Here is a 115,343-nt window from a genome sequence, read left to right on the forward strand (position 1 = left end):
CTTGCATGGCAGTTACTCCAGTAAATAAATTAATATAATCAAATATTTAAATTATTTAATTCATTCAATCAATTCCCTTTAAAACATACCTCTAAGGGGGTAATGCAAGTTCGTGGAGTTTTAAAAAGCAAAAAGCCAGTCAATTTGATGACTGGCTTTGAAAGAGTTTAATACTTTTAAGATTTTTATAAATGATGTCGATGATTTGAAAGGCTTAAGATCAAAGACTGCTCATAGCGGAGTCTTACCTTTTATAATCCTATGATTGGAGCTCATCCGTTCTTTTGTTTTGGCAAAAGAACCAAAACCATTTGTCATCCACAAAACCTGTTCAATATCCGCATCTATTTAATTACATCGCAAAAACAATATATTATATAAACCACGCAGGTTGTGGATGACGTTCTGCACAAGCAAATATCAAGGATAATTACATACAACGAATTAGTTTTTACCAATTAACTTGAGTCAATATCAAATTGATAAAAACAATAAGATACATGGAAACGTCAGTTGCATGTCTGAGGTCAGGAGTATATTTAAAAAATGCTGTTTTTCAATACATTAAAACAGTGATGGTATTTGACCGAGTTTGCGACTGACAGATGGTTTTGCCTACTTTTCCCAAAAGAAAAGTAGGTCGAACCGAAGGTTGATGCTGAAATATGAGTCAAATACATCATACTCCATCATCACTATGCAATAACTTTCAATATCCTAAGCATAAGTTTACAGAGACACTTAACCTACCCCACTTTTTTCTGCGGCACTTCTGGCGTATCTGTCAGGTAAGCTTCAAGCGAATCATCAAGGGCATCCAGCCACGGCGTATGATGCGGTGCTGCCAACGTGCCTGTAATCGCTGAACGATAAATATGATCACGGAAAGTCATGATGTCTTCTTTTTTATGTTTTTTCCATTCAAGGAAAATTAAACGCATGGCTTCAATATCAAAAGTTGGATAATCGGTGGCTTCTATCAGCTCCAGAATATAATCGCCCTGAAACTTATACATTTGTGCAGCGTCAGTCAGGGTCTTTTCCTCTTCATGCCATGCTAAAGTATGTGCCTGCATTTCTGATAAACTAGGCAAAGCCATACGGTTTAAAATAATATCGCGCACATACCATGCCTGCGCATCAAACATATTGAAGGTATACCATTGGTCTTGCATGCCCAAATAAAACAGTTTCGGATTTTTTTCCCAAACTACGCCTTTATACAAACCCAGTGGATACAATCGGTTATCGGTTTTCAAACGAATGGACTCTGCCATAAACGGGAAATGATGCAGATAACCTGTACATAAAATAATGGCATCAACTTCGGCACTTGTACCATCAGCAAAATAAGCATGCGTTTGATCTACACGTAATAATTTCTGACGTTCTGACCAGTTTTTTGGCCATTTATAACCCATCGGGCTATTACGGTAACAACTAATAATCTGTTTTGCGCCATATTTGTAGCATTGTGAACCGATGTCTTCGGCAGAATAGCTACTGCCCACGACCAATACGGTTTTATCTTTAAATTCCAAAGCATCTCTAAAGTCATGTGCATGTAAGATGCGCCCGCCAAAACTTTTGAAACCTTCATATTCTGGGACTTTTGGCGTTGAAAAGTGCCCGCTGGCGACCACGACATAATCAAAGATTTCGGTATACACTACATCTTGATTATGGTCATGCACACTCACTGCAAACTGCTGAGTCTGTTCATTAAACTCAATATGACGCACGGCACTGTTAAAACGTACATAACGGCGTACATTGGCTTTTTCGACTCGCCCTTTAATATAATCCCAAAGCACTGCACGTGGAGGATATGAGCCAATCGGTTTGCCAAAGTGTTCATCAAAACTATAATCAGCAAACTCCAGAGCTTCTTTCGGGCCATTTGACCACAGGTAACGGTACATACTGCCATGCACAGGTTCACCATTTTCATCGATCCCTGTGCGCCATGTATAGTTCCATAGCCCCCCCCAATCTGCCTGTTTTTCAAAACAAACGATTTCAGGAATATCTGCGCCTTTGGCTTGAGCAGACTGAAATGCTCTTAATTGCGCCATCCCACTTGGCCCTGCACCTATAATTGCAACTCGCGTCATAGCTTTATCCCCATGTGATTTTATTAAAAGAGTTAAAGTGTAGAAACACTATGCAATTAACATAGGACGAAGTCTGTGATCGTGAAATTCCTAAGATGGAGTAACACAAATGGGATACCGTGAAATAACGCTTAAATTTTGCAATAAAAAACCTGTCTAAAAAGACAGGTTCAATCAAAAAATTTGCGCCATTGCAATGCCAATCAGTTGCTGACTGGACTCACGTGAAGCAACATCAACAACACTTTTGCTCACCTCAAGCCCAGCTTCACTGAGTATTTTGGCTGTGGCTTGAACATTGTCGAGTTTTAAATCAGCAAGTACGATATGTTTACCTGTACTGAGACGTCGGGCAAATGAATTTGATTAATCCAAACATTGCTCATCAACAAAACAGGCCCGTTATATCATCGACTTAAGAACATTATCTTTCACAATAAAGTGATGAAATAAAGCTGCACAGGCATGCAATCCGACAAGTGAAACAAATACGTTCCCCAACACTTGATGAATATCACCTAAATAAAAATCACCATATAAACTTTCAATGACATATACATTTTGCCCCAATAGTGAATAACTATCCGCAATACTCGACAAGGCAAGATATCCTGAAACAGGCACAATCATGAGCAACGCATATAAAAGCACTTTGACTGTTTTAAATAGAAAATTTTGTAGTTTATTGATGATTTCATTTTTTGGAAAATCTTTATGTAACAGTAGGAAAGCGATACATCGCAAACAAAATAAAACAAATACAGTTCCGCCAGAAAGAAGATGAATTGTTCCAAGTTGAGGGTCTTTTAATGGGTTCCCACTGGTAATATAAGCTGTCGCAACAGCAATCAAGGTAATCCAGTGAATAGCCATCATAGTTCTAGGATATTTTTTAATCATGGTGATTTCTTAAATGCAACATTTGTAGTTGGATTAAATCACGGGCAATATCCGAATAACATTCGCTTTAATAAAAAATACACAAATTAAAGGCATATCAGCTTAATTCTTAAGGGTTTCTTAGGATTGAACTGGTTGTGAACGCCAAATAATTCCCTCAACTGCCAAAATCATATCGCTCTCTGAGTAAACGCCCCAACCAATGTCCTGTACCCACACCACACGCTCTCCATCGGGCAATATTCGATAGATCACATTGAATAACTCTTTCTGATTCAGTGCATCTTGTACCGCAGACCACACTGAAGGTGCATCTTCAGGGTGAATCATTTGTCCATAACGTGGCGTATTGAGTAATTCTGCAGGTGTATAGCCTGTCACATCGAAACAGCCATCACTGATGTATTCCATGGTCCAGTCAAAATCATTGCGGGAACGGTACAACATCATCGGCAAACGCTTGATCAGGTCATTGAGACTACGCTGCTGTGCCGATTGTAGATATTGTCGTTTAATTTTTTCAGTCTGATCAGACAAAAGCAGACACCAGAAATGCTGCTGACTATCGGGCTGACTCAGCAAATAATTTGCCGAGAGCTCAAACCAGCGTAAGTTTTGCTGGGCATCCATCAGGCGGATGCGACAGCTTTGAGTCAACTGTGACGAGCTGAGCAGGCTTTTGAGTTGATAAACATCTTCGGGGTACAGCCATTCGGTCAAACCCTGCCCATCAGTGTGGCTAAATTGCTGCCAGATGATATTACTTTTATAGATATTCAGGTACTGATCAACAATCAGGACTACTTCGGCAAAACAGTCAAATACAGGCGACCAATACGTTTGTAGTAGTTGCAACGGATAAACTTGGGCGGGACGACGAAACAGTTTCAGCATAGTCACCTCAGCTCCGCAATGATTTGAGATGTTGATGCGCCCACACCGACAACTCCAAACGTGAATGTACATTCAGTTTGCGCAGCAGGCTTTTGACGTAGACTTTGACCGTACCATCACTAATGCCGAGTTCACGCGCGATCAGTTTATTGTTCAGCCCTTTCGCAATCAGCAACAAGGTTTCTTTTTCTCTTGCGGTCATATCCGCGAGATCTTGCTGTTCTTGCTGATCGATTTCCCAAGATTCAGTTTCACTGAGCTGAGGCTGCACACGGCGCACTTGTCGCGCCAGAATATTTACACCTTGCCCATGTAAAATGATCTGTCCATCCAAGACATCATGCAGCTTTTGTAAAATCACTTCAGGCAATGTGTCTTTGGGCAAAAAACCATTTGCTCCCAGTTGAATCGCATCAATCACCACCTGCTCATCTTCACAAGCCGTTAAAATAATCACTTTTAACTCCTGATCACTCTGGCGAATATGCTTTAAAATCTCCAAACCTGACTCATTTGGCATTTGCAGATCGAGCAGTAGCACATCGGGATATTGCTCGGGTAAATCCTGCAAAAAATCTGCACCTGACGCATATTCGGCAAGTACAACATAGCCTTGTTCCTGCCGAATAATATCGGCAACACCACGGCGAAATAGTGCATGATCATCGACAATACTGACTTTACACATGGGCATATTCCTCTAATGTTGTTCTAAATGCAGTATGACGCAGGTGCCTTGCGGTGAATTGGCAACAAAACGTAGTTCTGCACCAATGCGTTCCGCCCGCTCCTGCATGATTTCCAGACCAAAACTGTCACTGCGTTTGTTCTTTAACTGAATGCCACGTCCGTTGTCGCAAATACAGATTTGCAATGCTCCTGAAACCAGATATTCAATGCGTACCTGCGCGCTTGAAGCATGTGAATGTCGCACGACATTGCTCAGGCTTTCCCGAATAATGTAGAGCAGCTGCATGGCATATTTGGCACTGACGTTCAGATGTGCTACACGATTGTCCAGTTCAAAGGAAATGCTGGACTGATGTGCAAATTCATCCATGACTTTTTTTAGTGCCGAAGCAAAATCCAGTTCTTGATAGGCCAAACGTGAAGCCGTGATCAATTCACGCGTTTGCTGATAGGCATAATGGGTATAACTGGCAAGATCTTCACTCAGTGGTAACAGTGCGCTATAACTCGGCTGATTTTTACACAGGCTATGCAGTTGTGCCGACTTCAGGCGTAAAAAACCCAGTACCTGTGCAATACTGTCATGCAGTTCTGCAGCAAATTCACGGCGCTCTTTGAGTAAAATTGCCTGCCGTTTTTGTTGCTGTTCTATCCAGTACTGAAAGCCTTGTTGCAAGGCATCGTCAAGTTGTTGTAAATGCGGCTGGAGGCTGCTTTCTATCGCATTGGTCTGTTGTACATACAAACGCCACACCACCATTTCTTGTCCAAGTAACAACAAGCGCGCCTGATGGTTCTGAATCTGTAGCAAATTCTCAACTTGCGACTGTGCATAGTAGGTCTGATTTAACAGCACAGACTGGATCTGGTTTAAATCTTGTCGTTCAAGTTGTGTACTTTGGGCATGGTAAATAAAACATTCCTGTGTAAATGGATAGCACAACACAAAGCACAGTTTTGGTACATGTTGCATTGCAAAAGTGCTGTCGAGTTGTTGTTGCAGATCATGCAATAGCTCAGGCAATTGTTCATTAGGCTGCTCAACACGGGCAATATTCAACATCAGTCTGAGCAATATCACCTCAAATTGTGCGGCCAAAAGCTGCTGTTGCAGCGAGGTTTCTGCTACATCTACACCGATTCGACGCTTTTGCCATACCTGCGACAAAGACTGCCAAACTTTCATGGTCGTTCCGTATCGTATTGCCCAATCCACTGCATTTTTGCCCCATTTTATTCTTCATAGTTATAAATTTTGAGCATTATTCATGCCAAAATCCGTTTTTACCTCATTGTGAGTAATCATTCTGGGCAATTGTGATCTGTTTTTGAACTGGCGATATTGAAACTCATCCAGGCATGACAACAGGCAAATGAGCGTGTGGTGATGCAAGTGAGGACAACAGCGCAAAGGCAATGCATATGGGCAATTTATCACAGCATCTTTCAGTCGAAACTGAGCAGTTTTTTCATTTACAAGCAGCTCTGCAACAGGTTCAGTTACGGGTTGATCCACAATCAGCAGCAATATTTGAACTCGACGCTCAAGATGACTTAGAACTGAATCTTCCAGCAGGTCAAGGCATAGAAATCTTGGTGCGAAATGCACAAGGTAAAATCCAGTTACCCTTACTGCAACTGGTCAGCCCAAATGGCATTATCAGCATTGGAACAGCAGTACAAACGCTTGAACAACTTGTGCAACAAGACAGCGTTGCTCAGCGTCTTGAATACCAGTTACAAAAATTCAAGATTGCTCAAACTGATTTAGACGTGGTGCTACGTGTTCAGCACACTGAGCACGTTCGTTTTCATGCGCCTGAACCCCTTTCCGTGATTGTGCTCAATACAGGCAAAAATATGCAGGTCGATCAGCAGGATGCCATCGACGAAGTTCAAGTGATGATTCATAAAGCCAAAGCCCAAACTGAATACTTACCTGCACCACTGGCACAACCGATTCAGGAGATCCGTATCAGTAAAGCCAGTGCCAAAACCTATCGCGTGAAAGCGGGACAATGGATTCAGATTATTGATGTTTCGGGAAAGCAGTGCTCGGACTTTTTAGCGTTTGATGCCAACGCACTGGCTCAAGGTCAGGAAATTGGGCTGGATGCGGTAGCAACACGCACAGTACTGGGTCACAGCACCCCAAGCCCAGGCATTCACTCACGCTTTTATGGCACAGACATGCAAGCCTTAGTCGAAGTAGTTCAAGACACTGTGGGACGACATGACATGTTCCTGACGGCATGTAGCCCGAAATTTTATGAAGACAGTGGCTACTTTGGGCATCTCTCTTGTACTGACAACTTTAACCGTATTTTAAATCCACTCGGCTTGACTCCTAAAGCCGCATGGCCAGCCATTAATTTTTTCTACAACACTCAAGTTGAATCCTGCGGCAGCATCAGCATGGACGAACCGTGGTCACGTGCGGGCGACTATATTTTACTGCGCGCCCACAAAGACCTGCTCTGTGCATCATCCGCCTGCCCCGACGACATTGACCCATCCAACGGTTGGGTTCCCAGCGACATTCATGTGCGAATTTATGCCGAATCCGAGCAATTCCTACGTTCCCAACTGTACCGTACCCATCCTGAGGAGATGCCCCGCATGACCAAACAAAGTGGCTTTCATTCGCGTATTGCTGCCCTGACTTCGCACCTCGTTGAATATCATGGTTATTGGGTGGCTGATGAATATCATGGTTGGGGCGCAAAAGCCGAATATCTGGCGTGTCGTGAACGTGTCGCGATGATTGACCTTACCGCTTTACGCAAATTTGAAATTACAGGCCCAGATGCTGAAAGTTTCTTGCAATACATGCTCACTCGCAATGTCCGCAAACTGGCGATTGGTGAAATTGTCTATTCTGCGATTTGCCTTGAAACAGGCGGCATGCTGGATGACGGCACGATTTTCCGTTTGGGCGAAAACAACTTTCGCTGGGTCTGTGGCGATGAATACACAGGTACATGGCTGAAACAAAAAGCCCAGCAACTCGGATATCGGGTCAGTATTCGACATTCTTCAGATCAAATTCACAATGTTGCCGTTCAAGGGCCAAAAAGCCGTGAACTGCTCAAACAACTGATCTGGACACCTGAACATCAACCCAACCTCGAACAACTGGCATGGTTCCATTTCACGCTCGGACGCTTAGGCAATGCCCAAGGCATTCCCGTCATGGTGTCACGCACAGGTTATACAGGTGAGCTGGGCTTTGAAGTGTGGTGTCATCCGACTCATGCTGAACAGGTTTGGGATGCGATCTGGTCGGCTGGACAAGCCTTTGAGATTGCACCAATGGGTTTTGCCGCACTGGATATGCTCCGAATCGAAGCCGGTCTGATTTTTGCACAACATGAATTTGATGCACAGACCAATCCATTTGAAGCAGGTATTGGTTTTACCGTTCCCTTAAAAAGTAAAGAAGAAGACTTCTTGGGTAAACAGGCGATGCAAAATCAGACCGCGCAAAGTCGACATAAATTGGTGGGCTTAATCTTGGAACAAAATGAAGCTGCCGAACACGGCGATCTGATTTATGTCGACCGCTACCCTGTTGGTGTCGTCACCAGCGCCACGAATTCACCTTTACTGAAAAAGCAGATTGCGCTGTGTCGGGTTGCTCCGCAATACGCCAGTGCAGAGACCACTTTAGAGGTTGGCAAACTCGATGGGCAAAAGAAACGCCTGAAAGCCAAAGTGGTCAATTTACCGTTTTACGATCCTGAGCGCACACGAGTTCGCGCCTAAGTTTTTTAATTCTCCTGATTGCCGAGTGTGAACTGGGCAATCTGCAAAAAATGGATGTTTTGTTTCGGCAAAACGCAACGTATTGTGATCATTACACGAGGAGAGAAATATGAATATTCGTTCTATTTCGAGCTTAGTATTGGGTTGTTTATTGTTGTCGCCACACTTTGCACAGGCAGCAGAAACAGCAACATTGAACCAAACATCGACCTCATGGGTCATGACATCGATTGTCTTTGTCATGATTATGTTTATTCCAGGGTTGGCTTTGTTTTATGGCGGCATGCTGCGCAGTAAAAACGTACTGTCGATCTGTACCCAGTTTTTTGCTTTTGCAGGCATTATCGGGCTGATGTGGATTACCCATATTTACAGCATGATTGTCGATACCACAGGCATGCATGATGGTACGTTTAATCTTGCCAGTTTTGTCGGTGGTTTCGACAAAGCCTTTATGCATGGTGTTACCGATCAGTCGTTAATGGGCGATATTCCTGAATATGTGACCTCAGTCTTTGGCATGACTTTCGCCATGATCACCCCTGCGATTGTGGTCGGTGGCTATGCAGAGCGTATGAAGTTTAGTGCAATGGTCATTTTTGTGATTTTATGGACAACGATTGTTTATGCACCTATGGCACACATGGTCTGGGGCGGTGTCGGTTCTGCCATGCACAACTGGGGTGTACTGGATTTTGCAGGCGGGACAGCCGTACATATCAATTCAGGCATTGCTGCACTGGTTGGTGCGATGATCATTGGACGTCGTAAAGACTGGAAAACCCAAAATATTGCCCCACACAACTTGGTCTACACCTTCATTGGTGCGGGTTTACTCTGGGCAGGCTGGTTTGGTTTCAATGTCGGTTCGGCACTGGCAGCCAATGCAAGTGCTGGCTTAATCATGATGAATACCCAAGTTGCAGCTTGTGCAGGCATTGTAGGCTGGATGATCATTGAAAAAGTTCTCGATCGACACACCACGTCTTTAGGACTTGCTTCTGGCGCAATTGCGGGCTTGGTCGGTATTACTCCAGCAGCCGCTTATGTTGGCGTATTTGGCGCAGCAGCAATCGGATTGATTACAGGCATGGTCTGCTTCTATGCGGTTACTCGTCTTAAAAATGTGCTCAACATTGATGACTCACTTGATGTCTTTGCTTTACACGGCATTGGCGGCATGGTCGGTGGAATTTTGACTGGTATTTTTGCCTCACCATTATTGGGTGGCAATATCACGGGTCTTGATTTTGGTACACAGTTTATTGCGCAAGTGATTGGGATTATCGTGACTGTCGTCTATAGCGCAGTCTGCACATGGGGCATTTTCAAAGTGATCGAACTGACTGTCGGCCTACGTGTTTCACATGAAGAAGAGGAAAAAGGTCTCGATCTAAGCGATCATAACGAACGCGCTTACAACTAAACATTTTAAATACTTTCCCAATCGGGCAGAAGTACAGCTTCTGCCCGATTTTTTGCGCCAATTGATTGCAATTCCCTACAATTTAAACGTGTTTATGCACATTTTTTGTTCACAATACATCTCTGTTTCTTCATCGCGATAAGATTATCTATTAAAAACAAACCTTTGATTTATCAATCGTTATATTAAATTCACTTTTCATAAAATTTGGTACAAGAATTGCTTATAACTAAAATGAAATTAATATTCTCTAAAAGAATATTAGAAAAACCACATATTTGAATTTTTAAAATCGCATCTTCGCCTAATTTTTTGCATACAGGAAGGATCTATGATTTCCCGTTCTCTGGTTAAATTGGCTTTGGGGAGCCTGCTATTTACCCCTGTCTACGCATTTGCTGCCGATGCACCCTTCGATGCTGCATCTACGGTTTGGGTCATGATCTCTGCCATTTTGGTACTGATCATGTTTATTCCAGGCTTGGCACTATTTTATGGTGGCATGATTCGCGCTAAAAATATCCTGTCGATTTTTTCGCAATTCTTTGCCATCGCTGCTGTTGTCGGGATTTTATGGGTGAGTTTTGTATATAGCTTGGTTGCCGATACCACAGGTATGACTGAAGGCTCGCTGAATTTGTACAGTTTTGTTGGTGGCTTAAGCAAAGCTTTTATGCATGGAATTAGCGAGAAAACACTCATCGCAGGTGTACCCGAATATGTTATCGCTGTATTTGGGATGACCTTCGCCATGATTACACCTGCCATTGCTGTAGGTGGCTACGCTGAACGCATGAAATTCAGCGCTGTGGTTTTATTTGGGGCATTTTGGCTGATCTTAGTTTATGGACCATTGGCACACATGGTCTGGGGTGGTGCAGGTGCAATCATGCACAACTGGGGCGTACTCGACTTTGCAGGCGGTACAGCCGTACATATCAATTCGGGCGTTGCTGCACTGGTTGGAGCACTGATTTTAGGTAAGCGTAAAGGTTGGCCAACCGCGTCTATGCCGCCACATAACTTGGTTTTTACCATGATTGGCGCAGCACTGCTTTGGGCTGGTTGGTTCGGGTTTAATGTTGGCTCGGCACTGGCAGCCAATACAACAGCAGGCTTGGTTCTCATGACCACCATGATTGCAACTTGCGGCGGGATTGTCGGCTGGATGTTGATTGAAAAAGCCATGACAGGTCATGTTACTTCTTTAGGCCTCGCCTCTGGTGCTATTGCAGGTCTGGTTGGTATTACACCTGCGGCAGCTTATGTGGGCGTGTTCGGCGCAATTGCTATCGGTCTCATCACCAGCGTTTGCTGTTTCTTTGCAGTGACAGGTCTAAAACGCAAATTTGGTTTTGACGATGCTCTTGATGTCTTTGCCTTACACGGGATTGGCGGTATGGTTGGTGGCGTTTTGACAGGTATTTTCGCTGCACCAGCTTTAGGCGGTAACATTGCCAATTTGGTTATTGGCTCTCAAGTTGTTATCCAGCTCATGGGAATCGGTTTGACAGTGGTGTACTGTGGTTTCTTCACATGGTTAATTCTGACTGTCATTGATAAAACCATCGGCTTACGCGTCAGCACCGAACAAGAACAGCAAGGCCTGGATGTGAGCGATCATAATGAAAAAGCCTATAATCCTTAATTGCTTATTGTAATCGGCTATGCCACACTCAAGCCAACATCCGCAGTTGAACACTGCGGATTTTTTGTCTGAGGTTTTTGCACATTTAAGGATCACCGCATGTACGTTCCTGCACAGTTTGAAGAAAAGAATTTAACTGCTTTATACGATTTAATCAGCAATAACGCGTTGGGCTGTCTGATTACCCAGCAAGACGGTTTGCTCGATGCCAATCATATTCCCTTTGAACTCTGTACAGAAACCCAAGGCTTAGGTGTTCTTAAAGCCCATATTGCCCGTGAAAATCCACTGTTTCAGCAACTCCAAGATCAAGATGAAGTCTTGGTGGTATTCCGAGCTGATCAAGGTTATATTTCGCCCAACTGGTATCCTGAAAAATTACAGCATCATCGTACTGTCCCAACATGGAATTATCGTGTGGTGCATGTCCGTGGCAAAATCCGTGTTCATGATGACGAAAAATTTCTACGCGGCTTATTGGCACGCTTAACCCGCCAACATGAAGCAACTCAGCCAGAGCCGTGGAAAATGTCGGATGCGCCCGCAGACTACATTGCCGAAGAGCTCCGCCATATTGTTGGTATCGAAATTCAGATTACTGATCTTCAAGGCAAATTCAAAATCAGTCAGAACCGTTCGGTTGAAGACCGCCAAGGCGTGGTCAAAGGGTTGGCTGAACAAGGCAATCTGGCTTTGTCACAGTCTGTGCAAAGCACATTGTCAGAGTAAATTTAGTCAATAAAAAACTCTCTGGCGTTTTGATGCTAATCAATTAAGGAGCTTTACAATAAGCGCCTTAATTTTTAGATATTCACTCCAAAGCCTGACTTTAAAAGCATATTAATGGGAAGCCCTGCCTCACAAGAAAAACCCTTGTCAAAGGCGCTGCCGAAAATCACAAAACATTTACAGTTCAAAAAGAAAATGCCAGTCAGCTTCTTCACTGACTGGCATTAGTCTAAACCTTAGAAAATTTTTGATGTGTTGCTTATGCAGCAACCGTTGCGGGCACACCACTATGGAAGCGGAAAGTATCATCAGGATCTAAGATCAGGTTTTTTTCAACTTCGCGAATATGTGCAATACGCTCCTGAATATCTTCTTCAGGTTTTTTCATTTTTGCAGTTTTTGCAACATCAAGTGCAAGCGCCAAATAATCTTCGTAATGACGTGACTCTGACTTGAGCAAATAGCGATAATAACGCCCTAATTCTTCATCAACCAGTGGCGCTAAAGCATAGAATCGCTCACATGAGCGTGCCTCTACAAATGCCCCGATAATCAGAACATCCACCAGTGCTTCAGGCTCGTAAGTGCGGATTTCTTTGCGTAGACCACCCGCATAACGCCCTGCACTCACGGCTTTCCATTCCTGACCACGCTTTGCCATGAACTCTAACACTTGTTCATAATGCAGCATTTCTTCACGTACCAGCTGTGCCAGTTTCACCTGCAAATCGGTAAAAAAGCTATAACGGAACATCAGATTCATCGCTGTTCCAGCAGCCTTTTTTTCACAGTTAGCATGATCTTGCATCAATAATTCTAAATTATTCAATGCTTCATCTAACCATGCTTTAGGAGTTTCACAGCCTAAAAAACCGATGACAGGCTGCATCAATTCATCATAATCTGGCGTTGACATTATGCACTCGCTGCCTGAATTGCGGCTTTCATTTGTTGTACTGCTTGTTCCAAGCCCACAAATACGCTGTCTGCAATAATCGAATGTCCAATGTTCAATTCATGAATTTGTGGAATTGCAGCAATCGGTGCCACATTTTCCAGATTCAAACCATGTCCTGCATTAACAACTAGACCTTTTGATGCAGCATATTCAGCACCCTGAATAATACGTTGCAATTCATGTTGCTGTGCTTCTGGCGTTTCTGCATCAGCATAAGCACCTGTATGCAGTTCAATCGTTGGTGCACCACAGGCTACTGCTGCATCAATTTGTGCAAAATCAGCATCAATAAACAAAGACACATCACAACCAATTGCGGTCAGTTCTTGGGTAGCTGCTTTGACATGTTCAAAGTTTCCAACAACATCCAAACCACCTTCTGTGGTCAGTTCTTGACGTTTTTCAGGTACAAAGCAAACATGATGTGGCTGAATCTCTTTGGCAAATGCCACCATTTCATCAGTTACGGCCAATTCCAAATTCATACGTGTCTTCAATGCTGGGCGCATGCGACGCACATCATCATCTTGAATATGACGACGATCTTCACGCAAATGCAAGGTAATTCCTTCTGCACCTGCCTGCTCACAAATCAGTGCAGCTTTGACAGGATCAGGATATTGAGTTCCGCGGGCTTGTCTTAAAGTCGCGACATGGTCAATATTTACACCCAGTAAGGCAGCCATAACGTATTTCCTATTTAGTTCTGAACTTGACGATGCTGTATCCACAACTGACGACTTTTTAAGGGTCGATCACCCAAAAGTGCGGTTATCATTTGTCGGTAAAGCTTGGTGAGACATTGTAACTGCTGTACAGAAAAATCCCCACCCTGAATATGTGTTTGCATGCTTAAAATTAGCTCGCCTTGCAAACTTGCTGAACTTCGACTGACGACGGGCAAAAAACCTTCTGTCAGTTGAAATTGATAATGTGCATTCGGCAGCACATCATTTTGATTAGCATCTTTTGAAAAATCGATTGCATAGCCTAATTCTTGTAATAACACATGCTCAAATTGACGCAAAATCTGCTTTAAAAATAGAGGTTTTTCTGCTTCAGCTCGCAGATTTAAATGCTGTAAATTTTGGACTGCCGATGCATATTGCAAAAAACTCTGCGGCAAGGCTTCTTCTAATGGGCAGAGTCGTAAAATAAGCTCATTCAAATAAAAACCACAAAAGAAAGCATCCCCTTGAAAAAAAATCGGTTGGGACTGAATTTCCAAATGACTAAAGTTTTTTAATTCTGATTTTCCAGAAGCCTGTAAACGCAATGGCTGATATTGTGGCGGCGAATTTTGTCGCAATACGCCATCTATTCGCCCATATTCTTGACTAAAGATATGAACAATCTGACTACGTTCGCGGTATTTTCGGTGATGAATGAGATACCCATGTAAGACTTCATTGCGCATGAAACTGTTTAATTTTTCTCTTGATCTTTTTGTTTATCTTGATCTTTTTGTTTATCTTGTTCTTTCTCTTTGTCATCATCTCCATCTGGAGTCACAGCACGTACAACTGCTGCTGTGCCTTTGACCACACCTTTGGTGGTCTTGTAGGCAATCTCGACGGGAACAGTCACCAAGCTCGTAATACAGCCCTGCAATAAAATCACAGCAGCCAAAATTATTCCTACTCGCATCATGCTGTTCCCCTTATGGTAAAACGATTAGATATCGCTATAACCTAGACTTTTCAATGCACGTTCGTCATCTGACCAGCCGCCTTTGACTTTCACCCAAAGCGTGAGCATGATTTTTTGCTCGAACATTTTTTCCATGTCAACGCGCGCTTCCATACCAATACGCTTCAGCTTCGCGCCTTTATCACCAATCACAATGGCTTTTTGACCTTGGCGTTCTACAAAAATAGTCGCATCAATATAGGTACATGCTGGCTTTAAACGCCCAGTTTTTTCATGCACAGTTGGTTCTTCAGTACGAAAAGATTCAATTTGTACCGTTAAATCATAAGGCAACTCTTCACCGAGCTGGCGCATAATTTTTTCACGAATAATTTCACTCGCCAAGAAACGCTCAGAACGATCGGTAATTTGGTCTGGTGAATACAATGGTGCAGAAAATGGCAAATAGCTTTCAATGGTATTGCGTAACTGATCAAGGTTTGCGCCGCGCAATGCAGAAACAGGAACAATTTCTGCAAATTTCATGAGCTTAGCGCGCTCTAGAATAAGTGGCAACAATGATTTTTTATCTTCAAGTGTATCGACTTTATTGATGACCAAAATTACTGGCATTTGTGCATTTTGCAGTTTCTCTAACACCAAGTCATCATTTTGTGTCCACTTATACGCATCAACGACAAATAACACCAAATTCACATCACGTAGTGCTGAATGCGCAGCACGATTCATCATTTTATTGATGGCACGCACTTCTTTTTTGTGCATCCCTGGAGTATCTACATAAACCGCTTGCGATTTCTCACGCGTGTCGATTCCAATAATTTTATGACGTGTTGTTTGTGGTTTACGTGAAGTAATAGACAGCTTTTGCCCAAGCAAGTGATTCATTAATGTCGACTTGCCTACATTCGGACGACCAACAATTGCCACAAAACCACTTCGGAAGTCAGTAGGTATCGTGGCATTTTGTGAACTAAAAAATTGATTAATCAAATCAGAATCTTCAGGGTTCACAGATTGATCGTCTGGTTGATCAGATGACATCGTCATGCTGTTTTTTGCTCCAATAATTTTAAAATTTCAGCCGCTGCAGACTGTTCTGCAAAACGTCGACTGTTACCTTCGCCCTGTGTGATTGGAAAATCTTCCACCTTGCACACCACTCTGAAATGCTGATTAGGTGCATCACCTTGAATATCAGTCACTTCATAGACAGGTAAAGGTTTTTTGTGTGCTTGTAAATATTCTTGTAACCGAGATTTAGGATCTTTGAGTTGATCTGTTGGCTCAATATGACTGAAATAGGGTGTATACCATTTTAGAACAATTTTTTTCAGTACTTCCAAATCTGCACAATCGAGATAAATAGCACCAATAATCGCTTCGACTGTGTCGGCCAAAATAGACTCACGGTGATGACCGCCTGACTTTAACTCGCCTGTACTCATAATCATATACTGGCTTAATTTCAAATCATTGGCAATTTTTCCTAAAGCTTCCTGTCTGACCAGCGTTGCTCGCATCCGCGTCAGGCGCCCTTCATTTTCATACGGATAAGCATGATATAGGTAATGTGCAATCATCATTCCTAACAATGAATCGCCTAGAAATTCTAGGCGCTCATAGTTATGTTTATGACTCACGGATCGGTGAGTTAAAGCAAGCTGTAAGAGTTCAGGCTGCTTAAATTCATAGCCGATTTGCTGAGCTAAGCGAAAATTACTTAGCTTGGACTGTCCTTTGATCAAAATTTTTCTCGAAACTTAAAACTAAATCAATATTCAATAATAAATGGTTACGCACTTCATAGTGTTTTGCCACATGTAATTGTCCACCATCATTCGATACCTTGGCAATATCTTCGATCTTGAGATCATTGATATTGTTCATTGATAAGCGTTCTTCCATAGCTGACTGAAATTTGGCAGAACTTAAAGAAGGATTATCATCTAGAACAGATTGAATCTGCTTATTAATAATATGATCATCCCAATATGCTGGCCAAATTGCGACTACAACTTTTAGCACGATTGAAAAAATAATTAATGCCAAAAGAAAAGTGCTATACGATGCCCCACGTTGAAGTTTATGCATTTTTATTATCCAAGTTGATTTTAGTCAATTTTACCATTTCGGGAAAAACTTGGAAGATGCAAACCAGGTTCTTTGTGCATCCAGACATAAAAAGCACGACCTGTCAGATTTTCTTCAGGAACAAATCCCCAAAAACGACTATCGGCACTTTCATCACGGTTATCACCCATCGCAAAATAATGTCCCTGAGGTACAGTAACCTCCCAAGCTTTACCATCATTTTGCACAAAGGTTTTATTCAGATTGGCAACAAATGGAATTGCGCTTGCCTGATTAGCACTCATGGCATAATTATATTGCTCAACTAAAGGATCACGCCCTTCAAGATGGCGTACCAAATGCTTGTGCGTGCCTAATGTTTCGTAAGTATATTTGGCTTCAAATGAAGACAACTGGTCTTTGTCACGTTTAAACTGGGTTACAGTTGTTGCAACAGCCTGATTATTGATAAAGAGTTTACCGTCATGATAAGCCACATGATCGCCTGGCAAACCTACAACACGCTTGATATAGCTAATATTAGGTTGTAAAGGATAGCGGAAAACAATCACCTCACCACGCTGTGGCTCACCGACATTGATCACCTTTTTATTGATGAGTGGCAAGCGAATACCATAATCAAATTTATTCACCAAAATAAAATCCCCAGTTTCCAAGGTCGGCACCATGGAATCTGAAGGAATATTAAATGGTTCATATAAGAATGAACGTAAAATCAATACAACTGCCAGAACTGGCCAGAAGTCATAAGCCCATGTGACAATAAAATGTTCATTGCCTTTACCTTTATTCGCTCGCTGCTTTAATTTAACTTTGTCAAGTAACCAGACAAAGAACAAAATCAAGGTAACGGGAACGAGGATCAAATTAAAATCAAAATCCATGGACTTTTCCTAAAGACACTTACTTTTTATCGACTTGTAAAACGGCTAAGAAGGCTTCTTGTGGGATTTCAACATTACCCACTTGCTTCATACGTTTTTTACCTTCTTTTTGTTTCGCAAGCAATTTTTTCTTACGGGATACGTCACCACCATAACATTTTGCCAACACATTCTTACGCATTGCCTTCACTGTCGAACGTGCAATAATCTGGGCACCAATTGCAGCCTGAATTGCAACATCAAACATTTGACGTGGAATCAAATCTTTCATTTTTTCCACTAAAGCATTACCGCGGTAACGTGCATCGTTACGGTGACAAATCATTGCCAAGGCATCGACTTTATCGCCATTGATCAGGACATCGACTTTGACCAAACTCGCACTTTCAAAGCGTACAAAGTTATAATCTAACGATGCGAAGCCACGTGAACATGATTTCAAACGGTCAAAGAAATCCATCACCACTTCCGCCATCGGAATATCAAAGGTGATTGAAACTTGGTTCCCCAAGAATTTCATGTCTTTTTGGATACCACGACGCTCAATACACAAGGTCATGACATTGCCCAAATATTCTTGTGGCACAAGAATATGACACTCAGCAATCGGCTCACGCAAATCTTCAACTGTTGAACCATCAGGCATTTTTGATGGACTGTCGATATAAATGGTTTCGCCTGCTTTAGTCACCGCTTCGTAAATTACAGTCGGTGCAGAAGTAATCAGGTCTAAATCATACTCACGCTCTAAACGCTCTTGTACGATTTCCATGTGTAACATGCCCAAGAAGCCACAGCGGAAACCAAAACCAAGCGCATCTGAACTTTCAGGTTCAAAGAATAATGCCGAGTCATTGATTTGTAGCTTTTGCAGCGCTTCACGGAACGGTTCAAAATCACTTGAATCAATCGGGAACAGTCCTGCATACACCTGCGGTTTCACTTTTTTGAAACCAGGTAAAGTAGCGACTTCTGGTGTCGATGCAAGCGTGATGGTATCACCCACTGGTGCACCAAAAATATCTTTAATCCCTGCAATCACGAAACCAACTTCACCTGCTTCAAGCATATCTGTTTCGGTATGTTTTGGATTAAAAATACCAACAGATGTAACAGGATGAACCTGACCTGTTGATTTTACCAGCATTCTGTCACCCTTACGGATACGGCCTTGCTTGATTCGTACCAATGAGACAACGCCTAAGTAGTTGTCAAACCATGAATCGACAATTAAAGCTTGTAACGGCGCATCACGATCACCTTCAGGCGCTGGAATCACATCAACCAGACGTTCCAAAACACCATCAACGCCCAAACCAGTTTTTGCCGAGCAAGTTGGTGCATCGGTTGCTTCAATTCCGATAATTTCTTCAATCTCGTGAATCACACGCTCAGGTTCAGCTTGAGGCAAGTCAATTTTGTTCAAGATCGGTAAAACTTCCAGACCTTGCTCAATCGCGGTATAACAGTTTGCAACCGATTGTGCTTCAACACCTTGTGCTGCATCCACAACCAGTAAAGCACCTTCACACGCGGCCAAAGAGCGAGAAACTTCATACGAAAAGTCCACGTGTCCTGGTGTATCAATAAAGTTAAGCTGATATTCCTGACCGTTTGGATGGGTATAGTACAGTGTTACTGAGGCCGCTTTAATGGTAATCCCACGTTCACGCTCAAGCTCCATCGAGTCCAAGACCTGAGCTTGCATTTCACGCTCTTGCAAACCGCCGCACATTTGAATGAAACGGTCTGCCAGCGTGGACTTACCGTGGTCGATATGCGCAATAATAGAAAAATTACGTATATTTTTGATATCAACAGATTTTTTAGCTTGCGCCATGGGCTACCTTAAGAAATTAAAAATCGCTATGTACGCTAAAATTCATGTTGTACACAGCACAAACCGTTAACGAAATTGCGAGGATTATAGCAGATGGATATTTTAAAGTATCCATTATTTAAGCCACTAGAGATGATTCGCTGAAAAATTAGGAAGCTTCTATTTTATCTGAAAAATCATATGGATTAATTTCAGGGTCAAGCGGCTGATAAGCATTTAAAAAGGTGGGTGACATACGCTTTGGACGACCTGTGGCAATTTCAATGCAGGTCCATTTGGTTTTTGCCAGAAAAATCAGGGCTTGGTCTCTGACTCTAAAAAAAGCATATTCGCGAAATGAGTACATGGCATTTAAGTCGGAGAACCATGTTCTCAAAATCAGCTGATCACCTTCGAGTGCTGCCTTACGATATTGCATTTGATGTTCGACTGCGACCATTGCATGTTTCATTTGCATATATTGTTCAAGCCCTACACCTAAAGCTGCGATATGCGCATGTGCAACATCCTGCATCCAGCTGACATACACTACGTTATTGACATGTCCAAGTAGGTCAATATGTTCAGGCTGAACCTGTATTTCCAAATCAAAAAAAGTCGTCATGTCCCTAGCAACATCATGCAATCATCAAAGTGAGTATTTTGCTACACTGTTTACAGCTTCTGCAAGAATTGAACAAAATCATGTCTGAATCTATGACCGAAACCCATCCTTTGCATCCTTTCCTACCCTCAAATGCTCGATTACTGATGCTGGGCAGTTTTCCACCACCTCAAAATAAATGGAAAATGCGATTTTATTATCCCAATTTTCAAAACGACATGTGGCGGATTATGGGAATCTGCTTTTTTAATGATAAAAACCATTTTTTAGACCTGAATAATAAAAAGTTTTTTCAACAGCAAATTGAAGAGTTTCTGACTGAAAAAGGCATTGCCATTTTTGATGCAGCTTGTGAAGTGATTCGACTGAAAGGCAATGCCTCAGATCAATTTTTACAGGTGGTTCAGGCAACAGACTTGTCAGCTTTACTTAACAAAATTCCTGCATGTCATAGCATTATGACCACAGGTGACAAAGCCACAGATACACTCATGACCAATTTCCCAAAAGATACGCCTAAGCCGCAGTTTACTGCACCAAGCCAAGTGGATTTTCTTGACCGTTCACTCAGCTTATATCGGCTCCCTTCAAGCTCGCGGGCATATCCTTTAGCTTTAGAGAAAAAGGCAGAAATTTATGCGGATTTCTTTAAAAATATTGGTTTGCTTTAAATACTATAACCATAAAAAACCACAATATACAGACGCATATTGTGGTCATTTCGCTTCAGCGAATAGACTTAGTGAACCGCTTGAATTTTATCTAGGAACTGTTTGGCACGTTCATGACGTACATGCAAATTCCCAAAAAACTCAGAAGTTGCACAGTCTTCCAGAATCTGACCTTGATCCATAAAAATCAGACGATTGGATACTTTTTTCGCAAAACCCATTTCATGAGTGACACACATCATGGTCATGCCTTCATTGGCAAGCTGTACCATTACATCCAGTACCTCACCTACCATTTCAGGGTCAAGTGCCGAAGTCGGTTCATCGAACAGCATACAAATCGGGTCCATGCACAAACCACGGGCAATCGCCACACGCTGCTGCTGACCACCTGAAAGCTGCCCCGGAAATTTATCTTTATGTGCCAACAACCCCACACGTTCAAGGTATTGAGTCGCTTTGGCACGCGCATCAGTCATATTGCGCTTGAGCACTTTGACTTGGGCAATAGTTAAATTTTCAAGCACAGTCATATGCGGAAATAACTCAAAGTGCTGAAATACCATACCGACACGTGAACGGAATTTGGCAAGGTTGGTTTTTGGGTCTTTGAGTGAAACACCATCTACAATAATGTCACCCTTCTGAAATGGCTCAAGCGCATTCACCGTTTTAATTAAGGTTGATTTTCCTGAACCTGAAGGACCACAGACTACCACCACATCCCCTTTTTTAATTGTGGTTGTACAGTCAGTTAAAACCTGGAAATCACCATACCATTTAGAGATATGTTGAATGTCGATCATAGGCATTTTGCGATCTCCTAAAATTAGCGAATAATGGCGATTTTTTCTTGTAAGTGTTTGACGAGTTTAGATAAACAGAATGATGTACAGAAATACACTACTGCCACAACCAAATAGAAAGTCGCTTTGGTTTCTGATCCATAAGTGTTGGCAAGTGTGTCGGCATTTCCCAGTAAATCAGGTGCGCTAATCACATAAACCAGTGACACGTCTTGGAACAAGACAATGGTTTGAGTCAGCAATACAGGAATCATGTTGCGAAAAGCTTGTGGTAGCACCACATAACGCATGGACTGCCCATAAGTAAAGCCAAGTGCATAACCTGCAAATACTTGACCTTTAGAGACTGACTGAATTCCTGAACGCACAATTTCCGAAAAAAAGGCAGCTTCAAAGACAGCAAAAGTAATGACGCTGGCAAATAGTGGCCCATAATAAGTATCTGACTGAAAATCAAAAACTTTAGGTAATAAAAAATAAAATATGAAAATCACCTGAATCAGGGGAATACCGCGAAAGCAGTCAACATATAATTTAGAAAAATTGCGTGCCAGTCCATTATTGGATAGGCGCATCATGGCCAGTGGCGTACCAATCATGATACCGCCAACCATCGCCAGCAATGTAACCGTGAGCGTAAAACCAAAACCTTTGAGCAAAGCCTGCGTAACATCAGCATGTTGTAATAAGCTAAAATCCATCTTACTTACCCCCTGAACCTAAGCCTGGTACTGACATGCGTTTCTCAATCCATGCCATAAATGCTTTAATGGTATAAGTAATAATGAGATAAACAGGTGTTGATAAAACCAGAATCACAATGTCCTGGGACGTTTCTTCACGCATGGTTTTGGTATAGGCAAAGAAATTCAGCACGCTTAAAGCGTATAGAACAGCCGAATTCTTAAAAATATTCATGGACTCAGAAGTAATCGTTGGCCAAACAATACGATATGCTACAGGTAAAATCACATAACGATAGCTTTGAGCTGTAGTAAAACCTAGTGCAGATGCTGCAAATTTTTGCCCACGTGGCACAGTAAGAATCCCTGCACGAATTTGTTCAGAGACACGTGCCGCAGTGTATAAACCTAAAGCCATGACCCCAATACTGGCAGGGTTATGGTTAAGTAAGTTTTTCCACCAGCCACCTGCAACCATTTCACCACTACCAGCACTTAAGCTTTGAGGTAAAAATTCGGGAAACACAAATGCCCAGAAAAAAAGCTGAACAATGAGTGGGATATTACGAAAAATTTCAACGTATAGATTCCCAATCGCGGCAAGCGGTTTATTGGGTAGTGTCCGTATAACACCAAGTAATGAACCTAAAAAAAATGCAATCACAAATGAAAGTAAGGCTGTCCACAGCATGGTCATTACGCCATTGCCAAGCATTTGTAGCCACGTTGGCGCTTCAGCAAATTGCGAATAGCTTGTGCCACCAATATGTTGGCACATTGTTTCAGCCCATTGCGCTTTGTTTACACCATATTCATTTGATGCTGAACAAAAAGTTGTCCAATTTAATGAGCCAAGAGACATACATTCCCCTTATAAAAACTGTAACCTGGTCACTCCGCTCTCCCTAGCATCGTGACCAGTGCATCCTATTATTGCGGTTTAAATTCCAGCATCAGTCGGACGAGCTTTTAATTTTTTGAGTGATGTACTTGATGCCATATTTAGATTGACATTTTTAGGAGGGATTGGTGACTGGAACCATTTTTTATATAGTTTGTCCATCTGGCCTGATTTCCACATACCGATGACAACACGATCAGCGACTGCTTTAAATTTTGCATCGCCTTTTGGCAGCATAATACCGTATGGTTCAGAAGACAAAACTGGGCCTACAATGGCAAATGATTTAGGATTTGAAGATTTAGCAATCAGGCCTGCCAAAATATTGTCATCCATCACGAATGCCGCAGCACGACCTGACGCAAGCATTGAAAAAGAGTCAGCATGGTCTTTACCATATACGTTCTGCACGTTTAGAGATTGACCTTTTTCATTCATTTTTATGTATTTATCGGAAGTTGTACCTTGTGTAGTCACAATGGCTTTACCATTCAGATCACCGATCCGTTTAATATTTGAGCCTGATTTTACTGCCATGCGAACTTCTGTTGCATAGTAGTTCGTTGAAAAACTGACTTGTTGCTGACGTTGTAAAGAGTTAGTGGTTGTACCGCATTCCATATCAATATTGCCTGCCAATAACTCAGGAATTCGGGTTGAAGATGTGACTGCCTTATACTCAACCTTAAGGTTTGGCATTTTGAGTTCTTTTTTAATTTCATTAGCAACGTTGTTACAAATATCGATGGCATAACCAACAGGTTTACCAGCCACTACATAAGAAATCGGATCTGAGGATTCGCGATGACCAATGACGATTTTTCCTGTAGCTTTAATTTTAGCTAAAGTATCGGCGGCTTGAACCTGACTTGCACCACCCATCATACAAAGCATTAAGGTTGAGGTAAGTACTGCTTTTGAAGAACGTTTCATTATTCACTCCTGTGATTAATTGTTTGTTTTAGCTATTTTTTATCCTGATCCTAGGACTTAGCTAAATACTTGCTTATCCCAAGCAAATATCAAGCCAATTGTTTAGTAATATTTTATAATTTAAATTACTAATCATATTTTTATACCCAATTTGGTGCACAGAGTGAACTAAAATGTTGCAATATTCGACTTTAGTCTAATATTTTATAAATTAAGAACTTTTTCTTATTTTAAATAATTATTTATTTTTCAATCTATTATTTAATTTTAAACATAAGCTATAGGGAATATGTTTTTTAACATATCCCCTATGAAAATTACTTAACTTACATTGTCAATAATGCTTGCATTGCCTGTTCAAAGACATGTTGAGCCGATTGTGTTGCATCTAAACGAATCATACGTTCTGGATTTTTCTCATGCAAAATTCGGTAGCCTTCACGCACACGCGTAAAAAACTCCAGTTTTTCTTGTTCAAAGCGGTCAAGCTCACCACGTACACGCGCACGTGACATACCAAGTTCAATCGGAGCATCTAACCAAAAGGTGATGTTTGGCATTGAACTCACAAAGTTCTGGTTTAACAGCTCAAGTTTAGCCGCATCTAGCCCACGTCCCATGACCTGATAGGCAAAACTGGCATCGCAAAAACGATCACTCAAGACAATTTTCCCTTGCTGCAATGCAGGCAAAATCACTTGACTCAAATGCTGGCTGCGCGCCGCATAGACCAGTAATAGCTCAGTATCGGCACACATTCGCTCATCATGATTTACCGCAAGGAGTAAGTCCCGAATTCTTTCAGCTAGCGGTGTTCCCCCTGGCTCACGGGTTAACACAACCTCACGTCCAAGCTGCTCAAAATGCGCATGTATTTTTTGAATCAGGGTACTCTTTCCAACGCCTTCTGTACCTTCAAAACTAATAAACATTATGGCGTTGCTCCACTTTTCTTCTCTCTTAAAACTGCAAGATATTGCTGCACTGCCTGATTATGCTCTGCCAGAGTTGCACTAAATTTATGCCCGCCATTACCTGTCGCAACAAAATAGACATTATCGGAATGATCTGGGTGCATGGCAGCTTCAATGGCTTTTTTGCCTGGAAGTGCAATCGGGGTTGGCGGCAAGCCTGCCATGGTATAGGTATTGTATGCTGTTGGCGTACGTAAATCGTCTTTTGTCAATTTACCTGTGTATTTATCACCCATTCCATAAATGACCGTTGGGTCGGTTTGCAAACGCATGCCCTGTTGCAAACGACGGATAAATACGCCTGCGACTTGATTTAACTCACTGTCCAGACTGGTTTCTTTTTCAATAATGGATGCCATGGTCAAGGCTTCATATTTATTTTTATATGGTAAATTCGGGTCGCGATTTGCCCATGCAGCATTTAAATTTTCCATTTGATGCTGATACAGATCTAGCAAAATTTTCTTATCCGATTCACCCTTATTATAAAAATAGGTATTGGGTGCAAACAACCCTTCAAGATTTGAATATGGAATGCCAAGTGCCTGAACCATTTGATCTTCTGGCAGATTGACTACTGTTTTTTCAATCAGTGGATCTTTACGCAATTTTTCAAGCAATTGCTTAAAGGTTGTGCCGTCAATTACCAGAATACGGCTCATTTGCGCATTGTCAGCATTTGACATCATGCTTAAAACCTGACGCACACTCATGCCACGCTTGATTTCATAAACGCCTGCTTTTAGCGTGTCATGAATCATCAGTTTTTGGTAAATTTTCAGCACCCATGGGAAATGAACTTTATGCTGTCTGGCCAGTCGATCAATCAAGCGTGAGTAGTTATCTCCTGCATTGATCGAAACAAATTGCTTCTCACCCTGAACAGGATAGGCGCGCCAAAGACTGGATGAAAACACCAGCAACATAATGACGCATGCTGTCACAACGCATGCCACAATAAATTTTGTTGTTTTGAAAAAAGGCGTTTGCTTTTTTCTGGATTTTTTAGATTTCAGATTTGCCATAGCTTATTGAATTTGATCAAGTTGAAGGTCTTTAAACAACTGAATTGCATGAGAAGTGCTTAAATTGGTGTTCATTAAATGCTGTGCAATCTGCATTGGATGCAAGGCATTACAAAAAAATAGTGCTTCAATCTGATGAAGGTCAGTTTGAAATAACTCCATTTCAGAGCATTCAATTCCTGCATGTTGCATACGTTGCAAAATTTCTGCCCGCATTACACCACGCACGCCATTATACTCAAGATCAGGCGTCACCCACTGATTATTCATCAGAATAAAACAATTGCTGCTGATTCCTTCAACAATTCGCCCCTGAATATCTAAAACCAGTGCTTCATCAAGTTGTTTCTCGACTGCTTCTTTCTTTAAAAGCACCTGTTCTAAGCGGTTTAGGGTTTTTAAGCCACAAAGCTGCGGCATGGTTAAACCAATACGCTGATCCAGTATCCCAACGTGTGAGACTTCACTAAAACTACTGCTTATAGTGATACTTTGGGGATAATAAAATACATACACATCGGCAGGATGATCGGGCAAAGCATAGCCACGCTGCCCTTCTCCACGGCTGATGATGATTTTGAGTGTGCCATTCAACTCAGCCTGCGCACTTAACTGCTTCAAAGTCTGATCAATCAGCGCTAAATCCACCTGCAACGCCATACGCTGACAGCAGTCTTGTAAACGCTGTAAATGCCTGTCTCTCAACTGAATTTTATTTTGCAGAATTTTTGCCGTAGTAAAGCAGCCATCCCCATAATGAAAAGCTCGGTCGAGCAAGGAAATTTGTGGCTGTGCCAGTGCATTTTTAAAGCATTGCATGGGATTTATCCGCTAGGCAATTGATTTTGTAGCTTAGTTTAAAAACTTCTATCTAAATTCTATTTCTCTTTTCTTCATATCAAATTCTATTTTTATTATTTTTTTAGATTTTAATCTCGTCGTATGCTTCTTTTCATGAAAGATGCACCCAATATGAAGGAAAAGAAAATGCAACGAAATCAATTAAAAGTCGGATTACTCGCAGCGCTACTGTCATTCTCCTCAGTGAGCTTTGCTGCAAAAGACTTTCTAAACGTTTCTTACGACCCAACACGCGAATTGTATGTTGATATTAACAAGCAGTTCGGTACGTACTGGAAAAAACACACGGGCGAAGATGTGAATTTCCGCCAATCTCATGGTGGTTCAGGCAAACAAGCCCGCGCAGTGATCGATGGCTTAAATGCCGATGTCGTGACCTTGGCACTTGCTGCAGATATCGACGTGATTGCAGACAAAGCCAAGCTGTTACCTCCAGACTGGCAAAAGAAACTGCCGCAAAACTCAACACCCTACACATCAACCATTGTGTTCTTGGTTCGTAAAGGCAACCCAAAACACATCAAAGACTGGAATGACCTCGTTAAACCGGGCGTCGATATTATTACACCAAACCCAAAAACTTCAGGCGGTGCACGCTGGAACTACCTTGCAGCTTGGGCATGGGCAAAGCACCAACCAGGTGGCAACGACAAAACTGCACGTGAGTTTGTTGCCAAAATTTATCAGCACACTAAAGTGTTAGATTCGGGTGCGCGTGGTGCAACCACAACCTTTGCTGAACGCGGGATTGGTGATGTACTGTTGGCTTGGGAAAATGAAGCGCATTTAGCCGTACGTGAGCAACCGGGTAAATTTGAAATTATCACGCCATCATTGTCAATTTTGACTGAACCACCTGTCGCCATTGTTGAAAAAAATGCTCAGAAAAAAGGCAATCTTAATCTAGCAAAAGGTTATCTGAATTTCCTTTATTCACCTGCGGGGCAAAACATTATTGCACGTAATTTCTACCGTCCACGCGATCCAGCTGTACTGAAAAAATACAGCGGTGTCTTTAAGCCACTCAAACTCGTGACAATTGATCGTGAATTTGGCGGCTGGAAAAAAGTTCAGAAAGAACACTTTGAAAATGGCGGGGTATTCGACCAAATCGTTCAAAGCAACAACGCCAAGAAATAATCTGTTCAGCAACACGGGAGTAAGCGCATGATTCATCATTTAATCGTACCAGGTGTCGGTGGAAGTGACGAACAGCACTGGCAGTCTTGGCTACAACGCCAGTTGCCAAACAGCTCCCGTGTGCAACAAAACTGGCAACAACCGATTTTGCAAGAATGGGTTGAACAATGGGTGGCACATGTCAATAACATCCATGAACCGATTCAGGTTATTGCACATAGTTTCGGTTGCCTGACCAGTTTGGCTGCTTTAGCACAGCATCCTGAATTGCAGGAGAAAATCAACAACCTGATTTTGGTTGCGCCTGCTAACCCTGCACGGTTTAGTGAAACAGGTTTTGCTCAAGCAGGGCAAAACACTTACCTCAACTATTTTGAACAGCTTCAACTTGAACTCTCAAGCCTGATGCTGATTAGTGAAAATGACCCTTGGCTAGCATTTGATGATGCACTGCACCTGACAGAGATATGGAAATTTCCGTATCTCAATATGGGACAGGTCGGACATATCAATGTGGCATCGGGTTTTGGCGCTTTCCCACAAATTCTGCCCTTTATTGAGCAGCCTTATTTCTCTCCCTGTTCGCAAATGCCCTGTTTGGGCACGACTTTGCCACATTAATTTCACAATTTATGTCTGATCTGAGTTTGTTTGTGGTGATCTATCATCACCATTGAGGTATTGCATGTTACAAGGTAAACGGGTGCTACCCGGTTTTGGACTCTCTTTGGGTTTTACCCTACTGTATCTATCAATCGTTGTACTCGTACCGCTATCTGCCATATTTATTAAATCTTTCGGTATTGGTTGGAGTGGTTTTTGGGAGATTATCAGCTCTGCACGTATTTTAAAGGCATTGCAATTGAGTTTTACCACTGCACTTGCTGCTGCATTGCTGAATGTATTTTTAGGCGTTTTACTGGCTTGGTGTTTGGTACGCTATCAATTTTTTGGCAAACGCGTGGTCGATGCTTTAATTGATTTACCTTTTGCACTACCAACTGCGGTTGCAGGGATTGCCTTGACTTCTTTATACGCGTCAACAGGCTGGATTGGTCAATATTTAGAACCGTTAGGAATTAAAGTTGCCTATACCCCACTTGGTATTACCCTTGCGCTGGTATTTATTGGTTTACCTTTTGTGGTGCGTACAGTTCAGCCTGTACTGAGTGATCTGGAAACCGAACTTGAAGAAGCGGCTTCAGCACTTGGTGCAAACCGCTGGCAAACCATTCGCCATGTGATTTTTCCCATCGTTCTCCCTGCCATCTTTACAGGTTTTGCTTTGGCATTTGCACGTGGTGTGGGTGAATACGGCTCTGTTATTTTTATCGCAGGGAACCAACCATTTAAAACCGAAATTGTGCCACTCATGATCATTTCTCGCTTAGAAGAATACGATTATGCGGCAGCCACCACGATTGCTGTCATCATGCTTCTGATTTCCTTCGCGATTTTATTCCTGATTAATATTTTGCAAGCATGGGCAACACGTCGTACAGGGAGAGTGGCATCATGAGTACATTAAGCAATAGCCAAAACTATGCAGCACAATTGCAAAAACGTGATGCAACGCGCGAACCTGTCTGGGTGCGTTACCTGTTACTGAGCATTGCCCTGATCAGCTTTTTGGGTTTATTGATTTTACCGCTGATCTTGGTCTTTGTAGAAGCATTTCACCAAGGGGTCAATGTATATCTGCAAGCCTTGGTTGATCCAGATACTTTGTCTGCGGCAAAGCTAACTTTACTCACTGCCGTAGTTGCCGTACCGATTAATGTAGTATTTGGTGTTGCTGCGGCTTGGGCAGTGGCCAAGTTTCAATTTAAAGGCAAAACTATTTTAACCACCATTATTGATATGCCATTTTCAGTTTCTCCTGTGATTGCAGGTCTGATGCTGGTCCTGATTTTTGGAACACAAGGTTGGACGGGGGAATGGCTGCAAGAACATGACATTAAGATTTTATATGCTGTTCCTGCCATTATTTTGGCCACCGTATTTATTACTGTGCCCTTTGTTGCCCGTGAATTAATTCCGCTAATGCAAGCGCAAGGCAATGAAGAGGAAGAAGCCGCGATTTTACTCGGTGCATCAGGATGGCAGACATTCTGGAAAATTACCCTGCCGAATATTAAATGGGGTTTGCTCTATGGTGTGATTCTGTGTAATGCACGGGCAATGGGCGAATTTGGTGCGGTATCTGTAGTGTCGGGGCATATTCGTGGTGAGACCAATACCCTGCCGTTACATGTTGAAATCCTCTACAACGAATACAGTTATAGCGCAGCCTTTGCCGTGGCATCGTTACTGGCATTCCTGGCAATTATCACCCTGATCATTAAAACATGGGTGGAAGTACGTCAGGAAAAACTTAACGCGCAGTTAGACAAAACGAACTAATTTTTGGAGTGCCCTCATGAGTATTCAAGTTAAAAATATTGAAAAAAACTTTGGTGCATTTCATGCGCTAAACAATATCAGTCTCGACTTTCCTGAAGGTCAACTGGTTGCTCTACTTGGCCCTTCAGGCTGCGGCAAAACCACTTTGCTACGCATTATTGCAGGACTAGAAAGTGCCGATTCAGGTCAGGTCATTTTAGAAGGTGAAGATGCCACCAATACCCATGTGCGTGAGCGTCAAGTCGGTTTCGTCTTTCAACATTACGCACTATTTCGTCACATGAGCGTATTTGACAATGTCGCGTTTGGTCTACGTGTGCGTCCACGTGCAACTCGTCCATCAGAAAGCGAAATTAAAAAACGGGTTAATGCCCTGCTCGACTTGGTGCAACTTGGCTTCTTGGCAGACCGCTACCCTGCACAGCTTTCAGGTGGTCAGCGTCAGCGTATTGCTCTCGCTCGTGCGCTTGCCGTTGAACCTCGTGTGCTATTACTGGATGAACCTTTTGGTGCACTCGATGCTAAAGTACGTAAGGAGTTACGTCGCTGGTTACGTCATTTGCATGATGAGCTACACATTACTTCGATTTTTGTGACCCATGATCAGGAAGAAGCTCTAGAAGTTGCCGATCAGATCGTGGTGATGAATAAAGGTAATATCGAACAGATTGGCTCACCACGCGAAGTGTATGAAAAACCTGCAACCCCCTTTGTGTTTGATTTCTTGGGACATGCCAACCGTTTTGAAGGCGAGCATCAACAAGGTACACTGATTTTAGGTGAAGATCGGCTACACTTGGCTTCACATCACCATCAAGGCTCGCTGATCGCTTTTGCACGACCACATGAATTAAGTGTCTATCAACAACCTATAGACAATGCAATTCAAGCAACTTTTGTACGTGAGGTTTGGGTGGCAGGTAAAGTTTTTCTTGAGTTACAAGATCGACAAGGCAAAATTATTGAAGCAGTATTAACGGCAGAGCAAGCCAAGCTACAAAACTTTCAACCCAATCAGCCAGTTTGGGTGAAAATTAATCATTTACATTTATTTGAGCCTGATGCGGCATAACAATTTGCCCAATTTAAGATTTTTTAGTGGTTAGCAATTATGAATTTTCAACAATTACGCATTATTCGCGAAACAGTACGTCAAGATTTTAACTTGACCGAAGCTTCCGCAGCTCTGTACACCTCCCAGTCAGGTGTCAGCAAACATATTAAAGACTTAGAAGATGAGCTTGGTGTACAACTTTTTATTCGTAAAGGTAAACGCCTACTTGGTCTCACTGAACCAGGTCAGGCTTTACTAGGTATTGTGGAACGCATGCTGATTGATGCTGAGAACATTAAACGCCTCGCCGATGACTTTAACAAAGTTGATGAAGGCACATTAACCATTGCGACCACACACACGCAGGCGCGTTATGTGTTACCACCAATTGTGAATTTGTTTAAGCAAGCCTTCCCTAAAGTTCACCTGATTTTACAACAAGCCAGTCCTTCAGAAATTGCCAATATGCTCCTACAGGGTGAAGCGGATATTGGCATTGCAACTGAGTCTCTGACTGCTGAAGATAATCTGGCAAGTGTGCCTTACTATAACTGGCAGCATAGCCTGATTGTCCCATTTGACCATCCATTAACCCAGCTCAAAGAAATCACGCTACAAGATGTCGCTCAGTACCCTGTAATTACTTATCATGGCGGTTTTACAGGGCGTTCTAAAATCGACCAAGCGTTTGATGCTGCCCAGATTGATGTTGATATTGTCATGTCAGCTCTTGATGCGGATGTCATCAAAACCTATGTAGAACTCGGCATGGGTGTGGGGATTATTAACGATGTGGCGTATGATAGCGAGCGTGATTACCGCTTAAAACAAATTAAAACCGATGTATTTGGTTTAAATACCACATGGATTGCCGTTCGCAAGGGGCATTTGCTGCGTGGTTATGGCTATGAATTTATTTCGTTATGCTCACCTGATGCTGACATTCAGGCACTTAAAAAAGTTGCTTACCCTGACTATTAATTATTAATAGATTCCATTTTTTATATGCCGAATCTCTAGCTTTTTTGGAGTTCGGCTTGCATCTCATCTTCACGTATAATAAAAACAAGATACGATAAAAATGGATACCCATGCTATGACAGCCTACAAAATTCACGTCATTGATGTCAAAAATGATTTAAAAAACTATATCTGGCTGATTGAGCATACACCTTCGCATGAAGTGGTCATTATTGACCCGACTGAAGCACAATTGGTACTTGATTACTGTACACAACATCAACTTAAACCAAGTCAAATCTGGCTGACACACTGGCACAAAGATCATATTGGTGGCGTTCCTGCACTGCTTACAGCACGCACAATTCCTGTATATGGACCACGTGCCGAACTTAGTAAAATTCCTATGCTGAGTGTTCCTCTAGATCAGCATAGCCAAGTGAAATTTCACGACCTTGAAGTAGAAGTTATTGAGGTTCCAGGGCATACCCTCGGGCATATAGTATATTACGTTGAAAACCTCGACGCAGCCTTTGTCGGAGATACTTTGTTTGCTATGGGTTGTGGTCGTATGTTTGAAGGCAGTTACGAACAGATGTTCCATTCCTTGCAACGACTTGCTGCACTACCTCCGCAAACTCAAGTCTACTGCACTCACGAATACACACTTGCTAATGCCAAATTTGCACTGAGTGTAGAACCTGACAATGTTGCCTTGCAGCAACGTGCCGACCATGTTGAACATTTACGTTATTTAGACAAAATTACGTTACCAAGTAGCATAGAACAGGAACTTGCCACCAATCCATTTTTACGGGCATCTTCTGTTGAAGAGTTTCAGCGCTTGCGTGAGCTCAAAGATCATTTTTAAATCGGTCTAATGTAATATTTTTTTACATAGTTTATATCATGATTTTTAGTCCAGACCATGCAACTTTAAAATGCATAAATAAAATATAAGATACTGATATTTTTAATCTTTATTAAAAATATCAGTTGCAAAACGATTAAAAAAACTCACATATTTGCACACAAATTGTTCTTTATTTTAGCAACTCAGATCTTTTTTTACAGGTTGTCAAAATAATTTATAAATTCCCCCTTTAAAAAAGCCGAAGACAGCCTTATAAATAATTAAAATTGTTTGTTGTTTTTGTTTTGAGGATTTAGCCATGAAAAAAGTTGTTAAAGCAAAGAATTTGATTGCCTTTCGTATTTGGTTAGAAAAATTAGGGTATTCAGTGAAAAACTTGGCAGATGGTAAAGGATTTACCTTTAGCTTTAAAAAAGAATATGGTTTGGTGACGTATGATTTATCGGGCAATGCTTTAGCAATGCAATTGGGTGAGGAATTTGAAGATCACCTTAAAGCATAATTATTTTGTGTTCTATACTGATTGGCTAAAATAATATAAGAGAGGAAAAGGATTTCTCGCAAAAGGGGCTCATCATTGAGCTCTTTTTTATGCGCATAAAAAAAGCAAGATATTCTATCTTGCCTCTTTGAATATGGTGGGGGCGAAGAGACTCGAACTCTTACACCTTGCGGCGCTGGAACCTAAATCCAGTGCGTCTACCAATTTCGCCACGCCCCCATCTGGGTACATCAATTTTTGGCAGAGGATCAAGGACTCGAACCTTGACGAACGGTTTTGGAGACCGTCATGCTACCATTACATCAATCCTCTACGTCTGCCTTTTCAGGCACAAAAAAAGCAAGAAATATCTTGCTTTTTTAAATATGGTGGGGGCGAAGAGACTCGAACTCTTACACCTTGCGGCGCTGGAACCTAAATCCAGTGCGTCTACCAATTTCGCCACGCCCCCATTTGGGTACATCAAATTTTGGCAGAGGATCAAGGACTCGAACCTTGACGAACGGTTTTGGAGACCGTCATGCTACCATTACACCAATCCTCTATAGACTTTGCTCTCGCATTGTCAATCTAAAACCATTACAAGTTTTAGATGGTGGGGGCGAAGAGACTCGAACTCTTACACCTTGCGGCGCTGGAACCTAAATCCAGTGCGTCTACCAATTTCGCCACGCCCCCGATGGATGTGTATATTATAGATGAGCTTAGGCGATGACAAGCCCTTTTTCCCAAAAAATAGCCCAAACGCTTAAATATCAAACAAAAAATGTGTTTACGGCTATTTTTAATACAATTTTATTGTTTCTAAACAACGGGTTGCTTGTTTTGCATTCTCAAATCTATGCTTAAAATCACGTGCTAGCAGCCCCTCTAAACACGGTTGTAAAACAGACCAAGGCTCAGGCAAATTAAATTCAGCAGACTGACAATGAAAAACAGCCCAATCCAGATAACTTTTTGAACTCAAACGGGTTTGTGTCAGCCATTCATAGAGTACAATACCCAAAGCATACAAATCGGTCTGAATAGTTTTGGGTTGCGCATGAAACAGTTCAGGTGCCATATACCGTGGCGTTGCATTTAATATAGAGCCAGACCCATGGATGCGTCGGGTTTGTTCAAAGTCAATTAAAAATATCTGCTGCGCAGCATAACGAAAATGAGCAGCTTTAATATCCCCATGTACGTACCCTAGCATATGCAACTCATCAAGCTGCTCAAGTGCCATACGAATACGGTTTATAATGTCTATATGTGTAAGTTGACTTAATGTAGAAAATGCTTCTGGCACATGGGGCAATAATAACCCCTGTGCAGTTTGTGGAAATTCAGGCAGATTTAACGCGGGAACATATTGATAAGGCAAAAGAAAACTGGGTTGCAAATTTTGCCACTGATCATAACACGCAACTTCACAGGCAAAACCCTGTTGAAACTGTGTATGCCCATATGGCAATTGCAGCTTTAACCAGTAATGCTGCCCTGCTTGTTCAAGCAGGTAAATATGACGCCCAAATAACTGACTTTGTCTAGGGGTTTTATCCTGAACCAAGTATGGGCGTTCAAACTCAAACATTTATGCAGGTACAATGACTTTTGTCTGTTGCTCAGCACGCATAATTGCATGTAAGGCGTGTTCAATCGTTTTACCAATACGTGCATGCATCTCGATGGTAGATATCTTCGGCCATGTTGCTTTCTCCCCTTCTTTTTGCAATTGAGCAAATAAGTGTGGTTTTGGATTTTGCAACATATACCAATAATGCTTGAAATTATAATGGGCAAAAATATTTACATCGCCATAATAACGCTGGTCAATAATGCCATAGCCATAATCCAGCAAACGACGTACCTGCGGCACGGCCCCAATCCGCTCGCGGGTAAAGTCCATCATGCCTTTTGCCAGAACCTTGCCCTGACGACGTAAAATTCGTTCTGGCCAGCTCAGCAAGTCCTTACGGTAACGAGATTCGTCACTCTGCATAAATGGCACAATATGTGGGTTAACCTGACAGGCAATAGTGTAATTAACATTATATAAGCGCACCATTTTTTCCTGTGGAAAATCACTACGCATACTGCCATCGACCCAAAAGGTATTTGACATAAATGGCGTATGTTCACCATCGTAGCGTTTAGCCGTCAAATGCACAGGTGGAAACAAGATTGGCACGGCACAGGATGCCAACACCGCACTCCAGACCAGTAAGTCAGGTGAGGTAAATCGATTCAAAATGCGCGGGCTTTGTGAAGAGTCATATGGCGCAATCGCAATGTTAATATTTAAACCCGAACGCTGATAGGCTTCATCAAACGTTAAATCACCTAGATTTTCCATCAGGAATTTTTTCAGATAGCGTACATCGGCAAAGCCACCTTTATCTTTAAACAAGGATGACATAGAACGAAAATGAAAAGCATCACTAAAGAAATGCTCACCTGTTAATACTTGATCAATCTGTTCAGGCAATGATGTGCCCAGCATGGCTGCCATAATTGCCCCAGCACTTGAACCAGAAAGAACACGTGGCAACAAATCCTGTTCGCGAAGCACTTTACATACGCCTGTGTGAAACAAGCCCAAAGATGCTCCACCTGAAAACATTAATGCAGGCTGACCATAGGCAGTTTCGCAATTTTTAAAAAACTCGATTTTTTCAGCATGGCTCAGTATTTCACTTGGTGCTGAAGCAACATGTTCTAATGACTGACTGACTTCATCAACATAGTCTTCAATAATTTTTTTGGTGCCGATATAACACTCAACAAACAGCATCGGATGACAGATATTGGCAATATCATAAGTTAAACCTTCTCTTAAAATATACATCAGGTCTTTTATACGGTTTTGCTGACGGTATTTGCGCAATAACACTAAACGATGAGAAATTACTTCTGCATCAAAATAAGGCGATGCATTTTCAAATTTCCACTCCTGACTACCAGAAGCTTCATCAAGCTGTAGGGCGATCTCTTTCCATTCGATGTAGCTTTCAGCAGAACTCAGCTGCTTCTGTAATTTTTTAATACGATCGGCTTTGTGTGAGTTATAGGAATTAGTGGTGAGTAGATTTGTCATCATATTTCCCAATTGTTTGACCTTCACGATTTCCGCCCATTTTTCTCAACTTAACTTAACTGGCGTAGCAAGATCAATTGCAAATTCGATTAATTTGTGGAGTGCGTGAAATATACTATTTTTTGTCTTATGCTTAAACCTACAAAAAACCAGCAAACTAGACCTAATTATGGCACATATCGATTTACCCCAAGAATTTCTCGAACGTATTGGCTACGTATTGCAACAGTTACAACAAGCCCTCCCTGAAGTAAAAACTGAAGTCGATTTTTCTGCACCAGCTTATAAATGGCAAAAGCAGCAGCTTAAACCGATTGCTCAACCTAAAAAAATGTATCTGGAAGACCTAAAAGGCATTGAACGTCAAAAGCAAAAAGTCATACAAAATACCTTACAGTTTCTCAAAGGCTTACCTGCCAATGACGTATTGCTCACAGGCGCACGCGGTACAGGGAAATCATCGATTGTACGTGCATTGCTGACCGAATATGCAGATCAGGGCTTACGTCTGATTGAAATTGAACGTGATGACCTGTCAGATTTACCTGAAATTGAAAAACTCATCAAAGGTCGCCCTGAAAAATTTATTGTGTACTGTGATGACCTCGCCTTTAATGCTGAAGATGAAAACTACCGTAGCTTAAAAAGCGTGTTAGATGGTTCATTACAATCGGGCAATAACAATTTTATTATCTATGCGACCAGTAACCGTCGTCATTTACTGCCTGAATTCATGCATGAGAATACGCCCGTCACAAAAGTTGATGTGCCTCAGTACACCGAATTACATCCGCAAGAAGCGATTGAGGAAAAGATTTCACTCTCTGACCGTTTTGGCTTATGGCTGTCATTTTACCCAATGGATCAGGCGCTGTATCTGGAAGTGGTTGAGCATTATCTGAAAAAAGCCAATATTGAATTTACAGAGGAAGCGCGTGCTGAAGCCCTGCGCTGGTCACAAGGTCGTGGACAACGTTCAGGTCGTGCTGCGTATCAGTTTTCTAAACACTGGATTGGTTCAAATCTACTCAACCAATGATTTAATCTGTTATATGATTGGCTTGGCTATACCGAGCCAATTTTTAAGAATATGGATGTTCTATTATGCAGATTGATGATGAAATCACCTTAAAGAAAATCCAGATTTTTCTTGCCTTTATGCGTTATGGCAACTTGTCCAAAACGGCCGATGAAATGCAGGTCAGTAATGTCAGTATTCATAAGGCCCTACATTCTTTGGAAAGTGCGCTACGCTGTCCGCTGTTTAAAAATGAAGGGCGTAATCTGATTCCACTGAAAAGTGCCTATGTGTTTGAAGAACATGCACAGAAAATTGTGGCTGACTTAGTGCTAAGCGTTGAAAAAACCCGTGAAGCCGCAGGTTTTGCAGCCAAGGTTTTGCGCTTAGGTTCACTGTATTCCCTCACGGTCAAAACCATTCCTTCCCTGATCAGTGGTTTAAAATTACGGCGTAGCGAACTGGATATTCAGCTTTTACTCAGTTCCAATCAGGATTTGGTGACCAAGCTGAAACAGACTGAGATTGACGCGATTATTGTGGCGCTGAACGAAACAACGGCCAGCAATGATTTTGAAATTTTACCAATGTTTCAGGATGATATTTTTCTCGCTGTACCCAAAGATTCCAAATATGCCCAGCTCAACGAAATCGACCTGAGTTTACTCAAAGCAGAAACCTTTATTACTTTAAACAAGGGCTTTGCAACACATAGTGATAGTGAAGTGGTGTTTCAAAAAGCGGGTTTTGAGCCAAAAGTGGCTTTGCAGGTCAGTGATATTTTCACTTTAATTAGTATGGTCAGCTCAGGAGTCGGTTTTGCTTTGTTACCTGGACGAATTTCGGCAGTCTATGAAAGTTCGGTCAAACTGATTCCACTACAAGCAAATTTTAGAATCCAGCAACATATTGGTTTGGTGTTCTTAAAAAGCAAAGAACGCGATCCAAATTTACTCGCGTTAATTGCAGAATGCCGCATGTTTGCCAACAAATTTCAAAGTCATTCAACATCAGGGCAATAGTGCTATTGCCCAACATGATGACCTCATGATTTAGCTGCCAACCAACATTTTCACGATTAGAAATAATATCGATGGTCCCATCAAACAACCCAAACCTGTGTGGAATGTTGCGGTCAATGCACCATACGGAACAAGACGACGATCTGTTGCTGCCAATCCCGCAGAAACTCCACTCACTGTCCCTGCCAATCCACCAAAAATCATGGCTGAACGCGGGTTATCCAAGCCCATAAATTTGGCTGTCATCGGGGTTGTTACCATCACACAAATCGCTTTCACTAAACCTGTTGCAATCGACAGTGCCATCACATCTGAAGATGCACCAATTGCTGCACCTGTCACAGGTCCAACAATATAAGTCACTGCACCAGCGCCAATCGTGGTAATGCTGACTGCATCACGATAACCAAAAATCCACGCAAAGCAGCAACCAACGATAAATGGCAGAATCGTACCTAAGAACAGTGAAAATGCACCAATAAACCCTGCTTTTTTAGCCTCGGTTGCCTGCACTTCGAATGCAGTTGCAACAATGGTAAAGTCACGCAGCATTGCACCACCCATTAAACCCACACCAGAAAACAGTGCAATATCGGTCAGTCCTTTTTGCCCACCAGTCATGGTTCCACCGACCCATGCCAAGATTAAGCCAATCACAATTGCAATTGCAGAACCGTGTACTCGACCTTTGGTCAGATATTTCGAGATTTTGGTAGACAGCCACATTACGAGGGCAACCAGTGCAAATGCAGTAATCAAGCCCAAATGGGTAAGATCTTTGAATAATAAATCAGCCATGTGCCTTACCTCCGATGTTTGCTAATGTCACCTCTTGTTCATTTTCCTTTGGGAGAGGTTCACCTTTTTTATAACGGCTCAGTGCTGCGATGGTAAAAGTACAAACCACAACTGACCCAACTGCTGCAAATAATGCCAAATGACCACTCGACAATGCCGATACCACATTTTGCTGCGCTGCCATTGCCACTACGACAGGAATGTACATGGTGCCCCAGAAGGTCACGCCTTTTTCTGTTTCAGGAATCATTAGACCGCGTTTATGCATCCATAACCGAATGAAAATCAAAAGAATCATGGCAATACCAACACCACCGACATTTGATTTAACGCCTAATAGAATACCCAGAAGGTCACCGACTACCGTACCGACCAGTGTGCAAAGTGCGAGTATTCCAACTCCATAAATAATCATTGTATTTTCCTCATATCCTTGGAAATTCATGTGTCTTTGTGCAAAAAGTGCTGTTAAACGCTCTCTTTCTGCTGTTGCATTGCAATCATGATATTGTCGAGGCGCGTTCCTTGAAACGCCATGACTGAACCTTCTTTAAATATACGGCGGGCAAGCCCTGTGAGCACCGTGCCAGGCAGCAACTCTAGTTGCAACCGAACACCACGTTCCCATGCCGCTTGTACCGTGCTTTCCCATTCCACGATACACGCCATATTGCCTGCCAAATCCTGACGAATCTGTGAAGCGCTCATCATCAAACGCGCGGTACTACTACTCAAATATCGAATCTTTGCTGTTTTAAACTCAACCTCTTGCATCGCTTGCGCCAAGGTTTGCGCTTGCTGTTCCAATAATTCACAATGTGATGGCACACTGACCTGTAAACGTTTTGCCAAAACACCTTGCAGCTGAGCCAGACTCACCACATCTTGCATGGCGGCATTTTCACCTGAAATCACAATCTGGTTTGCAGCGTTGATATTGGCCACATAAACTTGCCCTGACTGCTGTTGAACTTGATTGATCCAATGTTCAACCTGAGTCCGACTCGCACCGATGATGGCAGTCATGCCATAACCTGTCGGGTACGCAGTTTGCATCAGCTCACCACGCAATGCGACCAGTCTGACGGCATCTTCAAAGCTCAGTACGTCGGCAACCACTGCCGCTGCCCATGCCCCGATTGACAGCCCTGCCACATAATCAGGTTTAAGCTGTTTCTGCAATAGTTGCTGTGAACTCAGCACCCCTGCGATCAGTAAGCACAGTTGCACGGCTCGAGTCGATTGCAAGGCTTCTGGCGTATCCAAGGTTAAAACATCCTGTCCCAACGCTTGCGAAGCTCGGCTGAAATAACTTTGCACCACATCATCATGAGGTAAGTCATGCAGCATATTTGGCTTTTGTACGCCCTGTCCCGGATACACCCACAATGAACTCATGCAAAAGCCTCCTGCATTGCCCACGGGTTATCCACCAACACCGCACCTTCTGCACGTTTCAAGAGTATCTGATGTCGGGCATTTGCCCAGTCTGCCAATGCCACACCACCGTATGGGGTTTGCAATTGCACATCGACTCGTACAGGCGACTGTCGCAAAGCCGCCAATAATACTTTTGCATCTGCTTTGGCTAACGCATTTGGCATACGAATCAGCACATCCAAGTCGCTGTTGGCATGCATCACCTGTATGCCTGTTGCCAACTCAAAACCTGTACTACCCGTAATGCCCCACGCCCAGCCTGTGGCCTGTAACACTTGATCAATCAGCTGGATTTTTTCGGCAATCACTGGAAATAATTCAGCATTGACTTCAATCAACTGTTCAGGTTTCACAATACGTTGAATTGCAGCTTTCGGCATCACACACGCCAAGCGTTGCCAACGTTGTACACCACGAATCCCCACTGCCACCTGATCAGGATCGGTCACAGCACGACGCACCACCACAGGTTGACCTGCTGAAATTGCCTGCGATGCCCAATCAGGAACTTGCTCAGGAAGCGCGCTGAGCGGCATTCCCCAAAGCAAATCGTGGACTTGTGGTGCGCTGATCATACAGATTGCTCACGTGACCATTGTTCACGCAACAAGGCGCGCACTTTTTGTGATGCCTGACGGTTTTCACCATGAAAGCGTGACGACAAACTTCGGTCTTGGCTTTGCAAAATGTCCTGTAACGCGGCTGATACATGCTGCTGAATCAATAGCACATCTTCAGCTTGCGGATGCACAATATCCTGTACCTGTAAAATCTCGGCCAGTAATCCCAATCTGTGATAACTCTGAATGTCATACGCCATTGGTGCGACTTTTGCAGCTAACTGCTCCAGTTCTTCAACACTACGCAAAGTCACACGTGCAGCAGATTCTTTACCCATCGCATGTACCATAACGCCTGCATCATCCAGTGCGATTAAGCGATTGGCTTGGTAACCATGTGCCAGAAATGCACCGGACATGGCTTTACCCACCAACAGGCTGATCACTGGATGCCCTGCCAAACGTGCGGTAATGTAACGATCTGCGGCAGCACCCAATGCCTGATAAATCCCTAAAACTTCCTCACGGCGACCATAAGCCTGACTTGGCACATCGACTACACACAAAATGGCACGTTTTTGTGACTGAGCTTCATCGGCTTGGATCACTTGATCTACGGCTTTCGCCAGTGACCAACCTTCAAGTAGACCCACTTCGCCTTGCTGCGCACGTGGAAACTGATTGTTGGCATCTACCACAACAGCAATCACCCGCACGGGATAACCGTTTAACTCACCATCAGCAACGCGTAATGATGCAGGAAAATCGGGGGCGTTTTGAAAACTTGATTCTGCGGTCAAAGCATTGAACCAATTTAAGCCTCTAGCGGCGACACGCGTTGCATTAACATCCATATTCATGCAAATTCTCCTTGATATAACTGCTGTACCGCACTTGGACTGATCTGTTCACGGGTATCTACCTGTGCCATTTTTTCCAAGAACCAGGCATAACGTGAGCTGCGTGGCTGAGCTGGGCAACCTCCACTCAAGAACTGTTGCACTTGCTGGTGAATCTGCTCGACATCATCTTCAACAAAAGCATCGACCAAACCCGATGCAAAGCGTTGTGCGCCGCCTGTAATGCTCCAGATAAATGGGCGATCTTTGGCATCGTATTCTTGTACACCTGCTTCCTGCTCAATCACTTGCGGGCCATTCAACCCCAAACGCCCTTCTTGAGTCAAAATCAGATAACTACACAACCCAGCGGCAATCGACATACCACCGAAACAGCCCACGCTGCCCGCAACAATTCCAATCACAGGCTGATACTGACGTAATTCCACAATCGCCGCATGAATCTCGGCAATCGCTGCCAAGCCCAAATTGGCTTCCTGTAACCGCACACCACCTGTTTCGAGCAATAACACGGCTGCGGTTGGAATACCTTTGCGGTTATCTTCAATCGCCAGTTCCAAAGCGCCTGCAATTTTTGCACCGCCAACTTCACCAAGGCTTCCGCCCTGAAATGCACCTTCAATGGCAATCACCACGACAGGCTGCTTTTGTATAGTTCCTTTAATGACCACTACGCCATCATCGGCTTGCGGCACAATATTTTGCTTAGGCAACCACGGCGACGTGATCCGATCAAATGGATCAACCAGTTCACGGTAACGCAAATCAAGCAGGCTTTGCGCACGCTGACGCGCGGAAAGTTCAATGAAACTGCTACGCTGTAATAAGTCTTGAATATCAGTCATGTTGCGCTTCCTCCAAAGCTTGCTCTAAACGTAAGCGCACCACGCCCGGGGTTGCACCAAAATCATTGATTTCAATGTTGACTGCTGGTAATTCCTGCATAGCAAACACACGTTCAAACAAATTTTTCCAGCGCACTTGGCTGCCATCGACCGATGTGGTCACCTGAATGTTTAACGTGTCACCCTCTTTGGGTTCAACCAAAATTTCTAAATCACCCGAACCGACACAACCGACCAACGCACGTTGTTTAGCAACACGCTGGGCAGCAAATTTAAAATTAAATATTTCCATGTATGTTCATCCTGATAGGTTATTCGCCTTGAAAACGCTCTACCTGATCGACAAATAAAGTCGCTGCCAATAAATCCGCCGCACCGCCAGGTGAAGCATTCAGACGCAATAAATCAATTTCCAGCAAATACAGTTCACGACGTGCTGCCAGACTGGCATAACCACCGAGTGCCAAAACTTGTCCTGCACCTTGCTGCATGCGCTTTAAGCCATTTAATCCCGCCCGATACAGCACACAGGTATCATCCAGATGCTGCATAATCGCGAGCAACGCATCTAAACGGGCAAACTCCTCACGCATCGAACGCTGTCGGGTGTGGCGAAGCTGTGGCAAGGCATGCTGACGAATCGCAGGAAAACCTTGCTGTGCTTGCTGCTTTGCCCCTTGCTTGCCATGTTTGTGCAATACCATTTGCCCATGACTTAAGGTAGCTTTCGCTGTTACAGCTCGGTCTTCAAGTTGTGCGATTTGCCCTGCACAAAGACACACTTCCTCCGCAGATGTTCCTTGTGGCAACAACGTCGCAGCTGTCACCAGTAAACCGAGTGCCCAAATCGCCCCACGATGGGTATTCACGCCGCCCGTCACCGCCAACATGGCTTGCTCACCTTCACGCCCAAGCTGTCCAATCTGCTCGCGTAACGCCTGTGAAATTTCGCCATGTTGTGCTGCTGCCAAACTCATGGCAACAAACATATTTCTTAAACTTTCAGCCGACTGTTCCATCAAGTTCAGGGTCAAATCCTGATGTGCGCCTGAACTACGTGCATCGACCAGTGCAGGTTTGGGTGACAAACGCACTTCATCGAGTAGAGCTTGTACCGCAAAATCTGCGAAGGTATCGGCTAGATAGTGCTGCGGTTTGAGTTGAAAAAATGCATTCATTTACCAACTCCGAAATTTAGCAGGCGGTTCGTACAGACCATCTGACCATGTCACCAAGTCTGCAATATTTTTAGCCGCAAGCAGCTCACGGGTTGCATCGGTACGGCGAATGCCTAAATCTTCGGGAAATGCCACCAAACCTGCTTGGCGTAGACGTTCAGTATTTTTCGGGTCATGACGTAAACCAATATCGGTCACACCAGCCACTGCCGCGATCATTTCTTCACGTTGTTGCTGACTGTCGGCTTTATATAAATACGCAATGCCTTCTTCGGTAAGCAGATGGGTCACGTCATCGCCATAAATCATGATTGGCGCCAGTGGCATACCTGATTTTTTCGCCACATCGACTGCATCAAGTTGATCGACAAAAGTTGGCTTTCCCCCTTCTTGGAAGGTTTCCACCATCTGTACCACCAGTTTTTTACCACGTGCCAGATAAGTGTCGGTATCATTCAACCCTTGAGGACGCATATCCAGCCATGCAGGCGTGCTATGTCGGCGACCACGTGGGTCATGTCCCATATTTGGCGCACCGCCAAAACCTGCCAAACGCCCTTTGGTGACGGTTGAAGAATGCCCTTGTCCATCGACCTGCAAAGTTGCACCAATAAACAGATCTACCGCATATTGCCCTGCTAACTGACACATCATGCGGTTGGAACGCAGCGAACCATCACGCCCTGTAAAAAATACATCGGGGCGTGCCGCTACATATTTCTCCATGCCCAGTTCAGTCCCGAAGCAATGTACGCTTTCCACCCAACCCGATTCAATCGCAGGAATCAAAGTCGGATGCGGATTTAACGTCCAATTACGGCAAATCTTGCCTTTTAAGCCAAGTGATTCGCCATAGGTTGGCAAGATCAGTTCTATCGCTGCGGTATTAAAACCAATACCGTGATTGAGCGATTGCACCTGATGCTTTTCATAGATGCCGCGAATTGCCATCATTGCCATGAGGACATGTACAGGTTTGATGTGTTTCGGGTCACGAGTAAACAGCGGCTCAATATAAAATGGACGATCTGCTACCACCACAAAATCCACCCAAGAGGCAGGAATATCGACGCGTGGCAAATCGGTTACGTCATCAACTAATTTGTTGACCTGTACAATCACAATCCCATCACTAAAAGCCGCAGGTTCAATCAATGCTGGAGAATCTTCGGTACTTGCGCCTGTATAAATATTGCCGTGACGGTCTGCCATAAAGCCTGCGGACAACACGACATTCGGAATCAGGTCGACCAGTAAACGCGAATACAGTTCGATGTAGGTATGAATTGCACCAATTTCCAGTAAGCCATCTTCAAGTAACTGGCTAATGCGTAGGCTTTGTGTGCCTGCAAAAGAAAAATCAAGTTTACGCGCAATGCCTTTTTCAAATAAATCCAGATGCTCTGGACGCCCAACACTTGGCATGATCATGTGCAGATCATGCAATACATCGGGGCTGGTCTGTGCCAATGCACGTGAAAGAAAATCGGCTTGTTTTTGGTTGTTACCCTCAAGGATGACTTTATCGCCTGGGGTAATTAAGGTTTCGAGCGCCTGAACAATGTTTTGGGTGGGAATCACTACACCGTCGGCAAACTTGCGTGCCAAGTCCAATTTAATCTGCTTGGCATAACGGCGTTTATTCCAAATTCGATCTTTATGCTGTACCGAGCCTTCCATGCGATGTCCTGTTCTGCAGTTCATGTTTTCATCTATAAAACCCTGTTCAGGGTTTTTGATCAATAAACTCGAAATGCAGAACATTAACTTCAAGTTAATGAATCTCTTTTATTACTCCAAAAAGCTCAATTAAATAGATCTTGAAATTGCTTTCTCCCCTTGAGGGAGAAAACTTAAAAAGAGATGATAAAAGACTGGATTAAGTCGCAGATGAAGCTATCTGCTCGTATTGCTGTACAGCATCATCGACACTTTGTGCCTCATAACTGGATTGGGGAAATAATGGGCTATTCACATATAGTAAGGTTTGTGCTACTGAACGACGTACCCGTGCCAATTGCAGGTCTATTTTCTGATCCTGTAAATGCTGAGCCAACAATAACAACTCCTCAACACTGGTACTGTCCAGACTCGGACATTCCTCCAGATTTAAAATCACATGTTGATAATTTTGCTCAGAAAGTTTGTGTATAATCGCGTTCGAAATTTTTTCCGCATTGGCAAAAAACATCGGGTGATCAGGTCGAGCAATTAAAATGCCATCGGGCGCCACGGCTTCAGGAAAACGATCTATATCGACAAAATCATGCCCGCCCCCTAGACGCCCAAGCCATGCAATTTGAGGAACCGAATAGCTTTTAAGCATCATCAAAATACTGACAATAATCGCAATCACCAACCCGTTGAGCACCCCAAAAATAATCACGGCCCAAATCGCAATCATGGACAATAAGCGATCTTTTCGCCAAATAAAGTACTGTTTAAACGGTGTAAAACGAATATGTCCACTCACCGCATACATCACAATACTGGCAAGAATCGGCTCAGGAATATTGGCAATATACTGACGAAAACACAGCAGAAAAATCACCACTGCCAGCGCTGCCACCCATGCTGATTTTTTGCTTTTTGCCCCTGCTGTTTCGTTGGCTGAAGTTGCAGAATAACCTGCACCGACGGCCATCCCTTTTAGCAATCCCGAACAGATATTACCAACACCCAATGCAATCAGGTCACGGTTGGGTTCGCTTGGATCATTGTATTTCAGCGCAAAGGTACGAATCGAGGTATAAGATTCAGCATAAATAATCAGGGCAACCGCCAGCGCGATTTCGACCAGTTGCAACCAGCTGTTCATACTCAAATGAGGTAAACTGGCACTAGGCAAAACAAACTCAAAATGCCCAACTGAACGAATGCCCCATTCTTGGGTATATCCCATCACATTTAAGCCAATACCTAAAATAATCAGCAACAAAGCAACAGGAATGGTTTTATAGCGTTGAGTGAACTGTAGGATTAAAAGTGCGCTCAGCCCCATACCCAAGGCGTGCCAGTTCCAGCTCGAATAGGCTTGCAGCATTTCCCACAATTGACGAAAAAAATCGCTATGTGCAGGATGTACCTGTATTACCGCAGGTAATTGCTTCACCACAATGCTCAGTGCCAAGCCGAAGGAGAACCCCTTTAACACAGGTTTGGCAATAAAATGCGTAACCTCTCCGAGCTTAAACAGCCCTGCAATCACCAGTAAAATGCCCGATAAAAACACCAGTGCATACGCCAGAGTTGCCCGCTCTGGCGAAGAAAACACCACAATGGTGGCTAAACCTGAACTGATGACGGCGGCAGAAGACGACGTTGAGGAGACAATCGCAAAACGGCTATTCCCAATCAGGCCATAAATCACCAAACCCAGTACCAGCGCCACCAAACCACTTTGCGGTGACAGCCCTGCAATATTGGAATATGCAACCGCTTCAGGCAGCAACAAGCCTGCGATGGATAAACCCGCAATGACATCAAAAATCGGGATTTTTTTAGCCACAGTCATAGGCTTGCCAAATCTTGTGCAGTAAGCGAAATAATCTGGCAAGGAATCAGTGCGTCTTCATCGTGTAGATAGACAGCACATAAGCGGTGATAACCATCTGCAATAATCAAATGCCGCAGCCCCAAATCACGTACTAATAGCAAAGGCGAAAGTGCTTTTTCTTGTTCAATCTTGCTTAAATCCTTTGCCACGTGAAAATTGCGTTCATCCAGCAAAGGCAGTTGTGCTGCCCGAAAAATGTCTTTGGCTTTAAACTGGCTCACCTCTTCTGCCTGCAAACGGCTCACCAATTTTTCAACTTGTGAAGGGTGCAACAATAAACATAAATAAGAACTTGCCGCAGGATAATCATGCGCTTCTGGTTTATCGAGCCAAACAATTGAATGTTTAGTTTTTTTATTATTGCTGTCCATGATTTAAGACTCCTTATTATTGCTATAAATCCTCTGACAGCATAACAAATCAACTCAGTAAAAGTCTGTAAAAAAAGCGAGCACATGGCTCGCTTTATGGTTGGGGGTCAGACTCAGTTAAAACTGAACTTGACCAGGTACCCAGTTTGTTCCTGCCAGTGGCACACGTGCCATCGCTGCTGCTTCAACAGTGAGTGCCACCAAGTCTTCAGGATCAAGGTTGTGCAAGTGTGATTTACCACAGGCACGCGCCATGGTTTGTGCTTCAAGCACCAATACACGTAAGTAGTTTGCCAAGTGGCGACCACCTTCAATCGGATCAAGATTTTTTGATAATTCAGGGTTTTGAGTCGTAATCCCCGCAGGGTCTTGACCATTTTGCCAGTCATCGTAATAACCTGATGCTGAACCAATTTTTTTCAATTCTTCATTTAAACGTGGATGGTTATCGCCCAGTGCAATCAAGGCTGCTGTCCCAATCGCAACTGCATCTGCACCCAGTGCCATGGCTTTTGCCACGTCAGCACCTGTACGAATCCCGCCTGAAACGATCAACTGAACTTTGCGATGCATGCCCATTTCCTGAAGTGCCTGCACCGCTTGCGGAATGGCAGATAAAATTGGAATCCCGACATGTTCAATAAACACTTCCTGAGTTGCTGCCGTACCGCCTTGCATACCATCAAGCACGATCACATCTGCGCCTGCTTTTACTGCAAGTTTGACATCGTAATACGGGCGGCTTGCCCCGATTTTCACATAGATCGGTTTTTCCCAGTCAGTGATTTCACGGATTTCTGCAATTTTAATTGCAAGGTCATCTGGACCTGTCCAGTCAGGGTGACGACAAGCACTACGTTGATCCACACCGACTGGGAGTGTACGCATGCCTGCCACACGTTCAGTGACTTTCATGCCTAAAAGCATACCACCACCACCTGGTTTTGCACCTTGACCGAGTACAATTTCAATCGCATCGGCTTTGCGTAAATCGTCTGGGTTCATGCCATAGCGTGAAGGCAGGTATTGATACACCAAAGTTTGCGAATGACCGCGTTCTTCAGGCGTCATACCACCGTCACCTGTTGTGGTTGATGTACCCACCATGGTTGCACCGCGCCCCAAAGCTTCTTTGGCGTTGGCAGACAATGCACCAAAACTCATTCCCGCAATAGTCACAGGTACTTTCAGGTGAATCGGTTTTTTAGCAAACCGTGTACCAAGCACCACATCTGTTCCACATTTTTCACGATAACCTTCAAGTGGATAACGTGACATGCTCGCACCGAGCAATAACAAGTCATCAAAGTGTGGCAATTTGCGTTTTGTACCACCACCACGGATATCATAAATCCCTGTAGAGGCCGCACGTTGAATTTCCTGAATCGTTAAACGGTCAAATGTCGCAGATTCGCGTAATACTGGTTCAAATTGAGTAGTAGATTGAGTCATGATTAAAATCTCCGAGCCACGTTGGGTTTAGTAAGCAGATGCGTTGTCGACTTTAAAGTTGTAAAGTTGGCGCGCCGAGCCATAGCGTTTAAATGTAGTTGGATCTTCATCAAATCCAGCCTGCTCTAACAGCTCTGCCAACTCGGCAATGTGTTCTGGACGCATTTCTTTTTCAATACAGTCTGAACCCAAAGATTTCACTGTGCCTTTGACATAAATACGCACTTCATAAAGTGAGTCGCCCAATGCATCCCCTGCATCGCCACACACCACCAAGCGTCCTGCTTGTCCCATAAAGCAGCTCATGTGTCCAATGCTGCCACCCACCACAATATCTACACCTTTCATGGAGATGCCACAGCGCGCGCCTGCATCACCATCGATCACCAGCAAACCACCGTGTGCGGTTGCGCCCGCAGCTTGTGACGCATTACCCTTGATGCGGACTGAACCTGACATCATGTTTTCAGCAACGCCGACACCGACGTTTCCGTTCACGATCACATCAGCTTCTTGGTTCATGCCTGCACAGTAATAACCTGCGTGCCCGTCAATAGTGACCTGTACAGGAGCTTTCACACCCACTGCGATATTGTGCTGACCTGCTGGGTTCTGCACAGTCCATGCAGGAATTGCAGCAACCAATTCAGGGGTATGTAATGCCTGATTGAGTTCGCGAATGCTGTCCACGCTCAGGTCAAAAGTGTCTTTTAATTCGATTTTGTCTGCCAATACTGTGCTATTCATCGTGTTTATTCCTCTAATTGTTTTGGTCTTTATGCTGCTGCGCCAGTCTTGGCTGTTGAGCGTTCCCAGACATATAAAGTTGCTGGTTCTGGTTCCCAGACTTTGGCTTTGTCGATGTTTGGTAGTGAAGCCAATGCCTGATATTCAGATGCCATTGCCACATAATCATCGGTTTCTGCCAGAACCGCAGGTTTGCAGGCAATCGGATCACGGATCACCGCAAAACCGTCACGTGTCCCAATCGCAAAAGTAAAGAAACCATCCAAGTCATCCAGTGCATGATTCAATGCTTGTGCTAGGTTATCGCCTTCTTGTAAGCGCCAAGTCAGGTAGCCTGCAGCCACTTCAGTGTCGTTATCGGTTTCAAAATGAATGCCTTGACGTTTCAATTCCTGACGTAAACGCGCATGGTTCGACAATGAACCGTTGTGTACCAAACACAAATCCGCACCTGTGGAGAACGGATGACTGCCTTCCATGGTCACAGCGCTTTCAGTTGCCATACGGGTATGCCCGATAATGTGACTGCCTTTCATGTTGGCCAAGCCAAAGCGTTCAGAGATTTCGACAGGCAAGCCCATGCCTTTTAAAATTTCGATGCTTTGTCCGACACTCATGATTTTCAGTTCAGACGCAAGTTCAGTGATTGCTGCACGAACAGTTGTTTCATCTGCTTCGACTTTAAGCACGGCCGCAGTTGCGTTTTGGAACCAGTCAAAGCCTGTACCAAGTTTCGCTTCTAGTTTTTCTGCAAATGCTTGCCAGTTAAAGTTTTCGTCAGTAGTTTGCAAGGTCAGTTTGACCCAGCCGTCTTGCACTTCATCGCCATAGATCGCAAAGCCTGCGCTGTCTGGCCCACGCCCAGTCATGGCTTCAAGCATCGGTTCAAACAGTTTGCCCAATTGAGATTCGAGCGCTGGATTTTTTAAGTAAAGTCCGACAATGCCACACATAATGCTTACTCCAATAGATTCAATTCTGTTGATTTATCTGAAATTTAGAAAAATTCGGTATAACGCTGGATTTCCCAATCAGACACATGTCGACTGTATTCCACCCATTCCATACTTTTTTGATTGATAAACTCATCCACGATTTCTGCACCCATTTTTTCTCTAAACAATGGATCAGCTTTGAGTGCTTCAACGGCTTCTTTGAGTGACTGTGGCAAAGTTTCTATGCCACGTGCTGCAATTTCTTCTAATCCGAGGCTGTACAGATTTTCATTGCAGGCTGCTGGTGGAGTCAGTTCACGTTCAATGCCATCTAAGCCTGCAGCAATAATCGCGGCTGACACCAAGTACGGATTGCAACCTGCATCTGGAAGGCGCAGCTCAATACGACCATACGGAATACGCACCATGGCTGAACGGTTGTTGGAACCATAAGCAATAAATGCAGGTGCCCATGTCGAACCAGACAATGAACGACCCACAACAAGGCGTTTATAGGAGTTCACAGTTGGCGCACAGAAAGCACACAGTGCTGGGCCATGTTCAAGTAAACCTGCGATAAAGTGATAGGCCATTTTGGATAAGCCCATACCGCTTGGGTCGCTTGGGTCATGGAACAGGTTGCTGGATTCTTCACTGCCGATGGACAGATGAAAGTGCATACCGTTACCTGCACGTTTTGGATCAGGTTTTGGCATAAACGAACAGATCATGCCCAAATCGTTGGCAATTTCACCTGCCGCCATACGGAAGAAAGTGAACATGTCTGCCGAATTCATGGCATCGCTGTAGGTATAGTTAATTTCAAACTGACCGTTGGCATCTTCATGGTCAATCTGATAAATGTCGAAACCGACAGGAATCAAGGCTTCAGTTAAGCGCTCTAAAAATTCGCGTGAACGCGATAAGCCTTTATAGTCATAGCAAGGTTTATCAAGGTTGTCGGAATCATCCACCATTTTCAGTGAACCATCTTCCGCACGGCGAAACAGGCTAAACTCTGGCTCTAAACCTGTATTCAATGTCCAGCCTTTTGCACTTAAACGCTCGACTTGTTTACGGAGCACATAGCGTGAATCATAAGGGTGTGGCTGACCGTTGACATGACCTTCACAGACCACACGACCATAACCAGGTTGCCAAGGCACTGGCGTTAAGCTCGACAAATCGCCTTTGACCATGAAATCTGGACCATGAGGTTGCATCCCCATACCTGATATGGCAAAACCTGCGAAACCAACGCCATCTTTTTCAATTGCCTTTAGACCAGAAATGGGTACAGATTTGGTTTTTGCAGCACCATGAATATCGACAAACTGTGCCAATACATATTTTAATTGGTACTGATCAATCACCTGTTGAACCTCTGGACGATACATCGGTTTTTTGGTGAGTTGATGTTGATCAAACATCTCCGTTACGGCTTGCTGCAACATGATTGACATACTCCCATATGACAAAAACTAAATGTGGTGCAGAAAATGCATCTTTCTGTGCTTACATGGTTTTAAAAATTCCATTCAAGAAATTTTCTTTCCTAATAAGAAAGCAAATCCCTTGCCAACTTTGTGGTCATTAAAAAAAATTGTGATTTATGGGCAGAAATCGACTATATTTCCAACAAGAATATATATTTCGTAATAGGAATTTTATGTTTTGACAAAGTTCGTTTGCGCTTTGCAGTAAACTACAAAGCAATATTGGTATCGAAATAGTGCGGGATGAACCAGAATGAGACAAACTAAAAATAGTTTAAAACTTGAACAATATATTGGTATTCAAATCAAACGCCATCGTCAAGAACAAGGTTTGAAATTGTCTGAAGTGGCACAAATCGCAGGAATCAGTCAGGGCATGCTCAGCAAGATTGAAAATGCTCAAGTATCGACCAGTCTGGAAACTTTAAGCCGCCTGTGTGAAGTGCTTGGCATTCCCATGTCGACTTTATTTAGCCAGTACGACCAGCAAGAAAGTCACGCTATGCTAGTCAAGTCGGGCGATGGTATGGAAGTCGTTCGCCGTGGCACAGAAAAAGGTCATACCTATCGTTTAATCACCCATTCACGTGGTCCACGTAAAAACTTTGAGGCGTATCTGGTCAGCATGGATGATGCCAGCGAGGAATTCCCGACTTTTGCCCATCCAGGTACGGAAATGTTGTATTTAGTAGAAGGTGAATTGTTGTATCGTCACGGGCATGAAGTATTTCATATGCAACCAGGCGACTGCCTGACCTTAGAAGGTGAAATTCCACACGGTCCCGAAAAACTAATTCAGGTGCCGATTCGCCTGCTGTCTGTGATGAACTACGCACAGCCACAAGAATAATTTTGAGATCACAGACAGGCATGATGTCTCTCCCAAATGCCTGTCTATAGGCTTCTTTGATCAGTCCTTTGTTTTTCTCCCTATGGGATGAGGAACACTGTTCCGCAAGGGAATGAGGGTATTTATATTGTCATTTTTGTTAAAAAAATGACTTATGAAACAAGCCTAACAATCCCCTTTTATTAATCTTATTCCACACCGACAACATCCTCCCGCTCAGCAAACGCCTCGATCACTCCCGTCGCTTTAAGCTGTCGCAATTCGCTTTCACTGCGATATTGTTGGAGCACAGACCAAGTATGCTCCCCTAAACGAGGCGGTGCTTGACGGTATTCAACAGGTGTTTCGGACAATTTAATCGGCGATGCAATCATTTTAAAATCCGAATTTTGCGGATGCGGCACATTCACCAACATCTTGCGAGCCTGTATCTGCGGTTCCTGCAAAGCGTCTTCAATGGAATTAATCATGCCTACAGGTACTTGTTTTGCATGAATACAGTCCACCCAAAGTTGTGCATTTTGAGTTGAAAAATGCTGCTGCAATTGCTGAATCAAGGCATGCCGATGTTTAACACGATCCTGATTTGAGCGAAAATTAGTATGCTCCCAAAGATCTGGTCGCTGAATCGCGATACACAGATCTTTAAACTGTTTATCGTTACCACAGGCGATAATAAAGTCTTTGTCTTTTGCCTTAAACGTTTGATACGGCACAATATTGGGATGGGTATTGCCCATGCGTACAGGTGATTTTTCAGTCAGCAAATAGTTCATACCCTGATTGGCCAAGCCTGCAACCTGAACATCGAGCAGCGACAGATCAATATGCTGCCCTTTACCTGTACTTAAGCGCGACCATAGCGCTGCCTGTATCGCAATGGTGGCATAAAGCCCCGTTTGCAAATCGGTCACTGCAACCCCGACTTTTTGCGGCACGTTTTCTGGCTCACCCGTAATACTCATCAACCCAGCCATGCCCTGAATAATAAAGTCATAACCGGGTTCTGCTGCACGCGGCCCTGTTTGTCCAAAACCTGTAATCGAACAATACACCAGTCTTGGGTTAATTTTACTCAGGCTGGCATAATCCAAACCATATTTGGCTAACGAGCCTGCCTTATAGTTTTCAATCAGTACATCGGCATCCCTGACCATGTCCTGAATCAGCAATTGCCCTTCCTGTGATGCAATATCAACCGCAACCGAATATTTATTGCGGTTTGCCGACTGATAATAGCCTGCTTCTCGGGTGGCATCACCCTGTTCATCAGGCATCCACGGCGGCCCCCACATACGGGTATCATCTCCAACTTTAGGACGTTCAATCTTGATCACTTCTGCACCCAAATCTGCCAGAATCTGACCACACCAAGGGCCAGCCAATACCCGACTTAAATCCAGTACGCGCAATCCTGTTAATGCACCCATACACTTATCCTTTTAATAATAAAGATGGCATCAGGTTTTTGAGCCATCTTTGACAGTTCTTATGATTTTTGCGGATCGTACTGACGATCACGAATAAACAGCCCTGGCAAAACACCTGCAATAAAATATGCCGCCCCCATCACCATAAACGCGCTGGCAAACGTTCCACCCGATGCCAAAAAGCCGATGGTCGCAGGTGCGATGGCTGCGCCGACACGCCCAATATTGTAAGCACCGCCAATTGCCGTTCCGCGCACATCAGTCGAGAAAGACTCCGCCATATAGGTTGCGTTGACTCCATATGGAATGCCATACAGAAAACCAAAGGTAATCAGCAAATATAAAATGTTATCTGGCGTATTAAAGAAGATAATCACAGGCAGAAAAATGGCACTGGCTAATGTTCCAAAAACAAACACTGCACGGCGATTAAACTTATCAGCAAGGTAACCTGCCAGAATTTTGCCCAGAATCATGGCGGTATATGAACCCACCATATAACTGGTCAAAGATTTAAAGTTCATATGCAATTCGGTTTCCAGATAACTTGGCATCCAGTTATTGATACCGTAATAACCGAACTGTAGAAAAAAGGCGGTGGTCATCCAGAGCAAGAACATTTTGCGGTGTTTTAAATTGGTAAAAATCTGCCGATAAATGCTGCGATTACTGCTTTGTGGTGTTTCTATTTGAGTTACTGTTTTTTCTGCGCTTAATGACTGGATTTTGGTCAGTTGCCATGACTTTGGTTCAGGTACAAAACGTCGCAGAAAAATATTGATCGCGGCAGGAATAACTGTAATGAAAAACAAAACACGCCAACCATGTTCAGGAATAATTGCCCCTGCCAAAATCGTTGCAACGATATAACCCACCGTTTGCCCTGTCTGTAAAGTGCCCAATACCGTAGTGCGGTAACTGGTTGGAACGTATTCTGCCATTAAGGTATTACAGGCCATATATAGTGCTCCAATCCCCAATGCACCAATAAATCTGAGCGCCATAAACTGCTCAAAAGTTTGGGTAAAGCCCAGTAAACAGGTCGCCAACGAAAAAAACGTCACTGAATGAGCAATCGTTCTGACCCGACCAAACTTATCACATGACCAGCCACCCAAAATACCGCCAATGCCCATTCCTGCCAAAGACGCACTGCCGAGCGCACCTGCCTGAAAGGTCGATAAGCCAAATGCAGTTTTTAGACTGGTTAAACTATAGGACAGCAACATAATATCGACACCGTCCACCACCATGGCAAAGTAGGCAAACAACAACGCCCATTTCCATGTATTCGGGGTAATCCGTTCATATGTTCCAACATTTGTCGGTAACGAACGGGGTAAATCTGCAACAACCGCTTGAACATCATTGTTCATCTTGACACCTCATTTTCCCAAATGAGCCTCGGTCATTCATCTGCGAGTCATCAAAAAATCACTGTGCCTGTTTTTGTTGTATCCCTGTTGCTTTGGCAAAGCGCCTTTCTGCATGCCGCCTATCCATGATGAATCCCTGACTATGGTTTGCTTAGATTTTTAAAACAAATGTCTCCTCAAGATGCCCATGACGAGCATCTCCAAGAATTTTCAATGAAAAGGTTTTATCTAGTTGGCAAATGCAGCGATGCCTGTTTGCGCACGCCCCAAAATCAAGGCATGAATGTCATGTGTCCCTTCATAAGTATTCACGACTTCCAGATTGACCAAATGACGGGCAATCCCAAACTCATCACTAATCCCGTTGCCACCCAGCATGTCGCGGGCTAGACGCGCAATGTCCAGTGCCTTGCCACAGTTATTGCGTTTAATTAAGGATGTGCCTTCGACTGCGGCAAGACCTTCATCTTTCATACGCCCAAAACGCAAGGCGATCTGTAAACCGAGTGCAATTTCGGTTTGCATATCCGCCAGTTTTTTCTGAATCAGTTGATTGGCTGCAAGCGGTCGACCAAACTGCTGACGGTCGAGTGTGTATTGACGTGCGGTGTGCCAGCAAAATTCTGCTGCGCCCATCGCGCCCCAGGCAATGCCATAACGTGCACTATTCAAGCAGGTAAATGGGCCTTTTAAACCACGAACTTCAGGAAAGGCATTTTCTTCAGGGACAAATACATCATCCATGACAATTTCCCCTGTAATCGAAGCACGCAACCCCACTTTGCCGTGAATTGCAGGGGCAGATAAACCTTGCCAGCCTTTTTCTAAAATAAAACCGCGAATATCACCGACATTGCCTTCTTCTGACACTTCTTTTGCCCATACCACAAATACATCGGCAATCGGGCTATTGGTAATCCACATTTTTGAACCTTTCAGGCGATATCCCCCTGCCACTTTTTTGGCACGTGTTGCCATGCCCGCAGGGTCTGAACCGTGATCAGGCTCGGTTAAACCAAAACAGCCAATATATTCACCTGTTGCAAGTTTCGGCAGATATTTCTGTTTCTGCTCTTCTGTCCCAAACTCATTAATCGGTACCATCACCAAGGAGCTTTGCACGCTTGCCATAGAGCGATAACCTGAATCAACCCGTTCGATTTCACGGGCAATCAGGCCATAGCTGACATAATTGAGCCCCGCGCCACCATATTGTTCAGGAATGGTTGGCCCAAGCAGACCCAACTCACCCATTTCACGAAAAATGTGGGGATCAGTAGTTTCATGACGGAATTGCTCCAGCACACGTGGCATGAGTTTATCCTGACAATACGCTGCTGCTGCATCACGAATCATGCGTTCTTCTTCAGCCAGTTGTTGCTCCAGTAAAAATGGATCTTCCCAGTTAAATTGAACACGTGCAGATTTTTTTGTTGTCTCGACCATTTGATTCATCGCTTCCCTAGCCTTTTCTGGTTTGTCTTTTCCTTCATGCTACGATCAGTTAGCTTAGGCGGCAAACGATTATTTCTCATACAGTCATGCGATTTACGCATATCTTAGCCAATCTAAGCTCCATGAAAATGCTGATTCAAAGCATGAATGTGATGATGAGGTCTTCTGGTTTTGACTCATATTTTCAGGATGAGTGGCACAGCCGTGTAAAAACAACCTGCTTGCACACTCAAAATATATTGCGAGGATACGCTTTGCAAAACTCGCTCAAGATTATTTTCATAAAAACAATTTAAAAACAGTATATTAAAAATATTTAAACTCAAAAAATACAAATAAGTTTTCCGTATATTTAATTCTCTAAGCATTACTTTTCGGATTCAAGCGATTAAGAAAAGAGCATTAAAATCCAGTTAATTTTATATTTTTATAGAACCAAGATTTTATTTTTAACGCTAATCTATGTTATTTCTAAATACCTCAATCTAAAAATCCACCGATATGACAAGGATCGTGATATGCGTCGGATGATTCCTTCTTTACAGTCACTGATTTGCTTTGAATCTGCTGCCAAGCATAAAAGTTATACTTACGCGGCGCAGGAGCTCTGCATTACCCAAAGTGCAGTTTCCAGACAAATCCAGCAATTAGAAGAATTTCTCAGCCTTGCCTTGTTTCATCGTACCCGTCACGGCGTTGAATTGACGTTGGCAGGTGAGCAATATTTTAAAAGTATCAAGTCGTCTTTATTAAACATCGAACAAAGCACCATTGACCTGATGTCGCATAAAGGGCTTGGTGGTACGCTGAAACTCGGTGTTGTGCCCACCTTTGCCACGCGCTGGTTACTACCGCGACTCTATCGTTTCAATCAGATCTATCCTGAAATTACTGTACACCTTGAAACCAGTACCAAACCCTTTTTGTTTAGCGAACATATTTTCGATGCGGCAATCTATGCAGGTACGCCTGCTCAGGTCGAAAACTGGGCAGGTGCAAAAGTGCAGTTTCTGATGCAAGAAGATGTGGTTCCCGTATGTTCGAAACAGCTCATTCAAAAATATTGCCCAGAAGTCCAGCTTGAACAGATTCAAGACATTGATTTGAGTGCCGAACAGCTCAGCCGATTGCCACTTTTACAACAAACTACACGACCTTATATCTGGAAAGAATGGTTTCATACCGCAGGCTATGATCATCCGTATGCAACAGAGGGACAGCGGCACGAACTGTTTTCCATGCTGGCTGTTGCAGCCACCCATCACTTGGGGGTTGCACTGATTCCACAAATGCTACTTGAAAAAGAATTGAATAGCGGTGACTTGGTCATTGCGTCCAAGCTGAAACTGATGGGTTCGCGTTCGTATTATTTTGTTTATTCGGAGCAGCAAAACAGTGCGCTGATTTTAAAATTTATTGAATGGCTGGAACATGAAACACAAATTTATCAGAATAAAAATACAAACTGTGCCGTGCAACCCGACACAGCAGCAACATAGATAGAAAAAAATCTTCTCTATCTCATTTTTCACTCAATAAAAAAAGCCCTTAGATTTAATCTAAGGGCTTTTTTAAATTTTGGAGCGGGAAACGAGACTCGAACTCGCGACCCCAACCTTGGCAAGGTTATGCTCTACCAACTGAGCTATTCCCGCAATATGGAGGCATTATAGAGTGTTTCAAAAAACTGTCAACTCTCTTGGCATCCAAGTGTCTAATTAATCAGCACGACGCCAAACCGTGCCCTGACGGGTATCTTCCAAAACCACACCTTGATCCAGCAATGACTGGCGGATTCCATCAGCTTTGGCAAAGTCTTTGGCTTTTTTGGCATCTTGACGTTGTTGAATCAAATCTTCGATTTGTTCTTCAGACAAGCCCAAAGCATCCTGCCCGATATCTGACTTTAAGAAGTCTTCAACATTATGCTGTACCAGACCTAAAATGTTGGTCAGATGACGTAATGTTGAATAATACACTGCAGCCTGTTCGGCATTTTCTTCTTTCACCGCACGGTTGAGTTCTTTATTCACTTCAAACAGTACGGCAATTGCTTCAGCCGTATTGAAATCATCACGCATTGCACTATTGAAACGTTCAACCAACTCATTATCTAACGTTTCAACCGTTTTTTCACCATAGACTTGCTGATAGGCTTTAAATGAATGATAGAAACGGCTTAGCGTCGTTTTAGCTTCTTTTAGCGCGACATCTGAGAAGTTCACTGGGCTACGGTAATGTGAAGACACAATAAAGTAACGGATGACTTCAGGATGGAATTTGTCCATCACATCACGAATGGTAAAGAAATTGCCCAAAGACTTCGACATTTTTTCGCCATCGACATTAATAAAGCCGACATGCATCCAGTAGTTAACATACTGTTCGCCTGTTGAAGCCTCACTTTGTGCAATTTCATTTTCATGGTGCGGGAACATCAAGTCTGAACCACCACCATGAATGTCAAAATGGTTGCCTAGGCAGCACGTTGACATTGCTGAACATTCAATGTGCCAACCTGGTCGACCTTGACCCCACGGTGAAGCCCAAGCAGGTTCATTGGCTTTGGCATGTTTCCAAAGTACGAAGTCAAACGGATGTTTTTTCTCAACTTCAACGTCGACACGTTCCGAAGCACCCGCTTGCATGTCATCCAGTTTACGACCCGACAAACGACCATATTTGGCAAATTTTTCAACCTGAAAATAAACGTCGCCATTGCTTGCTGGATACGCTGCACCTTTCTCAACCAAGTTTCCAATCATGTTTTGCATTTGGTCGATATACTCAGTCGCACGTGGCGCTTCATCTGGGTGCAAACAGCCCAAATTTTCAGCATCTTCATTCATCGCCTGAATAAAACGATCGGTCAATGCGGTGATGCTTTCGCCATTCTCATTGGCACGTTTAATAATCTTGTCGTCAATATCGGTGATATTGCGCACGTATTTGACATTCCAACCCTGACTACGTAAAAAACGAATAATGTAATCAAATGCAACCATGACTCGAGCATGCCCAATATGACAGTAGTCATAGACGGTCATACCGCAAACATACATGTCGATATGCCCTGCTTTACGGGGTACAAATTCAACTTTTTTACGTTGCTCAGAGTTATATAAAACAAAGGGTTGCATATAAAGTCTTCAAATGTTCAAACTAAAGATGCCTCATCATAACTGATGCACAATATTTCACAAAGTTTTATCCCTAAAAAATATAAGATAACCATCGGCATGAATAAGTTGAAGTTGCAGTGAGATGAGGAAACTTGTCGATGGTGTCAGCATCACCTTCATTTCATATCTGGTATACGTCATTTTCGCCAACAATGCGTGCCATAGATGAAATGTCAACACACCCTATTTATGTTAGAATCACATCTATTGTTGAATCAAACCCTAAATATATTTTCCAGCTGTATTTTGGTAAGGTAGCTAATTTTGAATTCCCCACACATCATGAATCCTATTGATTTTAAAAAAGTCGCCCTAGAAACTTTAAAGATTGAACAGCAAGCGTTAGATGTTTTAGCCACACAAATTGATGAGCATTTCGTCAAGGCCTGTGAAATTATTTTACAGTGCAAAGGTCGTGTGGTCGTTACAGGCATGGGGAAATCTGGGCATATCGGACGCAAAATGGCAGCGACCTTTGCATCTACAGGTACACCATCTTTCTTTATGCATCCTGGTGAAGCAGGTCATGGCGACTTAGGCATGCTGGTGAAAGGCGATGTGCTGATTGCCATTTCCTACTCAGGGAAAAGTGATGAAATCATGATGCTCATGCCACTGATTAAACATGTGGGCGTGCCTTTGATTACCATTAGTGGCAATGACAAGGGTCCAATGCCACAAAATGCCGATGTTGCCCTAACTTTAGGTGACATTCAGGAAGCGTGTCCTCTTGGTCTTGCACCGACTTCAAGTACCACAGCGACTTTAGCTTTGGGCGATGCTTTGGCTGTTGCTTTACTAGAAGCACGCGGCTTTACTTCCGATGATTTTGCTCGTTCTCATCCTGCGGGGGCTTTAGGTAAGCGCCTGCTTTTGCATGTGAAACACCTCATGCACACAGGCAATGAGTTACCAAAAGTATCTCCAGACACCCCAATGAACCGTGTGCTGTATGAAATTTCAGACAAACGTTTAGGTTTAACCACAGTCGTTGATCAAAACGATACTTTACTGGGTATTTTTACTGACGGAGACTTGCGTCGTTTGATCGATAAACAGCAAGGCTTCGATGTAAACCTCCCTGTCGAAAATGTGATGATTAAAAAGCCTGCTACCATTTCTTCGGAAACTCGTGCAGTAGATGCGCTAGAGCAATTACGTGATCAAAAAATTAATCAATTTGTTGTCGTGGATGATCAAAATAAAGTGATTGGTGTAATTAGTATGCATGACCTGATTCAAGCTGGAGTAGCGTAACACATGGCATCTTATGTATTGTTAGAACAAGCTAGTCATATCAAAGCTTTGGTTTTAGATGTCGATGGTATTTTAAGTGATGGCTTTGTGACTTTTACCAACACCGGCGATGAAATCAAATCTTTTGATATCCGTGATGGTTTGGGTATGAAACTCGCGCAACAAGCGGGTTTAAAAGTGATTGTCATCACAGGGCGCAAAAGCCATATTGTTGAAAAACGCATGTCTGACCTGAAAGTCGACTTGGTTTTCCAAGGTCGTGAAGATAAAGGCGTTGCCCTACGTGAAGCTTGTGCGCAATTCAATCTGTTACCAGAAGATTGCTTATATATGGGCGATGACTGGCCTGATCTGTCAGCATTTGCGATTGCAGGCATGAAAGTGACTGTGCCAAATGGGCATGTTGAAGTACGTCGCCGTGCAGATTTAGTGACCCAAGCCATGGGTGGACGTGGTGCTGTACGCGAAGTATGCGATATGCTGTTACAGGCAAAAGGGGTTTATGAGGAATTACTTGAAAAATTCACTGCTGTCCCGCATTAACTGATAATTGTTTGATAAACTACGCTTATGGATACTAAAACTTTATATATCGCAGCGATTGTAATTGGCACCATAAGCGGTGGTTACTATTACTTTAGCGGCAAAAGTAAAAAACTGGATGTCAATTCGGCACGCAATATGACCTATTCGGCCAAAGACGTAAAAATTACCCAAACAGATCAACAAGGGCATGTGTCTGCACGCGCCTCGGTTGACGAAATGGCACAAAACAAACAAAACAATACATCTCAGTTATATAACTTCAATGCGACAACATATAGTCATGGTAAAATCGATGCAACCTATACTGCATCTCGTGCCGATGGCTACGATGATAATCAGAAAGTCATATTATCTGGTAACGTGGTTGCCCACAAAAATACCGCTCACGGCGTGATGACGCTACGGACTGATCAATTGACTGGCTATCCAAAAACCCGACAGCTTGAAACCACACATATGGTGACTGTCGATTCTGCACAGAGTCAGTTTATAAGTCATGGCTTAAAAGCCGACTTAAACTCAGGACAATACGAGTTTTTCAATATTCGAGGAAACTATGCTCCTAAATCCTAAACATTCACATGCTAAAACGGTCTTCAATGTTGTCATTTTAGGAGCCCTGTCTTGCACGGCAATGTCAGCCTTTGCACTACCTACTGACCGTAACCAGCCCATTTCTCTTGTTGCCGATCGTGCAACTTATAATGATAAAACTGGTTATACCACCTATTCAGGTAATGTGGTCATTGAACAAGGCTCTATGAAGCTACAAGCTGATTCAGTCACAGCACAGCTCAACAAAAACCGTCAAATCAGCACAGTAACGGCCAATGGACACCCTGCTCGCTTCCAGCAAAAAACCGATCCAAACAAAGGTTTTGCTCATGGTGAAGGACAAAAGATTATCTATAATGCAGACACAGGAATTTTAACCTTAAATGGTAATGCCTATGTCAATCAGGATGGTGCAAGTGTACGTGGTGCAACCCTGCGTTACAGCATGAACAAAGGCGATATTGAAGCTGTAGGCAGTTCATCAGGTGGTGCTGCAACTTCAACTAGCCCAGGTCAAAATAAAGGCCGTGTTCAGATTGTGATTCCACCAAACTCTTCACAGTCCGCTCCAGGAGCAAAAAGTAAATGAGTGATGTCCTCATCAATCAGCCACAAACGCTCCGCATCCACCATCTTGCAAAAAACTACAGTAAACGCTGGGTTGTAAAAGACGTTTCTTTTGAAATGCATAGCGGTCAAATCGTGGGGTTGCTAGGCCCAAACGGTGCAGGTAAAACCACCAGTTTCTATATGGTGGTGGGTCTGGTACGCATGGATAAAGGTGAAATTTATCTTGATGATCAAGATCTGTCGCACTTTGCCATGCATGAACGTGCCCGCAAAGGCATTGGTTACTTACCACAGGAAGCTTCGATTTTCCGAAAACTGACCATTGCTGAAAATATCATGGCAATTTTGGAAACTCGTAAAGAATTAAACAAAGCCCAACGTGAACAGCGCCTGAAAGAATTGCTGGATGACTTTAAAATCAGCCACATTAAAGATTCTTTAGGTATGAGTGTATCGGGTGGTGAACGTCGTCGTGCAGAAATTGCCCGTGCTTTGGCTGCCAACCCTAAATTTATGTTGCTTGATGAACCGTTTGCAGGGGTTGATCCAATTTCGGTAGGCGACATTAAAGAGATTATTCAGAATTTGAAAAACCGCGGCATTGGTGTGTTAATTACTGACCATAACGTACGTGAAACACTGGCAATTTGTGAAAAGGCTTATATTGTGAGTGAAGGTGCGGTAATTGCCGAAGGTACAGCCCAAGAAATTCTGGAAAATGCGACAGTGCGTGAAGTTTATTTAGGTGAAGATTTTACCGTGTAAATTTTAGTTTGCTCAGCATTTTCAAAGCTGTATATTGCAAAATATACGGCTTTTTTTAACATTCAATTTTAAGATAAGGCAAGACCAGTGGCGGATCAAATTAAGAAAAAAGGCTCATCCATTACACGTGTACTCGAAATTATCGAGGCCATTGCAACAGCACAACATCCTCCTACTCCTCTCGATTTAGCCATTGCCCTCGATATTCCAAAACCAAGCATTCACCGTTTACTACAGACTTTAGAAAAAGAAGGGTTTATTAAACTCGATACCTATGGCGGGTATGTGGTTGGACAACGGACTCATGCCCTACTGGTCAGTTCATGGAATCAGGAGCCGAAGAAAATTGAACGATTGGCGATTTTGCAAAAGCTGTCGGGTCAAATTGGTGAAACCTGCGGTATTGCAATTTTACAAGACAATGAAATGCTCTACACCGATCGAGTACAAACTAACTGGCCACTGCAAGTGTATTTACCTGTAGGCTCAAAAGTTCCACTATGGTGTACGTCGAGCGGTAAACTGTTTTTAAGTTATCTGGATAAAGAACGCCTGAGTAATGTACTGAAACATTTGCCGATTGAGCAAATGACCAAAAATACCATCATTGACAAAGCTGCGCTGGAGCAAAATTTACATCGTATTTTTGAGCAGCAGTTAGGCACGGATAATGAAGAGTTTATTGCTGGGATGGTGGCTTGTTCTGTACCCATTTTAAATGCCGAGCAGCAGATTGTCGCGTGTCTATATACTCACGCACCGACCATTCGCAAATCACTACAGGATTTAATGGCGTATGAGCCTGTGCTACGCGAGGCAGCACAGGAACTAAGTCACTTGATTCAACAAAGATAAGCTGTATTAGATTAATTCAGCGTTGGCATTGAAAATTGTACACCTTCACGGACATTGCTCGATGGCCAGCGTTGAGTAATTGTTTTACGGCGCGTGTAAAAACGTGCACCATCTGGACCATAGGCATATAAATCACCAAACAGTGAGCGCTTCCAGCCACCAAAGCTATGATATGCCACAGGGACAGGTAATGGAACATTCACCCCCACCATTCCAACTTGGATATGGTCGGTAAAGTAACGCGCTGCTTCGCCATCGCGGGTATAGATACAGGTGCCGTTGCCATATTCATGATCGTTGATCAGTTGCATGGCTTCTTGCATGGTCGCAACACGAATCACTTGTAGCACAGGCCCAAAGATTTCCTGTTTATAGCTGAGCATGTCTGAGCTGACATGGTCAATTAAGGTAGCTCCGACAAAGTAACCGTTTTCATAGCCTTCAGGTGCAGCATGACGGCCATCGACCACCACCGTTGCGCCTTGTTGCTCTGCGCTGTCAATATGTCCGATCACTTTGGCTTTATGTTCAGCTGTAATCACAGGGCCAAAATCATTGTCTTTATTGGCAAAGTGTCCGTATTTTAAACCTTGCATACGTTCACCAAGCTGGTGTACCAAGGCATCTGCTATTTCATCGCCTACAGCAACTGCAACTGACAGTGCCATACAACGCTCGCCCGATGAACCAAACGCTGCACCCAACAATGAACTGACGACATTTTCAAGATCAGCATCGGGCATCACAATCGCATGGTTTTTCGCACCACCAAGCGCCTGACAGCGTTTACCTGTTGAAGTTGCAGTCTGATAAATATATTCAGCAATCGGAGTTGAACCTACAAAGCTCACCGCTTGTACACGGCGATCATGCAGTAGAGTATCTACCGCAACTTTGTCACCATTCACCACATTAAACACACCATCTGGCAAACCTGCCTGTTTCAACAATTCAGCAAGGAAAAGTGTTGAAGATGGATCTTTTTCTGATGGTTTCAAGACAAAGCAGTTCCCACAGACGATTGCCATCGGGAACATCCACAACGGTACCATCACAGGAAAGTTAAATGGTGTAATACCTGCAACGACACCAAGCGGCTGAAACTCGCTCCATGAGTCAATCGATGGCCCTACATTTTTGCTAAATTCACCTTTGAGAAATTCTGGTGCACCACAGGCATATTCAACATTTTCAATGCCGCGCTGTAACTCGCCTGCGGCATCATGCACGATCTTGCCATGTTCAGCCCCAATCAATTCACAGATTTTGTCGGCATGCTGTTCAAGTAATTCTTTAAATTTAAACATGACACGCGCACGTTTAATCACAGGCGTATCGCGCCATTCTGGGAATGCAGCTTGCGCAGCAGCAATCGCCTGCTCAACAGTTTCTGCACTGGCAATCGCAACTTCCTTGCTTTGCTCACCTGTTGATGGGTTATAAACGGCTTGGGTACGAGCATAGTCGTAGCACAATTTGCCTTGAATAAAATGACCAATCATGTCCATTGTGGGAGTTCCTCGTTGTGATTCTAAGATCAGTGTTGATTTAAAAATAAGCCATTTACAGCCATAACTTTTGATAAAGCTGTACCATTTCTTCGGTGCTTGGTACAACAGGATTATTGCTCGGTGAACCAGATGCCAAGGCCTGTTCTGCCATAGTTTCAACCACAGCATCAAACTCGGCTTTATTGACACCGAACTCCGCCAAGGTCGGTACTTTGAGTTCTCGATTGATCTGCTCTAAAGCCGCAACCAGTTTTTGATTGGCAAGATCGGTCGCATCATTGGGTTCTGCTACGCCCATAGCTTTGGCACAGATCGCATAACGCTCAGGTGCAGCATGAATCGAATATGCAGTAATCATCGGCAATAACATGGCATTGGAAAGCCCATGCGGCACATGGAAAAATGCCCCGATTGGACGGCTCATACCATGTACCAAAGCCACCGAAGCATTGGAAAATGCAATCCCTGCCAAGGTTGCACCTAGCATCATCTGTTCACGTGCGGCCGCATCCTCAGGGTGTTGATAGACTGGAATCAGGTTTTGACCAATTAACTTCATGGCAGCCAATGCCTGCGAGTCACTGTATAAATTGGCTTTTTTACTGACATAAGCTTCAATGGCATGGGTGAGCGCATCAATGCCTGTATCGGCTGTGATACGTGCAGGCAAACTTAGCGTCAGTTCATAATCGACAATTGCCGCGACAGGTAAAAAACCAATGCCCGTACACAGCATTTTTTCATGCGTGGCATCATCGGTAATAATAGTGAATTTGGTACATTCCGAACCTGTGCCTGCGGTAGTTGGCATGGCAATAATGGGCAAACCTGTTTCCGTGACCTGACGTGGGAATTTATAGTCGCGAACTTCGCCACCAAATTTTCCTAAAATGCCAATTGCTTTGGCACTGTCAATCACACTGCCACCACCTATCGCAATGATCGCGTCATAATCTTGAGACTGCGTCTTCTCTACGCCCGCAGCAATCGAACTGGCGGTCGGCTCTGGAATGGTATCGGCAAAGTAATCGGTTGAGATGTTGGCTTGAGTTAAGATTTTTTGTAATTCATCTACATAACCCAAGGATAGCATCACCCGATCGGTAATAATTAAAGGTTTGCTTACCCCTAAAGCTGTTAAAACCTCAGGTAACTGACTGCGAGCATTGCAACCTATTTCTAAAATACGTGGTAAAACAATACGGTGTGACATAGTTTCCCTCTATTGCATCATCATAATTTTTCAACTTATGAGCCTTTTATGAGATTCAAGCTGATTGGTTTACCTCATGATGAAGCTATCCCGAGCTTTTTAATTTTATAAAACGATACATATCGTATCATTATTAAATCAATATAAATTAACTTTCACATCCTCGCAAATGATTTCTGATCAATTTTAGTCAATCTTTCATAGTTTCTACTTTGGTGAGCAAATCTTACGAAATAAAAAAAACCGCTTGATTCAGCGGTTGGAGATAAAAAAATTGGACTTTCCACGACTAGCGATAAACCATTCCGCCATCGGTCAAAATTGACTGCCCCGTAATATAGTCCGAATCTTCACTGGCCAAGAATGCCACCAAAGCTGCCACATCATCTGGCGTTTCAGCACGCCCCAAGGCAATGCCCTCAACATATTTTTTGTAGGTTTCACCAATCGCCGCGCCTGTAATTTCAGAAAAGCGCTTATCGATTTCCACCCACATGTCTGTGCCAACAATTCCAGGGCAATAGCCATTTACGGTAATACCCTGACTGGCATATTCTTTTGCGGCTGCTTGCGTCAGTGCCCGCACGGCAAACTTGGTCGCCGAATACACACCCAGTAAAGCAAAACCATCATGTCCTGCAATTGAGCAGGCATTGATAATTTTACCTTTTTGCTTGCGTTGCTGAAATTTTTTGGCAGCCGCCTGTATACCCCACAGCACCCCGCCAATATTCACATCAACAATTTTATGAAACTCTGCGGGCGTAACATCGGCAATTGCCTGAACCTGTGCAATGCCTGCGTTATTGATCATGATATCGAAACCGCCCAAACTGCTTTCGGCATGATCAATGGCAAGTGCGACCTGTTCCAACTGGCTGACATCTGCAATAAATGTACTGGCTTGCACGCCAAGAGCCTGCACTTCCTGCTGCACATGCTGTAATTTTTCCTGATGCATGTCGACCAATGCGATATGCACGCCTTCTTGTACCAGACGTAGTGCAATTCCGCGTCCAATTCCCTGTGCTGCACCTGTCACCAAGGCAACTTTATTGTGTAATCCTCTTGGCATTTTTTGATCCTTTTGATTTGAATGATCAGGAGAATCCTGCTCCTGTAATCAAGATGACTTCCCTCAGTTTAATTCTTGTTATCTTCTATTCAGCGCAAAGAATCGGGGTTAACCAAGAGAAGTCTGTGTTCTATATATTTATGGATGAACAATAATTTTCACCGCAGACTCATTGTTATGAATCAGGGTTTCAAAACCTTGTGAAATCAGATCATCCAGTTGAATGCGCTGAGTAATAAACGGTTCAAGGTTGATCTTGCCTTGCTCAACCAGTTTGATGGTTTCCTGATGATCATTGACATAGGCAATCGTGCCGCGCACATCGAGCTCTTTCATCACCACGCTATGTACATTGATGCTGGCCGGATGACTCCAGATCGACACGATCACAATCACACCTGTCGGTTTGGTTGCAGCCACCAATGTGTCTAAAACCTTGTTGACGCTACTGCATTCAAAGGCAACATCAACACCACGATCTTGGGTAATTTTCATGACTTCGGCAACCACATCGACCTGAGATGGGTCGAGAATATAATCGGCCACGCCCGATTCTTTGGCTTTTTCCTTACGCTTACTGCTCAGTTCAGTCACGATCACGGTTAAGCCTTTGGCTTTGAGAATCGCAGACAGCAACAAACCAATCGGCCCTGCTCCACCCACCAAAGCAATATCGCCTGCTTTGGCACCACTACGCACATAGGCATGATGCCCCACTGAAAGCGGTTCAATCAGCGCTGCCTGATCAAGTGGAATATGGTTGGAAATCGGATGTACCCAGCGGCGTTTGACCGCAATTTTTTCCGATAACCCGCCACCTCGACCACCCAACCCAATAAAGTTCATATTTTTGGAGAGATGGTAGTTTTCTCCTGGCCCTGTCGGTACATCATCAGCAATGATATACGGCTCAACCACCACATGTTGCCCCACCTGAATATCCGTTACGCCTTCACCAACGGCATAGACCACGCCTGAGAATTCATGTCCCATCGTGATCGGCGCAGATTCACCTGAAATCGGATGAGGATGCCCACACGGTGGAATAAAAATCGGGCCTTCCATAAATTCATGCAGGTCTGTTCCACAAATTCCACACCATGCCACTTGAATGCCAACTGTACCTGCGGTGACTTCTGGTTCTGGAATATCTTCAATGCGGATATCCCCTTTGTCATAAAAACGTGCTGCTTTCATTGTTTTGTATCCATAAAAAAGGCATATGCCATACTGATTAGACTTCTTTTATAAGGCTCTTTTATTTCTCTTGCGCGGCATTGAAATACATTTCAATTTGGTTCATGGAAAAAGAAAGAGGGTCTAAGCAGTTATGAAAGAAGTCTATTTTTTTAAAAGCTAAATATGAATCGCGCGTTGCATGGATGCCAAAATCGATTCATGCATCGCTTCCGACAAGGTCGGATGTGGAAAAATTACCTGTGCCAGTGTGGCATCGGTCGCTTCGAGATATTTGGCAATCGCAAAGCCTTGAATATGCTCGGTAACTTCATGTCCAACCATGTGTGCACCCAGTAATTCACCTGTTTCCGCATGAATAATGGTTTTGACAAAGCCAGCACTATCGCCAAGTGCCAATGCTTTACCATTGGCAGAGAGTGGAAACTTGCCAATATGGATAGGCAAGTTTTGTGCTTTAGCCGCCGCTTCATGCAACCCGATACTCGCCACTTGCGGATGAGTAAAAATACAGCCTGGGATCTGACTGCGATCTAAGGCATGCACACCCTGCACCCCCGCAATTTTCTCGACACATAAAACTGCTTCATGGCTGGCTTTATGCGCCAGACACGGCGCACCCGCAACATCACCAATCGCATACAGCCCTACGACATTGGTTTTGCAGTAGGCATCGGTCTGGATAAAGCCTTGAGGATTCAGCTCAACACCTAAATCTTCCAAACCCAAATTAGCAGTGTTGGGCTGCACCCCAATCGCTGAAAGTACCCGATCAAACTCGAGTGTCTGTTCACCTTGTGGCGTAGTCAGCACACATTGCACTTGTTCATTCAGAATACGGATGCTTTGAATCGCCGATTGGGTCAGCACCTGCATGCCTTTTTGCTGAAACTGTTTTTGTACGTACTGGGCAACTTCAGCATCTTCAGTCGGTAAAATTTGCTTGGCAATATCAATCAGCGTGACCTGACAGCCCAAGTCCTGATACAAACTGGCAAATTCGCTGCCGATTGCGCCCGAACCCACCACCAGCAAACGCTGTGGCAATTGTTCAGGGACTAATGCTTCTTTATAACTCCAGACATATTTGCCATCGACAGGGAGTTGTGGCAAATGTCGTGCCTGTGCGCCTGTCGCCAAGATAATATGTGGCGCAGTTAAAATCTGCTGTTGCCCCTTGGCATCGGTCAGTTGCAGGGTTTCTTTGCCAATCAGTTTGGCTTTGGCATCGAACACCGTGACCTGATTTTTTTTCAGCAAATGGGCAATACCCTGTACCAGTTGTGCTGACACCTGACGGCTATGCTTGATCAGTTGTTGCAGGTCAAACTCAAGCTGTGACACCTGAAAGCCAAACTGCCCCGCATGTTTAAACTGAGTTGCCAGTTCTGCGCCTGCGAGTAAGGCTTTAGTGGGAATACAGCCCCAGTTCAGACAAATGCCACCTAAATGCTGTGCTTCAACTATCGCCGTATTTAGCCCGAGTTGGGCTGCACGAATGGCAGCCACATACCCTCCTGGTCCAGCACCCACCACCACAACATCAAATTGTGTTTCTGACATGTGGCTTCTCCTAGACCAAAATCAAAGCAGGGTTTTCAACAAACTGCTTAAAGCTTGCTAAAAATTTTGCCCCAACTGCGCCGTCAATCACGCGATGATCACACGACAAAGTCACAGTCACAATTTGCCGAACCACAATTTCACCTTGCTCAACCACAGCACGTGCTTCGGATGCACCGAGTGCCATAATCGCGCCTTGTGGCGGATTGATAATCGCATCAAACTGTTTAATGCCAAGCATGCCCAAATTGGAAATACTGAAGCTACCGCCCTGAAACTCGTCAGGTTGTAATTTTCCAGTTTTGGCACGGGTTGCCAGATCGCGCATTTCGGTTGAAATTTCAGACAATGATTTTTGATTGGCAGCTTTCACAATCGGGGTGATTAAACCATTGGGAATTGCCACCGCCACCGAAATATCGGCCTGAGCAAATTGCAAAATCGACTGGGTCGCTTCGTCAAACTGCACATTGACCTCAGGCACTTTAAGTAATGCCGCCGCCGCCGCTTTAATTAACATATCGTTAATCGATAATTTCACCTGTGGAACGCTATCATTAATTTGCTTACGCAGGTTTTGCATAGCCTCAACATTGAGATCCACTGTTAAACGGAAATGCGGGGCATTACGTTTCGCTGCTTGCAGGCGCGAAGCAATCGCTTTACGCATGGCATTTAAGGCAATCGAAGTGACCTGATTTTTTGGTGCAGCTTCTGAACTGGTCGCAGAAGATTCAGCACATACTGTACTTGGATTCTCGCGATAATACAGCGCTTCGACATCCTCCTTGCACACGCGTCCACGCGAACCTGACACACGGCAGTCATGCAGGTTAATGCCCCACTGTTTCGCCAAACGGCGCGCCACAGGCGTTGCCAAAACATTGCTATCATCAGCAGTAGATTTAGCGACTTTTCCAGAAGACTGGGCTTGAGCTTTTACATCAGGCCATTGTCCGCCCGCAGTACGCACTGCAGTTTGAATATCCTGAACGCTGATACGCCCTTCACGCCCTGAACCTGAAACTTTTGCCAAATTCACATTGTGTTTTGCAGCCAGTTTAAGCGCATGTGGCGTCGTGAAAAGTTCAACATCGGCTTGAAAGCCTTGCAATGCTGCTGGCACAACATAACCTGTTTGCGTCGTTGCAGATGCTTTAGCGACTGGCACAGCCGCATTTGCCACAGGTATAGGCTGTGCTGCGACTTCAGCTTGCGGTGCGGTTGCCGCGACAGCAGTTTCAGCCTGAACCACAGGGGCGGCATTGGCTGTTGCACCACCTAAAGACTGTACAAATTTGTCAATTTCAGCATCGGAAACATTGCTTTCCGCACAGATGGCAATTGATCCACCGACAGGTAAAGTATCGCCATCTTTGGCAATAATTTTACGCAACGTTCCATCAAAGGGAGCTTCTAACACATTGACGATTTTAGTGGTTTCAATTTCACAAATTTCCTGACCTTTGGTGAAGCTGTCACCTTCCTGAATCAGCCATTGTGCAATCGTACCTTCTTCCATCGACAATCCCCATTTCGGGATTTCTAAGGTTCTGATTTCGCTCATCCTAAGCCTCCAATACTTTACGCACTGCCTGTTCAATTCGTTCTACGCTTGGCATCCATTCTTTTTCTAATACAGGTGAAAATGGCACAGGCGTATGTGGTGGGGTGACGAGTTCAATCGGCGCTTTTAAATAATAGAAACCTTTTTGTGCAATCAAGGCAGCAACATCGTGCCCGAAACCACAGCGTGCTGCCGACTCATCCACAATCACCACACGTCCAGTTGAAGCAACCGACTCCAAAATACCTTCTTCATCCAAAGGTGAAATGGTACGCGGATCAACCACTTCCACTGAAATGCCTTCTTTGGCAAGTTTGTCAGCGACTTCATTGGCACGGTGTACCATCAAACCGAGTGCAATAATGGTAATGTCAGTCCCTTGACGGGTGTAATTCGCGACACCAAATGGAATGGTATAGGCTTCATCTGGGACTTCGCCTTTAATGTCATACAGCATTTTGTGCTCACAAAATACTACAGGGTCGTCATCACGAATCGCTTGGATAAGTAAACCTTTCACATCATACGGGCTTGATGGCACCACCACTTTTAACCCTGGCACAGAAGTAAAAACGTTATACGGTGATTGTGAATGTTGTGCAGCCGCTGAAAAACCTGCACCAATCATGCCGCGTACGACCATTGGCGCTTTGGCTTTACCACCAAACATATAGCGGAATTTTGCAGCTTGGTTATACAGCATGTCATGACACACACCGTAAAAATCCATAAACATCAAATCCACCACAGGTCGCAAACCTGTTGCCGATGCACCTGCTGCCATCCCCACCAATGCTGATTCGGTAATTGGCGTGTCAATCACACGTTCCGAACCAAATTCTGTCCATAACCCTTTGGTCACGCCCAATACGCCACCAAAACCTTCTAATTTATTTTCATCGGTATTTTTACCACCATGTCCACCACGAACATCTTCACCCATCACCACCACAGTCGGGTCACGGCGCATTTCCAACTCAATGGCTTCTTTCACAGCATTACGATAACTTTTATTTGGCATCTTGCTATTCCCTTAACTCTTTTCCCTTAATAGGAAACGTAAACGTCGGTGAGTAATTGTTCTGGTTGTGGGTAAGCGGCTGCACGCGCCCTTACCACGGCATCATCTACATTGGCTTTCGCTGCCGCATCAATTGCATCTAGCTTGGCAACATCGACTTTACCTTTGACTTTTTTACGGAAAATTTTCAGTGGGTCTTTATGTTCTTTGACATACTCAACCTCTTCCTTGGAGCGGATCAATCCCGGATCGCCTTCAAAGTGTCCATAAAAACGGTTGGTCACGGTTTCAATCACACTTGGCCCTTCACCACGGCGCGCACGCTCAATGGCTTTTTGTGCGGCTTCATACACGGCAAAAAAGTCTGTACCATCGACCTTGACCGCAGGTAAACCAAAGCCTGCCGCACGCCCTGCAATATCTTTACTGCCAACCGCGTAGTCGTGTCCTGTACCTTCACCAAAGCCATTGTTTTCAAATACAAAAATAACTGGAAGATTCAGCACCACAGCCATATTCATCGCTTCGAAGGTCAAGCCTTGGTTAGAACCACCATCACCTGTAAACGACAGCCCAATACCGCCTGTTTTCAGGGTTTTCGCGGTCAATGCAGCACCAATTGCCAAAGGAGGGCCACCGCCCACAATTCCGTTTGCGCCGAGCATTCCCTTGTCCAGATCGGCAATATGCATCGAACCGCCTTTACCACGGCAAAGACCATCATCTTTCCCAAAAATTTCCAGCATCATGGCGTGAATATCACAGCCCTTGGCAATACAGTGCCCATGTCCACGGTGGGTTGAAGTGATGTAGTCTTTATCGGTCAGATTTTCACAGATACCCACTGCGACCGCTTCTTCACCGCTATATAAGTGAATGAACCCTGGAATATCACCATTGGTATTTTCTTCGTGAAGTCGATCTTCAAACTCACGAATATCCCGCATACGTTTATATGCGGCAAGTAATTGCTCTTCAGTAAGCTGCATGTCCATATCCCTTATATTTTAAAATTGCCTTTAAAATAAAATTAACCCGATGATTTTATTTATATTTAAATCACCAATATAAAACTCTTTCACAAATCCATTTAACCCATCTCATCCAATGATTAAATAATCATGAAAAGTCTATTTATATAAAATCAAAACCCTCATTTTTCATATTAGACTAAAAAATTTTTTAATTTAAGTTTAAACAAAATACAAATAAAACAAAGATTTAAAAGATGAAATATAAATGTAATTTTTTATTAATAATCAATTTCTTACAAAAACAAACTTTCAACCAACCTTTGTCTGATAATCTAAAGTGCTGCTATTTAAATAAATATGATATTTTATTTTAAAAATAGAATAATTCATATTTATTCCGAGCAAATCAATCAATTTAAACTACATAAGGATATGTTTTAAATGTCACAAAATATAAAACCAATACAGGGAGATAAATTACGTGGTGCGGATAAACTGGCACGTATTCCCGTTAAAGTTATTCCCAGTGAACATTTACCGAAAAAACCGCAGTGGATACGCAGTAAAATCAGCGATCCAGAAGAAATTAAGCGCATTCAGCGTTTATTACGTCAGCAAAAATTGCATACCGTGTGTGAAGAAGCCGCATGCCCCAACCTACCGCAATGCTTTGGCAGTGGCACAGCAACATTTATGATCATGGGTGATATTTGCACGCGACGTTGCCCATTTTGCGATGTGGCACATGGTCGACCGCTGGCTCTCGATGCCGATGAACCGATGCATCTTGCTGAAACCGTGGCACGTTTAAACCTAAATTATGTGGTGATTACTTCAGTGGATCGGGATGATCTGGTCGATGGTGGCGCGCAGCATTTTGTAGATTGTATTACAGCAATTCGTACACATAGCCCAGAAACGCGGATTGAAATTTTAGTGCCCGATTTTCGTGGGCGTATGCCGTTGGCACTGGATATTTTAAGTCGCTGCCCGCCTGATGTGTTTAATCACAATATTGAAACCGTGCCACGGTTGTATAAAGCCATGCGCCCAGGTTCAGACTATCAGCACTCGCTCAACCTGCTTCAGCAGTTTAAACAACGCTGTCCCGATATTTTGACCAAATGTGGCTTGATGGTCGGTTTAGGTGAGATCGAAGCTGAGGTTTTGGCATTATTGAATGATTTGAAAGATCATGCTGTGGATTTGGTCACCATTGGACAATATTTACAACCTAGTCCTGCGCATGCTCCGATTCAACGCTTTGTCGACCCTGCCGAGTTTCAGCGTTATCAGACACATGGCAAACATTTGCAGTTTTTTAACCTGTGGAGTGCGCCGATGGTACGTTCCAGTTACTTTGCCGACAAGCAATACTTCGGAGAAAATCTACCTGTTTTCTAATAACCATATAAAAAACAAGTGTTTCATTTTATAGTTCACAAAGCACCGAAAAATTTTAACATTTTTTGAGCAAACTCATGCCACGATCTGCTATAAATTGGTGTTAGAAGATAAGTTGCACAAGATTTTAAAACAGTGAAAAAATACCAAGGCAAAATTCTGTTTTAAATCAAAAAAACTGTTTCTTTTCAGTGAAATTGAATGCACAAAACTGTGATGGGACATGCAAAATGCTCAACGGATACGAGCTCAGTGTCCCATCCTTTGAAGGATAACAACATGGATATGCAACACACGCGATTTTCTGGCACATCTACGGATTCAACTCTTTCTTTAACTGCCGCGCCTTTACTCTGTTTGGAACAGAATTGGCAGTCTTCATTATTTGGACGCAGTATTCAGCAAGGGCAACATGAGCTAGCCAGCATTGCTGATGAAGCAGGCATGGCGATTGGAGTCACGGACAGTTGTGGCACACTGCTATGGGCATGGAGTAGCAAAGTCATGCGCTCCTCTGCCGAACAAGTGCATTTTGTTGAAGGTGGACAATGGTCAACCCAGTCTGTCGGCACCAACGCGATTGGCATAGCGCTAAACACTCATCAAACCAGTTGTGTCTATTCGCATGAGAACAGTATGAATAGTGTGCGTGACTGGGTGTGTTATGCCACACCGATTATTGACCCAAAAACCAAACAATATTATGGCATTATGAATTTATCTGCCAAATATAAAAAACATAGTGCCTTGGGTAAACTGGCTGTGGAACGCTGTGCTGAGTTACTCAGTCAGGTATTTCATGCACAGCAACAAGATTGCCTGTCGATGAATCTATTTGGCACACCGCAAATCAGTTTCAATCAAACCATTCTCACCATAACCCAACGCCAAACCGAAATCTTATGTATTCTGGCGCTTTGCCCCGCAGGAATTCAGCTCGATGAACTGCACTATGCCCTCTATGGCGACCGAGAAGTCAGTTTAACTACGCTCAAAGCTGAAATTTCTCAACTACGACATTTACTCAAAGGTGGGATTCAGTCGCGTTGTTATCGTCTGAATTGTGAGTTGCAATGCGACTTTCTCATGGCAGAAAAAGCCTTGAATGCAGGCTATATGCAAACCGTATTTAATTTATATAAAGGCGAGTTTTTACCGAAAACCGATAGCCCATTTTTACGGGCATGGCGTGATGCTTTCGATGCCCGTTTGAGTCATTATATTTATCATTGTCAGGATGCAAATTTGCTGCTGAATTTGGTCAATCGTGCGCCTGAACGCCTCGATGCAATAGAACGCTTACTGGAAATCTTACCTGAAGACAGCCCATATTTAGACAAAGTACAAGCATTACTCGATCATAGTTAAACCATCTAAAATAAGTTGATCACCTGCCAATGTGTAGATTTAAGTTGGCAGGTTGATGTTTACTCCACCGCGCCTTGTGGCTTTCTAAGATTCAACATCCACAACATGATCTGTAATACCAAAATACTTAAAACCCATACAGGCATCAGAAAATAAAGCACCGCTAAAACAAACAAACTGATTCCACGCTGTACAGCATTGGCAGACTGCCATAAACGAAAAACTTGGCGATTTAAATGCTGTAAGGTCGAACGTACGTGTGCATAGCTCCACCATGCCCGATAGGCAAACGCCACCAAGATCAAAATCAACGCAGCACTCAGCACCAATACCAGTTGATTCATCCCACAAAATAGCACCCCAATATGCGCATCAACTCCCCAACGGGTCAGCTTGGCAGACAGTGGGAACTTGGAAAATTCGATTTGATCGACCACTTTTTGCTGCTGCATATCCACCGCAATCGCATCGACCTGCACAGGCCAACGATGGCGCATTTCTTCAATTGTCCACGCTTTGTCACTGCTATAGCTCGGTTTAATTTGCAGATATTCGGAAGTTAGTCCATTTTGCTGCGCCAGTTTTTCAATCACATCAAAATTTTTCAGTACTAAAGGCTGATGATGAACTGACATTTGCATCGGCATATGATGCTCGGCATGTGCATCCATCGGCATAGACATGGGACTGAGCTGCGTATTGAGTGTTGGTGTATCGCTGTTTGCCAAGTGCCGCAGTTTGGCAATATTTGCCCCTGACCAGTTTGACCATGTCAGCCCTGTTGCCGAGAAAAACAGTAGCATTGGAAATACACTTAACCCCACCCAAGCATGCCAACGCAGATTTTTCTGCCGAGGGTGCTGTGTAGTCACCTTCATCTGTTGGCGTTTCCGATACCATTGCCATAACCCTGTCAGCGCAAAAATTCCGAGCCAACTGGCTGCCAACTCGCTGTAGGCGCGCCCAAACGTACCGAGCAACAAGTTGCGGTGCAGATTATCTAAAAAAGTACGAATCGGCAGCACACCACTTGTTCCATAGACAGGTAGCTGCCCCTGAACAGCGAGCGTATACGGATTAATAAAAACCGCATGACTATGCTCAGGGTCTTTCGGATCGAGATACAACACCCGTGTGGTCAAGTTCGGCTGCGGTGCTGGGCGAACGGCGGTAATCACAGCTTGTGCAGGCAAAACTGCTTGTGCCGCAGCAACTTGCAAACTGAGGACTTGTTCTGACTGAGACAGATCATGCACAGCAAATAACTGCTTTTGATACACCACATGCTCAAGCTGAGGGGTCAGTGCATATAGCAAACCTGTCAATGCAGCAATAAAAATAAACGGCGCAACCAACACTCCAAGCTGGACATGCAACACATGTAACAGTTGATTGGAAAAGCGAGTTTGCGACGAGTTTTTCTGCATAAAACAGCCCAGAACCTTCAAAAATAGGCTGCATCTTATCAATCTTGTGCTAGGCTGTGTACCTTTTTTGGGGAATGTCTAGGTTTAGACTCAGTCATGCGACGTTATGGTTTCTTTTTCGGCTTGATGGCACTTTTGCTACAAAACCTTGTGTTTTGGCAAGTGGCTATGCCGAAAATGATGCAAAACAACATGATTTGTGAGCAGATTAGCGTTGCACTTGAACAAAGCAGCATGTCCATGTCACAGATGCACATGTCTGCGGATGAGCATTCCCAAATGCAAAAACAACATGACAAGATGTTGCAGCATTGTCACTTCTGTGAGCTGTTCCATCATCTCTCGCCGATTACTGAACCAAGCCTGACGCTGATCGAAGATAAAATTCTAGTCCGTCTAATTGTCTTTGCAGCGCTTAGCTATGTGTTTTTCTATCTACGGCATTTATTTCTATGTCCTCAAGGACGTGCCCCACCTTTTGCCTTCAACTTTGCATAGTTTTGTTTAAGCGAAAATTTTTTCGCACATCGTTATTTTGCTTTTGTTGAAAGGCTTCGTTATGCCACGTATTTTTTTATTGCACCCTCTCACTTGGGGAATTCTTGCTGCGTCTATGTCTGCCACGGTAAATGCTGCAAACAGCGTTGATGACAATACTGTTTCAGACTTACCCATCATTACCGTATCTGCCGAAAAACAGGATGAACGCCACATTTCTTCTCAAGCGATTACCCAGTTTAAACACAAGCTACTTGAAGTTCCATTTACCAAATCACATGTGTCCAAAGACGATATTCAGAACTACAACATTCAACGGGTCAGTGATGCACTGGCGCTAGTGAATGGCGTGATGTATCAGGACAGTTATGGTGGCGGATTTTGGGATAACTATTCATTTCGTGGCTTTAGCACCGACCCGAATATGGGCACGATGTACATGCGTAACGGTTTGAGTTCACTCAATGGAATTCATGCACCACGCGACATGGTCAACATCCAGTCGATTGATTTTCTCAAAGGGCCAATGGCAGCCATGTATGGACAAGGCGCAATTGGTGGAATTATGAACATCACCACCAAACAGCCCGAGTGGACACCGAAAACCAGCTTTTCGGTCAGTGGCAGTACCGAAGAACAGTATCGCGGTTCGGTGGATACTACGGGAGCGATCAACGATGCCCTTGCCTACCGTTTAGGTGTGGCCTATGAAAACAACCAAAGTTTTCGAGATCATGTCGATAATCAACACTATTACATTGCTCCACAACTGGTATGGAAAATCTCGGATCAGACCCAGTTGAATCTAGACACTGAATTTGCAAATTACAGTGGTGTGTTTGACCGTGGTATTCCGATGGCCAACGGTCAGTTCGGCAGTATTCATAGCTTTTACGGTGAACCAAGCGATGGCGATATCAAGATCAAAGATCAGATGGTTCAGCTACGCTTAAATCATCAATTGAATGACAATTGGGACAGCACCACGGCGCTGAGCTATGAACATGGTGAACGTGAAGGTACATCAACCGAGATTTCATCCATCAGCAGCGATGGGCAAACTGCCAACCGTTTCCGCCGTTATCGGCATTTTGAAACTGAAACCACCCAGTTCCAGCAAATTTTACGTGGCAAATTCTCTACAGGTTCGATTCGTCACGAAGTCGTTGCCAACTTTGAAGCAGGACATTACACCATTGATCAATTACAACGAAGAAGTACATCAGGTGCAAGCAGCCCTATTAGTATTAGCAACCCTGTTTATGGTCAGACGATTTTACCGCTGACCCGCACCACCAAATTTAGCCTAGAAACCCAAGATATGTTGGGACTGAACCTGCAAGATCAGATTTTCCTGAATGATCAATGGAATATTGTGCTGGGTGGACGTTATAACCGCCAACAACAACAGATTGATGATTACCGTACAGGGATTTCTGCCAAGCAGGCATTTACACCGTTTACTCCACGCGTAGCGATCAATTATCAACCCACTAAAAAATGGTCACTGTATAGCAACTGGGGCAAGTCATTTGAACTCAACACAGGTTTAGATAAAAACCATCAATTGTATGATCCTGAAAAAACTCAAAGCTGGGAAATCGGCACAAAATACCAGTTTTTGCCAAAAAGCTGGTTCGGGCTGACCTATTTTAATCTGGATAAACACCACTTACTGACTGAAGGCATTAGCGACAGTTATGTGGATAGCGGACATGTACAAAGCCACGGGCTTGAAGTCGAATTACAGCATCAACTTATGCAAAATTTACGAGTGAGTGCCAACTATACCTTGACCCATGCTTCAATGATTGAAAGTGAGGTCGATGTCAAAGGTGCGCGCCTAAAAAACATTCCAAAACACATGGCAAACCTGTCAGCAGATTATCAATTCCATATTGCAGATTACCCTGCTGGACTAGTGGGCAACCTCAATTACTTTGGCAAGCGCAGTGCTAACTATATTGATAACAGTACAAGCTTGCCATCATTTACCGTGGTAAATGTGGGTGGTTATATCTTGCCGCGTCCAGACGTGCGGGTGCAGCTAAACATCAGCAACCTGTTTAACCGTACCTATTATGTATCGAGTTATACCAATTACTGGGTTCAACCTGGTGAGCCTCTGAAAGCTACACTGACTTTAAATTGGACATTCTAAGGTGTATTTACACGCCATTCTGAGGATGGCGTGTATTAAATTCTGAATATCAGATGTAACAATCAGAAAGATTTACCCTAACTCATACAAGCTTTGAAACGTTCTTCATAAAAGTAGGATATGACCAAAATCCATGTGCAAGGAAGTTTGCTGTCTAAGTTTGGCGCGGTATGCATGAGCCATATTCTTGACCAATCCGTTGTTTTTCTGCGTTGGCAATAAATCCTGACAAATTTAAAATGTCTTAGTAAACAAAATGATAAAACCACAAAAATCAACTTTTATTCAGTCATGCAACTTTTCACCACAATGCGGGCAATATTTATAATGTTTTAATTCTTGTTCCTTCTCTTCGAGTATTTGTTCTCGAATTAATTGCATCTGAATTTCATGAATTTGCTCTTTTCTTAGTCCGACTATACGCCCTATTTGCTGTATTTCTTTTTCATCATTCACCAAATCCAAGTCTTTTCCGATAATCAATTCGCGAAATTCTTGCTCAAGACGTTCCTTACGCACATTGAGTTCATTGGCTAAACCTGTTGCCAGAATACCTGCGGGTAAAGCAGCTAAACCAACTCCCAAAACCATAATCACTGAGCCGAGTATCTTTCCTGCATTGGTGACAGGCGTTACATCTCCATAGCCAACCGTGGTTAATGTCACCACTGCCCACCACATGGCTTGTGGAATTGAGCCAAAAACATCAGGCTGTGCTTCATGCTCAAAAGCGTAGACTCCACCTGCCGCCAGCACAATCATAATGATTAAAATAAAAATGACCGCCTGAAATGAACCTTTCTCACGCTCAATGACATTCAACAGAATTTGTAATGACACAAAATAACGAGTCAATTTCAGCAGTCGTAACAACCGAAGGATTCGTAAATAACTCAAATCCATATGAACAAAAAAGTTGAGATACGCAGGGAAAATTGCTACAAAATCAACAATAGCAGCCCCACTTAAAAGCCAATGAGATCTTTGCTTCCATGCTGGAGTTTCAAGATCTTCTTCAACTACACTCCACAGTCGCAGCAAATATTCAATGGTGAACACTGCAATGGATATATGTTCAAAACGATCAAAATAAAACGCATGTGCTTGATAAACATGATCGACTGATTCAACCAAAACCGCTGAAACGTTTGCAATGATCATTATAATCAGCAAATAGTTGAAATAGCGGCTTGCAGGCGTATCATAATCAGTATTATGCAGCACGTCATAACAAAAACGACGTGTGCGCCGATAATAGTCTAAAGCTGTCATGGCAGAGACGTGAAAAAGAAAAATTCGATATTAACAAATTCCTTATAGAATTTGAGGAATTTTTCAGCAACTTCTAACCTTATTTACCTGATTTTTTGCTACTTCTGTCCCAATTAAAAATCCTTTATGCTGACTCTGGTGACTTTACTGTTGAGCAAAAAAATGAATAACAATCATAAACAATTGGTCGTACTGGGCAGTATTAATGTTGATCATCTTTTAAATGTGCATAAGTTTCCACAAGCTGGAGAAACTGTGACTGGCACCCACTACCAACTGGCATTTGGTGGCAAAGGTGCAAATCAAGCCGTTGCTGCCAGTCGTAGCGGGGCCAACACTCAATTTCTCGCGTGCTTAGGCAGTGATGCGATTGCTCAAGACATTTTGGCGCAGTTTGTTCAAGATGGCATGAATACCGAAGCAGTTTGTCAGATTCCCGAGCAAAATACAGGTGTTGCCCTCATCTTTGTCAACAATCAAGCTGAAAACTGCATTGGAATTTATGCAGGGGCAAATGCAAGTTTAAGTCCACAATATGTTGCTCAACATGCTGAAAAAATTCGCTGTGCCGATGCCCTTTTACTGCAATTGGAAACACCTCTTGAAAGCTTAATTGATGCCGTCAAGATTGCCAAAGCCGCCAATACCATAGTGGTGCTTAACCCTGCGCCAGCACAGAAATTACCTGAAGATTTTTTGCAACAGATTGATCTGATCACCCCCAATGAAACTGAAGCCTCTGCACTAACGGGAATTCAGGTCTACGACCTCCAAAGCGCAGAACAAGCCGCCCAGCATTTGCATCAGCAAGGCGTTGGTATGGTGATTATCACACTAGGTGAACAAGGCATTTGGCTGAGTCAACAGGGTCAGGGACAACATATTCCTGCATTTAAAGTACATGCTGTTGATACTACAGGTGCAGGCGATACTTTTAATGGTGCCTTAATGACAGCACTTCTTGAAGATCAGAACTTATTGGATGCCAGCTATTTTGCCAGCGCAGCAGCGGCGCTCGCGGTTACCCATGCAGGTGCGCAACCATCCATTCCTTGGCGTGTACAAATTGATGAATTTTTGGAAGAGCTCAAAGAGCAAGATTGAGAACAAATAGCACCTTTTGAGGCACCCTTCCTGAAAAGGTGCTATTTGTAGAATCAAAGGCATTACCCAAGTGACTTTGATCTTATAAATCAAGTCTATAGTGAATAAGTGACAAATGTTTCCCGATTTTTTAGCTTTTTCTTGATTTAACAAAATAAAAAACGTGTATATTTTTATTTTTCAGAAAATTCTTCCAAAGTTTAATTTATGAGCAGCACAGAATACACATTAGATAAAATAGATCGGAAAATTTTATCGGCTTTACGCCAGAATGGGCGCTTAACGGTTGCCCAATTATCTGAAGAGGTTGGTTTGTCCTCTTCGCCCTGCTGGACACGTTTAAAAAGGCTAGAAACACTTAAAATTATTGATGGCTATACTGCGAATATTAATCCCAAAGCTATTGGGATTAACGAATTGTTTTTTATTGAAATTACGCTAGAACGTCATGATGATGAAATTTTAGAACAATTTAGCCAAACACTTGCAGACATTCCCGAAGTCATCGAAGCACATTTGGTCACAGGTGATTATGATTATTTAGTCAAAGTTGCCGTCAAAGATGCCGAGCATTATGAAAAGTTCTTGCGTAAAAAGTTATATTCGATTCAAGGCATTCGCCATACACGTTCTATTTTTGCTTTGCGACCTTTGAAACTGGAAAATACAGCAGATCTCATGCTGATTGATTAATATCCAGCCCAATGATGACTCAAGACTTTCATTTCAAATAAGATAAGTCATGAGTCATTTTTAATAAACCTCTTTCATCGAGAACATTCATCATTTATTGCTACTCATAATCATATAAAAATAAGTTCATGTTTTTATAAAAAATTTCATTTCATCGCCGATTTTCATCCATTCATCGACTAGTTTTATTGTATATCCCAACATAGAGATAAAATTTTAATAAGAAGCTCAAGGCTAAAGTTATAGGGGAACAGCAGTGAAACGTCATACAACAGGTTTTACATTATTAGAACTCATGGTCACCGTCGTCATCATTGCAATTTTAGCCGCAATTGCGATGCCACTTTACAATAAATATGTCATTAAATCTCATGTGCGTTCAGCAATGACTGACCTTACTTCTTTAAGTCTTGTTGTTGAAAACCTTTACCAACGCAACCTTAAATATATTGATAGTACATCTGATCAGGATGCACAAAATTATATTTCGACCAATAACGGAATTACCTGGACTCCTGCAGAGAGTGCTAATTTCACCTATACCCTCAATGCAAGTGCAACAGGCTCAGGTACACCCGTTGTGTATTACACACTTAAAGCTGTAGGGAGAACTGGTACGATCAATGCTGGATGCACATTGACGCTCACCAATACCAATACCAAAACTATTACTGATACAGGCACAGGCTGTGGCGGGCTAACATCATGGTAGGGCTATATCAAAAAGGCATAACGCTAATTGAGTTAATCATCACATTAGCTCTTGTAGCCGTTATTATTGCCTCAATCGCTCCTTTGGGACGATCATGGATCGCAACTGCGCATGTGTCAAAAGCACAATCTGTTTTGACTCAAGCCTTTAATAAAGCAAAAACTGAAGCATTGAAAAATCCCAATAAAGTTTTAAGTGATGCAACAAATCCAACTGTTGCAACGATTACCATTGATAATACCGCCAAAACAGTCTCCATTAGTAATAGTAACAGTACAACGATTTGGAGTGATTCATTTGATCAAGATACGAGCATTACGCTTCCAACAGCATGCAGTTCAAAAATTTTACTGAACAATACTGTTCAATTTTTAAATTCCACTACCCCTACGACGATTGACAATACATGTTCTAGCTATACCATTTCTGCTAGTTCAGCTCAAAGCGTAACTGGCGTTTTAAGGTGATTGATCATGAAAAAAAATAATGGTTTCACTTTATTAGAAGTCCTCATTTCAATGTTGCTACTCATGGTGATCGGGCTAGGAAGTGCTTATCTTTTAGCACGTGCAAATGTCACTCAACGAGACATGAATATCCATTTACTCACCGTAAGTAAAATGCGTTACATTTTACAAAATGGTGGCTGCACGTCGTCATCAAGTATCAGCATTAACGGTACCAACGCCCTTACACCTTGTACGTCATCGTCTGCAACTTATACGGTTTCAGCAAATGGTTTATCAGCGTCTGATGTCGCTGTAACATCACCATCAATTTCGGTGTCATCTACAGACAGTACAACAACCAGCTTGATTCCTAGTCCTATTACCATTAGCCCTTGAGGACATCACTATGAAAAATAAAATGTTTTCTCAAAAAGGGTTCTCACTGATCGAAGTCTTAATTGTATTGCTCATTTTTACAGTTATTGCTCTGGCGATTTTAAGAGCTTATGTATCTGTTGTGCATGTCGCAGGAGATTCATCAGCAGGCGCAAAAAGCGATAGTGGCGTCATGTTTGGGCTAGCAACAGCAGATAAAATTTTGCAAGGGATTGGTTTTGGTGCAAACTCAAGCGTAACATCCTCTTATGGAACAACACTTGCCGCCTACGATAGTTCTGGTACACAAGTTACTGTCGGCACTGCAGGAAGCAGTTTGGTGTGGAAATCAGATACCTCAACCTGTCAGGCACTCATTATCAGCAATAAAGATAACCCTGTAAGTACAAGTTCGACTGCAACTACACATACTGGCAGTGGGTTATTTTATTATGGCGCGGGCTATAGCTGTAGCAGTTTGGCACTACCTGCAAGCACAACTACAGAAACACCGACTATTCTTGTTCCTGTCAGCGATACCAATCTTGCTATGGCGAGCTTAAAAGTGATTACGGTAACAAACTGTAATCCGTATAGCGTAAGCAACTCACTGAACAATGGCGGTGCATACGCAGTGGTGCTCACAGCAAATGTTTATGCAGGTAGTGGTACGACTCAAAATCAGGTGAATAATCAAACCTGCCTGTTTAACTTTAGATAAATGGTGGAAGTGATGAACAATCAAGTTAATCTTGTTTCTCAAAAACAAAAAGTACGCCACCAGCAGGGTTTTGCATCATTATTGTTTGTTTTGCTGATTGGCCTTTCTCTCGTTATTATTGTCTTGGGTGTATTTATTACCTTAAGAGGTTTGCAGGACTCTGCAATTACTTCACATGCACAAACTCAGGCTGAAGAAAAAAGCACTATTGGTGTCAAAGCTCTATCTAATTTTTTATATAGTAAAACAGATGCTCAGATTTCCTCCATCACAAGTGGGACAATCACAGATAAAAATGGAACACTGACAGGAACAGCAAACTCGACTGTTGCAACCTATGCCAAATCTGCAACTTGCCCAACTGGTGCAGTAACCCAATACTGTTTTGATGTCACAGCCACTAGTGGCGGCGCATCTGCAACCATACGCACTGTTTACCAAAAAGCATCTACATTAAGCTCGACCACGCTCACAGGTTCAGTGTTTGCAGGTGGTTTAGTCGTTGGTGGTAGCGCAGATTTTACAGGAGATTCAAATAACCCGATTACTATTTTGGTAAAAGGTGGTGTTGTAACCGATACTTCTGGAAAAAATGTCAATAGCACACTCACTTCAGGTGGTATTAATGTCGGAACTTACACAGCAACTGATTTCATTACTGCGGATGACCTAAAGGCTTACTCGAACTATCAATTCACAGCATCAGGGGCAACTTGTAATAAATTAAATCTGTACTCTGGAACAACAAAAGTGAGTACTACAACCAGTATCTCATGTTCAAGCTTTAGTGGGATTAGTTATAGCTCAGGCTCTTGGACAATTGATCCATCTAAAACATTACCAGTCGGTGTGTTATGGTTTGATACTAATGTTGTGATCAATCTGGCAGCAGGCTCAACTCTGGTCAATACCATTATTTCTAAAGGTAGTATTACTGTAAATTCACCCAACAGTGGAACGATCGATAACTATGCACCTTATTTTTACTACTCCACAACAAATACAGATCATTTGACTCTCGTATGTGGCACAAAGGCTGCTGCAAATATTCCTACACAATATTGCAACTCTGATGGTAGTTTTAATACCAGTTCAGTTGCAAGTTTCCCAGGAAATATTGCCAACATTCTATTCCTAACCAATAATCAATTAAGCCTTGATGCTGCTAATAAAGCTGTTCTAAATTATTATGGAAACATTATTGCATCATATGGTGCAGGAGGAACAGGCAATGCATCTGGTAAGTTTACAGGTACAGGAACCATTAATATTATTGGGAATCTCGTTATTGCAGGAACGGCAGATACAACAACGATGCAAGGTAACATTACCATTGACCTGAGTAGAAGTACTGCATCTAGCTCTTCAGTGATTCCAAGTTATACTTATGCAAATGGCCTACGATTTATGAAATATATGTAAATCCAGCATATATAAATGAAAAAGAGATCATCATTTGATGATCTCTTTTTATTTCACAGATTCGATTAGAATGAATATTTCATCCCCAAATTTACCCCAAGGTTATCTGATGAATGATTTGCAAATTCACCATTGGCACTTGCCCATGCAGAAAGATTTGGCGTGTATTGTGTAGTTAAACCCAGACTTGCACTACCCCATTTTTTGTCTGGTGTATAACCTGAAAGTACAAAACTGCCGCCCATGCTGTTTAAACCTACACGAACACCATGACTGTTTGCTTGCGAATCGTAATTCCAAGCTAACTCAGCAAATGGCGAAACTTTGACATCTCGATACATCCAGTCACCTTTTAAGCGCCAGCCCACACTAGAGACAAACGAATCGCGCTGTTGTTTCCCAAACCACATTGCTGTACTGTCCGCACCATGCTCAGCAAAATCATTTACTTTGATAGTTTGCCACTCTAAATGAACAAAAGGCCCTGTTTTTAAGTCATTTAGGTTTAGCCACCAACCTCCATCTAACCCGCCACCAACATGGTAACCTTGAGCATCAGCAGTTTCTGTGCGCACTGCCGTACCAAGTTGAATCTGACGTTTAATGTCGGTAAAGTGCAAGCTGCCTGCATTGGCAAAACCACCAATATAACCATTGCCTTTATGATAAATACCATAACCCAAACCGCTGACATCAAATAATTTATAATCACCCTGACTGTTAGAGAAATTACCATTTTGCTGATTTAAGCTCATAGCAACCCCAGCCGAAAAATTGGAATTAATCTGAGCGTCTGAACCAAAGGTAAAATTGACATTATTGCTATTTAACTGAGGTGAGCTGTCCGAAGCTTTGAGTTTCTGGTGATTATAGTCCAGATTAAAAAATACCCGAGTTTCACCACCATTTACATCGGTGAGCATTTCATTTTTCACTGCACGATACTGAGCTTTTGTAATCGCGAGTGGAGCTTCTGATAATAAAGACATTTGCCCAGGCGCAGCTAACTCTGCCAAAACTGCCTGTGCCAGTAACCGATGGGTTGCAGTAGTCGGATGTACTCCATCAGCAAACAAGTAGCTCTGATTGGTTCCTGCAGCATAAGTATACGGCGCCCCTGATCCAGCAGGACCACATGCAACAGATGATGAGCCCACACCACAGGCTTCATTAGTGACATTACTAAAGCCATAGGCGGCAGGGTTGGCAACCACTTCATTGAGTAATCCATAAACATTGACAGGTACAATGTTTAATCCCGAAGCACTTAAACTGTCTAAACCATTACTTAAATTATAATTATAAAGCTGTGCCAGTTGTGTTAAATAGCCTGCAACTGTAGGACCTGACTCTAACGCTGAAGGCGTCAGCCCCATATTGGGTAAGTTATACACCACGACATAATTGGCGCCTGCCTGTTTTAACGACGACAACAAGTTTAATTCAGTATTGGCTGCTGTTGTTGTTCCTGTAATCAATTGAGCTTGTGTAATACCTGAAGTTTCAAGTAAACCAAAGATATCATTAGCGCCGCCCCACACTTCATATAAAGTATTTGGGTTAGCCGTTCCGCCTGTTAAACTTAGGTACTGCAATAACTGCTGCTGTAAAGTCGGAATACCAGGATCCAAACTATTAACAACCCCTGCACCACCCCAAGCATAGTTACTTCCACTGAGTAATGAAGGTGATGTGGTTGTACCCACGCCTTCAGCCACCAGTTCTGCGGCTGTCTGTCCTGGATTGGTGGTATATCTCGCCTGTGTACCCGTTGTATACAGTGCAACATTACCCCCATCGCTGAGACTATCACCAAAAATCACGACATTGTTAAAACTGGTTGCTTGTGCTTGTGTTACCCCAAGCCACATCAGGCTTGTGGTGGCAAGCCATAATAATTTTCTTATCCGCATTGCCCTATCCTCTGAATGATGTTTTTGTTTTTAAAATTGCCAGCATCATGCTTTTGCAATGCCTTAATGTATAGCATATTTAAATGCGTTCTTTTTAGTCTATTTATCGTTTTTTATGACACGGTCAGTCAGTCAAATCCAACCTCAAATCAAATTCAAGTACACTAACTCAAACCTCGTTGATCTAATCTATATTTAATAAATTAAAACAATTATTTATATCTTAATACAATCAAATTAAACTGTATTATGTAGGAAGAATATAAGGTTTAAACCGCTTACAATAATCGTCAGCGATACCGTCTTTTCTAATCTGGTTTTGTCACATTGACGAATCTAAACTTTCAAATATCGCATTGGTTCAACACCCTAAATGGTGTTGCCCAATTTGATTCATGTAAGCCACCTACTTTCCAAACCATACAAACACTCTCGTTTTATCAATCCACTTATTTGGCTGATTGATTTTTTTGTCCTGATTTTAGATGACTTACAAAACTGGATAAGCCCCTATTGATTTTTCTGAGCTGAAGTTTGTTCCGCCTGCCAGCCACCACCCAGCGTTTTATAGACATTCAGCATATTTTCAGCTTCAGCCAAGCGTGCCTGTACCAAACGATCCTGTATATCTTGTGCATTGATGCGTGCTAACAGAACTTTATCGAGTGTAATATTGCCAAATTTAAACAACTGGTTGGATTTGCTGACTTGGGTGTTAGCTTGCTGAGATGCTTGTGCCAAATAGCGATTTTGCTGAGTTAAACTACTTTGTAACTGATAGGCACTATCAACTTCTGCCAAAGACTTCAATATTAGTTGATCATAATGTGCTAACACTGCTTGAGCTTGAGCATCATGTACTTCTATGTTGCGTTGAATACGCCCTGAAGTAAAAATCGGCAAGCTGACACCTGCACTAATCAAACCGCCAAAACCTTTCAGTTCAGGTGTGCTGCTATCTAAACGTAGCTGTCCAGTTTGCCCAATAAACTGAATGTTAAAACGTGGTAACAAGTCGGCTTTGGCACTGCCAAGTTGCGCACTGGAGGCCTGAATCAAGGCATATTGCTGACGTACATCAGGACGTCGATTCAACACGGATAAAGGCGTTTCGCCATTGGGTAATGCTGGAATATGATTTAAAATATCCACCGATGCTGGCACATGAAACTGTTGTGGCGACTGTCCTGTCAACACGGCTAGATTGCGCTGATAGACATCTGCCTGTGCCTGTAAGGTTGCCAACTGAGCTTTTAAGCTTTCCCGTTTAATTTCAACATCGCGCACATCATAATCGGTGACTTGTCCTGCTTTAAAACGCCCGTCAATATAACGGCGAAGCTCTGTCAAGCTAGTAAGGGTATTTTGCCCAATCTGCATACGCTTTTGTAAACTTCGCATTTTAAAATAATTGTCGGCAATATCACTCGCAAGTAGCATCTGCACAGCATACCACTGCTGGGTTACCGCCATACTGGCGTATCTGGCAGCATCAGCGTCGCTACGTTTCCCTCCAAAAATATCAGGTTCCCAACTTGCAGCAAAACTGGCATGTTCACTGTGCCCTGTAACACTCAAATCATCACGGTTTAAACCTGAAGCTCCTAAACCCGATAGTATCTTGCGGGTTTGTGGGCTAAGTGGGTTATGCACTTGGGCATGATGACCATCTATCCCGGCAGATACGCCAGCCGTTGGCCCCAGATCAGCCAATGCCAACGCTGCATTGGCACGTGCCGCCTGCAAGTTTGCCCGTGCAGCAGTCAGATCGTGATTATTTTGCAAACCTTGTTGAATCAGCTGTGTCAGTACAGGGTCATGCCATGTTAGCCACCACTGTGAGACATCGGCTGCATCAGGAGCCGCCGCAACGTGTTCAAACTGTGGAGGCACAGCGACTTTAGACTCAAGTTTGACTTGCAATGGACTACATGCGGCGAGCAAGATACTCCCCATAGCCATTGCCAACAGCGATTTTTGCATTTTATTATTCTCCACAAGCTTATCCCTGACTCGTCAACATGGAACGAAAGCGCTTGAGCGCAAACATTAAAAATGCTGCGCCGATTGCCGTCATAAGCAGTAATTTTTTCCACACAATATCTAAACCTGCATCACGAAATAGCACTTCTTGCCCAAACTGCATATATAAGGTTACAGGTGAATAAAAGGTAACCTGCTGAATCCACTCAGGCATGCTTTCAATCGGGGACTCAGAACCAGACAACAAACGGCTCACCATATAAATAGGCAAACATAACAGACCAAACTGAGGCATGGTTGGCGCAACTGTCGCCAGACAAATTCCCATAGACGAGACCGAAAACAAATAAATGGCTGTACCTAAAACATACAGACCAATCGAGCCGTTAATCGGGACTTGCAGCAACGTATGCACGACCAGCCATAAAGACAATAATGCTGCCAAGGTAATCACCAGACCATTGGTCAAAATTTTAGACATGGCAATTTCACTGGCATGTACAGGCATCACCAGTAAATGCTCAATGGTACCGTGTTCCTTTTCCCGAATGACTGCTGCCCCCACCAAAATCATGGCAAGTAAAGTAATATTGTTCAGCACTTGTGCCATACCTGTATACCAGTGCGTTTGGGTATTGGGATTAAAAAATACCCGTACCATCGGCGTTAATGGCAACATATCTGTAGGAGACTGATGCTTAAACGCATTGACTTCATTTTGTATGATCTGATTCAGATAAGTCGTTCCAACACCTGCTTGTGTCACTGCGGTCGCATCGGCCAAAACCTGTATGGATGCTTGACGATTTGCAGAAACATCTCTTTCAAAATTCGCAGGAATAGTGATCACAAAAACATAATTACTTTTGTCCATTGCCTGATCAATCTGATCAGGTGAGATAATCGCAGGTTGTTTAAAATACGGTGCTTGCAATGCATCCCGAATCCGAAAAGACAATTGCGAACGGTCTTCATCAATAATGGCGACAGATGCATTACGCACTTCGGTCGTGATTCCTTTAGACACGGTGTATACAGCAACCGACAAGAACACCACAATCAGCCCCATTAAAATCACATCATTAAACAGGCTTTTGAGTTCTTTTAGACTGAGAATCCAGACATTTTTAAGCCAACGCAGCATCACTATACCTCCTGCTTTTTCAGCACCAGCCCTGCCAAAAACACATAGACCACGCCAAAACCAAACAGAATCAGGTAATACCCGATAAAACTCTGAAAACTCAAACCTTTGGTAAAACCACCCAGACTAATCAACTGAAACCATGCAGTTGGGAAACACCAACCCACCCAGTAACCAATACCTGTCAGTGTGGACAATGGATAGAACAACCCCGAAAAATTCAGCGCAGGAATCATCGACAAAATCGCTGAACCAAAAATTGCCGCAACCTGAGATTTAACAAAACTGGAAATCAGTAAACCGAACGAAGTTGCTGCACAAATCAGGGCAAATGCACCCAATGCCATCGCAAAGAAATTACCGCGCACAGGCACACGCAGCACCACAACGGCAAGCCACACCAAAATCAAATAACTGCACATGGCAACGGCGATATACGGCAACTGTTTGCCAATCAAAAACTGCCGTACAGATGCAGGCGAAGTATACAAATTGGTAATCGAACCAATTTCCCGCTCACGTACCACGCCCAGCGCGGTCATCATTACAGGAATTAGCATGGTTGCCAGCATGATCATGCCCGGCGCCATCGCATAAATACTTTTAAAATCCTGATTATAGACATAGCGTGGCTGAAGCTGCACGGAGTCAGCGGTATTGAGTGAATAGCCCCTTTCCTGCAACTGGTCGTTTAAGTAGCTGGTTAATATGCCTAAAACAAACCCTTTAATATTTTCCGCGATAAAAGGTAAAGACCCATCAATATAGAAACCGACCTCAGGTTTTTCTCCTCGCATTAACTGCTGTCCAAAGTGCGGTGGAATATCAATCACCAGACGCGCCTGTGAACTTTTCAATGCGTAGTCAATCTGGTCACTACTGTCCAGATATTCGGTCAACTTAAAATAGCTCGATGCGGAAAAGTTTTGGATCAACTCACGACTTTCAATGGTCTGGTCACGGTCAAGTACCGCAAACTTGATTTTCTTGACGTCAAACGATACACCATAAGCCGCTGCCATCATTAAAATGACAGGGCCAATTAAGGCAAAAAACAGGCGAATCTTGTCACGAAATAACTCTTTTCCTTCACGGACTGCAAATGTCCAAACTGTTGCCAGCCAGTACAATACGCCTTGTGCCTGCGCCGAATTAAAGGCTGACAAATGACTTAAATCAGTAAATTCATGAGAGGCTTCCACAGGCGCTTCTGCAACCGCGGGAGTCGCTTGTTCCTGCTGTGAAGCCTCTTGCAAATAGGCAATAAAGGCTTCTTCAAGGTCTGTCGTTTGTTGCTGCTGACAAAGCTGTTCAGGTGAACCTACCGCTAGCACTTGCCCACGATGCATGAAGGAAATTCGATCGCAACGCGCGGCTTCATTCATAAAGTGGGTCGATACAAAAATGGTAATGCGGTCATCTCTGGACAAGCGTAACAAATGTCGCCAGAACATATCTCGTGCTGCGGGGTCAACCCCCGAAGTCGGTTCATCTAAAATCAACACTTCAGGATGATGTAAACAGGCTGCCGCAAGTTGCAACCGCTGGCGCATTCCCAACGAAATTTCACTGGGTTTGGTAGACGTAATACTTTCCAGATCAAATTCTTGTAAGGCAGCATCGACCCGTGCAGCAATCTTGGCTTCAGGCATTCGATAAAGCTGTGCATGCAAAACAAGATTTTGCCTGACTGTTAGCTCCTCATATAAAGAAAATGCCTGCGACATATAACCGACCCGTAAGCGGGTCTGCATATCGGAAGTTTCAATTTGTGTTCCAAGTAATTTGGCACTGCCTTCAGTGGCTTCAAGTAGCCCTGTCAGCATTTTCATGGTTGTGGATTTGCCACAGCCATTTGAACCCAAAAAGCCAAAAATTTCACCGCGCTCAATGGTGAAATTGACATGATCAACCGCAGTAAAATCACCAAAACTTTTGGTCAGGTTGACCGCCTCAATCGCTGGAGGTGAGTTTTCATCTTTAATAAATGGTGTGAGTTGCAAACCATGTTCATCGGTTTTTTTATCATCGGGCAACAGCTTGATATAGGCTTGCTCCAAAGTCTGACTTTGGGTTTGTTGCAACACAGTTTGGGTTGGGGCACTGGCAAGTAACTTGCCATCATCGATTGCCAGCAAATATTCAAAACGCTCGGCTTCATCAATATAGGCTGTTGAAACCAGTACCGTCATACCCTGATTTTCACTGCGTAGACTATCTACCAAACGCCAGAACTGACGACGGGACAACGGGTCAACCCCTGTGGTTGGCTCATCTAAAATCAGCAGTTCAGGCTGATGCACCAGCGCACAGCATAGGCTGAGCTTTTGCTTCATGCCACCAGACAATTTCCCCGCAGCACGCTCGGCAAATGGTGCCAACCCTGTTGCTTCTAGCAAGCGCTGAATATGTGCATGTCGCGCCTGTCGTGGCAAACCAAACAGCCGTGCATGAAAATCAACATTTTCATAGACCGATAAGGTCGGATAAAGGTTATGCCCCAAGCCTTGCGGCATAAATGCCACTTTGTGAGAAAGTGCCTGCTGCTGTTTTTTATTTGAAAGGTCGCAGCCTAGGACGTGTACACTCCCCGTCTGAATCACTTTAATCCCAGCAATTAAACTCAATAGCGTTGATTTTCCCACTCCATCTGGGCCAATCAGGCCGACTGTAACTCCTTTAGGAATCGTTAAGCTTACAGCATCGAGCGCCTGTACCTGACCATAACGATGTGTGACAGCCTGTATCACCACAGCATTTTCTACAGTGGCAGTGGCTTGTTGTTCTAACATGAGCTTGCCCTCGGGTTATGGCTGAGGCAGTTTAATTGCCCATTGCGGTGCCCAGTTCTTTTGCCGATCCAAACGCACATAACCATTACCCGTCATACCACCTTTGAGTAACTGGTTATAACGTATGGCAATCTCTGTCGGAATAGCGAGTTTGACTTTGTACATGAGTTTCTCGCGCTCATCGGCAGTTTCTACATATTTGGGTGTGAACTGTGCCTGATCAGCAATAAACTTGATTTTGGCAGGAAATACAGCATCTAGCCCGTCCAGCACAATACGAGCTTCATCACCTACTTTGAGTTTACCCACGGTATTGGTTGGTAGAAAAACGGTCATGCTGACATCACTCGGGTCCAGTAATGTCACTACTTTGCTACCTGCGGCGAGGACATTACCCACCTCAGCAATACGGTATTCTACACGCCCCGCTTTTGGCGCCCGAATCAGCATATCTTCATGAGTCGAATCAGCAGATTGGATCTGCGCCTGAGCCTGCCCCACGGCAGCAACAGCCTCAGCTTTCGCAGCCTGAGCAGCTTTGACTGCTGCAAGCTCGGCTTCATACGCTGCCTGACGACGGTCTAGCTCAGCTTTAGATACCAAAGCTTGTTGATATAATTGGCGAGTATTATCCAAGTCCAGTTTAGCGACTTTTTCCTGTTGACGGCGGGCACTAATTTCAGCATCGGCACGACTAACTGTTTCCTGCGCGCGGTCTTTACCTGCCTGTGCGGCCATCACCTGACTATTACTTTGTTCGGAAGAAAGCTGCGCCAAAACTGCATTTTGCTGAACGCTGTCACCTTCATTGACCATAAGCTGTTTGACTCGCCCAGCGTATAATGTTGCAACATCCAGACGCTGTAGTTCCAAGCGACCATTTGAAGTGGCAAAACCCTCAGGAAGATGATTTTTACTCTTATAATTCACCCAAACCGCAACACCAATCAGAGCAGCGATCACGACAACAACCAGCACCTTTTTCAGCATGATTTGTCACCCATTGTTAAATCATTTAAATTTATAAATATTTGTAATAATGCCGAGTTTAGCCCCTCTACTGGGCAATATTAAATCAGTAAAACTGATAAGGATAAGATAGTGAACGTCAAGATTATCATCTACCGTCATTTTTAGGCCATGTCTTTCCACCTCACCCATTCAATACCTGAAAATGGATCTGTAACTCGTAGGCCATCTATTGACAACTATCGAATAACTTTAAATATCAAGGATTATTTATTTGATTTTAATTATGATTTTTTAAAATTCGAGCAATATTCTCACAGGTACGTTCAAGGTTTTGCTGCCCATGCTGACAAGCAGTTGCCAAATCACAACAACGATCTAAAATACCAAAAATTGCAGTAAATCCTTCATGATACAGTTCATCAATCCCCTCACCGACATAACCCGCACAGGCAAATAACGGCTTATTGAACTGGCGAGTCACTTTAGCTACGCCGAGTGGTGTTTTGCCAAATTTAGTTTGAAAATCAATACCACCTTCACCTGTAAAAACATAATCTGCCTGTGCAATATGTTTCGCTAACTGGGTTTGCTCAATCACCAAATCAACGCCTGAATGTAAGTTTGCACCTGTAAATGCCATAAGTCCCGCTGCCAGACCACCTGCTGCGCCCGCTCCTGCAATATTGGCAACCTGAATTTGGCAGCACTGTGTAATTTTCTCGGCAAAATGCTGCAAGTTGGCATCAAGCTGTTGCACCATATCTGCATCTGCACCTTTTTGTGAGGCAAATACCGCTGAAGCTCCGTTTATCCCCGTTAAAGGATTGGTTACATCACTGGCGATCCAGATTTGAGTATGCTGTAAACGTGAGTCTAGCGCTGTCAGGTCAATCCGCTGAACCTGCTGCAACTGCCCACCTGCCAGCCCCATAGACAGTTCTTGTTCTTGGGCATCATAAAAACGCACACCGAGTGCCTGAGCCATGCCTGCACCCGCATCATTGGTTGCACTTCCTCCAAGCCCAATGATGATTTTTTCAACCTGATAGTCTAGCGCAGCACGGATCATCTCTCCCGTACCTAAAGTACTGGTCCGCAATGGGTTACGTAATTCAACAGGCAGTAAATCTAGCCCATTGGCTTTTGCCATTTCAATCACGGCAGTTTTTCCCTGATCAATCAATGCAAAATAGGTTGCTACTTTCTGTTCAGGTAAAGAACCTGACACCGTTACCTCAACACATTGTCCACCACATGCCAACAGCAAGGCATCCACTGTACCTTCCCCACCATCTGCCATCGGAACATGAATAAAATGTGCATCAGGAAAAATTTTGATAATGCCCCTTTGCATCGCTTGGCAAGCCTGCTGTGCAGTCATACTTTCTTTAAAGGAGTCTGGGGCAAGTACAAAGGTTTTTGGCATTTTATTCTCTTATGATCTCAATATATTGTTAAAATCTAAGTGATTTAAAGTTACAGGTCACGCTGATTTTAATTTTTATTTAGATAGACCTGCTTCATGATTGTTTATACACTTCTTTGTTTTTCTCCTTGAGCAACATTGAAATATATTTCAGTGCAGTACAAGAGAAATAAAACAGGCTGCTAGACGCCTGTTGTTTATACGGGATTACATCTCTTAAGTTTTACTCGGATAATTTAAGTTTTCTTATATAACTTAATGAATCAATTAAATTTATGGTTAATTTCTATTGAAATGGTTTGCTCCAGATTTTTCTCCATTTGAGAAAAACAATCTTGTGCTACTGATCATTGCAGCAGCAATCCTCTACTGGTTTTTTCCAGTGAAAGGCGCATTAGATCAAGCTCTCAGTCTGCCTTGGGTCGATGCACAAGGACATTATTATTTAAGAGACAATTGGTGGTTAAGCCATCTTGGACACGATGGGCTCAAACAAATCGTCTGGTTGATTGCATTTGGGCATTTGTATGTTCTCATCGCAGGATACTGGCAAGAAAAATGGCGCGCTTACCGCAGCTTATGTGCCTATGTATTAATGGCAATGATATTGAGTACCAGCACAATCGGTTTACTCAAATCCCAGTCCGAACATGCTTGCCCATGGAATATTGTCGAAATCCAGCATCAAACAGTGACTTGGAGCAAACATATTGTAGGTTTAGGCAAATGCTTTCCTGGTGGTCATGCCTCAGCAGGTTTTGCGCTGATTGCACTATATTTTGCACATCGCCAGTCACATCCTAAAGCGGCGCGCATCTTATTGGTGATCGGGTTACTTTTCGGCACAATAATGAGTGGCGTACAAATGCTGCGCGGTGCGCATTTCCTGAGTCATAACCTTTGGACACTGTGGTGGACATGGACGATTGACCTTGTCATTTATAGCATTCAGGCACATTATTTTCGTGTTGCTGTACCTATGACTGACTCGTCCATCTCAAAAACTTCAAACTAACCTGTAACCCATGCAAACATGCAGAAGGCTGAAAATGCATTTCTGCATGAATCTGCTCAAGCGCAGTCTGCACAATCGACAGTCCCAGACCGCTGCCCATCGCCTGATGTTGAGTTTTTTCCAAGCGCACAAAACGCTGCATGGCATTCTCATACTGACTCGGATCAATGCCATCCCCGTCATCATGAATATCAACATAGACATATTCATTATCAAAATTTATATTTAACAGCACTTTACCTCGCTCTGGATTATACTTGATTGCATTATCAAGCAAATTGAGCATAATCGTTTCGAGTGCAGTGGACAATGCAATAACATAGATGGGCGTCTGCTCATCCTGAACTTGCACCTGAATTTTAATCTGCCTTCTATCTGCACTAGCCAGCAGTTGTCCTACACAACGACGGACACAATCGAGCATATTCACAGGCTGCAATGTCTGTTTTTCTTGTATATCCTGATGCGCCATGCTCATAAGCTGCTCAACCAAATGTGACATACGTTTTAAGCTCTGCTCTAAATCCTGCAAAGTTTCAGCATAGACTTGGGTATCTTTTGCGGTCTTACTCAACAAGGAAACTTGCAAACGAATAGCCGTCAGTGGCGTACGCAGCTCATGTGCAGCATTGGCAATAAACATTTTTTGTTGCTGCTGCTCTTGTTCAATCCGATGAAATAAATGATTCAGCTCATCAATGGCAGGGGTAATTTCGGCAGGTAAATGTGCAATATGCACTTCTGACAAATCCGAATAATCACGCAATGCAAAAGTCTGTTTCAGTTCATCGAGTGGTTTAAGATGACGCCGAATCAGTTGATAAAAACCATAAATTGCAAATGGCATAAATAGCACATAGGGAATTAGCATGGTAAATGCCAATTGCTTGGCAAGATGTCGCCGTACTTTTACAAACTGGCTAATCTGAATTTGCCTGTCAGGCAAGGGCAACACATAAATCTTTAATTCGCCACGCGAAGAATGAATTTTTTGAAAATACGGTTCACTGGCATAACCCACCAGATAGTCTGGATGCTTTTCCCTATTTTGCAGCTCTTGCCTTGGTACAATATCAATAAACAGATCTGTTTCATCGTAAGGTCGACGCCTATCATAGGTCGATGTACGATAGGAAATATTATTTTTATCAAGGAAAGTTGCCATTTCCTGCATTTGCCGATCCAACACTTCTTCGGACTCTTGCAGAGAAATTTGATATGCAGACATCCCAATCATAAAAAACAATAGGATGCTAAAAATGCAAACGCTCAAGGACATCCTTGAGCTAAGTGGGAGTTTGCCATAAAAATGCTGAATGTACCGCCCGTAAGCAGCACATTTAAGCAGATTATTTTGTATGCGTTTCAATACAGTAGCCCAACCCGCGTACCGTGCGAATCAAATTTTTGCCGAGTTTTTGCCGCAGATTATGCACATGCACTTCAATCGTGTTGCTATTGATATCAGTCTGCCAATCATACAGCTTTTCTTCAAGAACCTGCTTGGAAAAAATCTGGTTCGGATACATCATCATCGGTTCTAAAATTGCCCATTCTTTTTGGGAAAGCTCAACTGTTTTACCCGCTTTCAACACGCGGTGGGTATTTGGAAAGAGCTGAATATTACCGACTTTAAAGCAAATTTCTTCATCTACATTAAAATGACTACGGCGCAGTACCGATTCAATCCGCGCCACCAGCTCTTCAAAGTCATACGGCTTGACCAGATAATCATCTGCACCCAGCTTTAACCCCAGAATTTTATCTTTACTCTGATCACGGGCACTAATAATAATAATGCCCATGCGGTTGAGATCAGCTTTCTTGCGTATGTGCTTGAGAATTTCCAAGCCATCAATTTCAGGCAAGCCCAAATCCAGCAATGCAATGTGATAAACATTACGAAATAGAAGATCTAGAGCCTGCAAACCTGTTTGTGCCCAGTCCACATGGAATTTTTCATGCTGTAATAATTGGTAAGTACTCTTACCAATCATCACGTCATCTTCAATATAGAGCACTCGAATCATGCTAAATTTGCCCTTTACAGCTCGATAACATATTTAATTTTGGATCAAGGACCTGAGTCTGGATATTTAACAGCCCCAAGAGCGTTGGGAACAGGTTATCCTGACTCCATGCACTGTCTTTATATTGTGACAGGCATTGATAAATTTTACTTTGATCAGACCACTGTTGCGAGAACCAGAACAACATCGGAATATGCGTTTGTTGTTTCGGTGCGACCATATATGGCGTACCGTGTAAATATAACCCACTTTCTCCTGTAGATTCACCATGATCTGATAAATACAGCATACTGCTGGCTACAGGTTGTTGTTTCAGTAACCCAATCGTCGATGCCAAAATATGATCTGTATACAAAATCGTATTGTCATAAGTGTTGATCAGGGCCTGATAATCACAGTTCTGGATGTTATTGGTTTCACAGGTTGGTGTAAATTTTTTAAATTCAGCAGGGTAACGCTTGTAATAAGCTGGGCCATGACTCCCCATTTGATGCAGGACAATCAATTGGCTTTGTTTCAGATGCTCAACATCTAAAGTTTTTAAATAATCAGTCAGTGCGTCAATCAGGATTCCATCACGACACTCATTCTTCTCACACCATTTTTTATAGCGTGGGTCATCTTTAGGTGAAATATAGTGTTTAATTCGGGCACAGACACCTTTACAACCTGAGTTGTTATCAATCCATGTGACCTGATAGCCTGCTCGCTGAGCAATATCGAGCAGCCCTTCGCGATGCGATGCCAGACCATCATCATAATCTTTACGAGGCATACCCGAGAACATACAAGGAACTGAAACTGAGGTTTGTGTACCGCAAGATTCAACATTAGTAAAATTAATAATATCGAGTTTGGATAGCTCAGGATTGGTTATTTTCGTATAGCCATTTAAACTGAAATTTTGGGCACGAGCTGTTTCACCCACGACAAGCACTAAAATTTTAGGCTTGGTTTGCGCGGCTGTAGCCACAACATGCGCATCTTGCCCATAGGGAACCAATGTTTTATCGCTGTGCTTAAACTGCTTAGTGAGATAGCTTGTGCCACTAGACAACACATTCAATGGTGAAATTTGCGCCTTGAGCTGACGGTGTTCACGGAAAATCGGAGCATACTGACTATAAAATGAAAAAAGCCCGCCACCCATGACGGCTAAAGCGATGACTAAACTTGCAAGCTTGGTCATTACGACTTTTTTAAAAGAATCCTGACGAATTTGAATAAAATACAAAGCGATCATCGGCAATACAATCGTTGCCAAACACCACAATAAAAATGGAAAAGACAACAGATCTAAAGTTTCATGCAAATCAGTTTGTGCCACATTTTCAATTTGTGAAGTGCTAACATCCACACCAAGCTGATTGACAAAATATGACGTCATACCTGTCAGAATAATCAACATAATGCTGAGTGTTTTTGCAATTTTACGCCAGTTCAACAACTGCAACACAAAGAAATAAAAAGTCCCAATTAATACAAATGTCACAAAAATAAATAAATAATTACTTATTCCCTGATATGAGCTGAGTTGGGAAATATTGCGATAAAAACTGAGGTTGGTGAATCCAGCTAACCAACATGCAACCAAACCATTAAACACTGCTAATGACAGGCTGATTTTATTTTTTGAAAGGTACATCAGCATAATAAAGATCATTGTCGATAGAAGATCGGCCATTACACCTTGCAAACCTTAAGACTTTCTTACAAATATTTTGATTTAAAATCAACAATTTAAGTGTAAATGTAAAGTTATGTAATTTTTAATCTTAATTTAGACCACATTTATTACAGGGAAAAATGTTATTTTATAATGTTTTATGCTGAAACTTGCCCAAAAGGTATGTTGCATTTTTATTACAATAAACCGTTTATTTTTTAGGCATTTAAAATTTAAAACACAATAAAATCATGTCACGAAGCGTTTAAATTCTCTTTTGTATTTTATCCACAGTACAAACTAAAATTAAAAAAACATCATATCCAAGATATTATTCGGTGAACCTATACATTACCGAACACATCCAAAAAATTTAAAATTAAATACAGAGCGCATTAAAAATATTCAATGTTCTAACTCTTAAAATATCTTTCGATTTAGTGCTATCAAGAACAAGTTTCACCAAGGTCGGCTAAATTGAGAGTGAGCTTATTTACGGAAACGAATGAACTTCGCAGGATTACCTGCAACTATCTGTTTGCTCGCAACATGTTTCGTGACCATGCTGTTCATGCCAACAATGGCATGATCCTCGATTTGCACACCGTCTTTCACCCCCACATGCGCACCAAGCCAAACATCACGTCCAACCTGAATACCTTGAGAACGTACAGGCTGCTGATAAATCGGTTCTGCCAAATCCATACCATGATCGAAGGCATACAAATGGCAATACGCTGCAAGACGCGCCTGATCACCCAAGGTAATACCTGCCCGTCCACCATCAAGGATACAATGGTGGTTGATCGCAACTTCATTACCTATCGTTAAAGGTCCATGCAAGGTACAGTCCGCTGCAATAAAGGTATTGTCACCAATCGTAATTTTGCGCCCACGTTCAGCAAAAATATGCGCTAAAGGTGAAATAAAACAGTTTTGACCAATTTCAACAGTTTCCATTTCCATGAGATAGGCCTGGTACTCTTGTTGCCATTGCTCCGCCCATAAACGATGCTTTGGTTTTAAAGTCCAATATAACCAAGGCATATAATTTAGGCGCTGTTTATGCTGCTCACGATATTTCAGTAATGGATCATCAGCCTGCATCTGGCAATTCCTCATCTAAGATGTGTAGTTGTTCGCGTCCACGGGTCACATCCTGAATTTTTTTAGCAAGGGCTTCGATTTGATGAATCTGCAACTTAGCCAGAACGGTGACGCCTTCGGCTGTATAGTCTTCCTGAAACTCAATGCCTTGCTGTTGCATTTCGTATTGAAAGATTGCCCATTCATTAAATAAGCACGAGAAAGAAACCTGTTTCTTTTCAATTAACTCAATTTTTTCAGCTAGTAATAAACATTGACCAGCACAGCCACCATAAGCACGAACCAAACCACCTGTGCCTAATTTAATACCACCATACCAACGGTTGACCAAAACCAGAACATTCGTCAACTCATTGCCTTCGATCGTGGCTAAAATAGGACGTCCAGCCGTACCTGATGGCTCACCATCATCATTGAAGCGGACGTGATGACCGATTTTCCATGCCCAACATTGGTGGGTCGTACTAGTATCTTTATACAAAGCCAAGAAATCTTTGACATCCTGTTCAGTTTCAACAGGAGTCGCATATGCCTGAAAACGACTTTTTTTGATCTCTTCCTCAAAACTCACCCGTGTTGCAATGGTAAATGGCATAACCCTGAATCAATCTAAAAATCTGGAGGCATATCATAAAAGGTCTAAGGGCTAAGCAAAAGAGCTTTTATAATTTTGCCCGAGAAATCATCACAAATTCAGCAATACTTTCAATAGCGTCTGCGCCTCAATAAATGAACACCACCAACTACCTCACCCCGATTCATAAATCCTGTGCAAGAATTTAGTGAAGAAATAAAAAAAACTGAGTTAGACTGGAAACTGATCAGTTATGCTCAGACGTATCATGTTTTTACAGTAAAAACTGCCAATCAAGCAGATGTTAAACCACATAACGAAAAATCATCAAAACGTGCCTTTCAAAGCATGTATGAACTTTTAGTAGAAGATGTTTTCCAATAACCTAAAACAGGATATTCATTTCATGTATACCTTATGGATTGGCAATAAAAATTACTCATCTTGGTCGCTGCGTGCATGGCTCAGCCTACGCGCACTGGATATTCCTTTTCAGGAACAGCTTAGCCCATTAAATCTGGGCAGTAGCAGTTACCAAAAATTCAAGGCATTTTCCCCATCTGGTAAAGTGCCTTGTTTAATTGATGGAGAACAAGTGGTTTGGGATTCATTGGCAATTATTGAATATGTTGCCGAACAATATCCCAAGCTATTGCCGCAAGACAAAGCAGCGCGCGCATGGGCACGCTGCGCAATGGCAGAAATGCACTCAGGTTTTATGGAATTGCGTTCACGCTGTCCAATGAACTGTGCATTAACAGGTATCGAGATAGAACATACACCTGCACTCGATCACGATATTCAGCGCCTAGATGAACTATTGCAACAAGGCCTGACCCAGTTTGGTGGTGTGTGGTTGGCAGGTAAAGACTTTGGTGCTGTCGATGCCTTTTTTGCACCAATCGCACTACGGGCAAAAAGTTATAGCCTCAAATTTTCTGAAGCCACTCAGCAATGGATGCAGCGTGTTTTGCAGCATCCTAATGTACAAGAATGGTGTCAGCAAGGTGAACAGGAAGACTTTTAATGCATAAAAAAGCCTGTTTTCACAGGCTTTTTTCTTACTTGCAGATTTATGCTTCTGGTGCTGTCAATTCAGTCATTGGCCAGCGTGGTGTTGTCGTCACAGATAATCCATCACATGCACCCGACTTCAAGCGCTGATAACCAGCAAATGCGATCATTGCACCATTATCTGTACACAGCGCAGGCTCTGCATAATAGACCTGAGCTTTAATCTTGGCGAGTTTTTGCTCCAGACTTTCACGTAAGCGTAGATTGGCACTCACACCGCCAGCAATCACTAAACGCTTTAAACCTGTCTGCTTTAAAGCTTTGACTGATTTCTTCACCAAAGTATCGACAATCGCCTCTTGGAAAGATGCAGCAATATCCGCATCGCGGTTCTCATCACCCAATTTTTTCATTTGTACTGAAACAGCAGTTTTTAAACCACTAAATGAGAAATCCAGACCTTGATGCAACATCGGACGTGGAAACTCAAAGGCTTCAGGATTACCATTCAGTGCCAACTTGGCAATATTTGGCCCACCTGGATAGGGTAAACCCATCATTTTCGCCACTTTATCGAAGGCTTCACCTGCCGCATCATCAATCGACTCGCCTAGCAACTCATACTGACCAATGCCGTAAGCTGCCATCAACTGAGTATGTCCACCAGACACCAACAACGCCACAAATGGAAACTCAGGCGGATTTTTGGAAAGTAGCGGTGCCAGCATATGCCCTTCCATATGATGCACACCGATCGCTGGCTTGTTTAATGCAAAAGCTAAAGTACGACCAAACAGTGCGCCTGTCATAAGCGCCCCCATCAAACCAGGGCCTCGGGTGTAGGCGATGGCATCAATCTGGTTTTTCTTGATACCGCTTTGCTGTAACAACTCATTGAGTAATGGAATTAATTTACGCACATGATCACGCGATGCCAACTCAGGCACCACACCGCCATATTCGGCATGTAGCTTAATCTGACTGTATAGTACTTGACCTAAAAGCCCCTGCTCACTGTCGTAAAGCGCCAGTCCAGTTTCGTCACAAGATGTTTCCAAGCCTAAAACAATCATTTAAATGCCTATTTTCACTATCCAAATTACAGCCATCGCTATTATAGACTTGTGATATGAGATGTAAATGAGTAAAATACTGACCTTCACTTGTGATCGAAGGCAATTCAGCCTAGATCTTATCCATAACTTAATGAGGATTCTTCATGCCACAAGTTAAATTGAAAGAAGGCGAACCAGTAGACGTAGCTATCCGTCGTTTCAAGCGTTCATGCGAAAAAGCGGGTGTTTTGGCTGACGTTCGTAAACGTGAATTTTACGAAAAACCAACTCAAGAACGTAAACGTAAAAAAGCTGCTGCTGTTAAACGCTACCAAAAGAAATTGGCTCGCGAATCAGTACGTACTACTCGCCTTTACTAAGATTAATTTGTGATTGATTGACTCACCTGGACAAAATAAATGACTACTTTAAAAAACCAAATAACTGATGTTTTGAAAGCCGCAATGCGTGCTAAAGAAATGGATAAGTTAACGGTAATTCGTAGTCTACAGGCAGCAATCAAGCAAATCGAAGTCGATGAGCGCATAGAGCTTGACGATACTCAGGTTCTTGCGGTCATTGAAAAGCAAATAAAACAACGTAAAGAATCGGTTAAAGCCTTTGAAGGCGCTGGCCGAGAAGATTTAGCTAGTAAGGAACAAGCCGAAATTGAAGTTTTATCTCAATTTCTACCAGAAGCTATGACTGAGGAAGAGCTTGATTCCATCATTGCACAGACTATTACTGCGCAAGAAGCTACTAGCATGAAAGATATGGGTAAGGTGATGAACTCTCTACGTCCGCTCATAGCCGGGCGTGCCGATCCTGCACTTGCATCTGCAAAAGTTAAAGCAAAACTCGCTTAAAACTTACAGTCTAAGCCAAAAAGACATCCCTCAGATTTTATTGCACAGCATAGATCGCTACATACTGTGCAATCCGATGATTATATAAAATTACAGTTTATCTGTTTCAATGACAAACCTGCTCTTGTTAAAAACATCGCTTTAAATTGTTCACGCGTGAATTCTCTCTTTTCCGGTTTTAATAAATTTCGGTTTTGATCCATTAGCTCATAAACGTTATTGAAATAAATTTGTGTGGACTGGCACATCTGCTGTTTTTGTTGTACGGTCAAACTTGTTGCATGAGGATCAATCGACTGCAATAACGCATTTTTCCTCTGCGTGTACTGGTTTTTAAACTCATCCATTTTTTGATCCATTGCTGCCTTATCATGCATTTTGAGCGAAGTCTGCCCTGCAAAACTCAACACACTACAAAAACCCAAAATAATAACTGCAATTATTTTTTTCATAGAATTTCCTAATATTATTAAATAGATAGATTTCAATTAATATGTTTTCTTGTTATCTAAAATCGATCACCATGATGGATTATTTTTTATATTGAATTGCACAGTCTATATACATACATCCTGTGCAATTGATGATTTATTTTAATTTACAATTCACACCCATTTTCTGCAAACTTTGATAATCCGGTGCTTCATAAACTGCCTGAGTAATAAACTCTTGCTTCGTCACTTTACGATCTTCTTCTACCAGCAACTCGCGATTCTGATCGAGTACTGCATACATATCATTAATTAACCCCTGAGTAATCTTGCAAAAATGCTGAGACTGCTGCGAAGTAAATTGAGTTGCCTTAGGATCGATAGAGTTTAGAAATGCCTGCATTTCAGCATCATGTTTCTGGGTAGATTGCTCTAGTTTTTGTTCAAGTTCTTGCTGGCTATGCGCTTTTAACGCGGATTCAGCAGCAAAGCTCGATACACTACATAAACCTAAAGCCAGTACACAAATCAGTTTTTTCATAAAAATTCTCAAAATTTATTCTAAAGTAAATAATCGCTCTGCCTGCATTTGTTTTAAGCGATGCTCAATTGTAGCAGACAAAGATAAATTATCTTTGGCTAAACGCTGGGCGTGTAATAATGATTTAATTCCCTCTTCTTCCCGACCCGACCAAAATTCTACTTCGGCACGGTAGCGTAAAACTTGTATTGCCTGAACAGGTGAGGCTTGATCAATCACCGCCGCACGCTGCATCAAATCCCAACCCTGCACATCATGCGGATTATCCTGCAAAATTTTATTGACCAAATTAAATACAGCAGCAGGCTGTTTTTTTCGGTTCAACACTTCAGCCAACTTATAAGTCAAGGCACGATTTTCAGGCATGATTTTCTGCTGCGATACAACAGTTTGGTAAGCCCGATCAAACTGATGCTGCGCTAAAAAAATATCAGTTTGTAACAGCACGGCCAGTATATTTTTACGTATTTGCATCTGCGCCGTATTGAGTGTTGCCTGCGCTTGGTCAGCATCTCCTTGTTGCAAATAAAATGCTGTCAATGCCAAAATGGCCGCCTGATTATACTGTGCTTGCAAGGTTTTAAGTTGCAGCTCAGTGACATCATTTGACAACACTGCAGCATACCATTTGATTAACTCATAATCTGGATCACTAATATTGGGTTTTACATTTGGAAATTGCTTTGCCCGCAATCGGGCTTCACTCATGCGTGCAGTGGTGAGTGGATGCGTCATCCAAAACTCGGGCATAAAACTCAATTGCACCGAAGACCGCTGCATCCGTTCAAAAAAATCTGCCATCGCATTTGGGTTATAGCCTGCTGCAACCATATATTGCATGCCAATACGGTCTGCTTCACGCTCCTGATCACGACTATAACTCAACTGTTGACTGACCAATGCCGCCTGTGTTCCAAGCATCACTGCAGAACCTGCACCACTATTAGACTGTGTAGCAATTGCTGCACCAACCAAAATACCTGCAAGTGCCAACAAACCCTGCCCTTTAAACGCTTCTTGGGATCGGCTATAGTGCCGCTGCGTGACATGCGCGACCTCATGCCCCATCACACTCGCGACTTCATCGCGATTTTTTGCCAATGCAAGTAAACCTGTGTTGATTGCAAATACGCCACCAGGCACAGCAAAAGCATTGACTTGTTTGTCTTTAATAATCAACAAGCCAATCGGTGCACCCAAATTGGTTTGACTGACAATATTGCGAAAAATAGCATCTAGCTGATCTTCTAGCCACGGATTTTGAATGACATCCAGATGCGAATGAATTTCCCGATAAACTTTTTCCCCTAAAATTTTCTCATTTTGCTGATCAATAATTCCGACACTCATCCCTCCGACATTAGGGACATCAAGTGATTCAGGGCGATAATGATATGCAAAATCCTCAGCATAAACAGGCATTGAAATAGCACATGCCAAACAAATCAGTCGCTGCATCAGGATGTTAGTCATATTCACCTTTCGGGTTCAGGCAAAGTTTGGATTCACCAAATAGCGCGGTGTCCGATCTTCAAGCGCATCGATCAGGTTTCGATAGGCAAGTTCTGCCATTTTTAATCGTGTGGCTGCGGTAGCTGAACCCAAATGCGGTAATGTCACCACATTGTCGAGGCTGAACAACTCCGACTGTTGTAAAGGCTCTTTGCAATAAACATCCAGACCTGCTGCAAAGATTTTTTTTGCTTTTAGAGTTTCAATCAAAGCAGCTTCATCAAGCACCGAACCACGGGAAATATTCACCAACACCGCATGTGGCGGCATTAAATCCAGTTCAGCCTGCCCGATCAATGCTTTTGAATCCGCATTTAAATCGACCGCTACAACCACAAAGTCCGAACGTTTTAGTAGCTCTGTTAGATGGCAATATTCTGCATTAAAGGGCTGAGCAGCTTCGATTTTTTCACGGCGGTTATGATAAAGAATATTCATGTTAAAACCATAAAAACCACGTCGGGCAATCGCTGCGCCAATATGCCCAAGCCCGATGATACCTAAAGTTTTACCAAAAATATCCTGTCCAAATTGCGCTGCGCCAACGGTGCGTTGCCATTGCCCTTGTTTTGTCCAGCGATCTAGTTCAGGCACACGGCGTGCAGCACTCATCAGCAGGGTAAATGCCAAATCAGCCGTCGTTTCGGTTAGCACATGAGGTGTATGCCCCAACCAGATTTTTTTCTGATTCAAATAATTTACATCGTAATTATCGTAACCGACACTGACACTCGAAATGACTTTTAAACGCTGTGCTGATGCAAGGTTTGCTTCATTTAAAATTCGTCCTGCACCAATCATGCCGTCCGCATCAACCACATGCTGGCGAATCTGTTCATTAACATCGCCTTGTTTGGGATTAACCTGCACCACATCATAATTTTCTTGGAGTTGGGTGAGAATTTCTGGGGCGATTTGACTAAAAACCAGCACTTTTTTTGGCATAAAGCAATCCTAGGATCTTAAGTGTTGAATCAATTTCCATAATTGTTGTTTTAACAATGGCTGTTGCAGCATATCCTGCAAACTCGCTACAGCCTGACAAGACAGCTTAAATGATACGGGCAATTCACCCAAACAAAAAATGCTTTTCTCAGCGGCCACAACATCAAAAAAGCCTTGTAAATAATCTTGCAAACCACTCGGCTCTTGCAAATTTACCAATGGAAAAGGCCATTGCAAACTGGCATCCTGCAAATGTAATGCATGTTGAATATTACGCCATAAAGGTAATGTCTGGGCTGTAAGCTGCTGTTGATCGACGAGCAAAACAAATTGTTCGGAAAATAAAACCTGCAACTGAAAGGCTTGCTGCTCTATTTCTAGCGGCTCTACATCTATCTTGGTCACCGCAGCAGCGTGTGCTGTTTCCTGTAAGTTTAATGGTGCTTCTACAGCTTTTACATTTAAACTGACATGCTGATCATCGGGCTTGATCACTGTTTCTTGTTTTATTTCTTTTTTCAGTACAATCGCAGACTCAAGCTCAGGTCGTTTCGATGCTATTGATAGCTGAGCCGATTGTCCAATATCCGCATCTCGCCATAATGTCGTTGCCGTTGAGATAGAACGTACAGCAGCATGCCGAGGAACCCACAGATCTATTCCCATCATGGCGAGTTGTTGGCGCTGTTGCTCTATCATCATCTCATCATCTTTTCTAAAGTTAGCATAGTGTAGGCTATTTCATTGCGAAACCGAATTGTATTTGCCGATTTGCTACACAATCATGATACTGTTTTTCTTCATCACCTGATCCACAATTTCATCAGTTTCAAAGCCCAAGCGCCAGTAAAGTAACTGTAGAACATCTAGCTCATCCTGAGTAATCACCCGATCATTCCATAAATATTCCTCAGCAATACTTAAAATACGCAAACGATCACGCAGTAGCAAACCCGAAATGTCTTGCAAGATCTCTCCGAGGTCAATCGGCTCATCGGATAAATCCTGATAATGCTCCCAATCTTCAGGTTTGATCAGTTTTTTAATCAGCTTTTCACGTATTTCTAGCTGATTACTGGTATTCAGTTGTTGTACGTGCAAAAGAGCATCCATCAAACGCATCACTTCAGGCAATACATCATTAAATGCGGTTGGCATATGGGTCGGAAGCAAGTTCAGTTGATACTTCACTCGCTCGATCAACAACGCATCCAGTAAGCCAATTTCACCATCCGCCTGCGCTATTAACGCCAGCTTGGTTAAAAACTGCCGTGATGAACTCAATGGCATACGCTGAATATTTTGACAAGCCAAATAGAAAATCTGTACATGCTGTCGCCCATCAATACTCAATAAAGCATCAACAATGGCACGACTCACTTCGGCATGTTTGGGAATAAATTCACGATACTGACGAATCATTAAAATCGCGACTAAAACTTCTCTTGAACCCGATGCCGTTTGCAAAGCACGATCAATTTGTTCAGGTCGTGACATTTTTGCGCGGATTGCTGGGTTTAATGGTTTTATTGCATCTTTAAGTGTAAAGCTGATAGGCGATAAGCGTAGCAAAGGTAACGGTTGAGGTGCAGACCATGTAAATGCAACTTCATGCCCTTCGTCACCAAAAGGATGAAATAAACTAAATAACGGCTGGGTTTTAAGTTTTTTCAAATTTTCTAGTCGTAAATCCTCAAGCAAATTGGGATTTAACTCATAAATACGCCGTTCAATACTCGGGTGAATATTCAACCAGCTCTGACTACTCAGTGAGTTGGCAAAACACATATGTGCAATCGATTCCGAATAAGCACTATGGATTTGAGAGCCTGCATGATGCACATAAATCCGCAATAAAGTCTGAATATTGGCATCATTGGCAATCAGCTGTGTCGTATAAACATCATTTCTAAATGTCCGCCCGATCAGCGTAATAAATTTAATTAAACGAGAAATCAATAACCCAAGACTCCCCATAAGCCAGATGATGCCACCCAAAGCAACTAAAATGGTTTCAAATTTATTCTGACGTTTTGCGTGATACGGTTTAAAACCATAGCGTGCCACCTTACTCCCCAACTGGCTAAAAGTCGTTAAGCTACTAAACATGATTTTCAGGCGAGTGTTCTGATAAGTTTCACCCGTCAAAATCTGGTTAAATGCGTAGCTAAATAAACCATATAGCTCAATCTCATCCAGATTTTGCAATGCTCCCCATGTAATCACAATCACGGTATCGTCAGGGTGTACTCCTGCCGTAAGCGCATTCACACCGACTTCATCTGGCAGTACATATACAGCAGGAACACGCAGCCGATATTGTTTGGCAAATTGCTGGGTGATTTTAATTGCAATCGTTTCTTCAGGTGTACTTTCAGCAGGATTTAAAAAGCGCGCACGCAACTGTTTTGCCAACGAGTGCCCACCTTCACGAAATACATAAACTTCG

Annotated in this window: 111 protein-coding genes and 6 tRNA genes (2 of these 117 running past the window's edge); 39 read left to right on the plus strand and 78 right to left on the minus strand. The window is 43.1% G+C overall.

Annotation, left to right across the window (positions count from 1 at the left end):
- The 6 genes from P255_RS07470 to P255_RS07495 form a co-directional block, all read right to left on the minus strand.
- Positions 1–7: the beginning of a dimethylamine monooxygenase subunit DmmA family protein gene (locus tag P255_RS07470; RefSeq protein ID WP_004900822.1), read on the minus strand. The gene continues 503 nt to the left of window position 1, outside the view; 7 of the gene's 510 nt are visible here — the first part of the coding sequence; its start codon is at positions 5–7; the stop codon falls past the left edge of the window.
- Between the two features lie 739 nt (positions 8–746).
- Positions 747–2,114, minus strand: a complete 1,368-nt coding sequence (locus P255_RS07475; protein ID WP_004900819.1) for a trimethylamine monooxygenase — start codon at positions 2,112–2,114, stop codon at positions 747–749.
- A 402-nt stretch (positions 2,115–2,516) separates the two neighbouring features.
- Positions 2,517–3,014: a cytochrome b gene (locus tag P255_RS07480; protein WP_035365107.1), complete on the minus strand. Its 498-nt coding sequence runs from the start codon at positions 3,012–3,014 to the stop codon at positions 2,517–2,519.
- Positions 3,015–3,134: 120 nt separating this feature from the next.
- On the minus strand, positions 3,135–3,908 hold the full coding sequence (locus P255_RS07485) for a PAS domain-containing protein (protein ID WP_004900814.1): 774 nt from the start codon (positions 3,906–3,908) through the stop codon (positions 3,135–3,137).
- A 7-nt stretch (positions 3,909–3,915) separates the two neighbouring features.
- Positions 3,916–4,596: a response regulator gene (locus P255_RS07490; RefSeq protein ID WP_004900812.1), complete on the minus strand. Its 681-nt coding sequence runs from the start codon at positions 4,594–4,596 to the stop codon at positions 3,916–3,918.
- A gap of 12 nt (positions 4,597–4,608) precedes the next feature.
- Entirely contained in the window at positions 4,609–5,784 is a 1,176-nt protein-coding gene (locus P255_RS07495) for a sensor histidine kinase (RefSeq protein ID WP_004900810.1), read from the minus strand.
- A 236-nt stretch (positions 5,785–6,020) separates the two neighbouring features.
- Here P255_RS07495 and P255_RS07500 point away from each other — a divergent pair, with 236 nt between their 5' ends.
- The 4 genes from P255_RS07500 to P255_RS07515 all read left to right on the plus strand — a co-directional run bounded on the left by P255_RS07500 (position 6,021) and on the right by P255_RS07515 (position 12,166).
- Positions 6,021–8,363 carry a DUF1989 domain-containing protein gene (locus tag P255_RS07500; RefSeq protein ID WP_004900807.1) on the plus strand — a complete coding sequence of 781 codons (2,343 nt, stop codon included), beginning with the start codon at positions 6,021–6,023 and terminating at the stop codon, positions 8,361–8,363.
- 109 nt (positions 8,364–8,472) lie between these two features.
- Positions 8,473–9,789: an ammonium transporter gene (locus tag P255_RS07505; RefSeq protein WP_004900804.1), complete on the plus strand. Its 1,317-nt coding sequence runs from the start codon at positions 8,473–8,475 to the stop codon at positions 9,787–9,789.
- Between the two features lie 331 nt (positions 9,790–10,120).
- Entirely contained in the window at positions 10,121–11,437 is a 1,317-nt protein-coding gene (locus P255_RS07510; RefSeq protein WP_004900801.1) for an ammonium transporter, read from the plus strand.
- 99 nt (positions 11,438–11,536) lie between these two features.
- Positions 11,537–12,166 (plus strand): FMN-binding negative transcriptional regulator, encoded by a 630-nt coding sequence (locus tag P255_RS07515; protein ID WP_004900799.1) that lies wholly within the window; start codon positions 11,537–11,539, stop codon positions 12,164–12,166.
- 259 nt (positions 12,167–12,425) lie between these two features.
- On the opposite strand, the gene miaE is transcribed toward P255_RS07515, so the two are convergent.
- From miaE to P255_RS07565, 10 genes are all read right to left on the minus strand, one after another.
- Entirely contained in the window at positions 12,426–13,082 is a 657-nt protein-coding gene (gene miaE, locus P255_RS07520; protein ID WP_004900798.1) for a MiaE family protein, read from the minus strand.
- The gene (gene pdxJ / locus P255_RS07525) at positions 13,082–13,810 is read right to left on the minus strand and encodes a pyridoxine 5'-phosphate synthase (protein ID WP_004900796.1); all 729 of its coding nucleotides are present in this window, start codon (positions 13,808–13,810) and stop codon (positions 13,082–13,084) included. Before pdxJ ends, miaE begins: the two co-directional genes overlap by 1 nt.
- 14 nt (positions 13,811–13,824) lie before the next feature.
- The gene (gene recO, locus P255_RS07530) at positions 13,825–14,541 is read right to left on the minus strand and encodes a DNA repair protein RecO (RefSeq protein ID WP_004900793.1); all 717 of its coding nucleotides are present in this window, start codon (positions 14,539–14,541) and stop codon (positions 13,825–13,827) included.
- 8 nt (positions 14,542–14,549) lie between these two features.
- Positions 14,550–14,774, minus strand: coding sequence for an NF038104 family lipoprotein (locus tag P255_RS07535; RefSeq protein WP_035365109.1), 225 nt, complete (start codon positions 14,772–14,774; stop codon positions 14,550–14,552).
- A 24-nt stretch (positions 14,775–14,798) separates the two neighbouring features.
- On the minus strand, positions 14,799–15,818 hold the full coding sequence (gene era, locus P255_RS07540; protein WP_155756917.1) for a GTPase Era: 1,020 nt from the start codon (positions 15,816–15,818) through the stop codon (positions 14,799–14,801).
- Between the two features lie 2 nt (positions 15,819–15,820).
- Positions 15,821–16,522, minus strand: coding sequence for a ribonuclease III (gene rnc, locus P255_RS07545; RefSeq protein WP_004900785.1), 702 nt, complete (start codon positions 16,520–16,522; stop codon positions 15,821–15,823).
- Complete coding sequence (locus tag P255_RS07550) at positions 16,494–16,868, minus strand: DUF4845 domain-containing protein (protein WP_004900783.1); 375 nt, start codon at positions 16,866–16,868, stop codon at positions 16,494–16,496. The genes rnc and P255_RS07550 overlap by 29 nt, the downstream gene beginning before the upstream one ends.
- Positions 16,869–16,888: 20 nt before the next feature.
- The gene (gene lepB, locus P255_RS07555) at positions 16,889–17,752 is read right to left on the minus strand and encodes a signal peptidase I (protein WP_004900780.1); all 864 of its coding nucleotides are present in this window, start codon (positions 17,750–17,752) and stop codon (positions 16,889–16,891) included.
- A gap of 19 nt (positions 17,753–17,771) precedes the next feature.
- Positions 17,772–19,592, minus strand: coding sequence for a translation elongation factor 4 (gene lepA / locus P255_RS07560; protein ID WP_004900778.1), 1,821 nt, complete (start codon positions 19,590–19,592; stop codon positions 17,772–17,774).
- 148 nt (positions 19,593–19,740) lie between these two features.
- Positions 19,741–20,196, minus strand: a complete 456-nt coding sequence (locus P255_RS07565; RefSeq protein WP_004751730.1) for an acyl-CoA thioesterase — start codon at positions 20,194–20,196, stop codon at positions 19,741–19,743.
- An 80-nt stretch (positions 20,197–20,276) separates the two neighbouring features.
- Between P255_RS07565 and P255_RS07570 the strand changes: the two genes are divergently transcribed.
- Positions 20,277–20,867, plus strand: coding sequence for a uracil-DNA glycosylase family protein (locus tag P255_RS07570; RefSeq protein WP_004900775.1), 591 nt, complete (start codon positions 20,277–20,279; stop codon positions 20,865–20,867).
- Between the two features lie 68 nt (positions 20,868–20,935).
- Here the strand turns inward: P255_RS07570 and P255_RS07575 are convergent, their stop codons facing one another.
- The 7 genes from P255_RS07575 to pabC form a co-directional block, all read right to left on the minus strand.
- A complete protein-coding gene (locus P255_RS07575; protein WP_004900773.1) occupies positions 20,936–21,679 on the minus strand; it encodes an amino acid ABC transporter ATP-binding protein in 744 nt (247 codons plus the stop codon).
- Positions 21,680–21,696: 17 nt separating this feature from the next.
- Positions 21,697–22,374, minus strand: coding sequence for an amino acid ABC transporter permease (locus P255_RS07580; RefSeq protein ID WP_004900768.1), 678 nt, complete (start codon positions 22,372–22,374; stop codon positions 21,697–21,699).
- A 1-nt stretch (position 22,375) separates the two neighbouring features.
- Entirely contained in the window at positions 22,376–23,218 is an 843-nt protein-coding gene (locus P255_RS07585; RefSeq protein ID WP_004900766.1) for an amino acid ABC transporter permease, read from the minus strand.
- Positions 23,219–23,296: 78 nt separating this feature from the next.
- The gene (locus P255_RS07590; RefSeq protein WP_004900764.1) at positions 23,297–24,190 is read right to left on the minus strand and encodes an amino acid ABC transporter substrate-binding protein; all 894 of its coding nucleotides are present in this window, start codon (positions 24,188–24,190) and stop codon (positions 23,297–23,299) included.
- Between the two features lie 326 nt (positions 24,191–24,516).
- A complete protein-coding gene (tmk, locus tag P255_RS07595; protein WP_004900761.1) occupies positions 24,517–25,122 on the minus strand; it encodes a dTMP kinase in 606 nt (201 codons plus the stop codon).
- Positions 25,122–26,189, minus strand: a complete 1,068-nt coding sequence (gene mltG, locus P255_RS07600) for an endolytic transglycosylase MltG (RefSeq protein WP_004900759.1) — start codon at positions 26,187–26,189, stop codon at positions 25,122–25,124. Before mltG ends, tmk begins: the two co-directional genes overlap by 1 nt.
- 3 nt (positions 26,190–26,192) lie before the next feature.
- A complete protein-coding gene (pabC, locus tag P255_RS07605) occupies positions 26,193–27,008 on the minus strand; it encodes an aminodeoxychorismate lyase (RefSeq protein ID WP_004900757.1) in 816 nt (271 codons plus the stop codon).
- Between the two features lie 168 nt (positions 27,009–27,176).
- Here pabC and P255_RS07610 point away from each other — a divergent pair, with 168 nt between their 5' ends.
- The 8 genes from P255_RS07610 (at position 27,177) to P255_RS07645 (ending at position 33,983) form a co-directional block, all read left to right on the plus strand.
- Positions 27,177–28,190: a sulfate ABC transporter substrate-binding protein gene (locus P255_RS07610; protein WP_004900755.1), complete on the plus strand. Its 1,014-nt coding sequence runs from the start codon at positions 27,177–27,179 to the stop codon at positions 28,188–28,190.
- Positions 28,191–28,217: 27 nt separating this feature from the next.
- The gene (locus tag P255_RS07615; RefSeq protein WP_004900753.1) at positions 28,218–28,811 is read left to right on the plus strand and encodes an RBBP9/YdeN family alpha/beta hydrolase; all 594 of its coding nucleotides are present in this window, start codon (positions 28,218–28,220) and stop codon (positions 28,809–28,811) included.
- 64 nt (positions 28,812–28,875) lie between these two features.
- On the plus strand, positions 28,876–29,709 hold the full coding sequence (gene cysT / locus P255_RS07620; protein ID WP_004900750.1) for a sulfate ABC transporter permease subunit CysT: 834 nt from the start codon (positions 28,876–28,878) through the stop codon (positions 29,707–29,709).
- Positions 29,706–30,593 carry a sulfate ABC transporter permease subunit CysW gene (gene cysW / locus P255_RS07625; RefSeq protein WP_004900748.1) on the plus strand — a complete coding sequence of 296 codons (888 nt, stop codon included), beginning with the start codon at positions 29,706–29,708 and terminating at the stop codon, positions 30,591–30,593. The genes cysT and cysW overlap by 4 nt, the downstream gene beginning before the upstream one ends.
- A 16-nt stretch (positions 30,594–30,609) precedes the next feature.
- Entirely contained in the window at positions 30,610–31,665 is a 1,056-nt protein-coding gene (locus P255_RS07630) for a sulfate/molybdate ABC transporter ATP-binding protein (RefSeq protein WP_004900745.1), read from the plus strand.
- A 39-nt stretch (positions 31,666–31,704) separates the two neighbouring features.
- The gene (locus P255_RS07635) at positions 31,705–32,628 is read left to right on the plus strand and encodes a CysB family HTH-type transcriptional regulator (protein ID WP_004900743.1); all 924 of its coding nucleotides are present in this window, start codon (positions 31,705–31,707) and stop codon (positions 32,626–32,628) included.
- Positions 32,629–32,743: 115 nt separating this feature from the next.
- Complete coding sequence (gene gloB / locus P255_RS07640; RefSeq protein ID WP_004900739.1) at positions 32,744–33,478, plus strand: hydroxyacylglutathione hydrolase; 735 nt, start codon at positions 32,744–32,746, stop codon at positions 33,476–33,478.
- Between the two features lie 301 nt (positions 33,479–33,779).
- The gene (locus P255_RS07645) at positions 33,780–33,983 is read left to right on the plus strand and encodes a hypothetical protein (RefSeq protein ID WP_004751698.1); all 204 of its coding nucleotides are present in this window, start codon (positions 33,780–33,782) and stop codon (positions 33,981–33,983) included.
- A gap of 134 nt (positions 33,984–34,117) precedes the next feature.
- Here P255_RS07645 and P255_RS07650 read toward each other — a convergent pair.
- The 7 genes from P255_RS07650 to P255_RS07680 all read right to left on the minus strand — a co-directional run bounded on the left by P255_RS07650 (position 34,118) and on the right by P255_RS07680 (position 37,062).
- Positions 34,118–34,202 (minus strand) — tRNA-Leu (locus P255_RS07650).
- Positions 34,203–34,221: 19 nt separating this feature from the next.
- Positions 34,222–34,295: transfer RNA gene (locus tag P255_RS07655), tRNA-Trp, on the minus strand.
- A 54-nt stretch (positions 34,296–34,349) separates the two neighbouring features.
- Positions 34,350–34,434 (minus strand) — tRNA-Leu (locus tag P255_RS07660).
- Positions 34,435–34,453: 19 nt separating this feature from the next.
- A tRNA-Trp gene (locus tag P255_RS07665) sits at positions 34,454–34,527 on the minus strand.
- A 49-nt stretch (positions 34,528–34,576) separates the two neighbouring features.
- Positions 34,577–34,661: transfer RNA gene (locus P255_RS07670), tRNA-Leu, on the minus strand.
- Positions 34,662–34,767: 106 nt separating this feature from the next.
- Positions 34,768–35,559: a protein kinase domain-containing protein gene (locus P255_RS07675; protein ID WP_004900736.1), complete on the minus strand. Its 792-nt coding sequence runs from the start codon at positions 35,557–35,559 to the stop codon at positions 34,768–34,770.
- On the minus strand, positions 35,560–37,062 hold the full coding sequence (locus P255_RS07680) for a DUF3336 domain-containing protein (RefSeq protein ID WP_004900732.1): 1,503 nt from the start codon (positions 37,060–37,062) through the stop codon (positions 35,560–35,562).
- Between the two features lie 169 nt (positions 37,063–37,231).
- On the opposite strand from P255_RS07680, the gene P255_RS07685 reads away from it, so the two are divergent.
- The gene (locus P255_RS07685; RefSeq protein ID WP_004900730.1) at positions 37,232–38,101 is read left to right on the plus strand and encodes an ATP-binding protein; all 870 of its coding nucleotides are present in this window, start codon (positions 37,232–37,234) and stop codon (positions 38,099–38,101) included.
- A 65-nt stretch (positions 38,102–38,166) separates the two neighbouring features.
- Entirely contained in the window at positions 38,167–39,102 is a 936-nt protein-coding gene (locus P255_RS07690; protein ID WP_004900728.1) for a LysR family transcriptional regulator, read from the plus strand.
- A 30-nt stretch (positions 39,103–39,132) separates the two neighbouring features.
- Here P255_RS07690 and madM read toward each other — a convergent pair whose 3' ends face one another.
- From madM to glnT, 15 genes are all read right to left on the minus strand, one after another.
- On the minus strand, positions 39,133–39,900 hold the full coding sequence (gene madM, locus P255_RS07695; RefSeq protein ID WP_004900727.1) for a malonate transporter subunit MadM: 768 nt from the start codon (positions 39,898–39,900) through the stop codon (positions 39,133–39,135).
- Positions 39,893–40,315 (minus strand): malonate transporter subunit MadL, encoded by a 423-nt coding sequence (gene madL, locus P255_RS07700; RefSeq protein WP_004900726.1) that lies wholly within the window; start codon positions 40,313–40,315, stop codon positions 39,893–39,895. Before madL ends, madM begins: the two co-directional genes overlap by 8 nt.
- A 53-nt stretch (positions 40,316–40,368) precedes the next feature.
- A complete protein-coding gene (gene mdcH / locus P255_RS07705) occupies positions 40,369–41,298 on the minus strand; it encodes a malonate decarboxylase subunit epsilon (RefSeq protein ID WP_004900723.1) in 930 nt (309 codons plus the stop codon).
- On the minus strand, positions 41,295–41,915 hold the full coding sequence (locus P255_RS07710) for a malonate decarboxylase holo-ACP synthase (protein ID WP_004900719.1): 621 nt from the start codon (positions 41,913–41,915) through the stop codon (positions 41,295–41,297). Before P255_RS07710 ends, mdcH begins: the two co-directional genes overlap by 4 nt.
- On the minus strand, positions 41,912–42,760 hold the full coding sequence (gene mdcE, locus P255_RS07715; RefSeq protein WP_004900717.1) for a biotin-independent malonate decarboxylase subunit gamma: 849 nt from the start codon (positions 42,758–42,760) through the stop codon (positions 41,912–41,914). Before mdcE ends, P255_RS07710 begins: the two co-directional genes overlap by 4 nt.
- The gene (locus tag P255_RS07720; protein ID WP_004900715.1) at positions 42,757–43,605 is read right to left on the minus strand and encodes a biotin-independent malonate decarboxylase subunit beta; all 849 of its coding nucleotides are present in this window, start codon (positions 43,603–43,605) and stop codon (positions 42,757–42,759) included. The genes mdcE and P255_RS07720 overlap by 4 nt, the downstream gene beginning before the upstream one ends.
- Positions 43,598–43,897 carry a malonate decarboxylase subunit delta gene (locus P255_RS07725; protein WP_004900713.1) on the minus strand — a complete coding sequence of 100 codons (300 nt, stop codon included), beginning with the start codon at positions 43,895–43,897 and terminating at the stop codon, positions 43,598–43,600. The genes P255_RS07720 and P255_RS07725 overlap by 8 nt, the downstream gene beginning before the upstream one ends.
- Before the next feature lie 19 nt (positions 43,898–43,916).
- Positions 43,917–44,783 carry a triphosphoribosyl-dephospho-CoA synthase gene (locus P255_RS07730; RefSeq protein ID WP_004900711.1) on the minus strand — a complete coding sequence of 289 codons (867 nt, stop codon included), beginning with the start codon at positions 44,781–44,783 and terminating at the stop codon, positions 43,917–43,919.
- Positions 44,784–46,463: a malonate decarboxylase subunit alpha gene (gene mdcA / locus P255_RS07735; protein WP_004900708.1), complete on the minus strand. Its 1,680-nt coding sequence runs from the start codon at positions 46,461–46,463 to the stop codon at positions 44,784–44,786. It lies immediately after the preceding gene.
- Between the two features lie 199 nt (positions 46,464–46,662).
- Positions 46,663–48,297: a SulP family inorganic anion transporter gene (locus tag P255_RS07740; RefSeq protein ID WP_004900705.1), complete on the minus strand. Its 1,635-nt coding sequence runs from the start codon at positions 48,295–48,297 to the stop codon at positions 46,663–46,665.
- A complete protein-coding gene (locus P255_RS07745) occupies positions 48,294–48,710 on the minus strand; it encodes a hypothetical protein (protein WP_004900703.1) in 417 nt (138 codons plus the stop codon). Before P255_RS07745 ends, P255_RS07740 begins: the two co-directional genes overlap by 4 nt.
- Before the next feature lie 117 nt (positions 48,711–48,827).
- Positions 48,828–50,162 carry an FMN-binding glutamate synthase family protein gene (locus tag P255_RS07750; RefSeq protein ID WP_004900701.1) on the minus strand — a complete coding sequence of 445 codons (1,335 nt, stop codon included), beginning with the start codon at positions 50,160–50,162 and terminating at the stop codon, positions 48,828–48,830.
- A 27-nt stretch (positions 50,163–50,189) separates the two neighbouring features.
- Entirely contained in the window at positions 50,190–50,909 is a 720-nt protein-coding gene (locus tag P255_RS07755; protein WP_004900698.1) for a GltB/FmdC/FwdC-like GXGXG domain-containing protein, read from the minus strand.
- Between the two features lie 29 nt (positions 50,910–50,938).
- Positions 50,939–51,862 (minus strand): class II glutamine amidotransferase, encoded by a 924-nt coding sequence (locus P255_RS07760; protein ID WP_004900697.1) that lies wholly within the window; start codon positions 51,860–51,862, stop codon positions 50,939–50,941.
- A gap of 44 nt (positions 51,863–51,906) precedes the next feature.
- A complete protein-coding gene (glnT, locus tag P255_RS07765; RefSeq protein WP_004900693.1) occupies positions 51,907–53,298 on the minus strand; it encodes a type III glutamate--ammonia ligase in 1,392 nt (463 codons plus the stop codon).
- A gap of 295 nt (positions 53,299–53,593) precedes the next feature.
- Here glnT and P255_RS07770 point away from each other — a divergent pair, with 295 nt between their 5' ends.
- Positions 53,594–54,190 carry a helix-turn-helix domain-containing protein gene (locus P255_RS07770; protein ID WP_004900692.1) on the plus strand — a complete coding sequence of 199 codons (597 nt, stop codon included), beginning with the start codon at positions 53,594–53,596 and terminating at the stop codon, positions 54,188–54,190.
- 188 nt (positions 54,191–54,378) lie between these two features.
- Here the strand turns inward: P255_RS07770 and P255_RS07775 are convergent, their stop codons facing one another.
- From P255_RS07775 to P255_RS07785, 3 genes are all read right to left on the minus strand, one after another.
- Positions 54,379–55,620, minus strand: a complete 1,242-nt coding sequence (locus tag P255_RS07775; protein ID WP_004900690.1) for a CaiB/BaiF CoA transferase family protein — start codon at positions 55,618–55,620, stop codon at positions 54,379–54,381.
- 59 nt (positions 55,621–55,679) lie between these two features.
- On the minus strand, positions 55,680–56,996 hold the full coding sequence (locus tag P255_RS07780; RefSeq protein ID WP_004900689.1) for an MFS transporter: 1,317 nt from the start codon (positions 56,994–56,996) through the stop codon (positions 55,680–55,682).
- 228 nt (positions 56,997–57,224) lie between these two features.
- A complete protein-coding gene (locus P255_RS07785) occupies positions 57,225–58,451 on the minus strand; it encodes an acyl-CoA dehydrogenase (RefSeq protein WP_004900686.1) in 1,227 nt (408 codons plus the stop codon).
- A 518-nt stretch (positions 58,452–58,969) separates the two neighbouring features.
- Between P255_RS07785 and P255_RS07790 the strand changes: the two genes are divergently transcribed.
- Positions 58,970–59,950: a LysR substrate-binding domain-containing protein gene (locus P255_RS07790; protein ID WP_004900684.1), complete on the plus strand. Its 981-nt coding sequence runs from the start codon at positions 58,970–58,972 to the stop codon at positions 59,948–59,950.
- 80 nt (positions 59,951–60,030) lie between these two features.
- On the opposite strand, the gene P255_RS07795 is transcribed toward P255_RS07790, so the two are convergent.
- Positions 60,031–60,106 (minus strand) — tRNA-Gly (locus P255_RS07795).
- A 63-nt stretch (positions 60,107–60,169) separates the two neighbouring features.
- A complete protein-coding gene (gene cysS / locus P255_RS07800) occupies positions 60,170–61,591 on the minus strand; it encodes a cysteine--tRNA ligase (RefSeq protein WP_004900681.1) in 1,422 nt (473 codons plus the stop codon).
- Positions 61,592–61,912: 321 nt separating this feature from the next.
- Between cysS and P255_RS07805 the strand changes: the two genes are divergently transcribed.
- The 6 genes from P255_RS07805 (at position 61,913) to P255_RS07830 (ending at position 66,181) form a co-directional block, all read left to right on the plus strand.
- On the plus strand, positions 61,913–62,890 hold the full coding sequence (locus tag P255_RS07805) for a KpsF/GutQ family sugar-phosphate isomerase (protein WP_035365324.1): 978 nt from the start codon (positions 61,913–61,915) through the stop codon (positions 62,888–62,890).
- Between the two features lie 3 nt (positions 62,891–62,893).
- Complete coding sequence (locus P255_RS07810; protein WP_004900676.1) at positions 62,894–63,433, plus strand: KdsC family phosphatase; 540 nt, start codon at positions 62,894–62,896, stop codon at positions 63,431–63,433.
- A gap of 27 nt (positions 63,434–63,460) precedes the next feature.
- On the plus strand, positions 63,461–64,009 hold the full coding sequence (gene lptC, locus P255_RS07815; RefSeq protein ID WP_004900673.1) for an LPS export ABC transporter periplasmic protein LptC: 549 nt from the start codon (positions 63,461–63,463) through the stop codon (positions 64,007–64,009).
- Entirely contained in the window at positions 63,993–64,580 is a 588-nt protein-coding gene (lptA, locus tag P255_RS07820; RefSeq protein WP_004900672.1) for a lipopolysaccharide transport periplasmic protein LptA, read from the plus strand. Before lptC ends, lptA begins: the two co-directional genes overlap by 17 nt.
- Complete coding sequence (gene lptB, locus P255_RS07825; RefSeq protein WP_004900669.1) at positions 64,577–65,326, plus strand: LPS export ABC transporter ATP-binding protein; 750 nt, start codon at positions 64,577–64,579, stop codon at positions 65,324–65,326. Before lptA ends, lptB begins: the two co-directional genes overlap by 4 nt.
- A gap of 99 nt (positions 65,327–65,425) precedes the next feature.
- On the plus strand, positions 65,426–66,181 hold the full coding sequence (locus P255_RS07830; protein ID WP_035365325.1) for an IclR family transcriptional regulator: 756 nt from the start codon (positions 65,426–65,428) through the stop codon (positions 66,179–66,181).
- 11 nt (positions 66,182–66,192) lie between these two features.
- On the opposite strand, the gene P255_RS07835 is transcribed toward P255_RS07830, so the two are convergent.
- The 8 genes from P255_RS07835 to P255_RS07870 form a co-directional block, all read right to left on the minus strand.
- Positions 66,193–67,689, minus strand: coding sequence for a CoA-acylating methylmalonate-semialdehyde dehydrogenase (locus P255_RS07835; RefSeq protein WP_004900666.1), 1,497 nt, complete (start codon positions 67,687–67,689; stop codon positions 66,193–66,195).
- Between the two features lie 55 nt (positions 67,690–67,744).
- Positions 67,745–68,905: an iron-containing alcohol dehydrogenase gene (locus P255_RS07840; RefSeq protein ID WP_004900665.1), complete on the minus strand. Its 1,161-nt coding sequence runs from the start codon at positions 68,903–68,905 to the stop codon at positions 67,745–67,747.
- A 289-nt stretch (positions 68,906–69,194) separates the two neighbouring features.
- Entirely contained in the window at positions 69,195–69,980 is a 786-nt protein-coding gene (locus P255_RS07845; protein WP_004900663.1) for an acetoin reductase, read from the minus strand.
- Between the two features lie 138 nt (positions 69,981–70,118).
- A complete protein-coding gene (locus P255_RS07850) occupies positions 70,119–71,177 on the minus strand; it encodes a 2,3-butanediol dehydrogenase (protein ID WP_004900660.1) in 1,059 nt (352 codons plus the stop codon).
- A 159-nt stretch (positions 71,178–71,336) separates the two neighbouring features.
- Positions 71,337–72,740 (minus strand): dihydrolipoyl dehydrogenase, encoded by a 1,404-nt coding sequence (lpdA, locus tag P255_RS07855; protein WP_004900657.1) that lies wholly within the window; start codon positions 72,738–72,740, stop codon positions 71,337–71,339.
- 10 nt (positions 72,741–72,750) lie between these two features.
- Entirely contained in the window at positions 72,751–74,307 is a 1,557-nt protein-coding gene (locus P255_RS07860; protein WP_004900652.1) for a dihydrolipoamide acetyltransferase family protein, read from the minus strand.
- 1 nt (position 74,308) lies between these two features.
- On the minus strand, positions 74,309–75,328 hold the full coding sequence (locus P255_RS07865; protein ID WP_004900647.1) for an alpha-ketoacid dehydrogenase subunit beta: 1,020 nt from the start codon (positions 75,326–75,328) through the stop codon (positions 74,309–74,311).
- Positions 75,329–75,354: 26 nt separating this feature from the next.
- Positions 75,355–76,317 carry a thiamine pyrophosphate-dependent dehydrogenase E1 component subunit alpha gene (locus P255_RS07870; protein ID WP_004900645.1) on the minus strand — a complete coding sequence of 321 codons (963 nt, stop codon included), beginning with the start codon at positions 76,315–76,317 and terminating at the stop codon, positions 75,355–75,357.
- Between the two features lie 426 nt (positions 76,318–76,743).
- On the opposite strand from P255_RS07870, the gene lipA reads away from it, so the two are divergent.
- A complete protein-coding gene (gene lipA / locus P255_RS07875; RefSeq protein ID WP_004900642.1) occupies positions 76,744–77,706 on the plus strand; it encodes a lipoyl synthase in 963 nt (320 codons plus the stop codon).
- Positions 77,707–77,985: 279 nt separating this feature from the next.
- Positions 77,986–79,074, plus strand: a complete 1,089-nt coding sequence (locus P255_RS07880; protein ID WP_004900638.1) for a sigma-54-dependent transcriptional regulator family protein — start codon at positions 77,986–77,988, stop codon at positions 79,072–79,074.
- A gap of 59 nt (positions 79,075–79,133) precedes the next feature.
- Here P255_RS07880 and P255_RS07885 read toward each other — a convergent pair whose 3' ends face one another.
- Complete coding sequence (locus tag P255_RS07885) at positions 79,134–80,501, minus strand: PepSY-associated TM helix domain-containing protein (RefSeq protein ID WP_004900636.1); 1,368 nt, start codon at positions 80,499–80,501, stop codon at positions 79,134–79,136.
- Between the two features lie 96 nt (positions 80,502–80,597).
- On the opposite strand from P255_RS07885, the gene P255_RS07890 reads away from it, so the two are divergent.
- Both P255_RS07890 and P255_RS07895 read left to right on the plus strand, forming a co-directional pair.
- On the plus strand, positions 80,598–80,999 hold the full coding sequence (locus tag P255_RS07890) for a DUF2946 domain-containing protein (protein WP_004900634.1): 402 nt from the start codon (positions 80,598–80,600) through the stop codon (positions 80,997–80,999).
- A gap of 61 nt (positions 81,000–81,060) precedes the next feature.
- Complete coding sequence (locus P255_RS07895; RefSeq protein WP_004900631.1) at positions 81,061–83,160, plus strand: TonB-dependent receptor; 2,100 nt, start codon at positions 81,061–81,063, stop codon at positions 83,158–83,160.
- Between the two features lie 285 nt (positions 83,161–83,445).
- Here the strand turns inward: P255_RS07895 and P255_RS07900 are convergent, their stop codons facing one another.
- On the minus strand, positions 83,446–84,432 hold the full coding sequence (locus P255_RS07900; RefSeq protein ID WP_004900628.1) for an ion transporter: 987 nt from the start codon (positions 84,430–84,432) through the stop codon (positions 83,446–83,448).
- Between the two features lie 162 nt (positions 84,433–84,594).
- Between P255_RS07900 and rbsK the strand changes: the two genes are divergently transcribed.
- From rbsK to P255_RS07935, 7 genes are all read left to right on the plus strand, one after another.
- Complete coding sequence (gene rbsK / locus P255_RS07905) at positions 84,595–85,536, plus strand: ribokinase (protein WP_004900625.1); 942 nt, start codon at positions 84,595–84,597, stop codon at positions 85,534–85,536.
- A gap of 207 nt (positions 85,537–85,743) precedes the next feature.
- A complete protein-coding gene (locus tag P255_RS07910; protein ID WP_004900623.1) occupies positions 85,744–86,229 on the plus strand; it encodes an Lrp/AsnC family transcriptional regulator in 486 nt (161 codons plus the stop codon).
- 256 nt (positions 86,230–86,485) lie between these two features.
- Positions 86,486–86,941, plus strand: a complete 456-nt coding sequence (locus P255_RS15075; RefSeq protein WP_004900621.1) for a type IV pilin protein — start codon at positions 86,486–86,488, stop codon at positions 86,939–86,941.
- Complete coding sequence (locus P255_RS07920) at positions 86,935–87,408, plus strand: pilus assembly FimT family protein (RefSeq protein WP_004900619.1); 474 nt, start codon at positions 86,935–86,937, stop codon at positions 87,406–87,408. The genes P255_RS15075 and P255_RS07920 overlap by 7 nt, the downstream gene beginning before the upstream one ends.
- A 6-nt stretch (positions 87,409–87,414) precedes the next feature.
- Positions 87,415–87,786: a prepilin-type N-terminal cleavage/methylation domain-containing protein gene (locus P255_RS07925; RefSeq protein WP_004900617.1), complete on the plus strand. Its 372-nt coding sequence runs from the start codon at positions 87,415–87,417 to the stop codon at positions 87,784–87,786.
- 10 nt (positions 87,787–87,796) lie between these two features.
- On the plus strand, positions 87,797–88,486 hold the full coding sequence (locus P255_RS07930) for a prepilin-type N-terminal cleavage/methylation domain-containing protein (RefSeq protein ID WP_004900615.1): 690 nt from the start codon (positions 87,797–87,799) through the stop codon (positions 88,484–88,486).
- A gap of 12 nt (positions 88,487–88,498) precedes the next feature.
- Positions 88,499–89,908, plus strand: coding sequence for an autotransporter outer membrane beta-barrel domain-containing protein (locus P255_RS07935; protein WP_004900613.1), 1,410 nt, complete (start codon positions 88,499–88,501; stop codon positions 89,906–89,908).
- Positions 89,909–89,973: 65 nt separating this feature from the next.
- On the opposite strand, the gene P255_RS07940 is transcribed toward P255_RS07935, so the two are convergent.
- The 6 genes from P255_RS07940 to P255_RS07965 form a co-directional block, all read right to left on the minus strand.
- A complete protein-coding gene (locus P255_RS07940; RefSeq protein WP_004900611.1) occupies positions 89,974–91,821 on the minus strand; it encodes an autotransporter domain-containing protein in 1,848 nt (615 codons plus the stop codon).
- A gap of 510 nt (positions 91,822–92,331) precedes the next feature.
- Entirely contained in the window at positions 92,332–93,804 is a 1,473-nt protein-coding gene (locus P255_RS07945) for a TolC family protein (protein WP_004900607.1), read from the minus strand.
- Positions 93,805–93,823: 19 nt separating this feature from the next.
- Positions 93,824–94,948, minus strand: coding sequence for an ABC transporter permease (locus P255_RS07950; RefSeq protein WP_004900604.1), 1,125 nt, complete (start codon positions 94,946–94,948; stop codon positions 93,824–93,826).
- Positions 94,949–94,950: 2 nt separating this feature from the next.
- Entirely contained in the window at positions 94,951–97,740 is a 2,790-nt protein-coding gene (rbbA, locus tag P255_RS07955; protein WP_004900602.1) for a ribosome-associated ATPase/putative transporter RbbA, read from the minus strand.
- Positions 97,741–97,755: 15 nt separating this feature from the next.
- Positions 97,756–98,730 (minus strand): HlyD family secretion protein, encoded by a 975-nt coding sequence (locus tag P255_RS07960; protein WP_004900599.1) that lies wholly within the window; start codon positions 98,728–98,730, stop codon positions 97,756–97,758.
- Between the two features lie 259 nt (positions 98,731–98,989).
- Positions 98,990–100,138, minus strand: coding sequence for a glycerate kinase family protein (locus P255_RS07965; RefSeq protein WP_004900594.1), 1,149 nt, complete (start codon positions 100,136–100,138; stop codon positions 98,990–98,992).
- Between the two features lie 289 nt (positions 100,139–100,427).
- Here P255_RS07965 and P255_RS07970 point away from each other — a divergent pair, with 289 nt between their 5' ends.
- Positions 100,428–101,153, plus strand: coding sequence for a phosphatase PAP2 family protein (locus P255_RS07970; RefSeq protein WP_044450262.1), 726 nt, complete (start codon positions 100,428–100,430; stop codon positions 101,151–101,153).
- On the opposite strand, the gene P255_RS07975 is transcribed toward P255_RS07970, so the two are convergent.
- The 5 genes from P255_RS07975 to P255_RS07995 all read right to left on the minus strand — a co-directional run bounded on the left by P255_RS07975 (position 101,116) and on the right by P255_RS07995 (position 106,551).
- Positions 101,116–102,390 carry a sensor histidine kinase gene (locus P255_RS07975; RefSeq protein WP_004900587.1) on the minus strand — a complete coding sequence of 425 codons (1,275 nt, stop codon included), beginning with the start codon at positions 102,388–102,390 and terminating at the stop codon, positions 101,116–101,118. The genes P255_RS07970 and P255_RS07975 overlap by 38 nt on opposite strands.
- Before the next feature lie 112 nt (positions 102,391–102,502).
- The gene (locus P255_RS07980; protein WP_004900583.1) at positions 102,503–103,183 is read right to left on the minus strand and encodes a response regulator transcription factor; all 681 of its coding nucleotides are present in this window, start codon (positions 103,181–103,183) and stop codon (positions 102,503–102,505) included.
- Between the two features lies 1 nt (position 103,184).
- Positions 103,185–104,834, minus strand: a complete 1,650-nt coding sequence (locus tag P255_RS07985; RefSeq protein WP_035365122.1) for a phosphoethanolamine transferase — start codon at positions 104,832–104,834, stop codon at positions 103,185–103,187.
- A gap of 504 nt (positions 104,835–105,338) precedes the next feature.
- Positions 105,339–105,956 carry an acyltransferase gene (locus P255_RS07990; RefSeq protein ID WP_004900579.1) on the minus strand — a complete coding sequence of 206 codons (618 nt, stop codon included), beginning with the start codon at positions 105,954–105,956 and terminating at the stop codon, positions 105,339–105,341.
- Complete coding sequence (locus P255_RS07995) at positions 105,946–106,551, minus strand: IMPACT family protein (protein WP_004900578.1); 606 nt, start codon at positions 106,549–106,551, stop codon at positions 105,946–105,948. Before P255_RS07995 ends, P255_RS07990 begins: the two co-directional genes overlap by 11 nt.
- 174 nt (positions 106,552–106,725) lie before the next feature.
- Between P255_RS07995 and P255_RS08000 the strand changes: the two genes are divergently transcribed.
- The gene (locus P255_RS08000) at positions 106,726–106,914 is read left to right on the plus strand and encodes a hypothetical protein (protein WP_035365124.1); all 189 of its coding nucleotides are present in this window, start codon (positions 106,726–106,728) and stop codon (positions 106,912–106,914) included.
- Positions 106,915–106,936: 22 nt separating this feature from the next.
- Positions 106,937–107,557 carry a glutathione S-transferase family protein gene (locus tag P255_RS08005; protein ID WP_004900576.1) on the plus strand — a complete coding sequence of 207 codons (621 nt, stop codon included), beginning with the start codon at positions 106,937–106,939 and terminating at the stop codon, positions 107,555–107,557.
- A 46-nt stretch (positions 107,558–107,603) separates the two neighbouring features.
- Here the strand turns inward: P255_RS08005 and tsaD are convergent, their stop codons facing one another.
- Positions 107,604–108,617 carry a tRNA (adenosine(37)-N6)-threonylcarbamoyltransferase complex transferase subunit TsaD gene (gene tsaD, locus P255_RS08010; RefSeq protein WP_004900574.1) on the minus strand — a complete coding sequence of 338 codons (1,014 nt, stop codon included), beginning with the start codon at positions 108,615–108,617 and terminating at the stop codon, positions 107,604–107,606.
- 146 nt (positions 108,618–108,763) lie between these two features.
- On the opposite strand from tsaD, the gene rpsU reads away from it, so the two are divergent.
- Positions 108,764–108,979, plus strand: coding sequence for a 30S ribosomal protein S21 (gene rpsU, locus P255_RS08015; protein WP_001136722.1), 216 nt, complete (start codon positions 108,764–108,766; stop codon positions 108,977–108,979).
- Between the two features lie 39 nt (positions 108,980–109,018).
- Entirely contained in the window at positions 109,019–109,465 is a 447-nt protein-coding gene (locus P255_RS08020; protein ID WP_004900570.1) for a GatB/YqeY domain-containing protein, read from the plus strand.
- An 80-nt stretch (positions 109,466–109,545) separates the two neighbouring features.
- On the opposite strand, the gene P255_RS08025 is transcribed toward P255_RS08020, so the two are convergent.
- From P255_RS08025 to P255_RS08050, 6 genes are all read right to left on the minus strand, one after another.
- Complete coding sequence (locus tag P255_RS08025; RefSeq protein ID WP_004900567.1) at positions 109,546–109,917, minus strand: hypothetical protein; 372 nt, start codon at positions 109,915–109,917, stop codon at positions 109,546–109,548.
- 136 nt (positions 109,918–110,053) lie between these two features.
- Positions 110,054–110,437, minus strand: coding sequence for a hypothetical protein (locus P255_RS08030; RefSeq protein WP_004900566.1), 384 nt, complete (start codon positions 110,435–110,437; stop codon positions 110,054–110,056).
- A 15-nt stretch (positions 110,438–110,452) separates the two neighbouring features.
- Complete coding sequence (locus P255_RS08035) at positions 110,453–111,910, minus strand: M48 family metalloprotease (protein ID WP_004900565.1); 1,458 nt, start codon at positions 111,908–111,910, stop codon at positions 110,453–110,455.
- A 15-nt stretch (positions 111,911–111,925) separates the two neighbouring features.
- On the minus strand, positions 111,926–112,894 hold the full coding sequence (locus P255_RS08040; protein ID WP_004900564.1) for a 2-hydroxyacid dehydrogenase: 969 nt from the start codon (positions 112,892–112,894) through the stop codon (positions 111,926–111,928).
- A gap of 9 nt (positions 112,895–112,903) precedes the next feature.
- Positions 112,904–113,596 (minus strand): hypothetical protein, encoded by a 693-nt coding sequence (locus P255_RS08045; RefSeq protein ID WP_004900563.1) that lies wholly within the window; start codon positions 113,594–113,596, stop codon positions 112,904–112,906.
- A 72-nt stretch (positions 113,597–113,668) separates the two neighbouring features.
- Positions 113,669–115,343, minus strand: the 3' portion of a protein-coding gene (locus tag P255_RS08050) for a M48 family metalloprotease (protein ID WP_004900562.1). It continues 212 nt past the right edge of the window; the window shows 1,675 of its 1,887 coding nt (coding positions 213–1,887); the start codon falls outside the window, past its right edge — the gene reads right to left on this strand; it ends in the stop codon at positions 113,669–113,671.

Source organism: Acinetobacter brisouii CIP 110357 (genome assembly GCF_000488275.1).
GTDB classification, from domain to species: domain Bacteria; phylum Pseudomonadota; class Gammaproteobacteria; order Pseudomonadales; family Moraxellaceae; genus Acinetobacter; species Acinetobacter brisouii.

Excerpts from the sequence above, each read along its gene's own strand:
- P255_RS07635 (WP_004900743.1), top strand. The coding sequence starts at position 31,705 with ATGAATTTTCAACAATTACGCATTATTCGCGAAACAGTACGTCAAGAT.
- P255_RS07725 (WP_004900713.1), bottom strand. The coding sequence starts at position 43,897 with ATGGAAATATTTAATTTTAAATTTGCTGCCCAGCGTGTTGCTAAACAA.
- P255_RS07610 (WP_004900755.1), top strand. The coding sequence starts at position 27,177 with ATGCAACGAAATCAATTAAAAGTCGGATTACTCGCAGCGCTACTGTCA.
- cysT (WP_004900750.1), top strand. The coding sequence starts at position 28,876 with ATGTTACAAGGTAAACGGGTGCTACCCGGTTTTGGACTCTCTTTGGGT.
- P255_RS07685 (WP_004900730.1), top strand. The coding sequence starts at position 37,232 with ATGGCACATATCGATTTACCCCAAGAATTTCTCGAACGTATTGGCTAC.
- P255_RS07575 (WP_004900773.1), bottom strand. The coding sequence starts at position 21,679 with ATGCCTATGATCGACATTCAACATATCTCTAAATGGTATGGTGATTTC.
- P255_RS07965 (WP_004900594.1), bottom strand. The coding sequence starts at position 100,138 with ATGCCAAAAACCTTTGTACTTGCCCCAGACTCCTTTAAAGAAAGTATG.
- rbbA (WP_004900602.1), bottom strand. The coding sequence starts at position 97,740 with ATGTTAGAACAACAAGCCACTGCCACTGTAGAAAATGCTGTGGTGATA.
- P255_RS07910 (WP_004900623.1), top strand. The coding sequence starts at position 85,744 with ATGAGCAGCACAGAATACACATTAGATAAAATAGATCGGAAAATTTTA.
- P255_RS07490 (WP_004900812.1), bottom strand. The coding sequence starts at position 4,596 with ATGTGTAAAGTCAGTATTGTCGATGATCATGCACTATTTCGCCGTGGT.
- P255_RS07585 (WP_004900766.1), bottom strand. The coding sequence starts at position 23,218 with ATGTCTCTTGGCTCATTAAATTGGACAACTTTTTGTTCAGCATCAAAT.
- lptB (WP_004900669.1), top strand. The coding sequence starts at position 64,577 with ATGAGTGATGTCCTCATCAATCAGCCACAAACGCTCCGCATCCACCAT.
- rpsU (WP_001136722.1), top strand. The coding sequence starts at position 108,764 with ATGCCACAAGTTAAATTGAAAGAAGGCGAACCAGTAGACGTAGCTATC.
- P255_RS07840 (WP_004900665.1), bottom strand. The coding sequence starts at position 68,905 with ATGTCACACCGTATTGTTTTACCACGTATTTTAGAAATAGGTTGCAAT.
- P255_RS07690 (WP_004900728.1), top strand. The coding sequence starts at position 38,167 with ATGCAGATTGATGATGAAATCACCTTAAAGAAAATCCAGATTTTTCTT.
- P255_RS07890 (WP_004900634.1), top strand. The coding sequence starts at position 80,598 with ATGCGACGTTATGGTTTCTTTTTCGGCTTGATGGCACTTTTGCTACAA.
- P255_RS07870 (WP_004900645.1), bottom strand. The coding sequence starts at position 76,317 with ATGCAGCTTACTGAAGAGCAATTACTTGCCGCATATAAACGTATGCGG.
- P255_RS07880 (WP_004900638.1), top strand. The coding sequence starts at position 77,986 with ATGGATATGCAACACACGCGATTTTCTGGCACATCTACGGATTCAACT.
- lptA (WP_004900672.1), top strand. The coding sequence starts at position 63,993 with ATGCTCCTAAATCCTAAACATTCACATGCTAAAACGGTCTTCAATGTT.
- P255_RS08045 (WP_004900563.1), bottom strand. The coding sequence starts at position 113,596 with ATGATGATAGAGCAACAGCGCCAACAACTCGCCATGATGGGAATAGAT.
- P255_RS07760 (WP_004900697.1), bottom strand. The coding sequence starts at position 51,862 with ATGTGTGGCATTGTCGGACTTTACTTAAAAAATCCAGCGCTCGAATCT.
- mltG (WP_004900759.1), bottom strand. The coding sequence starts at position 26,189 with ATGGCAAATCTGAAATCTAAAAAATCCAGAAAAAAGCAAACGCCTTTT.
- P255_RS07920 (WP_004900619.1), top strand. The coding sequence starts at position 86,935 with ATGGTAGGGCTATATCAAAAAGGCATAACGCTAATTGAGTTAATCATC.
- recO (WP_004900793.1), bottom strand. The coding sequence starts at position 14,541 with ATGCGCAATGAAGTCTTACATGGGTATCTCATTCATCACCGAAAATAC.
- P255_RS07950 (WP_004900604.1), bottom strand. The coding sequence starts at position 94,948 with ATGCTGCGTTGGCTTAAAAATGTCTGGATTCTCAGTCTAAAAGAACTC.
- P255_RS08040 (WP_004900564.1), bottom strand. The coding sequence starts at position 112,894 with ATGCCAAAAAAAGTGCTGGTTTTTAGTCAAATCGCCCCAGAAATTCTC.
- P255_RS07485 (WP_004900814.1), bottom strand. The coding sequence starts at position 3,908 with ATGCTGAAACTGTTTCGTCGTCCCGCCCAAGTTTATCCGTTGCAACTA.
- tsaD (WP_004900574.1), bottom strand. The coding sequence starts at position 108,617 with ATGATTGTTTTAGGCTTGGAAACATCTTGTGACGAAACTGGACTGGCG.
- P255_RS07535 (WP_035365109.1), bottom strand. The coding sequence starts at position 14,774 with ATGATGCGAGTAGGAATAATTTTGGCTGCTGTGATTTTATTGCAGGGC.
- P255_RS07975 (WP_004900587.1), bottom strand. The coding sequence starts at position 102,390 with ATGATTGGGATGTCTGCATATCAAATTTCTCTGCAAGAGTCCGAAGAA.
- P255_RS07850 (WP_004900660.1), bottom strand. The coding sequence starts at position 71,177 with ATGAAAGCAGCACGTTTTTATGACAAAGGGGATATCCGCATTGAAGAT.
- P255_RS07740 (WP_004900705.1), bottom strand. The coding sequence starts at position 48,297 with ATGACTGTGGCTAAAAAAATCCCGATTTTTGATGTCATTGCGGGTTTA.
- P255_RS07980 (WP_004900583.1), bottom strand. The coding sequence starts at position 103,183 with ATGATTCGAGTGCTCTATATTGAAGATGACGTGATGATTGGTAAGAGT.
- P255_RS07845 (WP_004900663.1), bottom strand. The coding sequence starts at position 69,980 with ATGCCAAGAGGATTACACAATAAAGTTGCCTTGGTGACAGGTGCAGCA.
- madL (WP_004900726.1), bottom strand. The coding sequence starts at position 40,315 with ATGATTATTTATGGAGTTGGAATACTCGCACTTTGCACACTGGTCGGT.
- P255_RS07675 (WP_004900736.1), bottom strand. The coding sequence starts at position 35,559 with ATGTTTGAGTTTGAACGCCCATACTTGGTTCAGGATAAAACCCCTAGA.
- P255_RS07985 (WP_035365122.1), bottom strand. The coding sequence starts at position 104,834 with ATGCTGATGTACCTTTCAAAAAATAAAATCAGCCTGTCATTAGCAGTG.
- mdcH (WP_004900723.1), bottom strand. The coding sequence starts at position 41,298 with ATGAGTTCATTGTGGGTGTATCCGGGACAGGGCGTACAAAAGCCAAAT.
- P255_RS07780 (WP_004900689.1), bottom strand. The coding sequence starts at position 56,996 with ATGAACAATGATGTTCAAGCGGTTGTTGCAGATTTACCCCGTTCGTTA.
- P255_RS07550 (WP_004900783.1), bottom strand. The coding sequence starts at position 16,868 with ATGCATAAACTTCAACGTGGGGCATCGTATAGCACTTTTCTTTTGGCA.
- P255_RS07995 (WP_004900578.1), bottom strand. The coding sequence starts at position 106,551 with ATGCCATTTACCATTGCAACACGGGTGAGTTTTGAGGAAGAGATCAAA.
- P255_RS07720 (WP_004900715.1), bottom strand. The coding sequence starts at position 43,605 with ATGACTGATATTCAAGACTTATTACAGCGTAGCAGTTTCATTGAACTT.
- P255_RS07930 (WP_004900615.1), top strand. The coding sequence starts at position 87,797 with ATGAAAAATAAAATGTTTTCTCAAAAAGGGTTCTCACTGATCGAAGTC.
- P255_RS08005 (WP_004900576.1), top strand. The coding sequence starts at position 106,937 with ATGTATACCTTATGGATTGGCAATAAAAATTACTCATCTTGGTCGCTG.
- pabC (WP_004900757.1), bottom strand. The coding sequence starts at position 27,008 with ATGCAATGCTTTAAAAATGCACTGGCACAGCCACAAATTTCCTTGCTC.
- P255_RS07475 (WP_004900819.1), bottom strand. The coding sequence starts at position 2,114 with ATGACGCGAGTTGCAATTATAGGTGCAGGGCCAAGTGGGATGGCGCAA.
- lpdA (WP_004900657.1), bottom strand. The coding sequence starts at position 72,740 with ATGTCAGAAACACAATTTGATGTTGTGGTGGTGGGTGCTGGACCAGGA.
- P255_RS07790 (WP_004900684.1), top strand. The coding sequence starts at position 58,970 with ATGCGTCGGATGATTCCTTCTTTACAGTCACTGATTTGCTTTGAATCT.
- madM (WP_004900727.1), bottom strand. The coding sequence starts at position 39,900 with ATGGCTGATTTATTATTCAAAGATCTTACCCATTTGGGCTTGATTACT.
- cysS (WP_004900681.1), bottom strand. The coding sequence starts at position 61,591 with ATGCAACCCTTTGTTTTATATAACTCTGAGCAACGTAAAAAAGTTGAA.
- P255_RS07810 (WP_004900676.1), top strand. The coding sequence starts at position 62,894 with ATGGCATCTTATGTATTGTTAGAACAAGCTAGTCATATCAAAGCTTTG.
- P255_RS07925 (WP_004900617.1), top strand. The coding sequence starts at position 87,415 with ATGAAAAAAAATAATGGTTTCACTTTATTAGAAGTCCTCATTTCAATG.
- P255_RS07900 (WP_004900628.1), bottom strand. The coding sequence starts at position 84,432 with ATGACAGCTTTAGACTATTATCGGCGCACACGTCGTTTTTGTTATGAC.
- P255_RS07590 (WP_004900764.1), bottom strand. The coding sequence starts at position 24,190 with ATGAAACGTTCTTCAAAAGCAGTACTTACCTCAACCTTAATGCTTTGT.
- P255_RS07680 (WP_004900732.1), bottom strand. The coding sequence starts at position 37,062 with ATGACAAATCTACTCACCACTAATTCCTATAACTCACACAAAGCCGAT.
- P255_RS07515 (WP_004900799.1), top strand. The coding sequence starts at position 11,537 with ATGTACGTTCCTGCACAGTTTGAAGAAAAGAATTTAACTGCTTTATAC.
- P255_RS08030 (WP_004900566.1), bottom strand. The coding sequence starts at position 110,437 with ATGAAAAAACTGATTTGTGTACTGGCTTTAGGTTTATGTAGTGTATCG.
- gloB (WP_004900739.1), top strand. The coding sequence starts at position 32,744 with ATGACAGCCTACAAAATTCACGTCATTGATGTCAAAAATGATTTAAAA.
- P255_RS07710 (WP_004900719.1), bottom strand. The coding sequence starts at position 41,915 with ATGATCAGCGCACCACAAGTCCACGATTTGCTTTGGGGAATGCCGCTC.
- era (WP_155756917.1), bottom strand. The coding sequence starts at position 15,818 with ATGTCATCTGATCAACCAGACGATCAATCTGTGAACCCTGAAGATTCT.
- lepB (WP_004900780.1), bottom strand. The coding sequence starts at position 17,752 with ATGGATTTTGATTTTAATTTGATCCTCGTTCCCGTTACCTTGATTTTG.
- P255_RS07565 (WP_004751730.1), bottom strand. The coding sequence starts at position 20,196 with ATGACGACTTTTTTTGATTTGGAAATACAGGTTCAGCCTGAACATATT.
- P255_RS07885 (WP_004900636.1), bottom strand. The coding sequence starts at position 80,501 with ATGCAGAAAAACTCGTCGCAAACTCGCTTTTCCAATCAACTGTTACAT.
- lepA (WP_004900778.1), bottom strand. The coding sequence starts at position 19,592 with ATGGCGCAAGCTAAAAAATCTGTTGATATCAAAAATATACGTAATTTT.
- P255_RS08020 (WP_004900570.1), top strand. The coding sequence starts at position 109,019 with ATGACTACTTTAAAAAACCAAATAACTGATGTTTTGAAAGCCGCAATG.
- P255_RS07945 (WP_004900607.1), bottom strand. The coding sequence starts at position 93,804 with ATGCAAAAATCGCTGTTGGCAATGGCTATGGGGAGTATCTTGCTCGCC.
- P255_RS07860 (WP_004900652.1), bottom strand. The coding sequence starts at position 74,307 with ATGAGCGAAATCAGAACCTTAGAAATCCCGAAATGGGGATTGTCGATG.
- P255_RS07505 (WP_004900804.1), top strand. The coding sequence starts at position 8,473 with ATGAATATTCGTTCTATTTCGAGCTTAGTATTGGGTTGTTTATTGTTG.
- P255_RS07510 (WP_004900801.1), top strand. The coding sequence starts at position 10,121 with ATGATTTCCCGTTCTCTGGTTAAATTGGCTTTGGGGAGCCTGCTATTT.
- P255_RS08025 (WP_004900567.1), bottom strand. The coding sequence starts at position 109,917 with ATGAAAAAAATAATTGCAGTTATTATTTTGGGTTTTTGTAGTGTGTTG.
- P255_RS07745 (WP_004900703.1), bottom strand. The coding sequence starts at position 48,710 with ATGGACAGCAATAATAAAAAAACTAAACATTCAATTGTTTGGCTCGAT.
- P255_RS07615 (WP_004900753.1), top strand. The coding sequence starts at position 28,218 with ATGATTCATCATTTAATCGTACCAGGTGTCGGTGGAAGTGACGAACAG.
- P255_RS07495 (WP_004900810.1), bottom strand. The coding sequence starts at position 5,784 with ATGAAAGTTTGGCAGTCTTTGTCGCAGGTATGGCAAAAGCGTCGAATC.
- P255_RS07935 (WP_004900613.1), top strand. The coding sequence starts at position 88,499 with ATGAACAATCAAGTTAATCTTGTTTCTCAAAAACAAAAAGTACGCCAC.
- P255_RS07630 (WP_004900745.1), top strand. The coding sequence starts at position 30,610 with ATGAGTATTCAAGTTAAAAATATTGAAAAAAACTTTGGTGCATTTCAT.
- lipA (WP_004900642.1), top strand. The coding sequence starts at position 76,744 with ATGTCACAAAATATAAAACCAATACAGGGAGATAAATTACGTGGTGCG.
- P255_RS07865 (WP_004900647.1), bottom strand. The coding sequence starts at position 75,328 with ATGCCAAATAAAAGTTATCGTAATGCTGTGAAAGAAGCCATTGAGTTG.
- P255_RS07940 (WP_004900611.1), bottom strand. The coding sequence starts at position 91,821 with ATGCGGATAAGAAAATTATTATGGCTTGCCACCACAAGCCTGATGTGG.
- P255_RS08035 (WP_004900565.1), bottom strand. The coding sequence starts at position 111,910 with ATGACTAACATCCTGATGCAGCGACTGATTTGTTTGGCATGTGCTATT.
- P255_RS07895 (WP_004900631.1), top strand. The coding sequence starts at position 81,061 with ATGCCACGTATTTTTTTATTGCACCCTCTCACTTGGGGAATTCTTGCT.
- mdcA (WP_004900708.1), bottom strand. The coding sequence starts at position 46,463 with ATGGAAGGCTCGGTACAGCATAAAGATCGAATTTGGAATAAACGCCGT.
- tmk (WP_004900761.1), bottom strand. The coding sequence starts at position 25,122 with ATGTTTATTAGTTTTGAAGGTACAGAAGGCGTTGGAAAGAGTACCCTG.
- lptC (WP_004900673.1), top strand. The coding sequence starts at position 63,461 with ATGGATACTAAAACTTTATATATCGCAGCGATTGTAATTGGCACCATA.
- glnT (WP_004900693.1), bottom strand. The coding sequence starts at position 53,298 with ATGTTGCAGCAAGCCGTAACGGAGATGTTTGATCAACATCAACTCACC.
- P255_RS07770 (WP_004900692.1), top strand. The coding sequence starts at position 53,594 with ATGAGACAAACTAAAAATAGTTTAAAACTTGAACAATATATTGGTATT.
- miaE (WP_004900798.1), bottom strand. The coding sequence starts at position 13,082 with ATGTCAACGCCAGATTATGATGAATTGATGCAGCCTGTCATCGGTTTT.
- P255_RS07775 (WP_004900690.1), bottom strand. The coding sequence starts at position 55,620 with ATGGGTGCATTAACAGGATTGCGCGTACTGGATTTAAGTCGGGTATTG.
- cysW (WP_004900748.1), top strand. The coding sequence starts at position 29,706 with ATGAGTACATTAAGCAATAGCCAAAACTATGCAGCACAATTGCAAAAA.
- P255_RS07785 (WP_004900686.1), bottom strand. The coding sequence starts at position 58,451 with ATGAATCAAATGGTCGAGACAACAAAAAAATCTGCACGTGTTCAATTT.
- P255_RS07960 (WP_004900599.1), bottom strand. The coding sequence starts at position 98,730 with ATGCTGAAAAAGGTGCTGGTTGTTGTCGTGATCGCTGCTCTGATTGGT.
- P255_RS07835 (WP_004900666.1), bottom strand. The coding sequence starts at position 67,689 with ATGGACATGATTGGTCATTTTATTCAAGGCAAATTGTGCTACGACTAT.
- pdxJ (WP_004900796.1), bottom strand. The coding sequence starts at position 13,810 with ATGGCTGCCTTACTGGGTGTAAATATTGACCATGTCGCGACTTTAAGA.
- P255_RS07755 (WP_004900698.1), bottom strand. The coding sequence starts at position 50,909 with ATGAATAGCACAGTATTGGCAGACAAAATCGAATTAAAAGACACTTTT.
- P255_RS07500 (WP_004900807.1), top strand. The coding sequence starts at position 6,021 with ATGGGCAATTTATCACAGCATCTTTCAGTCGAAACTGAGCAGTTTTTT.
- P255_RS07990 (WP_004900579.1), bottom strand. The coding sequence starts at position 105,956 with ATGCAGGCTGATGATCCATTACTGAAATATCGTGAGCAGCATAAACAG.
- P255_RS07645 (WP_004751698.1), top strand. The coding sequence starts at position 33,780 with ATGAAAAAAGTTGTTAAAGCAAAGAATTTGATTGCCTTTCGTATTTGG.
- P255_RS07730 (WP_004900711.1), bottom strand. The coding sequence starts at position 44,783 with ATGAATGCATTTTTTCAACTCAAACCGCAGCACTATCTAGCCGATACC.
- P255_RS07480 (WP_035365107.1), bottom strand. The coding sequence starts at position 3,014 with ATGATTAAAAAATATCCTAGAACTATGATGGCTATTCACTGGATTACC.
- P255_RS07750 (WP_004900701.1), bottom strand. The coding sequence starts at position 50,162 with ATGACTCAATCTACTACTCAATTTGAACCAGTATTACGCGAATCTGCG.
- mdcE (WP_004900717.1), bottom strand. The coding sequence starts at position 42,760 with ATGAATATGGATGTTAATGCAACGCGTGTCGCCGCTAGAGGCTTAAAT.
- P255_RS07570 (WP_004900775.1), top strand. The coding sequence starts at position 20,277 with ATGTCTGAATCTATGACCGAAACCCATCCTTTGCATCCTTTCCTACCC.
- rbsK (WP_004900625.1), top strand. The coding sequence starts at position 84,595 with ATGAATAACAATCATAAACAATTGGTCGTACTGGGCAGTATTAATGTT.
- P255_RS07580 (WP_004900768.1), bottom strand. The coding sequence starts at position 22,374 with ATGGATTTTAGCTTATTACAACATGCTGATGTTACGCAGGCTTTGCTC.